This is a genomic window from Xylanibacter ruminicola Ga6B6, from assembly GCF_000687715.1.
GTDB classification, from domain to species: domain Bacteria; phylum Bacteroidota; class Bacteroidia; order Bacteroidales; family Bacteroidaceae; genus Prevotella; species Prevotella ruminicola_B.
Window position 1 is genome coordinate 57,672 of record NZ_JHXD01000006.1, and the last position, 85,928, is coordinate 143,599.

Here is an 85,928-nt window from a genome sequence, read left to right on the forward strand (position 1 = left end):
ATAAGATCAAGAGTACTTATACCCGACTGAACGACGATTACAAGGATTGTAATTTCGAATATGAAGGTTGGATTAAGTAAAACACTCCTATTCTTGTCCATCGTTCTGATGGTTGGCTTCGTTTCTGCATTTGCCCAGCAAAAGCAGCAGCGTCGTCGTCCTGCTGCACGAAAAGCAGCTAAGGCAAAGGATACACGTGTGTATCTGGTGCATGCCGATGTGTTGCATTACGACCAGCTGAAAAATCCTGATGCCACTATTCTGAATGGTAAGGTGCATTTTACGCATCAGGGTGCCCGATTATATTGCGATAGTGCCTATTTCTATGAGGCCAGCAATTCGTTCGAGGCGTTCGGACATGTTAAGATGTATCAGGGCGATACGCTCTCGCTATTGAGTGACTACGCTTATTACGATGGTAACGAGCAGATGGCGCGTGCCCGTTATAATGTAGTGTTGAAGCACAAGAAGACCACCCTTTATACCGATAGTCTTGATTACGATCGTTTGTATGATAACGCCTACTTCTTTGAGGGCGGAAAGATGATCGATGGTAAGACCACACTCACATCCGACTGGGGAGAGTATAATACCAAGAGCAAAATGTCGGTATTCAACTACGATGTGAAGATGAAGAGTCCCAAGTTCTTCCTCACTACCGATACACTTTATTACGATACCCGTTTGTCGATGGCTCATATTGTTGGTCCATCTAATATCACCTCGGGCGAGAGTCATATCTATTCCGAACAAGGCTATTATGATACCAAGAACGACCGTGCCCGTTTGATGAACCGATCGGTGCTCTCTAATCAAGGAAAGATGATGGTGGGCGATAGCGTGTATTACGACAGTAAACAGGGCTTTAGTCAGGCCTTCCGCAATGTGGTGTATGTGGATTCTGTGAATAAGAATAAGCTTACTGGTAACTATGGCGAGTACTACGAGAACACAGGTTTCGCCATGTGTACGGATAGTGCTGTTGCCATCGACTACTCGCAGGGCGACTCGCTGTTTATGCATGCCGATACGTTTAAGGTGGTGACTTATAATATTGAAACCGATTCGGTGTATCGCAAGATTTTTGCTTTCCATCATGTACGTGCATTCCGAAACGATGTGCAAGCCGTTTGTGATTCACTTATCTATAACTCGCTCGATTCGTGTATGACCCTCTATCATGATCCTATCGTGTGGAACAATAACCAGCAACTGGTGGGTGATCGTATCGAGGTGTTTATGAAAGATTCGCTGATTGATCACGCCCATGTTATCGATAACTGTTTCTCGATACAACAGCTACGTAGCGATACGACGCTTTATAATCAGGTGTCGTCGAAAGAGATGTTTGCCTACTTTATTGATGGTGCCATTCACGAAGCTCAAGCCAAAGGTAATGTGCTGATAGGCTATTATTTTGAGGAGGGCGACAGCGTAGCTATTATCTATAACTATCAGGAAACATCCGAACTGCGTATGTTCCTGAAAGACCGTAAACTGCAAAAGGTGTGGACGCCTAAGAGCAGTGGTACGATGTATCCGCTAAATCAGATCCCTATTGAACGTAAGCATCTGCCAGGCTTTGCGTGGTACAACTACGTGCGCCCAATGAATCGCTACGACATTTTCAATTGGCGTGAAAAGAAAAGCGTAGAAAACTAAGACTGAAAAATGGATTTAATACATCTTCTTCCCGATAGTGTTGCTAACCAGATTGCTGCTGGTGAGGTAATACAGCGTCCGGCTTCTGTTATCAAGGAGCTGGTTGAGAATTCTGTTGATGCAGGTGCTAAGACCATCCATGTGATTGTGGTGGATGCTGGTCGTACCTCTATTCAGGTTATCGACGATGGTAAGGGTATGAGCGAGACTGATGCCCGCTTGTCGTTCGAGCGTCATGCAACCTCGAAGATTTCGCAAGCTGATGATCTCTTTGCTCTGCATACCATGGGATTCCGTGGCGAGGCCTTGGCTTCGATTGCTGCTGTGGCACAGGTTGAACTGCAAACACGTCGACAGGAAGATGAGATAGGAACCAAGGTCTCGATTGCTGGGTCGAAGGTCACTCGACAGGAGCCGGTTTCCTGTCCTGTGGGATGTAATTTCAAGGTTGATAACCTGTTCTTCAATGTGCCTGCGCGTCGTAAGTTCCTGAAGACGAATGCTACCGAGCTGAATAATATCCTGACAGCTTTCGAGCGTATCGTACTCGTTTATCCCGATATCCATTTTACCTTGCATAATAATGGGGTAGAGATGCTTAACTTGCGTGCAGGCTCAGTACGCCAACGCATTGCTGATGTGTTTGGAAAGCAGTATAACCAGGATCTGGTACCTGTTGAGGTACATACTGCCATGTGTACGGTTTCTGGTTTTGTAGGTAAACCAGAGGCTGCCCGCAAAAAAACTGGGTGCGACTACTTCTTTGTTAATGGTCGTTTTATGAAGCATCCTTACTTTCACAAGGCTGTGATGAAGGCCTACGACCGTTTGGTGCCCGAAGGCATGGCTATACCTTATTTCTTATATATTGAGGTGGAGCCAGGCGAGATAGATGTGAACATACATCCTACCAAAACCGAGATCAAATTTGAGAATGAACAGGCTATCTGGCAGATTCTGTCGGCAGCTGTTCGTGATGGCATCGGCAAGTACTGCGAGGTGCCTTCGATTGATTTCGATACTCAGGGGCAGCCTGATATTCCTTTGTTTGATAATAACAACAACACTTTCCAGGATAGTTTTGCTGCGCCTAAGGTGAACTATAATCCAGATTACAACCCATTTAAGCAGAGTAGCGGTGGCAGTTCCGGTAATGTGCCCAATCAGTGGGAGAGCTTGTATCAGGGATTAGAACAGGGCTCGTTCCGTGAGGAGCCTGTACAGCAGCCTTCGTTCTTTGACGATGATAACGTTGTGGCACCACAGTCGGCTACCGAGATTCTCTCTGAGAAGTCGCCTGCTCACTACCAGTATAAAGGCAAGTACCTGATGACGGCAGTAAAATCAGGACTGATGATTATCGATCAGCATCGTGCCAGCATCCGTATACTTTACGATCGTTACCTGAGTCAGCATGACGGTCATGTTATCAGTACCCAGAAAATGCTTTTCCCAGAAACTGTGACATTCTCGCCGTCAGAGGGTGTTACCATGCAGCAGCTGTTGCCTGAACTTACTGCTTATGGTTTCGACCTGAGTGATTTAGGTGGTAATACCTATGCCGTGAATGGTATTCCTGCTGGGCTCGAAGGTGTTAATCCCCAGAATCTGCTGCACGATATGTTGTCGTCAACAGGTGCTGCCGATTCGCTAGAGGCCATTCATGCCGCTTTGGCACTGCGCTTAGCTCAGAGTGCGGCCATACCTTACGGTCAAATACTGAGTAATGATGAGATTGAGAGCATCATAAACGATCTTTTCTCGTGCTCGAACGTCAACTATACTCCCGACGGAAAAGCCATACTTTGCATACTTCCACAGGGCGATATTGAGCATTTATTGGGTTAAAACGTGAATGAAAGTTAAATTTTGGTAGTTTTCTTGTAAAATATGCGGTGGTCTCAAAAAATCTTCTTACCTTTGCACCCGCTTACAAGAAATGAGGGCGTTTAGCTCAGCTGGTTTAGAGCATCTGCCTTACAAGCAGAGGGTCGGCGGTTCGAATCCGTCAACGCCCACGAAAACAAGTTAGGATGTGATTTCGGTCACATCCTTTTTTCATTTAACAACAGACATAACTGACACATGAAGAAGGTTAAGAATAGCGAACTACTACTTTCATACATCCGTGAAGGACGTGAGATGAGCCAAAGAGAAAAACTTTGGTTGATAGTTAGTTTGAGTATTCCTTCGATCCTGGCGCAGATATCAGCCACCATTATGTTTTTTATCGATGCCTCGATGGTAGGTCATCTGGGTGCCAAGGCATCGGCTTCAATCGGACTGGTGGAAACTACTGGTTGGTTGCTGGGTGGATTGGCTTCGGCTGCAAATATGGGTTTCTCGGTGCAGGTGGCGCATTTTATTGGTGCTAACGACTTTGAGGCAGCCCGTCGCGTCTTGCGTCAGGCTTTGGTGTGCTGTTTGGTGTGGGCGTTGCTAATCTCCATCACGTCTGTGGCTATCAGTCCGTTCCTGCCTTATTGGATGGGAGGAACGGCCGAGATTGCCCGCGATGCCTCGTTGTATTTCGGTATTTTTGGAGCATGTGGTATCTTTTTCCAGATGGAAGGATTGGCTGGTTCTATGCTCAAATGTTCGGGTAACATGAAGATTCCCTCGATGCTGAATATCGGTATGTGCGTGATGGATGTGGTATTCAATTACCTGTTTATCTATATCCTGGGTTTAGGGGTGATGGGAGCAGCCATCGGTACAGGTATGGCTATGTTGGTTACAGCTAGTCTGATGCTGTATTTCCTGCTGGTGCGTTCAAAGATGCTCTCGTTGGTAGGACGTCCTGGTTCGTTTAAACCAAAGGCTGATACCATTGGAACTGCTTTCCGGATTGGAGCGCCCATGGGCTTGCAGCATCTGCTGATGGGATCAGCTCAGATGGTGAGTACGCTGATTGTGGCACCATTGGGTACGATTGCTATTGCTGCCCACTCGTTGGCTATTACGGTTGAGAGCTTGTGCTATATGCCTGGTTTTGGTATTGCCGAGGCTGCCACTACGCTGGTGGGGCAGGGTATAGGTGCAGGACAGAAACAGCTTACACGCTCGTTTGCCCATATGTCGGTTGGTTTAGGTATTGTGGTAATGACGCTGATGGGCGTGCTGATGTGGACTTTTGCACCACAGCTGATGGCTATCATGTCGCCTGTTGATGAAGTGATAGCTCTGGGTGCCCAGGTTCTGCGCATCGAGGCTTGGGCCGAGCCGATGTTTGCCGCTGCCATTGTAGTCAACGGTATTTTCGTGGGTGCAGGAGATACAATTATTCCTGCCATTATGAGTTTGGGTTCTATGTGGGCTGTTCGTTTGTCGTTGGCTGCTACACTGGCGCCCAAATGGGGCTTGAAGGGTGTATGGACGGCTATGGCCATTGAACTTACCTTCCGTGGTGTTATCTTCCTTGTGCGGTTGTTCAAGGGAAGCTGGGCTGATAAGTTGAAACTTAAGCAAGCTTAATTCTAATAATTGTTTTAGTAGATAGCAAAAAAAAGCCGCTCAAGGGTCATCAACGACTCGAGGGCGGCACCAACAATCTATGAATAACTAAAAACCTTTTTCTGAGAAAAAACGGAGTGTCACCACTGCGTCTTTGTTATCCTTACTAACAAATCTTTTCTAACACCTTAGAAATACCTATCTCCAATTTAACTAATAAACCTAAAACCAAATTCTAACTAACTATTAACTCTAACTAAAACCTAAATCAATCAATCTTTATATACCTTAACTAATACCTCTGTATTGTTTTCTATGCTTCTATTGAAGAACTCTTGTTTTCTTTTGACGTTGCAAAGGTACGACGTTTTTTGCAACCACACAAGAAATATGATGTACTTTCCTCAAAAAAGTGCACTTCTTTTGATATACATCAAGCTATTGTGTGCGAACACAATCGATTTGTGTGCGAAAACGGGTCTTTTTTACACTTGTTTACAGTGCGCTACAATTTTTCACGATTTTAGGAGCTTGATATAGGTTTCGTAGGGTATGAAACGTCCTCCCATGCGCTTGAGGTGGGGTGTTTCAAACTGACAGTCAATCAGTTTACCGCCAAGTTTCTCGAAGGTTCGTGCCAGATGTATCAGGGCTAGCTTTGAGGCGTTGGGTACCAGTGAGAACATACTCTCACCAAAAAAGGCTGTACCCAGGTTAATGCCGTACAGACCTCCCACCAGTGTCTCGCCCTGCCACACCTCAACACTGGCTGCAAATCCCTGTCGGTGCATCTCGGTATAGGCTTCAATCATTTCTGGCCCTAACCAGGCGCCTTCGTCGTTGTCGCGGTTTTGAGCGGTGGCGCAGCCACGTATCACCCCCTCAAAGTCTTGATTGATGGTTATCTGTAGCTCGCCCTTTCTGATAACTTGCTGCATGGAGTGGCTTACGTGTACCTCGTTGGGAAAGATAACGAAGCGTTGAAGTGGACAGAACCATAGTGGCTCTGGTTGATGCCGGTATGCAAACCAAGGGAAGAAGCCATTGCTGTAGGCCAGCAGTAATCTGTCAACAGATAGATCGCCACCCACAGCCACTAATCCGTCCTCTTCGCCAAGGTGTGGATCGGGAAACCACAGATCGTTATCCAATTGATAAACTGCCATCGCGCGTACTTATTATAATATGTCCACCTTGTTTCAGACTGCCAAACAGAATCTCGCGCATGAGTAGCGGTTTCAGTCGCTGGGCTATCACGCGGTCCATTTCGCGGGCGCCGTATTCGTGGGTGTACCCTTCGTCAAGCAGCAGCTTAAAGGCCTCGTCGCTCAGTGTCATCTTTACTAGTTTGGCGTTCAGTTTGTCCTGCAGCTCGCCTAATTTCTTTTTCAGAATGAGTGTAGCCATCTGGTGGTCCATGTCGTTAAACACTACTGTGCCCGACAGACGGTTGATAAATTCGGGCTTGAATGTTTTCTTAACCTGTTTCAGCATTGCCTCGCCACGCGATGTGTTGCCTGTAAAGCCGATGTTGGCTTGTGCGGCATATTGAGCGCCTGCGTTTGAGGTCATAATCAGTATCACGTTGCGGAAGTCGGCCTTGCGCCCCTTGTTGTCGGTCAGACGGGCATAGTCCATCACCTGTAGCAGGATGTTGTAGATGTCCTGATGTGCTTTCTCTATTTCGTCGAGTAGCAACACGCAATTAGGTGTTTTGCGGATGGCATCGGTAAGTAGTCCGCCATCCTCGTAGCCAACGTAACCTGCAGGTGAGCCTATCAGCTTGGCTACGGTGTGCTTCTCGGTATATTCACTCATGTCGAAACGTAGCAATGTTATGCCTAACTCTTTGGCCAGCACGCGTGCCACCTCAGTTTTGCCCACACCAGTGGGACCGACAAACAAAAGCGATGCCAGTGGCTTGTTGTCATCAAGTAGTCCGGCTTTCGACATCTGTACAGCTTCTACGACCTGTCGGATGGCTTCGTCCTGTCCGTATATCTTTTGTAGCAGGCGTGGGGCCAGTGTTTCCAGTTGAGCGTTATTGTCATCGCTGTTCATTGCCATGGCATCTACCTTGCAGGTTTTGGCCAACACCTCGGCAATATCGGCCTTGCTGACATTTGCAGGTTGTGCGGCGTCTTTAATCTCTGCAGCAGCTCCAGCTTCGTCTATCAAGTCAATAGCTTTATCGGGCAGGAAACGATCGTTTACGTATTTGTAGCTGGCATCAACAGCAAAGTCGAGTGCTGCCTCGTCGTATGTAACGTGGTGGAAGCCCTCGTATTGCGAGCGCAATTGGCGCACGATGTGCTTGGTCTCTTCAGGTGTTGGCTCGGGTATGTCGATTTGTTGAAAACGGCGCACCAGACCTTTTGAACGAGCAAAGTGACGGTTGTACTCTTCGTAGGTGGTTGAACCGATGAAGCGGATGCCGCCAGCTTCTAAGTAAGGCTTCAGCATGTTTGATGCATCCATGGCACCCTCACCGGTGGCGCCTGCGCCTACCAGTGTGTGTATCTCATCGATGTAAACGATGTTTTTGTCGCTCTCCTCCTGTATGCCCTCCATGATCTGCTTAATACGGTTCTCAAAGTCGCCGCGATACTGAGTGCCTGCCAGCAGTGTCCCCAGGTCAAGCTGATATATCTTGCTGCCTTTCAGACGTACAGGCAGGTTCTGGTCCTCCTCAATCATACGTGCCAGTCCCCATACTAAGGCTGTTTTGCCTACGCCAGGTTCGCCCACGTGCAACGGGTTGTTTTTGTCGCGTCTACACAATACTTGTATAGTACGCTGCAACTCCTGCTCACGACCAATCAGTGGGTTGTGCTGTTGGTACAGCTTGTTCATGCAGGTAACCAGTCGGCGCCAGGCTTCCTGCCCCTTTTGTTGGTCGCCTGTGCCCAGTTGGTCGGCTAGCTCGTAGGCACTGATCAGGTCGCTCATAAAGTTACTTTCATTGTCTCCTAACGCATCTTTCAGTAGGTAACAAGCCCACGATTCGGGTAGGTTGAGCAGTCCCATCACCAGGTGAGGGACGTCGAGTGCTGTGGCGCTGCTATTGATGATTTGCGCGCAGGCAAATTCTATCAGTTGTCCCATTTGTGTTGATGCTTCGGGTTCGTAATCGATGTCTTCGGGCACGGTTTCTACCTCGTCTAACTTGTCTTCTATCCGCTCCTGAAACAGGTTGGCCGAATAGTAGCTGTCGAGTGTGTTGTAGAACTCATTGTCGTCCATCATGACCAACAGCAGGTGCTCGGGCATGATAAACTCATGTCGGTACTCTTTGCAGCACTTCATCGTGTCGCTGAGCATCCTGGCGGCGCGTTTGGTTTGTTTTATCTCTGCCATAGTTATTCCTCTGGTTCAACAGTTAAACGGAGAGGGAAACCCTCTTCACGGGCCATGTTGGTGGCTTTGCGTACCTTCGATGTGGCAACGTCGTAGCTATAGATACCCACCACAGCTTTGTCGCTATGGTGTACCTGCAGCATAAGTGCCTCGGCCTCTGTCTCACTCTTAAAAAACACTTGTGTTAATATCTTCACCACAAATTCCATCGTGGTAAAATCGTCGTTGTATATTGTTACTTTGTATCGTCGCGGCTCACGCAGGTTGGTGTGCTGCCGCTCTTTTGTTGCCGATTGTTCTTTTGCCATATTTCGATTTTCGTTTTAAAAATCGTGGCAAAGATACATTTTTTAGCTGAATTAAGCAAGAAAAACGTTGCAAAATGCTTATCTTTGCACTTGGTAAAGTTTAGTGATGATGAATAAAGTGCGAATAACAGCCATGCGTCAAACAGTGTACCGTGACCTGATGGCGCAATACGAGAATCCGATACAGCATGCTTGCGATATAATCGTTGGACAGCAGTGGATTTCTATCAATGGTCAGTGCCCAGAAGGACTGTGCCCATCTGCATGGGAGTCGATGCGTGGCTTTGTTGAGAAACTGGCTCGAGGTGAAGGGAACTTTTTTGATGGGTGGATGCAGAATCCTATGAGTGCTATGATTAGCTGTAATGATGGTTTCCGACCCTTTAGTTTTTACATTGAGGTGATAGAATAAAAAAATCGCTAAGTTCAAAACTTAGCGACTTTTTAGTTGGGGTACCCGGACTCGAACCAGGAAAGGCAGGACCAGAATCTGCAGTGTTACCATTACACCATACCCCAAAATGTTTTTGCTTGAGAACTCTCTTGTTCTGTTTTGCGGGTGCAAAGGTACTACTTTTTCTTGAACTACCAAAATTTTTTGGGGAAAAATTATAAAAAACCGCAAATTTTTCACTTTTTCTTTGTTTTTTGGGCAATTTACACTACCTTTGTGCACAAATAATAGCAAATTTTGAATGATACAACTAGTAGAAACAATTAAAGACGCGATTCAGGAGAAGAAGGGCTGCGATATAGTAGTGGCCGACCTGACAAAAATAGAAGGAACCATCTGTCAGTATTTCATTATCTGCACTGGCAATTCGCCCACGCAGGTCGAGGCTATTGCCGAATCCGTGGGTGACATGGTGCGCGAACAGTTGGGCGAGAAACCTGCACATGTGGTAGGACTTGAAAACGCTCAGTGGGTAGCTATGGACTATACCGACGTGCTGGTACATATTTTCTTGCCTGATGTGCGTGAATACTATGATCTGGAGCATCTGTGGGAAGATGCACCGCTGACTCGTATTCCAGATTTAGACTAATATATATATAATAGGTATATGGAGAATAATCAAAAACCCAACAAAAATAACGGCGCCAACGGTCCTAAGATGAATATGCCCAAGTTCAACATGAACTGGATATATTTCATATCCATTCTGGCTTTAGGACTGCTTTACTTTACCAGTGGCGGTGCCGAAAACAGTAGCGTAGCTAAAACCGCATCGTATAGCGAGTTTAAAACTATGGTTGAGCGTGGCTATGCCAAGAAGATTGTTGTAAACAAGGCCCAGAGCATGCTGCGCATGTATGTAAAGCCCGAACATATCCGTGATGTGTTTCATCAGGGTACGCAGCAAACTGGTGTTGAACCCTATCTGGAAGTTGAGTTCGGTAGCGTAGATCAGGTTGAGCAGTTTGTGGCCAAGGCTAAGGATGAGAAGGTGTTTACCGGTGATCTGGCTTTCGACAATAAACGTGATAACGAGTTCTTATCGCTGATTCTTTCTAATCTCATTCCTATTTTATTTATAATAGGATTGTGGATATTCCTAATGCGTCGCATGGGCGGCGGAGGCGGCGGCGTTGGTGGCGGCGTCTTCAACGTAGGCAAGAGCAAAGCTAAGATGTATGAGAAGGGTGGTGAATTAGGCATCACGTTTAAGGATGTCGCCGGACAGGCTGGTGCCAAACAAGAGATACAGGAGATTGTTGACTTCCTGAAAAATCCACAGAAATATACCGACTTGGGTGGTAAGATACCCAAGGGAGCCCTGCTGGTAGGTCCTCCGGGAACAGGTAAAACCCTGTTGGCTAAGGCTGTAGCAGGCGAGGCTGGTGTGCCTTTCTTCTCAATGAGCGGTTCTGACTTTGTTGAGATGTTTGTGGGTGTTGGTGCCAGTCGTGTGCGCGACCTGTTCCAGCAGGCTAAAACCAAGAGTCCATGTATCATCTTCATCGACGAGATTGATGCTGTGGGACGTGCTCGTTCAAAGAATCCTGCCATGGGTGGTAACGATGAGCGCGAGAATACGTTGAATGCCCTTTTGACTGAGATGGACGGATTCGGTACCAATAGCGGTGTCATTATTCTGGCTGCTACCAACCGTGCCGATATGCTCGACTCGGCTCTGTTGCGTGCAGGACGTTTCGATCGTCAGATACACGTTGATCTGCCTGATCTGAACGAGCGTAAGGAGGTATTCAAGGTACACCTGAAGCCTGTGAAGATTGATGAAAGCGTAGATATCGACTTCCTGGCTCGTCAGACACCAGGTTTCTCGGGTGCTGATATCGCCAATGTTTGTAATGAGGCTGCACTGATTGCGGCCCGTCATAATAGTCAGACTGTAACGAAGCAGGACTTCCTGGATGCCGTTGACCGTATTATTGGTGGACTTGAAAAGAAAACCAAGGTGATGACACAGGCCGAGAAACGCTCGATAGCTATTCACGAGGCCGGTCATGCTACCATCTCATGGTTTACCGAGTTTGCCAATCCATTGGTTAAGGTATCTATCGTGCCACGTGGACAGGCCCTGGGTGCAGCCTGGTATTTGCCTGAGGAGCGCGTGCTGCAAACCAAGGAGGCAATGCTGGATGAGATGTGTTCGCTGTTGGGTGGTCGTGCAGCCGAAGAGCTGTTTGTGGGTCATATCTCGACAGGTGCTATGAACGACCTTGAGCGTACCACCAAGCAGGCTTACGGCATGATTGCTTATGCTGGTATGAGCGACAAGCTGCCTAACATATGCTATTATAACAATGCTGAGTATCAGTTCCAGAGACCTTATTCTGAAACTACGGCAAAGATTATGGACGATGAGGTGCTGCGCATGATTAATGAGCAATACGAGCGTGCCAAGCAGATTCTTACCGAGCATAAGGAAGGACATGCGCAGCTGGCTCAGTTGCTGATAGATCGTGAGGTGATTTTTGCCGAGGATGTAGAGAAGATTTTTGGTAAGCGTCCATGGACCAGTCGTGCAGAGGAACTGCTTGAAGCCCAGATGAAGGCCGATGCAGAGCGTATGGCTGAAGAGCGCGCCAAGGAACTTGAAGCTGAAGCAAAGGCTGCTGAGCAGAAGGCATTAGAGAGTAAACCCGAAGAAAAGGAGGATAAGGATGCGTAATTTTATTGTTAGAGCTATTACAGGCGTGCTGTTTGTTGCCGTGCTGGTGTGCAGTTTTTTGCGGCCACAGGCAATGGTGCTACTGTTTGCACTGATTACAGGACTGACCATCTGGGAGTTTACTGGATTGGTAAATGACCGTGTGCAGGTGACGGTTAACCGCATGATATCTACTGTGGCAGGTGTATATCTCTTTTTTGCCATGGCAGGTTTCTGCAGTGAGCTCACCCCATCTGCAGTGTTCATTCCTTACCTTGTATCCATCATCTATCTGATGGTGGCTGAGTTGTACCTGAAGAACGAGGACCCCATACACGATTGGGCTTATACCATGATGGCTCAGTTGTATATCGCCCTGCCGTTCTCTCTGCTTAACACACTGGCATTCCACGCAGCTCCACAGGGCTTTGTGGCTTATGATGCCGTGCTGCCCTTGTCGGTTTTCGTGTTCCTGTGGATGAACGATACGGGTGCCTACCTGTGTGGATCGCTGTTAGGCAAACATAAACTCTTCCCTCGCATTTCGCCAGGAAAGAGTTGGGAAGGTAGCATCGGCGGTGGTATCATCGTGATAGCAGTAGCCGTGCTGGTATGGTATCTTACCGATGAGTATCAGCTTAACCAGTTAGGACTGACCGCTGTTGAGTGGGCTGGATTGGGACTTACCGTAGTCATATTCGGCACCTGGGGCGATCTGGTGGAGAGCTTGTTTAAGCGCACCATCGGCATTAAGGATAGCGGTAACATACTGCCCGGACATGGTGGCATGCTGGATCGTTTCGATTCATCGCTGCTGGCCATCCCCGCTGCAGTAGTTTACCTCTACACCATTATGCTACTTTGATTGATAAAGAACACTTAAAGTTGGCTTATATGTATTTTCGAGGGTAAGGGTGATGAAACCACCTTTATCCTCGAATTTTGCGATACGGTGGTCTTTCCCGTCCTTGAGCATGTTAGGCCAAGCACCCAGTTGCTCCTCGAACGCATCGTGCATCTGCTGCCACATTTTGCGGGTGCTATCGTTGGTAGAGATGGTATAGTTTTCCTGCAGTGCAATCAGCGAATCGTTACGCTGAGCTAGCATCAGACGGTAGTTTAGGTTGGGGTGATACATCGATACGCGGGCAAAATCAGAGTCGGTCTTGGCTGAATCGATAGCAAAACCACGAGCTGCGAGCGAGTCGCAGAAGGTTTTAAAAGGCATACCCATTGAGAGTCCACGATAGTCGAGATATTTCTTCTCGCTGTTTCCACAAGCACAGAGTGCTGCAATAGCCACTACGGCAACAAATAATTTCTTCATAACAAATTATTTTTTTGTAATATTCGGTGGCAAAGATAGATATTTTTTTTGGAGTTTCCAAAAAATCTATTAACTTTGCAACATGTTTCTATCAACATTACTACTTACGGCACTTGTTGCCATGCCTATAACACCCGATACCCTGCGACAGGAACAGCTTGATGAGGTGGTGGTGAAGTCAAACTCGGCTCGCCAGCGTCTACGTCAGATACAGACTGGTGCTGAGCAGGTGCAACTGAAGGACCTTACTAACTCGCCACAACTGTTTGGCGAACATGATATTATGCGCTCTATGCAACTGCTTACAGGTGTAAAGAGCGAGAGTGATGCATCGAGCAGTTTTCAGGTTCGTGGTGGCACATCAGCCCAAAACCAGATACTGGTTGATATTGCTCCTGTATATAATGTGGGTCACCTGGCCGGATTGTTCTCGGCCTTTAATAGCGATGCACTCGTATCAGCTACGCTCTATAAAGGTTTGCTGCCAGCACAATATGGTGGTGCCTCGAGTGCGGTGCTAGACATTATCGGTAAAACAGGTAATAAGAGCGAGTACCACGGCGGTGCCAGTATCGGACTCCTTTCGGCAAAAGGTACTATTGAGGGCCCGATAGTGAAGAACAAGGCTGCTTTTTTAGTCACGGCGCGCCGTTCGTATATGGACATGTTTCTGAAACTGTCGCCCGATTTCAGGGGTAACACCTTGTATTTCTATGATATTAATGCCAAGGCTGACTGGACCATTAACGAGAACAACCAATTGTTTCTGAGTTTCTTTACCGGACACGATCGTACGGCACTTGAGGATATGGTTGACATTCGTTGGAACAATCTCTCAACCAGTTTGAAGTGGTTGCACCATTTTGGTAGTAATGCCTATGCCCAGTCGACGGCTTACTATAGTGGCTATCAGACGGATAATGGTATCGACTTTCTGGGGGTGAATATCTGGTTCTCGGGGCATATCCGCCAGACGGGATTCCGACAGGATTTTCATATTAATCTGGATAAGTACAAGATTGATGCTGGTTTGCAAACGGCATTGCTTAACGTTAAATCAGCCGAGTGGAAGCAGGTAACGTTGCACGAGAAGGAGCAGCGTCGCGCTTGGGACAACGCATTTTGGTTAAACCTGATGGCACCTATAACCGCTAAGTTTGATGTGTCGGCCGGCCTGCGTGTAAGTGCCTTCTCGCCCTTGGGTGGTTCGCTGTATTACGACCTGGAGCCTAATGGTGACATTGCTTGGTACTACAACTATGGCAAGAATCAGGTGGTTAAAACCCACACTGTGCTTGAGCCCCGTCTCTCTGTCAACTATCAATTGTCACCCGTTACCTCGCTTAAGTTCGGCTACACCCGTACTTCACAGAATGTGCATGCCTTGCGCAACCAAAGTACAGCAACTCCCTTTGATCGTTACACTATGAGCAGTAACATTGTCAAGCCTGAGGTAGCCGATCAGGTGAGTGCCGGATTCTTTATGATGACACCTAATCAGGATTACGATTTTGCGGCCGAGGTTTACTATCGTCATATTAATAATGTTTTGGACTATCGCGATGGAAAATCGTTTGCCAGCGAGATTGAAATTGAACGTTTGATGCTGGCTGGTAAGGGAAAGGGCTACGGCATAGAGTTGAGTGCTCGCAAAAACAATGGCAGACTGACAGGTTGGATTGGCTATACGCTGTCGTGGTCGAAAACCAAGATTGATGGCATTAATCAGGGACGCTGGTACGACGCTAATAACGATCGTCGTCATGATATCAACATCGTGGCCATGTACCAGCTGAACAAGCGCTGGAACCTGAGCGCCTCGTGGGTATATAACAGTGGTCAGGCTTTCACTGCCCCTAGTGGAAAGTACATGATTGAGGACAACTGGATTTATTACTACACCGAGCGTAATGGTTATCGTGCACCGGCCTCGCACCATCTGGATGTAAGTGCGGTTTGGAGCAAGAAATACAGAAATCGCACGCATCAGCTGGTGTTCGGTATCTACAATCTGTATAACCGCTACAACCCTTTCCTCATTAACTTCGAGGATGGTGAGTATGGCGCAGGCACTAAAGCCAAGCAGTATTCGTTGTTCGGCATCGTACCGTCAGTATCGTTTAATATTAATTTCTGATAACTATGCGTAGATTACTATATATAATAGGTATATTTGTACTGATATCGTGTACAAAAGAGATTAGCATCGACTATCATGGTCACGATACACGCTATGTGGTTGAAGGCACCATTAACAACGATGGTACGGAGATTCGTGTGAGTACAACTAATGCGATGGAGGATAATGCTACTGGCAGCGATGTGAACAACGCCACCGTTACTATGACGGCCGACGATGGTACTACCGCTACCATTCCCTTTGTGCGAAATGGTTACTACCGTTCAAAATTTGCTGGTACTGCAGGCACTGTATATAAGTTGGATGTTGAGGTAGATGGACAGCATTTTACATCTACTTCTACCATGCAGCGCACACCCAAGATGAACGAGTTTAAACTGGTGTGGAAGAAGATGTTGACGGAGCGTTACTTGTTTGGCGACCTGCGCCTGCAGGATATTCCTAACGAGAGCAACTGGTATTTTATGCATATTTACCGTAATGGTTTAGGTTATCGTTGGGCGGTGATGAAGGATGATAAGAATCCGAACAAGGAACTGCAGCAGCTGTTCTCCTTCTTCCGTGATGGTCAGCACGATAATGATGTTCTGCAGGATGGCGACGAGTTACACATCGTTATCCGTGCCATCGATCAACGTGCTTACGACTATCTGTACTCTATGCAGCAGATGTCGAGCACAGCTACCAATCCAATTGATAACTTTACAGGTGGCTGTCTGGGGTATTTCTCAGCCCACAGCGAGATAGAATACTATCAAGACTTCTATTACCGCGATGTAACCGAGGATGACGAATAACCGTTAGTTAAGTTTGTTAATTTGCGAATAATGAAAGTAACGGTTATGCCTTTTTGTTCGTAGTCGTACCTGATAAGCACAGAATTGTCGGTAAACGAAACCACCTGTGCTAATAGCGAGCGCTTGGCTCCACCATCATCAAGGTATGTAAGTTTTAGATTATTGTTATCGCACTGATAGTCGCCTTCGTAAATCACCATACCTTCTGTGTCGTAGGCGGTAAAAGTTCCTTTACGTACCATGCCATTGTAATTGCCGTCATCACGGAATACAAACTGATCGTACGTAAAGTTGTCGGGCCCCAGATCGGTGTCGCCATCAATCACAACATCGCCTTCGCCCCAACCGCGCTGCCAAGTGCCGACAATCAGTTCGCCCAATCGGCGTCCATCGTCGTCGCCACCACCGCAAGCGGTCAAAAAGATCAGGGCAGCCACCATAGCTGCCCTGTATAATATCTTACTTAACATTTCCAACCTTTACTAAGTACTCTGCAATCTGAACAGCATTCAGGGCAGCACCCTTACGAATCTGGTCGCCACTGAGCCAGAAAGTCAGACCGTTTTCGTCGCTCAGGTCCTTACGTACACGACCTACGTATACATCGTCCTTGCCAGCAGTCTCCAGAGGCATGGGGTAGGTAAGTGTAGCGGGATCGTCCTTCAGTGTACAGCCAGGAGCAGCGGCGATAGCCTTCTGAGCCTCCTCTACGCTGATGGGGCGCTCGGTCTCAATCCAAACACTCTCTGAGTGAGAGCGCAGTGAGCTAACACGTACGCACATGGCCGAGCACTTGGCATCGGTATGCATGATCTTACGTGTCTCGTTAAACATCTTCATCTCCTCCTTAGTGTAGCCATTTGGCTGGAACACGTCAATCTGAGGGATAACGTTATAAGCCAGCTGGTGGGCAAACTTCTTCACAGTCTTAACCTCACCATCCTCTACCATCTCCTTATACTGCTGCTGCAGTTCTGCCATGGCGGCGGCACCGGCACCTGAAGCACTCTGATATGAAGCAACATGGATGCGCTTTATATGAGAGAGCTTTTCCAGAGGCTGGAGAACAACTACCATCATGATAGTAGTGCAGTTAGGGTTGGCGATGATACCACGAGGACGGTTCAGGGCATCCTCGGCGTTGCACTCGGGCACTACCAAGGGGACATCGTCGTCCATACGGAATGCACTCGAGTTATCAATCATTACTGCACCATACTTTGTGATAGTCTCGGCAAACTCCTTCGATGTGCCTGCACCTGCTGAAGTGAAGGCGATGTCGACATCCTTGAAATCGTCGTTGTGCTGAAGCAGTTTGACCTCAATCTCCTTACCTTTAAAATTGTACTTCGTTCCGGCACTGCGCTCTGAGCCAAACAGTACCAGTTCGTCCATTGGGAAATTTCTCTCAGCGAGGATGCGCAGAAACTCTTGTCCTACGGCTCCACTCGCACCTACAATTGCTACTTTCATCTTGATAATCCTTTAAATGGTTACAATTTGGCCGCAAAATTATGTTTTTTTTTTCATTTTACCAAAAAAATGAGTACCTTTGTAGCCAAAATGACATTATTATTATCATATTTGCCGATTACAGACCCAACTTTTATCTTTTTTGTGGTGCTGATGATCATTCTGTTTGCTCCTATCGTGATGAGTAAACTCAGAATTCCGCATATCATCGGCATGGTTCTGGCAGGTATCGCCATCGGTCAATATGGTTTTAATATTCTGGTTCGCGACAACTCGTTTGAGCTCTTCGGTAGGGTAGGTCTTTACTATATTATGTTCCTGGCCGGACTGGAGATGGATATGGAGGGTGTGAAGAAACATTCGCGCCGGTTCCTGCTGTTCGGACTGCTGACCTGTTTTGTACCGCTGATACTTACCTATGTCATGTCGGTAACCATCCTCGACTATTCGTCGTCGGCCTCGTTCCTGTTAGGCTGTATCATGGCGTCGAACACCCTGATAGCTTATCCTATTGTGGGCCGATACGGTTTGCAGAAGCACCAGAGTGTGGCACTTAGCGTAGGCTCGTCGATGATATCACTGTTTATGGCACTGGTGATGCTGGCTGCCATTTCAGGCTCGTTCAGCAAGGATAGTGGCTGGCTGTTCTGGGTGCTGTTTGTGGTTAAATTTGCTGCCTTCTGTGTGGGTAGTGTGGTGCTGATACCAAAACTGACACGCTATTTCCTGCGCCGATACAGTGATGCCGTGATGCAGTACACCTTTGTTATGGCGGTGATGTTCCTTAGTGCGGCACTTTCGTCGCTCATTGGTATCGAGGGCGTGTTTGGTGCATTCTACTCGGGTTTGATATTAAACAGATATATCCCACGTGTGTCGCCGCTGATGAACCGTATTGAGTTTATTGGTAACGCGCTGTTCATCCCCTATTTCCTGATTGGTGTGGGTATGCTCATCAATCTGGGTACGCTGTTCTCCAGCATGCAAATGGTATGTATTGTGCTGCTCATTGTGTTCTTCGGAACATTTGGTAAGGCTGTGGCTGCCTATATCTGCAGTCTGCTGTTCCGCCTGTCAAAGGCCGATGGTCACATGATGTTCGGTCTTACATCGGCCCATGCGGCAGGTGCCATCGCTATGGTGATGGTGGGCATCCGCCTGGAGGTGGCTCCTGGCGAATACCTGGTGAGCGACGACATGCTGAATGGTATCATTATGATGATTCTGTTTACCTGTATCATCAGTACCATGATGACCGAGCATGCTGCCAAGAAGATTATTATTCAGGAGAAGACCCATCTGCAGAGTGATGTGCCTAAGGATGATGATGAGAAGATATTGCTGTGTGTGAAATATCCCGAGATTGCACCACATCTGTTGTACATGTCGATGTTTATGCGTAACCAGCGTCTGAACCGCGACTTGGTGGCGTTGAACGTTGTTTACGACGATGAGCGTAGCAATGCTGCTCGCGAAGAGGGTATCCGATTGTTAGAGCAACTGCAGCAAACGGCCAGTGCCAGTGAGGTAAAAGTGCAGACACAGGTGCGTTTGGCTACCAATATCGCCAATGGTATTAAGCATGCTTTCCGTGAGTTTGGTTGTTCTGAGATTGTGATGGGTATGCACGTGCATACCGATATCAACCCCAGGTTCTGGGGAGAGTTTATCCAGAGTTTGTATAATGGCTTGAATCGTCAGATTCTGCTGGTACGTTTCGTTCAGCCTATGACCACGTTGCGTCGTATTCGTGTGGCAGTGCCTTCACGAGCTGAGTTCGAACCAGGTTTCCATCGTTGGCTCGAAAGGTTAAGTAGGTTGGCTGGTCAGTTGGACTGCCGTATCCAGTTCCATGGTCGCAACGAGAGTCTGATGCTTATCAAGGAGTACATTAACAACCGCCATCCCAATGTGCGTGCCGAGTACACCTACATGGCCCATTGGAACGAGCTGCCTCAGTTGGCTGCGGGTATTGCCGACGACCATCTGTTTGTGGTAGTTACAGCCCGTAAGGGTACCATCTCATACAAAACAGCGTTGGAGCGTCTGCCAGATGAGTTGCAGAAGCACTTCTCGGGCAAGAATCTCATGATTATCTTCCCCGACCAGCATGGTGATACCAAGGACGAGCGCATGAGCTTTACTGAGTCTCAGCACCACGAGGAGAAGAGTATCTATGATACTATTCTGCGTTGGATACATGAGAGAAAGATTAAGAATTAAACATTTAAGATTAAGCATTAGAGATGATTGATATAAAGAATATAACCAAGAGCTTTGGCTCGTTACAGGTGCTGAAGGGCATCGACCTACATATCAACAAGGGCGAGGTGGTAAGCATTGTAGGTCCCAGTGGTGCTGGTAAAACCACGTTGCTGCAGATTATCGGCACACTCGACCGTCCTGATACGGGTAGTGTTGTGGTTGATGGTATCGACACAACCACGCTCTCATCCAAGCATCTTGCCGATTTCCGCAACCGCCATCTGGGATTTGTGTTCCAGTTTCATCAGCTGTTGCCCGAGTTTACTGCTATCGAGAATATCATGATTCCCGCATATATTGCAGGCATGTCGCAGAGCAAGGCCAAGCAGCGTGCCAAAGAACTGCTTGAGTTTATGGGACTGGCCGATCGTGCTACCCACAAACCCAACGAACTCTCGGGTGGTGAGAAACAGCGTGTGGCAGTGGCGCGTGCGCTGGTAAACAATCCTGCAGTGATTCTTGCCGATGAGCCTTCTGGTTCGCTCGACACAAAGAATAAGGAAGAACTGCATCAGCTGTTCTTCGATCTTCGTGATCAGTTCGGACAGACCTTTGTGATTGTTACCCACGATGAGGGGCTTGCTTCGATTACAGATAGAACTATTCATCTTAAGGATGGACTGATATTACCTACGGAAAACATTGAAATAACAGAGGAAATATGATCAAATTAGGAGATTACAATACCTTGAAAATCGTGAAGTCGGTCGACTTCGGACTTTATCTCGACGGTGGCGAGGAAGGTGAAATTCTGCTTCCCCAGCGTTATGTTACTAACGATATGAAGATTGGCAACGAGGTGACAGTGTTTATCTACCTCGACCAGGAGGAGCGTCCTGTGGCCACTACCGAAACACCTTACGCTAAGGTGGGTGAGTTCGTAAGCTTAGAGGTGGCATGGGTTAACCAGTTTGGTGCATTCCTTAACTGGGGCCTGATGAAGGATATCTTCTGCCCCTTCCGCGAGCAGAAAAAACGTATGGAGCAAGGTCAGCGTCATATCGTTTATATTAAGGTAGATGAAGACAGCTATCGTTTGATGGCTACGGCCAAGGTTGAGAAATATCTCACTACACCTATCATTACCGATCTGCCGTCGTTGCAGCATGGTGCCGAGGTGGATATCTTAGTGTGGCAGAAGACTGATCTTGGATTCAAGGTTATTGTGAACAACAAGTTCCAGGGCCTGATTTTCGAGAATCAGATTTTCCAGCCTCTGCATAGTGGTATGAAACTCAAGGCCTATGTAGATCATGTGCGTCAGGATGGCAAGATTGATATCGTACTACAGCAGACTGGCAGACAGCAAACGTTGGACTTTGCTGAGACACTGCTACGCTATCTGTACGAGAACGATGGATTCTGCAATCTGGGAGATAAGTCGCCTGCCGAGTTAATTTACGACCGCTTCCAGGTATCAAAGAAAGCCTACAAGAAAGCTGTTGGCGATCTCTATAAGCGACGCCTCATCACCATCGAACCCGATGGTATCCGCTTAGTAAAATAAAAAGCAATAAAAAACCTCGCCGATTGGCGAGGCTTTTTTTATGTTTAGAACTCTGCTGATTTCGGAGTACGTGGGAATGGGATCACGTCGCGGATGTTCTGCATACCTGTTACGAACAGGATGAGACGCTCGAAACCAAGACCGAAACCGGCGTGTGGGCATGAACCCCACTTGCGGGTGTCGATGTACCACCAGAGGTGGGTCTGGTCCATTTCGCGGCGATTAATCTCGCCCATCAACTTATCGTAGCTCTCCTCACGAACACTACCACCGATAATCTCACCAATCTGTGGGAAGAGTACATCGGTACCCTGCATGGTAGGACCAGGGGCAACAGCGCCCTTGTAACCTACTGAACCGCCATCGGCAGTGTCCTGGTTCTGCTTCATGTAGAACGACTTGAATGCACGTGGGTAGTCGGTCATGATAACTGGCTTCTTGAAGTGCTCCTCAACCAGATAACGCTCGTGCTCGCTGGCCAGGTCGTCGCCCCAGTTGCAGGGGAACTCGAACTTCTTACCGTTCTTGATAGCCTCCTGCAGGATGTTGATACCCTCGGTGTAAGGCAAGCGAACGAAGGTCTCCTTGAGTACACCCTCCAGGCGCTCGATCAGAGTCTTGTCGATCATCTTGTTCAGGAACTCGAGGTCGTCCTTACAGTTGTCGAGAGCCCAACGTACGCAGTACTTGATGAAGTCCTCTTCAAGGTCCATCAGCTCTTCCTGATCCAAGAAAGCAACCTCAGGCTCAACCATCCAGAACTCAGCCAGGTGGCGAGGTGTGTTACTGTTCTCTGCACGGAAAGTAGGACCGAAGGTGTAGATTGAACCCAGTGCGGTAGCACCCAGCTCACCCTCCAGCTGACCAGATACGGTCAGCGAAGTCTGCTCACCGAAGAAATCATCGTCGTAGATAATCTTGCCGTTCTCGTCCTTCTTCAGGTCGTACAGGTTCTTGGTAGTTACCTGGAACATGTTACCTGCACCCTCACAGTCACTGGCAGTAATCAGTGGGGTGTGGAAGTAGAAGAATCCATGCTCGTGGAAGTAGGTGTGGATAGCCATCGCCATGTTGTGGCGGATACGCATCACAGCTCCAAAAGTGTTGGTACGCAGACGCATGTGGGCGTTCTTACGCATTACCTCGAAGCTCTGGCCCTTCTTCTGCATGGGGTAGTCGTTGCCGCACAGACCGTAAACCTCAAGCTTGGTAGCCTGGATTTCGCTGCTCTGACCGGCACCCTGACTCTCAACCAGTGTACCCTCGGCGCTGATGCAGGCACCAGTGGTGATATCCTTCAATACCTGCTCGTCGAACTTAGTAGGATCAACAACAATCTGCACATTCTTGATGGTAGAACCGTCGTTGAGGGCAATGAAGTCTACTGCTTTAGAGCTGCGGTGCGTGCGCACCCAACCCTTTACGCAAACCTCCTTGCCATATTCAGTGCTCTTCAGCACATCAATAATCTTTGTTCTTTTCATCTTTTTGTATTTGCTAGATATTCTAGATTTGCTAGATTTACTAGATATTACTCGTAAGCTCCCATACGCAGGCGGTCAACCTCCTCCTCGGTCAGGTAGCGCCAGTCGCCACGCTTCAGGTTCTTCTTGGTCAGTCCAGCGAACTGTACGCGGTCGAGCTTCTGAACACGGTAGCCCAGGCTCTCGAAGATACGGCGAACGATACGGTTCTTACCTGAGTGAATCTCGATGCCAACCTGCTTCTTGTCGGTAGGATGTGCATACTGAACGTCGTCGGCCTTGATCTCGCCATCCTCAAGCTGGATGCCCTCGGCAATCTGTGCCAGATCGTGAGCGGTAACGTTCTTATCGAGGTATACGTGATAAATCTTCTTCTTCAAGTACTTAGGATGTGTAAGCTTCGAAGCCAGATCGCCATCGTTGGTGAGCAGCAGCACACCGGTAGTGTTGCGGTCGAGACGACCTACGGGGTAGATGCGCTCAGGACAAGCGTTCTTAACGAGGTCCATAACAGTCTTACGCTGCTGAGGATCATCGCTGGTAGTAACGTAGTCCTTTGGCTTGTTGAGCAGTACGTAAACCTTCTTCTCGATGTTTACGGGCTGATCGTGGAACTTAACAACATCAGTACGCAGAATCTTTGTTCCCAGCTCGGTTACAATCTCGCCGTTAACCGATACTACACCTGCCTGGATGAACTCATCGGCCTCGCGACGGCTGCAAACACCAGCATTAGCCAGGAACTTGTTCAAACGCAGTGGCTCGTTTGGATCGTAGTTAATCTCCTTGTACTCGATGCGCTTCTTCATTGAGTACTTTGCATTTGGATCGTAGTCGGCTGTGCGCTGACGTGGACCCTTCTTGTAAGGAGCTGCTCCGTAAGGCTTGCCATAGCCACCCTGCTGAGGACGACCGTAGCCACCCTGCTGAGGACGACCGTAGCCACCCTGCTGAGGACGACCGTAACCACCCTGCTGAGGACGACCGTAGCCACCCTGCTGAGGACGCTGGCCATAACCGCCACCCTGTGGACGCTGACCGTAGCCACCCTGCTGGGGACGACCGTAACCGCCCTGCTGAGGACGACCGTAGCCACCCTGTGGGCGCTGGCCATAACCACCCTGACGCTGCTGACCGTAGCCACCATCGTTATTGTAGTTGTTACGTGGGCGATAGCCTCCCTGAGGACGCTGAGGTGCATTGCTCTGCAAACCTGCGCCGAATCCCTCTGGGCGGAACTCGCCTTCGTCGTTGTTATTGCGATAGCTGGGACGCTCATATACTGGGCGTGCAGCGGTATGAATGCGTGGACGTGGTGAACGACCTGGACGATACTCCTTCTGATATCCGTCCTGTGCAGTCTCTTCCTGTTTTTTCTCGTTGTTTTCGAAATCCATGACTTGTTATTCTTTAAAAATGTTACTAATGTCTATAAAATAAATAATGTGTAATTAAATGCCTGTATAGGTTGATGGGGTGATGGCACGAAGTTCTTCTTTTACATCCTCACTCACCTCGAGTGTTTCAATGAAATTCTTGATCTTTTCGCCAGTCAGCTTCTCGTTGGTACGAGTCAGTGCCTTCAGTGTCTCGTATGGGTTGGGGTAGGCCTCACGACGCAGAATAGTCTGGATAGCCTCGGCTACTACAGCCCATGTGTTGTCGAGATCCTCCTGCAGCTTCTCCTCGTTCAGGATGAGCTTGCGCAAACCCTTCAGTGTGCTCTGGAAAGCAATCACGGCATGACCCATAGGTACACCTACGTTACGCAGAACGGTAGAGTCGGTCAGGTCGCGCTGCAAACGGCTTACGGGCAGCTTGGCTGCCAGGAACTGTAAAATGGCGTTGGCGATACCAAGGTTACCCTCAGAGTTCTCGTAGTCGATGGGGTTCACCTTATGTGGCATAGCACTCGAACCAACCTCGCCTTTCTTGATCTTCTGCTTGAAGTAGTCCATAGAGATGTACATCCAGAAGTCGCGATCCAAGTCGATAACGATGGTGTTGATACGACGCATAGCATCGAAGATAGCACCCAGCCAGTCGTAGTTCGAAATCTGAGTGGTGTACTGCTCGCGCTCCAATCCTAACTTCTCGCTTACGAATGTGTTACCAAACTCACGCCAGTCGTACTGTGGATAAGCCACGTGGTGAGCATTGTAGTTACCGGTAGCACCACCAAACTTAGCGGTGATTGGGGTAGCCTTCAGGCCGCGCAGCTGCTCTTCCAGACGGTACACGTAAACCATCACCTCCTTGCCCAAGCGGGTAGGCGATGCAGGCTGTCCGTGGGTCTTGGCCAGCATAGGGATGTTCTTCCACTGCTCGGCATAATCGTGCAGCTGCTCAATCAGCTCCTCGACCATAGGATAGTAAACCTGCTCCAGAGCCTCCTTGATAGAAAGGGGAACGCTGGTGTTGTTAATGTCCTGCGATGTGAGGCCGAAGTGGATAAACTCCTTGTAGCTCTCGAAACCGCCCATGGCGTCGAGCTGCTCCTTGATAAAGTACTCTACGGCTTTTACGTCGTGGTTAGTAATCGACTCAATGTCTTTCACACGCTGTGCATTAGCGGGTGTGAAATTACGGTAGATGTCACGAAGTTGATCGAATGTTGAGTGGTTGATACCCTGAAGTTGAGGTAATGGCAATTCACACAAGGCAATAAAATACTCAATTTCAACGCGTACCCTGTAACGTATCAAGGCATACTCTGAAAAGTATTCTGCCAATGGCTCGGTCTTACTTCTGTAACGGCCATCAATAGGCGAGATGGCTGTCAATAAACTTAAATCCATGTTTTAAATTAATTCCTGTAATTATCGATAATTTCTAAACGTTCAATATCCTTCTTTAACCCAAAACCGCAACCTCATCGGCTGCGGAAAGCGGATTTTTTGTGTTGTGGGCGTTGACGGATTCGAACCGCCGACCCTCTGCTTGTAAGGCAGATGCTCTAAACCAGCTGAGCTAAACGCCCTTCTTCGACAAGCGAAGCGACCTGAAGTCGTATGTTTCTTGTTTGCGGGTGCAAAGGTACAAAGAAAAATTGAAACTGCAAAATTTTCAGGCGAAAATCTTGCAGTTTCTTGTAAATTTATAGCTGATAGAGGTCGTTTGCGGCCATCAACTCCACTTTTTTGTCTGAAAGAATCTTCTCGCAGGCATCCAAATCGGTGGGGCGGATTACCACTGTGGCCACATCGCCATTAGCAAACGAATACATATACTCGATGAAAACACCGTTCTGTGAGAGGTGCTTCAGTACGATGGCAAGCGAACCGCTGGTGTTGGGGCATACAAATCCGATCACATCAGTAATCTTCACGGCAAAGTGTGCCTCTTTCAGAACCTGATAGGCTTTGTCGGGATCGGAAACGATGCAGCGCAGAATACCAAAGTCGCTGTTATCGGCAATACTCATGGCCGAAAGGTTGATGCCTGCTGCACCAAGCACCTCGGTCACCTCAGTCAGACGGCCTGACTTGTTCTCAAGGAAAATTGATAGTTGCTTAGTCTTCATAATCGATTGTATTTTTTAGATGTTACGTTTGTCAATCACACGCTTGGCTTTACCCTCTGAGCGTTCAATGCCCTTTGGCTCAACCAGCTTAACCTTGAAGCCCAGTCCGATGACGCTACGCAGCTCGCCTTCCAGTTTCTTCTGCAGACCAACCATTGTGGCCATATCGTCGGTAAAGTACTCCTCCTTCACCTCAACCTTCAGTTCTGAGGTGTCGGTATTGTTCACACGGTCGACGGTGAGCAGGAAGTGAGGCTCGTACTCGGGCAACTTCAGGATTACATCCTCAATCTGCGATGGGAATACGTTCACACCACGGATAATCAGCATGTCGTCGCAACGGCCCAGGATGCGATCCATGCGTACCAAGGTACGTCCGCACTTACACTTGTCGTAGTGCAGGGCTGTCAGGTCGTGGGTGCGATAGCGGAGCAGGGGCATACCCTCCTTGGTAAGGTGGGTAAAGGTTAACTCACCGAACTGACCTTCTGGTAGGGGCTCACCAGTCTTTGGGTCCAGAATCTCTGGATAGAACAAGTCTTCGTTCAGGTGGGTGCCGCACTGGTGCTCGCACTCGTAGCCTACGCCAGGACCGGCAATCTCGCTCAGTCCGTAGATATCGTAAGCCTTAATACCCAGACTCTCTTCCAGTTTCTTGCGCATCTTCTCGGTCCAAGGCTCTGCGCCAAACACGCCTACCTTCAACTTGAACTCATCGCGGCTCCAAGGGCACTCTTTCATGGCCTCGCCCAGGAACATGGCGTAGCTGGGGGTACAGCAAAGAATGGTGGTTCCAAAGTCGTGCATCAGGGTCATCTGCTTCTGGGTGTTACCTGAAGAGATGGGAATTACCGATGCGCCGATGTTGGTGGCTCCGTCGTGGGCGCCAAGACCTCCGGTAAACAGGCCGTAGCCGTAAGCCACCTGAAAGATATCGTCCTTACCTGCACCATAGGCTGTAAAGGCGCGACTGATGGCTTCGCTCCACATAGCAAGGTCTTTGCGGGTGTAAAGTACTACAACTGGTTTGCCGGTGGTTCCCGATGAGGCGTGGATTCTGACAATCTGACTCATGGGTACGGCAGCCAGTCCAAAGGGATAGTTGTCGCGGAGGTCGAGCTTATTAGTAAAAGGCAGCTTGGTAATGTCGTCGATACTCTTGATATCGCCCGGTTCCAACCCCATCTCCTGAAACTTCTTACGGTAGAAGGGGGTGTTGTAATATACATACTCTGCCATTTTTACTAGGCGTTGACTCTGGATTTCGCGAAGCTGTTCGCGATCCATGCACTCCATTGTTTCATTCCAAATCATGTCTGTTTCTTGTCGTTGATTATATGTACTTTACGGGCACAAAGTTAAGGTATTTTTTTGAATCAACCAAGAAAGTGCCGTCAAAAGTGTATATTTTATTTATTTGGTTTGGAACTTTCGTATATTTATCGTATTTTTGCGCCAGTTCTATATATATTAATAAGGTATGAAGAAACTAGTTTTATTACTATTGGCCTTTTTAGGTCTCAACACAGCCTGTGGCCAGCCCCCTTACGAGGTAGATGAGTTTACCACCGCGAGTGGCAAAACCGTTAAGTTTCATGCGCTGATGCACTCGTGTATCCGTATCCAGTACGATGGCAAGGAGATTCAGATTGATCCTGTGTCGAAGTTGGGCAATCGTTCTATCAACTATGCAGCCATGCCTAAGGCCGATTACATCTTTGTAACCCACGAGCATGCCGACCATTACGATGCAGCTGCTCTTAAAACACTTTCTGCAGAAAAAACGCAGTTGGTGCTGAATAAGCGCTGTGCCGATATGTTTGGTTCTGGTAAGGTGATGGCAAATGGCGATAAACTGCAGTTAGCCGATATAAGCGTTGAGGCTGTGCCTGCGTATAATTCTACGGCAGGTCGCGAGCAGTTCCATCCCAAGGGGCGCGATAATGGTTATATCCTAACTATCGATGGCTTGCGTATCTATATTGCCGGCGATACCGAGGATATCCCGGAGATGGCGCAGATTAAGGATATCGACATTGCTTTCCTGCCTTGCAACCAGCCTTATACAATGACTCCCGATCAGTTGGTTCGTGCTGCAAAGGTTATCAAGCCCAAGGTGCTGTTCCCGTATCATTACGGACAAACCGACCTGAGTTCGATACCTGCTCAGCTTGAGGGAACAGGTATCGATGTCCGTATTCGTCATTATGAGTAAGGACTACTCGTAATCGTCGATTACTGAGTTCATGAAATCCATCATTGGCTTGGCGGCTTTGAACATACGTTCAATTTCGTCGAGCCATTTTTCGCCTTCATAAAAGTCGTCTGATACCTGATGCCAGCAACAGTAATCCTTCATGCGCAGGTACTCCACGTAGGGCCAGTCTTTGGGGAATCCTACCGGACATTTCTTCAGTTTCTCCAGTCCAAAGCCTTGGGGCTGGTCCCAGCTTGATACATCTGTAGGTGTTGAGAAACTGCTGGCTACAGGACTACCGTAGTATTTCTTGAATTCTTTGTTTTCTACGCATTTCAGCCATTCGGCTGTATTGCCCATCATCTCGTTGCGGCACGATGTGAGTATGTTGGTTGGCAACCAGTAGTTGCCGCATGCCACCATGCAATGTCCCGGTTCCAGATGCAGGTAGTAACCGCCATGCAGCGCCTTCTTGCCATGAGCTGCAATATAGCCGCCAAAGTGGTTCTTATAGGGCGACTTATCAGGCGAAAAGCGTGTGTCGCGATTAAAACGATACGTGCAATCCTTTACTGTAAGATGTGCAATCGAGGGGTCAAAACTTGCAATTCTGTTAATTGCCATTTCAATTCCAGCTTCGAAATCAGCCCTTACAGCATCATACTCCGCCTTATGCTCCCAAAACCAATCGCGGTTGTTATTCGCCATCAACTGCTTCAGATAGCTTAAAATCCGTTTTGTATCCATATTCTATGTTTTTATTTTGTTTTCTGATAAGCCAGGCGTTCGTCGCCCGAAAGTAGGTAGATGATGCCGCAGTAGGTAAAGCCTTGTTTCAGGATGACGTGCTGCATAATCTTGTTATCGCGGTGGGTGTCGATGCGGATATTGTTGTCGTGAGCAAAGCAGAAGTCCATAATGCTCTTGAAGATGCCATGTGCATCTGGATAGCTGGCAATACGATGCACTACGTGATAGGGTAGAGTGTCCTCTATCCAGTTGCCCTCGTAGATTTTGGCGTAAGTTGGCTCGGGACTGGGTAGAAAAGCAAAATAAGCTACGATGGTGCCATCGTCTTCTACCACATGTCCGCCACCCACTTCTATGTCGTGTAGAATCACGTCTGTAGACGGGTAGCTATCTGCCCATTGGTGCATGTTGCCCGATTGGCGCATAATCTGCTTGGCTGCAGCTATAACGTTCATAATGTCATCAACCTGCTGCGGGTTGGCTTTTGTGATGGTTCTATTCATTATCATTATCTTCTATTACCGTCGGCAAAGTTACAAATTTCTGTCCAAACACACATAAGAAAAACGACATAAATGAATGGAAATAGCGTTTTTAAACAAATCAGGGCCCGCTTATAAGCGAGCCCTATGTGTTTTTTCTTGGTATTTTTTCTTGGTATTTGATGTAATTATTTCCACCAGAAATCATCCTGGAATGTACCTTGTACATAGTCGGTGAATCTCATATACGCGTTAGCAATGTTTGTTCTTTCTGGAACAGGTGTGAATGTGTCATCAACCAAAATCTTACAAGCAGCTTCGCCTCTTGTGGCTTTTAGCTCCATCCATGAACCGTTCTTCAGTACCTCAATCTTGATGTTCTTAATCTGTTCAGGCGTCGTGTACTCTCCATCAACTTCGAATGTAACAGGATCTACAGTAGGTCCTGAACCTGTGTTGTACATCTTATAAGTGCCACTTGCGTTAGGAGACGTTTCTCCAAATAGACCGTGTACCTCTATGCCCTTGACTCTCAGCGGGAGGGTACCACCTGCACAGATCAGCTTCAGAGTGGTCTTGCCACCTTCTGCCTTCACTACATCGAATACAACATCGTTGAAGTCGAAGTCGCCAGCCTCTGATGCCGACAGGTCTTCAGCAATCACGCGATAGAGTGGGGTACTGCTACCTACGAAACCTGGGTTACATGGTGTTGCTGTAATGTTGATGTTAGGCTTGCCTGACTGGAAACCTGCAGCATAAATATTGTTATCGATGCTGAAACCGTCTTTCTCATAAATAAACTTATTTCCACTACCATCGTTGCCCTGAGCAAAATGCGTCTCAGCCGAAACATACAGGTTGCCGCCATAGGTTACAGCACCATGACTGTTGATGCTCGCAAGATATGTGTCTCTGACAATATCCTTAGCTTGGAATACAGCATATCCATCTTGTGAGATTCCATAGATGCCATAACCATCATCACCAGTCTTTCCACACTCAAACTGAGCAGTTTTCTCGACTACAAACACTGCATCCGCTCCCATTAGAATCTTAAATGGACCAGAAACGGCACCTGTACTTGAATCTCTACCTCCATAGAAATTCTCTGTCAATACACCACAACCAGCATCAATCTTAAATGATCCTGTAGCTGATGAGATATTCATCTCGAAGTCATGAGTCACCTCAAGCATACAGTTGTTGATCACGTTCTCGCTTCCGCCGATGTAAGCATAATCATAGGTAGTCCAATGTCCGTTGTTTACCCAGCCAGAGTTGTTGCTGTTAACTTTGGTGGTGCCAGTAACAGTACACTCGGCATTGTTCTGTATAGCACCTGCGTTCACAGTAACATTGGTGGCATTGATGGTACCATCGTTTACAATTCTGCTATCATTGCTTTCGGCATTCACACTTCCTGCTTCCAGTGTACCAACATTATAGAGGAAACTTGCCATGTTTACTTCAAAAGTACCAGCTTTGATAGTTCCATGATTATACACCTTTGTGTTGGTGTTAGCCTTGAGGAAACCTGCAGTTTCGAGTGTAGCACCTTCTGCAATATAAATGGCATCAACATTTAAAGTGGTGGCGCTAAGCTCGGCTAACTTTAAGGTTGCTCCAGTGAGCAGATAGATTTCCGATCTATAATCTGGGGCAAATTTAGGTGCTGCAGCATTGGTGTCATCATTGGATAAATCAACAGTACCTGTTATGTAAATCTTGCTAGCGCCAGCCCATGTAGAAACGGATTGGGTTTCTGAATCAATGTAATATGAACCAGCTCCAGCTCCATTTGGAGAAAGTCTGTTAACACCTGCAGGCACATCATCCAAGAAATTGCTGGCATCGCAGTCAGTTGGGAAAGAAATCGTAGGCTGTAAGTTGCCTTTGCAGGTAGCATAAGTGCCCACGGCACGTGTAAGGGCGCGCGATTTGGCATTTTTGCTGCTGAATCCCCAGTCAACATTGGGGCCAACCTTACCAAACGCTCTTTCAAAAGCAACTGCATACGTTTCGTTCAAATTCTGTTCAACTTTCTCCTCACTGTATTGATATTTATCCTTACTACACGAAGAGAGTACCATTGTACCCAATATGGTGGCTACAATCACAATCATTCCATAATAACAGTTCTTTTTCATAATTGTAATAGGTTAAATTAGTAATTGTATTAATCATTGATATATTTGGCGCAAATATACGAAAAATACTAAAATGTTGTATGTCTTGACTAGTTAATAAGAGTTAACTGTTGCGCAAAAAAATATGTGTTCGCAAACAAAAAACATCGTATTGTCGATGGATTACGCGTGATATGTGCCAAAATCTTAGATGCCCTATCGTATATTTTTTCTATAGAATAAGCATTATTATTATTTTAAATTATGTAATTAGCCTACATGCCTACATGTTTTTGCCGTTTACCTACGTACTAACAGATATTGTTTGCCTAGTTAGCAGCTTTTATCCTTAATACTCGTTGCGAAATTCTCTAGAGAATTTTGCCGTTACCTAGGCACTCAGTAGTGTTTAGTAAGGCACTTAGCTGAAAATTCTCTAGAGAATTTCGCAGCATCCTTTAGGAAGAAATATTGCAAGTACATTAATAAGTATGTTTTCGCAAGGCAGAAAGTAGCTTTTCGCATACTGATAAGTAAGCATCGAGAGACCCAAAAGCTACTTTTCGTACCCTAAAAAGCTACTTTTCGGTCGATTTTATGTAGGCTTTATGTAGGCTTTTGTGGTACTTTATGTAGGCTTGAAAACGCCAGAAATCCTTTATGCATGCGGTTTTCGAGCGATTTTATGTAGGCATGTAGGCAATATGCCGAAAAATTTTTTGGGGAAATGGAATCATATGGAATACTGGTTGATTGAGAAATAAAACAAAAGAGGTGCAGACGTTGAATCTGCACCTCTTGGTTATGTTGTAAGTAAATCAATTATTTACTTTACCTCCTCGAAGTCGGCATCCTGGATGTCCTCAGCCTTTGGACCCTCCTGCTGAGCCTGCTGCTGACCGCCCTGGAACTGATCGCCACCAGGCTGACCTGCTGCACCGCTCTGCTGGTACATCTGCTGTGAAGCAGTCTGCCAAGCAGTGTTCAGAGCTGCGATAGCTGTGTCGATAGCAGCTACGTCGCCTGCCTTGTGAGCATCCTTGAGCTGCTGCAGAGCCTGCTCGATAGCTGGCTTGTGCTGTGCAGGGATCTTATCGCCAAGCTCCTTCAGCTGATTCTCGGTCTGGAAAATCATTGAGTCGGCCTGGTTCAGCTTGTCAATACGCTCGCGCTCCTTCTTATCGTTCTCGGCATTCTGCTCAGCCTCGGCCTTCATGCGGTTGATCTCGTCCTGTGACAGACCAGATGAAGCCTCGATGCGGATAGCCTGCTCCTTACCTGTAGCCTTATCCTTGGCAGATACCTTGAGGATACCGTTGGCATCGATATCGAAGGTTACCTCGATCTGAGGAATACCACGACGTGCTGGAGCGATACCTGTAAGGTTGAACTGTCCGATGCTCTTGTTCTGAGCAGCCATTGGGCGCTCACCCTGCAGAACGTGGATAGTTACCTCAGTCTGGTTATCAGCTGCTGTAGAGAATGTCTCGCTCTTCTTGCAAGGGATAGTTGAGTTAGCCTCGATCAGCTTGGTCATTACACCACCCATGGTCTCGATACCCAGTGTAAGAGGAGTAACGTCGAGCAGTACGATGTCGCCTACACCACCTTCCTTGTTCAGGATAGCACCCTGGATTGAAGCACCTACGGCTACAACCTCGTCAGGATTTACACCCTTTGAAGGCTCCTTACCGAAGTAGTTCTTAACCAGAGTCTGAACAGCTGGGATACGGCTTGAACCACCTACCAGGATAACCTCGTCGATATCAGCTGTGTTCAGCTTAGCATCGGCCATAGCCTTCTGACATGGAGCCAGACAAGCCTGGATGAGGTCGTGAGCCAGCTGCTCGAACTTAGCACGGGTAAGAGTCTTAACCAAGTGCTTAGGTACACCGCCTACAGGCATGATGTATGGCAGGTTGATCTCGGTGCTTGTGCTTGAAGACAGCTCGATCTTAGCCTTCTCAGCAGCCTCCTTCAGGCGCTGCATAGCCATTGGGTCGCTCTTCAGGTCGGCACCCTCGTCGTTCTTGAACTCCTGTACCAGCCAGTCGATGATAACCTGGTCGAAGTCGTCACCACCCAGGTGAGTATCACCATTGGTAGAAAGTACCTCGAATACGCCGCCACCGAACTCCAGAATAGAGATATCGAATGTACCACCACCCAGGTCGAATACGGCAATCTTCATATCCTTGTTAGCCTTATCAACACCGTAAGCCAAAGCTGCGGCTGTAGGCTCGTTTACAATACGCTTTACGTCGAGACCAGCAATCTGACCAGCCTCCTTAGTAGCCTGACGCTGAGAATCTGAGAAGTAAGCAGGTACGGTGATAACTGCCTCTGTAACCTCCTGTCCGAGATAATCCTCGGCAGTCTTCTTCATCTTCTGCAGAACCATAGCAGAGATTTCCTGTGGAGTGTACTTACGACCGTTGATGTCAACACGTGGGTAGCCACCCTCGTTAACTACGGTATATGGTACACGACCGATTTCCTTCTCAGTCTGCTGCCAGTTCTCACCCATGAAACGCTTGATAGAGTAAACAGTGTTCTTAGGATTAGTGATGGCCTGACGCTTAGCAGGGTCACCGATCTTACGCTCACCGTTGTCAACAAAACCAACTACAGAAGGTGTTGTACGCTTACCCTCGCTGTTGGCAATTACTACTGGCTCGTTACCCTCGAATACGGCAACACAGCTGTTGGTAGTTCCTAAATCGATTCCAATAATCTTTCCCATAATTCTTATATTTTTTTAATTTATACTCAATTTGACACAATCGGGAGTGCAAAGCATGTGCCAAAATGTCCTTTTATGATAAAAATGTTTTTTATTACGTCATTTTGGCATAAAATATTTGGATATTCATCCGAAAAAGTCTATCTTTGCACACAGAATTCTATAATAAAACAATCGGTCATGATGAAAAAACTGTTTTTTACTGCCTGTATGTCGTTTGCCTTTCTGGCAACCTCGGCTCAGACCAACTCTTATATCGTGAAGACTAAGGGTGCCACTAGGAGTGCTCAGAATCACATGGCAGACGTGATTGCCGAAGTGAAGGAGGAGGATGAGGAGAGCTCGAAGGACTTCATCAGCCAGAACTTCCGCTATCAGAGTTTGTGCGATTGGGAAGAGGGCATGAAGTTTATGGTGATGCCCGAGAAGCTTGATCTGGTGGTGAAAACTTTTACTGATGCTGCCACAGGTAAGAATGTAAGCAACCTGAAGCTGAAGTACAAAATCATGATTTACAAAGGCCATTCAGAGGGTAAGGATGGTAGAGCACAGATTGATTTCTTGTGTCAGGATGATGGCAAAAACTATTATTATGTGATAGATCACCTTACGTTCGACGACTATTGTTTCCAGAGAACGGGCGTGCCCACATTGGCTTATCTGGGCGATGTGGATATTGCTAGGGAGAAGCTGCAGGATAAGGTGCTTTATACCAAGAGTAAACTTTACCGGGTTGACACAGAGTATGATGGCGAAGGCTATCAGGAGGTGATAGTGGATAATGATTTGGTGGTAAAAGTGGTAGCCGTTGGCGTTGGCTCGCGTAACTATCCTGTAAAAATAGTTGTAGAGGATAATAATGGCAACCAGTTCTACCAGAACGTAACGATGTCGAGGACAAACTGTGCCACTCGTGACGATGAGTTTGAGGGCGATGAGGCTCGATTCTTGTTTAATAACTCGTTCGAGTTGCAGGACGACATCATGTCAATCAGCAGTCGTAACTACAAGATTTTTGTGGGCAAAGTTGTTCATACCAAGATACCTGTAAAAATGCTGAACGAGGTTACCAACAAGCAGCAGGCTATCCCACGTTTGGCTGAGTATAGGATTGAGTCGATTACACCTCATAAGGGCGATGATATGGCTACTGTTAAGCTTAAGAATACGACGCTTGGTACCTTCTTCTTTGCAGATTGCTACCTTGATCAGTATAAGAGTGAGGCCCATCCCGAACAGTTCTTTGGATTGATATTTGCCCCTGGAGCCGGCAAGAAGGTGGTTACCAGCGAGGCCAGTCGTGCTATGATTCGTGCCGGACACGTTGGTATTGGTATGAGCGAGGACGAGGTACAGATGGCTGCTGGTGAACCTGATAAGGTTGAGAACGGCCAAGGCGGTCAGTACTTCTGGATATTTAAACGCTCGAACGATAAGCTGTTGTATGTAGAGTTTGATGGTTCGGGTATAGTGAAGAAAACCAGTGTTAAGGATATGGAAGAGCGCACTGGTAAGAAGAAAAAATCTAAGAAGCCTGAACCTGTTAAGGGTTGGATGGGTGGATCAAAAGCCGATCCGTTAGCAGATTAAAATACAAACAGAAATCCCAGCCAAACGGCTGGGATTTCTTGTTTCATGTTATTTCTTATCAGCGATTGCTTCCATAATCTTTGCTTCGAGTTCCTCGCAGAGTTCTGGGTTATCCTTGAGCAGTGCTTTTACTGCATCGCGGCCTTGAGCTAACTTCGAGTCGCCGTAGCTGAACCATGAGCCACTCTTCTTGATAATCTCGTATTCAACACCCAGATCCACAATCTCGCCAATCTTTGAGATTCCCTCGCCAAAGGTAATCTCGAATTCGGCCTTGCGGAATGGGGGAGCCACCTTGTTCTTAATCACCTTTACACGTACTTGGTTACCGATGATGTTGTCGCCATCCTTAATAGCTGTAACTTTGCGGATATCCAGACGTACTGAAGCGTAGAACTTCAGGGCGTTACCACCAGTGGTGGTCTCGGGATTACCGAACATCACACCAATCTTTTCGCGCAACTGGTTGATGAAGATACAGGTAGTATTGGTCTTCGAGATGGTTGAGGTGAGCTTGCGGAGTGCCTGGCTCATCAAGCGGGCCTGCAAACCTACTGCTGAATCACCCATGTCGCCCTCAATTTCCTTCTTTGGTGTCAGAGCTGCTACAGAGTCGATAACGATAATATCGATGGCGCTCGAACGAATCAGCTGATCGGCAATCTCCAATGCCTGCTCACCATTATCGGGCTGTGAGATGTAGAGGTTTTCTACATCAACACCCAGGTGGGCAGCATAGAAACGGTCGAATGCATGCTCGGCATCGATGAAAGCGGCAATACCACCATTCTTCTGGCACTCTGCAATAGCGTGGATGGCCAGTGTGGTTTTACCTGACGACTCAGGACCATAGATCTCGATGATACGACCCTTGGGGTAGCCGCCTACACCCAGTGCTGCATTTAAACCAATCGAACCAGTTGGAATAACTTCTACGTTATCAATCTGTTCGTCTCCCATGCGCATAATCGAGCCTTTACCATAGTCCTTCTCAATCTTAGACATGGCAGCCTGAAGCGCTTTCATTTTCTCTTGCTGAGGCGACAAGGCCTCTTCCTTTTCTTTTGCCATAGTTAGTTTTACTACGTTACGATTAATGATTTATGTTTTATTTAGAGCTCAAGATCTCCGTCGTGAATCTCGTGCCAAGGCAGACCCTGCTTGTTGAGCTGCTCCATGAATGGATCGGGATCGAACTCCTCGACGTTGTGAACGCCTGGGGTGTTCCAAAGTCCCTTGCAGAACATCATGGCACCAATCATTGCAGGTACACCTGTGGTGTAGCTAACACCCTGCATGCCGGTCTCCTCGTAGGCGGCACGGTGGCTGCAGTTGTTATATACATAATAGGTGTGCTCCTTGCCATCGTTGCCAATACCGCGGATGCGACAGCCGATAGAGGTCTGACCCTCGTAGTTCTCGCCCAGATCCTGTGGGTTAGGCAGCACGGCCTTCAGGAACTGCAGAGGTACAATCTTTACCTTGGCAGTACCAGTACCATCGGCCAATGGTGCCTCGTACTCTACCTCGTCGATACGGCTCATGCCGATGTTCTGAATCACTTCGAGGTGTTTCAGATACTGCTGACCAAAGGTCATCCAGAAACGGGCACGCTTGATGGTGGGGTAGTTGATAACCAGACTCTCGATTTCCTCGTGGTGCAGCAGATAGCTGTCGCGAGGACCGATCTCTGGATAGGTAAGATCCTTGTGAATCTCCAGAGGCTCTGTCTCAACCCACTTGCCATCTTCCCAGTACAGTCCCTTCTGGGTAATCTCGCGGATGTTGATCTCTGGGTTGAAGTTGGTGGCGAAAGCCTTGTGGTGGTCGCCAGCGTTACAGTCAACAATATCCAGATACTGAATCTCCTTGAAATGGTGCTTTGCAGCGTAAGCGGTGTAGATAGAGGTTACACCTGGGTCGAAACCGCAACCCAGAATAGCTGTCAGTCCAGCCTTCTCGAAGCGCTCGCGATAAGCCCACTGCCATGAGTACTCAAAGTGAGCCTCGTCCTTTGGCTCGTAGTTGGCGGTGTCGAGATAGTTGCAACCGCAAGCCAGGCAGGCATCCATAATTGTGAGGTCCTGATAGGGCAGGGCCAGGTTGATAACCAGCTCGGGCTTGAAGTCGTTGAACAGCACCTTGAGCTGCTCTACATCATCAGCATCAACCTGAGCGGTCTTAATATCCATTTTATATCCAGCCTTGTGGATATCCTCCACAATCTTATCGCACTTAGCCTTACGGCGACTAGCAATCATAAACTCTGTAAACACGTCAGCGTTCTGAGCAATCTTAAATGCTGCAACGGTAGCCACGCCACCTGCGCCAATCATTAATACTTTTGCCATAGTCTAAAATATTTAATGTTTAATTCTTCAATCCTTTAATTCTTTAATCTTTTATCTCATTGGCCTTGATACCGAGTGCTGCCATCAGCGAGTAGCCTAAGATTTCCTGACGGAAATTGCCGCCAGTTTGTGGTTGCATGCTGAACACGGTGATGCGTTTGTCATCATCGTCGGCATGGCGCAACGTCTCGCGTACCTTATTATATATAGAAGCATCTTCGGCGTTAGGTATCACCATCAGGCGTTTAATGTTCTTCTGGGCACAAACCAGTTCGAGTACCTCGCAAAAGAAATCGCCTGTTTTGGCGAACCCTTCGGCCTGATAGGCATTGATGGTAAACTCGCCCAGATGGTCCTTGAATGCCTTTTCGCTCAAGTCGTTAGCATAGTTGCCTGGTACGAAGTTGTTCATCTGCTGTTGATCCTTCTGGTGAATCAGGATTACCTGTATCTCGTTCTCACCTTCTCTCACGCCGCCATCGAGTGCAACGCAGTCAAGCCACTTGGCGATATCAGCCTGTGGAATACGTCTTCCAATCATGCGCTCGAAGTTCACAATGAGATTAAATGCCACAGTATCAACGTAGTCCGCATCTACCAGTACCACGTTGTCACTCCACTTTACTTCATTATTCAGTTCGTTGTTCATATGGAGTGCAAATATACAAACTTTTTCGCTAAGCAACAAACTTTTCTCGTTTTATTTGGTTTTCTTCTCACTTATTCGTACCTTTGCAGCCAAATTCAAAACAATAATTAAAAAGTATTCTAAACAAAAATGTCAACATTAACAATTTTGATTGTCGTTGTGTTCTGTATAGGCTATCTTTGTATAGCTCTTGAGAGCCTGACAAAAGTAAATAAAGCGGCTATTGCGCTGCTGATGTGTGTGCTGTGCTGGACACTGCTTATGCTCGATCCTACATCGTATTATCCCAGCTTACTGGGCAGTGATGTGATGCACCACATATCCGAGGTTATCGAACATCATTTGGGCGATGCCGCAGGTACCTTGTTCTTCCTGATGGGTGCCATGACCATCGTTGAGATAGTAGACTCAAACGGTGGTTTTAACTTTGTTCGTGACACATTGAAGACACGCTCTAAGCGTAAGCTGATGTGGCGAATGGCCTTTATGACCTTCTTCCTCTCGGCTATTCTGGATAACCTGACAACATCTATCGTGATGATTATGGTGCTGCGTAAGCTGGTTCAGAGTCGTAACGACCGATTGATCTATGCTGCTCTGGTAGTTATCTCGGCTAACTCGGGAGGCGCATTCTCGCCTATTGGCGATGTAACCACCATCATGCTTTGGATCAAGGGCGTTATTACTACTCAGGGTGTGCTGACCGAAATATTTATCCCTTCGCTGATTTCTATGCTGATACCTGCCTTTATCCTGCAGTATCAGTTGGTAGGCAAGTTTGATAAGGAGCAGAATCTGCCAAAGGCCGATGTCAGCACCTTTACTAAGTCGCAGCGCGACATCATCTTCTGGCTGGGTGTTGGCGGTCTGTGCTTCGTACCCATCTTCAAGACGATTACTCATCTGCCTCCATTCATGGGTATCCTGCTTGTTCTGGGTCTGCTTTGGACAGTTACAGAAATCTTCCACTACAGTGCCTCTGATGATGACACCATGGCCAAGCGTGTAAGCGATCTGCTGTCGCGTATCGACCTGTCAACCATTATGTTTTTCCTGGGTATCCTGATGGCAGTATCCGTACTGCAGGAGGTAGGCGTACTCACCATGCTGGGTGGCGTACTTGATACCACTTTCGAGGGTAATCACTTCCTGGTAACAGGTATTATCGGTGTGCTCTCTTCGATTGTTGATAATGTGCCTCTGGTAGCTGGATGTATGGGTATGTATCCTGTTGCTGCTACTGGCGATATGGCTATCGATGGTATCTTCTGGCAGTTGCTGGCCTACTGTGCTGGTGTGGGTGGTTCAATGCTTATCATCGGATCGGCTGCAGGCGTGGTTGTGATGGGTCTTGAGAAGATTACCTTTGGCTGGTATATGAAGAAGATTACCTGGGTAGCTTTTGTAGGCTATCTGGCAGGTATTCTTACTTACTGGGTTGAAAGAGCATTGTTATTCTAAATAATAAGCCCTCGCTCAATGGCGAGGGCTTTATTGTTTTTATTTCCTTGGTATCCACATCCAGAAGGTAGAACCATGACCTTCACCTTCTGAGTCAACACCAATCTTTCCTTCGCATCGTTCGGCGATAGCCTTACAGATACTCAATCCTAAACCTGTACCCTGTACAAAGTCGTTCAGCTTTACAAAACGTTCAAACACGGCAGCCTGCTTATCCTTGGGGATACCAGCACCCGTATCCTCGCAGTAGAAGTAGATGCCACCATCCTGCTCGCGATAGCCCACCTTGATGTGTCCCTCGTGGGTGTACTTGATGGCGTTGGTAGTAAAGTTGGTAAGTACCTGTTGTATGCGACCCTTATCGAGCGTGGCAGGGAAGGTGTCGTATGGATTATCCTTAATGAACTGTACGCCTGCCTCATCTACACGCTGTGCCAATGTCTGACAGATGTCGTCGAATACCTTGGCAAAGTCAACCTGCTCGGGTTGGATGGCCAGTGCCTGACCCACATTCGAGGCTTCGAGGATATCGTTGATGAGTCGCATCAGCATGTCGCAGTTGTTGCGGATAATGCGGATAAACTCCATACGCTCGCTATGTTCCTCAACCACAGGCAACAGATCGCTGAATCCCACAATGGCATTCAGAGGCGTACGTATCTCATGGGTCATATTAGCCAGGAAGGCGGCCTTCATCTTACCTGATTCCTCAGCGCGCAGAGTCTCGTCCTTCAGCTTCTGCTGAGCTTCCATCAGGGTGTCGATGTTACGAGCCACACCAAAATACTGATATACCTTTCCATTCTCATCGAAACTGGGAATACCGCTGATGGCATACCATACAGGATTAGGGTTGATAACGGTGTGCTTGAAGTGGATGGTCTGGTTGTATGGCTTAGCCAGAGCAATGGTTGCCATTGCATCCTTGAGCGCAGTTGCACTAAACTCATCAGTAACGCCACCATAGAATTCATCCAAAGTCTTGGTGTAGTCGGTTTTGCGACCACTATAGCTGAAGTGGATGAGTCCCTCTTTCAAGTCGAATGTCCAAACAAACATCTTACAGGTTTCAAGCAGATAACCCAGTTGGTTCTCGTAGGTCTTGATATCTTCGGTGGCTTTACGAATCTCGGTATCGTGCCTATGCTGTTCCAGATATAGGTGTCGTTCGGCAGTCATATCGCGGGCCGTTACCACGTAGAACTGCATCTCGCCATTCTCATCGAATGTTGGGCGTACCTTAATCTCGATATACTTGTAGATGCCAATCTCGGGATAGAACATGCGCTGACAAACGTGGAAGTTCTCTTTGTCGCCTTTGTGGTACAGACCTTTTACCAGGGGAACTTCGAACAGGTTCATCTGGCGGAAGAACTCCTCGCCATCCTTGTCAAACTCGCAGAGGTCGGCCATACGACGGTTCACGTCAATCAGTTTACCATCCTTGTCATAGAACGACATGGCTATCAAGCCATATTCGAACATGTTCTGGTATTTGCTGGCTATCTCTTCGTTCATGCGCTCCTCTTGTACCTCGTTGGTGTAATCCCTGAACGAGGTAATGATGTAACGTGGCTTGTCTTCGTCGTATTCTACTACGGCATGTCCCTCAATCCAATGCCAGTCGGGCTTTTCTATCGTTCCTCTGTTATAACGACGCTTCAGATAGCCCAGATCCTTATGACCTTGACTCATCAAGCGCATGGCTTCGCTGAATTTACCCTTCTCTTCTTCGGGGAGGCGTTCCATAAACACGGCGTGACTCATACCTTCTTCGGGTAGCATATCGCCATATCTGTTTTTCAACCATTGTGTCTGGATGTCGAACTCTATCACATAGTATTTACCTGAACTCAGTGCTTTCTGCATCATCTCGTTCAGGTCAACCGATTTCTCAACAGCCTTTCGAACGCGGGTACGCATCATCTGACTGAACAGCAGGAAGATGATGGCTGCTGCGATGATGCCAACCAGCAGAATGAGTGCCATGGGCGAGGCATCGTTGTGTACATTCTCGGGATGGAACCACCTGTCGTATATCCTCTCGACATCGCCCGATTGCTCCATACGTGCAAATGTGTCGTCGATAGCATGAATCAGCTCCTTATCGTAGCCGATGATACGCAACTCGCCAGCAGGGATATCGGTCTCGTCAAACTCAATGCCATCAATGTTCAGCTCCTTAACCTTCATCATCAGTGGCTGTTCGCCCCACATGTAGTACTTGTACTTGCCACTTCGGATACCCATCAGGGCCTCGCGGGGTGAATGGTACTCAACCTTAAAGGCCTTGCTTCTCTGTTCATTTATCTTCAAGTCTACATAGTCGTTTTTCTTCACTGTCAGTGTATCGTCCTTAGTAAGCTGACTGATGCGTCGGAGTGGACGGGTACCCTTCAGTCGTACAGCCCTTACATTATAATAGGTAATCATGTTCTGGGTGTACTCGAATGGGGGACGGTCGTATTTAAACTTCAGACAGTGGATAAGGTCGGCCTCGTGCCTGTCGAAAGTCTCTGTACACTGGTACCACTCTTTCATGATGAACTTGTGCGGAATACCCAGTTTGTCTAATATCAAGTTCAATACCTCAACATTGTAGCCATCAGGTTCACCCATGTCGTTTCTGAACTCATAAGGCGGGAACTCCCAGTCGCTCACAATAATCAGCGGTTTTTCGGTGGTGTATTCACGTATATATTTGGCCGCAGCTTGCTGTACGTGGCACAAGGCAAGCAAACTGGTAATAGCAAGTATGAATATCTTTTTTGTCATGATCATCAAGTTTCGGATTTAACAACGTTCCATTTCTATCAGCTTACAAGGTATCGAGAACCATACCATGGTGCCCTTGCCTTCGGTAGATTTAAGCTCTATCTGTCCGCCCATATACTCTACCAACTCATGGCAGATACTGAGACCAAGGCCTGCGCCATTGTTGGCACCAGTTACAAATCGGTCGAAAATGTGTTCGATGTCCTCTTGCTTAATGCCACATCCGGTATCTTCTACCGATACAATCAGTCGGTCGGCAATAAACTCGTAGCGTGCCAATACCGAGCCCGAGGTGGTATGTTGTATGGCGTTGGTAAGTATCTTGTTAAGAATCATCGATACATTGGGTTCGTCAATCTCTACTATTAGACGTTTAAACGGATTCTGTGCCGTATATTCTACGCCGGGCTTCCTGTGGTTGTCCCATACAGATGAACAGCGTCCCTCGAAAATGCTGGCCAGGTCGATGGGCTGGGGCGAGATGGTGATCATGCCGGCATCTAGTCGCGACAGGAACAGAATGTCGTTGATCAGTTTGAGCAGCGAGGCCGAGTTCTCCTTAATCTCATTGATAAATACAGCCTCGTCTTCAGGCGAGTGATCCATCTGAAACAGCTCGGAGAATCCTACAACTGTATTCAATGGCGTACGTATTTCGTGGCTCATGTTGTGCAGGAAGGCGTTCTTTACCGTCTCTACCTCCTGAGCACGAACCGACTCCAATGCCAATTTCTCCTCTACGGCCTTGATGTCGCTGATGTCACGAATCAGTCCGAAGTATTCCACTATCTGTCCATCCTTGTAGGTGGGCACAAAGTTAAACTGCAGGTGCAGAGTAACGTGGTCCTTGCGTCTGATGCAAGTCTTGATTTCTGCTCGCAGACTGCCAGGTTGCTTGTTATCCATCTTGTTCAGTATGCGTAGTGCCTGTTTCTCCGATGATGGAGCGATGAATGCCAATGCTCTGGTTTGGGTTAGCGAGTATTTCTCGTGGTTAATCTCGCTGAACACGGTTAACGTATGCGTGTCGAGGTGATACTTGGCCAGACTGATACCTCCTACTGCCAGCACATAGTCGATGTTACGCACATAGTTGGTAACCTCGTCCTGAATCTCTTGCAGTTCGTTGGTGTTCTCCTGTAGTTGTCGGTACGAGTGGGCTACCTCGGTAACATTACGTCCAGAACCGAAGAAACCGATACGCTTACCATCCTTATCGCGGATAGGCATTACCTGCAACTCGTAGTATAGCTTGTCGCGTTTCAACAGATTGTTCAGTGTACGCCCATCGTCAGGTCCGTAAAATATCTGTGTGGCATAGAAGATTTCTAAGTCGTCGAGATCCAAATCTTCTATACCCAGCACATCGGATAGCGTGATGTGCTGTTTTTTGATTGTTTCTATGTCAACTCCTACTACAGCAAGTGATTTGGAGTTCATATCGGTGATATAACCATCGGCATCATAGTACACCATATCAACCATGGCCGAGTTAAACAGCGACTGATAACGCAGCATCGACTCCTTAATGAGCTGTTGGCGCATGCGCTCCTGGGTGGTATCGGTCTTCGAACAGATAATAACTGATGGCTTCTTGTGTTTGTCGCGTCGCAATACCGACAGGGTAGCCGTGTAGTTGTTGCTATGAATCAGGTCGTTCTCGTATTCCTTGAGCTGCAAGGTAAAGGTAGGAACTTTCTCCTCGATAACCAGGCGCAAGGCTTCGGTAAGTTGCGTAAAGTCGTTAGGGTCGAATCGGTGTGAGAATTCCAGCAGTGAATAGTTGCGCTCGGGGTAGCCGGCCGAATCCATCATCACAAAGAACTGTGAGGCAACATCGTAAGTACAGAACTTTACGTTACTGGTACGCATTACCAACGACAGACGTTCATTTTCCTTCAAGATTTTCTTTGTTATCTGGTGTTCGCGAATCTTGAAGAAGGCGTAGTACATGATAACGGCCAAAGCCAGAATGGCAAAGAACTTGATCCAATCCCAGATCCATGATGGGATACCCGATTCCTGGCGCTCTGGGTAGAACCACTTGTTCTGGATAGCTGTCAACTGGTCGTTGGCGCGCAGTTTCGAGTAAACGCTATCCAGTTGCGCCAGCAGGTGATGGTCGTTGGCAAAGAACTTATACTCGCCATAGGGAAAGTCGAAAGGTGTGAGCTCCAGGTTATCGGTATGGTATTTCATCATCAGCCACTTCAGCGACACAGAGTTCCAAAGTATCACACCTTTATTTTCAGAACTTACTGTCTGTATGGCCTCTTTCATGTCGTCGAATGGGATGATTTCCTTGGCCCATCCGTTATCAATCAGTTTATGGTGACTGAAACTGCCCTCATGCACAATGATAGAGTAGTCGGTAAGGTCTTTTCCTGCCTTGGCATGGATAGCCTGACTTTTAGGAGTTACCAGACTATGGGTGAATATCTGCACAATGGTTTTGCCGTAGGATGAGTTGTTGCGGGCAAAGTCGGCATCCATTCTCAGCATCAGGTCCGACTTATGGTCTTTCAGGTCTTTTTGGGCTTCCAGAGTTGGACGTAGTCTGATAACATATGGAATGTCGAGTTCTTTGAAAATCATCTTCAAAAGGTCGATATTATAGCCGTCAGGTTCGCCGTTCTCGTTCAGGAATACATAGGGCCACAGGTCCCAGGCATCCTCATACACCAACGGTCGCTGATCATTGTAAACAATGATGCTGTCTTTCTGAGCGTATGCGGTGCCAAATGACAGGTGGCAGGCTAAAAGTAGTACAAATATTCTAAATCTATTCATAATCATTCAGTAATTTCTTGTTTACATGGAATCCATACCCAGAAGGTAGAGCCACAATCCTTGCCTTCGGATGTAACGCCAATCTCACCACCGCTGTTGTCGGCAATAAGCTTGCAGATGCTCAGGCCCAGACCTGTGCCCTGTACAAAATCATTCAGCTTTACAAAGCGGTCGAACACTTTTCCCTGGTGCTCCTTGGGTATGCCTGCGCCGGTATCTTCGCAGTAGATGTACAAGCCTTCCTTGTCCTGTCGCTTCTGCTGCTCATAACCAATCTTTATATGTCCCTGTTGGGTATATTTGATGGCGTTGGTAACAAAGTTGGTTACTATCTGTTGGGTACGTCCGCCATCAATGGTTGTGATATAGGTGGGGTAGGGACTCTCTACCAGGAATTCTATCTTGGGGTTCTTGATGCGCTGTGCCAACGAGGTGGCTACGCTGTTAAAGCACTTGGCAAAGTCGGTTCTGGTGGGCTTGACGATGATGTCGCCACTCTCTAACGATGAGAGTGCCAGAATATCGTTTACCAGACGTAACAGCATGTCGCAGTTGTTGGATATTACTTGTATGATACCCTCTCGCTCTTCGGGTGTGCTCATGGTTGCCAATACATCCGAGAAACCTACGATGGCATTCAGTGGGGTGCGTATCTCATGACTCATGCTGGCCAGGAAGGTACTCTTGCGCATTCCCGACTGATTGGCGCGTTCGGTTTCTTCCTTCAACTGCTCCTGCTTGTTAATCAAGGCGGTAACATCTCTTATCACACCATAGGTACCCGTCTGCTTGCCGTTCTCATCATAGTATGGAATGCTATCGATAAAGGTCCACTCCAGTTCATCGCTGTCGTGGAACAACGGATGCATATGGGTCAAGGTCGACTTAGGCTCGTTAAAGAACTCGTAGGGATGGCGTAATCCTTCGGCAAACGGATCGTCGATAAAGTGGGTAATGAGTTCGTCGAAACCCATTTTGCTTTCTATCACGCTCATCTCGCGATATAAGGTTACCTCGCGTTTCTCGAACGAGGTGCGGAAAAAGTGCATGTCAACATTCTCCATCAGGTATTTCAACTCTGTCTCGTACTGCTCGATGGCCTGGTTGGTACGTTGCAGCGATGCTTCGTTCTCCTTGTCCTGTTGGTATAGCTTGCGTTCCTGGGTAACATCTCGCATATACAGTGTGAAGAACTCCAATTGGTGGTCTTCATTGAGAATGGGGTGTATCCTGATTTCTGAATAACAGTTCACGCCACGCTCATACATCACTGTCTTGGTGCAGAAGTAGAGGTCGTCGGTAAGATTCTTCCGTAGGATATAACGGAAGGTTGGCAACTCAAACAAACTGTAGCGATGATAGAATGGGTCGTCTTCCGACTTAAACTTCAGTATCTCGCGCAACTTCTGGTTGGCTGTCAGCAGATGACCATCCTTGTCGTAGAAGGCTTGACCAACGATACTCTGCTCAAACAGTTTGCGGTAGCGGTCGGTTAGTTCGCGCTCTTCTTTCTCGGTCAGTATCTGTTCGGTCTTGTCGTTCAGCGTACAGTAAAAGTTGATGGGCGTTTTCTTGTCAGTCTGGTCGTATTCCACTACACCCACATCGTGTATATAGCGCCAGTCGTTTTCGTGCTTATCCAGACTTCTGTCCCATCTGAAAATACATTCCGACGATTCGGCTCCTTTTACCAGTCGGATCATGAATTCGGCGTAGAGATGGCGGTCGTCGGGATGTATGTATTCCAGACTCTGTTCGTAAGTCATGCCGTTGGCTGGCAGGAAATCGCCATACAGGTTATAGGCCAGGTGGTTTTGCAGATTCAATCGGAGCACGTAGTTGTTATCGTTCAGCGTGCGTTGCATGATGGTAGCCATATCTTTGGCTCTCCAGGTATTCTTTCGAATGCTGTAGAGTGTAATGCGGTTCAATATCACACCAATGATAATCACCACCAGGGTTAATATAACTATCAGTATCTGCATACTATATCACAATTTTTCTTTCAAAGTCAATCATCTCGCAAGGCAGGGCGATAAAGAACGAACTACCCTTGTCGGGTTCCGACAGCACGTCGATGGTGCCGCCCATCTGTTCTATCATCTCTTTCACGATAGGCAGATCCAATCCTGTGCCAATGCGTTTGTTCTTGCCATCGCTCACAAAGCGGTCGAACATCTTGGTGGCATCTTCCAGATCCATACCGCCATCAGTACTGTCAACAATCACAATCAGCTCGTCGTGCAGGTATTCGTATCTTGATTTAATGAGTCCCTCGTTGCTGCTCAAACCTACATAGTTGCACAACTTCTCGATGGCGATGCCCAAGTTGTGCTTATCAATTTTTACACGAAGCGATATATATGAGTTGTTGATAATCTTTCTAGCATCATTGCTTGTCTCGCTCCAACCATGCTGGCACCAACTGTCGAATAATGTGGCAAAATCGTGTACCTCGTAGTTGTATTCTATCATGTGGGCATCCAAGCGTGATATGAATAGGATATCGTTGATCAGGTTCAGCAGCACATCTGTGTTCTTCTTGATTTCGTTGGCAAATATCGGTTCGTCTTCCAAGCTGTGTTCTGTCTTAAATAGGTCGGCAAAACCAATCACTGCGTGTAAGGGCACTCGCAGCTCATAGCTCATGTTCAGCAGGAAGGCGTTCTTCAGCTGCTCCTCTTCCTGGGCTTTGGCTGTTTCTTCCTGCAGTCGCATTTCAGTGTACGACATCTCTGTGTCGTTTCGCAGCAGACCGAAGTAGTGCGTTACTATGCCGTCGTGGTTGGTGATGGGCATCAGGTTGAAGTTCAAGTAGATGTCGCGTCCCTGCTTGTCGGTCAGTTTGGTATGCAGCGTTTCTGATATCGTACCTAAACGCCGTCTGTCCATATGCAGAATCAAGTGCTTGGCTTTGTAACGGTCGTCGCTATGTATCAGCTCCACTGCATGTAGCTGTGCTATACGTTTACCTGTTTCGCTCAAGTCGCTCAGAATTTCCAGCTCATGGGTGTCGGGGTAATAGTTTACCAAACGAGCCTCGCTAATTCTCAGCGAGTAGTTAATGTCTCTGATGTATTGCTGTATCTCTTTGGTACGCTTCTCAATCAGTCTGCTGGCTTCTTTCTGCTTGTGGGTCGATTCTACCATCTCGGTAATGTCTCTACCTGCAGCAATCACACCATAAAGCTGGTTGTCCTCATTGCGGATAGGCCCTAACATCACCTCGTAGTATATCTTGCCTTGGCGTGTTACCTCAGGTACACGCTCGTCAGTAGCCTTTGTCTGACTGATATCTGTAATCGACGATAGTTGGGTGTGTTCAATGGTGCGCACGTCCATCTCTCTGTACGATGGTATATCGGTCATCTTCATCTGGCGGTCCAGTAAGGCTTGTGGGTCTTTCACACCAAATGTCTCGCAGGCTTTATCGTTCATGTCAGCCAGATAGCCATCTGCATTGTAGTAAATCATGTCAACCAACGACGAGTTAAACACCGTGTGGTATCTTAGCATCAGTTTTCGGGTATCCTCAGCCATTTGCTGCTCCAGAGTTACGTCGCGCTGGGTACCTAAAATCTCGCTTGGAATGTCGTGGCGATTCCTGTGCAGTACCGAGAGGGTTATCTCGTAGCATTTCACTAATCCGTCTTTGTTGGGTGCACTTTTCACGGTTAGCGTGTCCGATAGGGTATCTCTGTTCTGTATGCTTGTAATGGCTTTCTGTATCTTTTTAAAGTCATCGCGGTCGTAAAGCTGTGAAAAGTCGAAAGGTGTATAGAGTGTTTCGGTCAGATCCTGTTTCGATATAACCTTAAACATATTCTTCTTGGTATGATAGGTCCAGGCGTCGGTTTTGTTGGCATCCATAATCAGTGTCAGTTGCATATTCAGCCGCTGTACTTTTCTGGTTATTTTGCGTTCGCGGTAGTAGATGAGACGATTGTATACTACCATGCCAATAACGGATATCAAGAAAACCGTTATCAGATAAATATATATATGATTGCTGTATATAAGCATAAATTGTCTGTAAGTATGGTAGTAAACACCCGCAAAGATAGCTGATTTTGCGCAAATAACAAAATTTTTGAACGAAAAAAACGCAATTATTTGGAAGTTTCGCAGAAAAACGTTACTTTTGTCATCAGAAAATGACTAAAAGTACAAAAATATGGTTGACGTAAAAGAAATTTTAAACAAGAGCGAAGAGCGCATGGAAATGGCTGCTATGTACCTCGAAGAGGAGCTGAACCGTATCCGTGCCGGCCGCGCCAACGTGGCTATTCTCGATGCTGTACGTGTTGAAGTGTATGGCAGCAAGGTGCCCCTCAATCAGGTGGCTAACGTGAGTGTGCCCGATCCTCGTACCATTGCTATCAAGCCTTGGGATCGCAAGGAGATCCGTAACATTGAGAAGGCTATTATGGATAGCGACGTAGGTATCACTCCTGAGAATAATGGTGAGATTATCCGATTGAATATTCCACAGCCCACTGAGGAGCGTCGTCGCGATCTTACCAAGCAGTGCAACAAGATTGCCGAGAAGGCTAAGGTTGAGGTACGTAATGTGCGTGGTGATATCAAGGATAAACTGAAGAAAGCAATTAAGGACGGTCTGTCAGAGGACTTGGAGAAGGATGCTGAGGCTGAGCTCCAGAAGTTGCACGATAAGTTTATCAAGAAGATCGACGAGCTGATTACGGCCAAGAATAAGGAAATCATGACCGTATAAATGCGCGGACTTGTTATTAAGAATACAGGCAGCTGGTACACCGTCTTAACCGACGATGGCCAGCTGATTGAGTGTAAGATAAAGGGTAACTTTCGATTGAAAGGTATCCGTAGTACTAACCCTGTAGCCGTGGGCGATAGGGTAGAGATTGTACCTAACAACGAGGGTACGGCTTTTATTACCGAGATCGAGGATCGCCGTAATTACATTATCCGTAAGAGTATCAATCTCTCTAAACAGAGTCATATCCTGGCGGCTAATGTCGATCAGGCCATCTTGGTGGTTACAGTGGTAAACCCACAGACATCCACTACCTTTATTGATCGTTTCCTGGCTTCGGCCGAGGCTTATCGTGTGCCGGTTATCCTGGTGTTTAATAAAACCGACTTGCTCGATGAAGATACACGTCGTTACCAAGAGGCAATGGTACATCTGTATCAAACCATAGGTTATGAGTGCTATCAGATATCAGCCGAAACTGGTGCTGGTGTTGAGGCTTTGCAACCCTTGCTCAAGGATAAGATAACCTTGCTGAGTGGTAATAGTGGCGTAGGTAAGTCAACGCTCATTAATCGCTTGGTGCCTGGTGCCAGTCAGCGTACAGCCGAAATCAGCGATGCCCATAACACTGGTCAGCACACCACCACTTTCAGTGAGATGATACGGTTGGATGAGGGCTGGCTTATCGATACCCCAGGTATTAAGGGCTTTGGTACGTTCGATATGGAGCCAGAGGAGCTTACCAGCTATTTCAAGGAGATATTCCATTTCTCTCAAGATTGCAAATTCTCAAATTGTACCCATACCCACGAACCTGGTTGTGCTGTGCTCAAAGCACTCGAGGACCATTACATTGCCGAAAGCCGCTATCAGTCGTATCTCTCGATGCTCGAGGATAAGGACGAAGGCAAATATAGAGCAGCTTATTAAACAAACATAAATGAAAAGACTTATTACAACACAAATGCTGTTGACCATTGGCATGATGGCCACAGCCCAAGTAAAGACGCCTGTTACCGAATTCAATCTCGCAGGCCCTTATGCAGTTTCTACCCCTTTTGCTGTCGATACAGTTGATGTGCAGGGTAAGAAGTTCGATCCCATCTCACAGTTAGGCTCCATTGCTTTAACCTCTCAGTCTACAGGCAAGTTCTCTGGTCAGGTACTCCCATCGTTGCCCGATAGTAAGAGTGTTGGCTTGCTGAGTTTCTATGTTAATAACTCCAATTTTATCAAGGGTAAGATTGAGGTTAAAGGTCCCAAGCACTCCAAGCTATATATCGATGGTGTTGAGGCTGGCGGTGAGTTGAAACTTGCGCCCGAGCATCACACCTTCACCATCCAGTATCTGGCTGAGCCTAAGGATACCGATTCTATTCAGGTGGTTTTCGATACACCCACAGCCATTACCTATCAGCTGACATCCAATCATCCCTATATGGTGCACGATCTGACTGATGGTAAGCGAGTTCGTGGTATCAATCTTTCGGCCGATGGTCAGTTTGCTTGTGTGTCTTATCAGACAACCGACCGTGGCGGTAACAGCCGTTGGAATTATGAGCTGCGTGATGTGAAGTCCGGTCGACTGATTTCGCAGCCTTCACGCAATCCAAGGTGGTTGCCAAAGAGCATCGCTTGGTTGGAAGAGGAGAAAGAGGGTAGTCATCGCGTATTATATAAGGTTGATCCCAAGACAGGTGTCCGCACGCGTTTTGCTTATGATATTCCCGAAGGAAGCTACTCGGTTGCTCCTACCGAGGATTATCTCATTTTTACACTTGAAGAGGAAGGTCCTAAGGAGGATAAGGAAGTATTCGAGGTTCTTGAGATGGACGATCGCCAGCCAGGTTGGCGCAAACGTAACTATCTGGTCAAGTATGATATTAAAACGGGTGTTACCCAGCGCATGACCTTTGGTAACAAGGGCGAGTATCTGTATGATATCTCACAGGATGGTAGCAAACTGTTGGTAATCAGCAATCGCTCTCGTCTGACTAAGCGTCCTACCACTGTTTCTGATGTGTTTGTGATGGATGCCAAGACGCTGAAGGCTGATACGCTGCTTTCGGGTGCTGAATTCCTGGGCGGAGGCTCTTTCTCGCCTGATGGCTCGCAGATATTGTTTGTGGGTAATCCAGAGGCTTTTAATCGCATCGGTTGTCAGTTACCTGCCGAGGTTACACCTAGTATGACGGAGAATGAACTTTTCCTGTTTGATATCGCATCAAAACAGGTAAAGCCATTAACTAAGGATTTCGATCCTTCAATTAATGATGTCGATTGGTCGTGGGCTGATAGTCAGATTTACTTCTCAGCCGAAGATCGCGATTATGTCAATATGTTTGTGCTGAATCCGAAGACGGGGAATATTGCTAAACTGCCTGCTAAGGGCGATTATGCTTATCGCTTCAATATGGCTGCTCATGCTCCTGTGCTGGCATATCTGTCGTATAAAACGATGGAACCTGCATCGGCCTATGTAGCTACTGTTAAGAATGCAAAGTTCAATGCTCATAGTATAATGTTCAATGGTGCTGAGGCACTTGGCGATGCTGAGATTGGTACCTGTCAGGATTGGAACTTCACCAACAGTAAGGGCGATACCGTATATGGTCGTCTTTATCTGCCCAAGGATTTCGATGCAACCAAGAAGTATCCTATGATTGTTTACTACTATGGTGGCTGCTCGCCTGTGTCGCGTTATTTCGAATCTCCATACGCTCCACAGTATTGGAACTCTCTTGGTTATGTGGCCTATATCCTTGAGCCCAGTGGCGCTACAGGTTTTGGTCAGGAGTGGGCATCGCGCCATGTTAATACCGCTGGCCGTGGTCCTGCCGAGGATATCATCGAGGGCACTAAGAAAATCTGCGAGGCTCATCCATTTATTAATAAGGATAAGATTGGTTGTATGGGTGCTTCGTATGGTGGTTTTATGACTCAGTATCTGCAAACACAGACAGATATCTTTGCTGCCGCTGTTTCGCATGCTGGTATTGCCAACCACACCAGTTATTGGGGTGAAGGCTATTGGGGTTATAACTACAGCGAGGTGTCGATGGCCAACAGCTATCCTTGGAGTCATCGTCAGTTGTATGTCGATCAGAGTCCGCTGTTCAATGCCGATAAGATCCACACCCCTCTGCTGTTACTCCATGGTAATGCCGATACCAACGTGCCACTCATCGAGAGTCTGCAGATGTTCACAGCGCTTAAGTTGCTAGGCCGCGAAGTATCGTTGGTAGAGGTTGAGGGTGAGAATCATCATATTCTCGACTATTCAAAGAAAGAAAAATGGTTAGCCACCCAGATGGCTTGGTTCCAGAAGTGGTTGAAGGATGATTCTACCTGGTGGGACGCTCTCTATCCCAAGAAACATCTTTAATAAACAATAAATCCCTCGCCAGTAAGCGAGGGATTTATTGTTATAGCGTCTTTACCCAACCAACAATATCTGCAAGTACCTCTTCAGCTATGGTCTCTTCAATATTGTAGTATTCATCAGGACGACCTGTGTCGCAGTGCTGAAACAGATGGTTCAGTCCTTCGCACTCTTTGATGACCGTCTTTTTGTTCTTTGGCAGCAGGCGACGTAGTACTGGGATGTTTTGTGCAGCTGGCACCTGACAATCCTTGGTGCCATTGAGCGCCAGTACTGGGCACTTGGTGTTGTTGATATTCTGTGTGGGATCATAATCCATAAACCACTCCAACCACTTGTTGCCCTTCATCATATTGCGCAGATACTCCATGGTGATACCTTTGGCCAGCGGACTGCCACTGTTTCTGGTCTGATACAGCAGGATGCTATCACCCTTGACGGCAGGACCTGCCAGCGACACGATGAAGTCGACCTTCTTCTGTGCCCCCAGCATAAAAGCTATCAGTCCACCCTCGCTATGCCCCAGCAATCCAACCTTTTTGAATCGTTTCTGAGCACGCAACCACTCGATACCTGCTGCGGCATCTTCTGCCAGGTCGGCCGATGTGGCATTCTTCATATCGCCACCTACTGATTGGCCTGTGGCGCGATCGTCATAGCGCAGTGTGGCTATGCCAGCGCGCGCCAGGCGGTCAGCAATCACTGCAAAGGGCTTGTGGGCATAGATTTCTTCATCGCGATTCTCTGGTCCGCTGCCTGTCACCATAATTATTACGCACTTAGCTCTGCCTTTGGGTACGGTTAGTGTGCCTGCCAGTGTGGCGCCAGCCTTGGCGTTGGTAAATGTCACCTCCTCTGTGGTATAGGGGAATGGGCCTTTTGGCGTCTGTGGGCGATTGGGACCATCGGGTGAAATCTCTTTCATGTTGAGCGGTAACTTCATGCCATGCTGGGTGAAAGAGCCCTGCAATTTCCCATCTACAAAGCGAGCTACGTATGTAGCGCCAAGCGATTTGACACTGACCTTTATTGAGTCGTTAGTAAGCAGGTCGACAGTGGCAGGGATGCCTGTTGCACCTTGTGCAGGACTGTCGAGTGTACATTTGTCATCGACAAGATTCAGTACAATGGGCAGTTTCTGCCCCATGGCTTCCAGTTCGCCACTCCAACTCCTGCGTATCTCCTGCGCATTAGCTGAAAGGCCTATGCAGGCTAAGATTAGGGTGATGAATAGTTTTTTCATTTCGCTTTTACTTTAATCTTCTCTGGTTTCATTGTCTTTCTTCTTTTTAGGTAGACGCTTGGCTTTGCGCAGGGCCTCTGTGATGATCCACTGCAGCTGGCCATTGGTGCTGCGGAACTCGTCCGCAGCCCAGGCCTCTATCGCGTCCATCGTGTCGCTATCAACACGCAGGATAAAACTCTTAGTGGATTTCTTTTCAGCCATTAATTATCAATTATTAATGATTTAACGTTCCTGTATTGACTACTGGTTGAGCATTGTCGTCGCCACAGAGCACTACCAGCAGATTGCTAACCATGGCAGCCTTCTTGTCGTCGTCGAGTTCTACTATCTCCTCGTCGGCCAGTTTGTCGAGAGCCATCTTAACCATCGATACAGCGCCTTCTACTATCTTTTCGCGTGCAGTGATGATGGCACTGGCCTGTTGGCGGCGAAGCATTACGGCTGCAATCTCAGGAGCGTAGGCCAGATAGTTGATGCGAGCCTCTACCACCTCGATACCTGCCAGAGCCAGACGCTCATCCAACTTCTGTTCAAGCTGCTCATTTATCTCATCAGCGCTCGAGCGCAGGGTGGGCTCGCCAGTTTTGGTGTCCTCATCGTCGTAGGCATACTGACCGGCCACCTGTCGCAGGGCAGCATCACTCTGTACACGTACAAAGTTCTCCAGAGCGTTCATCAGTCCCTTGGTATCAGCGCCAACGGTGTTGGGGGCAGCAGCCATGGTCTGAGTGTCTACCTCGAACAGAGCTTTGTAGGTGTCCTTCAGTTTCCAAACCAGCACCAGACCAATCATCACTGGATTACCAGTCTTATCGTTCACCTTGATAGGCTCAGCGTCCAGGTTGCGAGCACGCAGACTAACCTTCTTGGTGCCATAGAATGGGTTGATCCAGAAGAAACCAGTCTGTGCGAATGTGCCGCTGTACTTACCAAACCATGTGGTAACGCGGGCCTCGTTGGGTTCCAACTGCATGTGGCCGCACCACATTATTATATTAACGATGATCATCACGCCGCAAAGTCCAAGCAGCCATCCGCCCTGCGAACCACCAGTAGCGTCGAGCATAATGATGCTCTCAACGATACCAACAATCGTCAGAATTAGAACTGCGATATTTACAAACAGCATCAGGAATCCATTCAGTACCGATCCTCTGAACTCAAACTCTTTTGTTTCCATAATCTTAATGTTTAATATTTATAATTCGATTTGATATCATTTTGATATCGCAAAGATATGAAGTGTTTTCGAACTGACAATGGATTTTGAGTAAACATTAACCATATTTAACTATCAACTATCAATTATCAATTGTCAATTATCAATTATTTAGTACCTTTGAGCTTTGCTCGAAGATAGGCTGCATCTCAGAAAAACCCAAATAAATTTGGTTTTTCATTCGATTTGCACTATCTTTGCACCCATGAATATCAAGGAGATAGAGAATAAGCGTATAGCTGTGCTGCTCTCAGGCGGTGTAGACAGCAGTGTGGTGGTGCACGAGTTTGCCCAGCTGGGTCTGCACCCTGACTGCTTCTATATTAAGATAGGTCCTGAGGAGCAGGAGGAGTGGGACTGCTCTAGCGAGGAGGACCTGGAGATGGCTACGGCCGTATCGCACAAGTACGGCTGTAAGCTGGAGGTGATAGACTGCCACAAGGAGTACTGGGATCAGGTTACTAAGTACACCATGGACAAAGTGCGCGCAGGACTGACACCCAACCCTGACGTGATGTGTAACCGTCTGATTAAGTTTGGAGCCTTTGATGAGAAGCGTGGTCACGACTACGACCTGATAGCCACTGGTCACTACGCTATGACAGAGATAGATGCTGAGGGCAACAAGTGGCTCTGTACCAGTCCTGACCCGGTGAAGGATCAGACTGACTTTCTGGCACAGATAGCCGACTGGCAGTTGAAGAAGGCCCTCTTCCCAATAGGGCACTATGTGAAGGACGAGGTGCGTGTAATTGCTGAGCGCGAGCACTTGGTTAACGCCAAGCGTAAGGACTCGCAGGGCATCTGTTTCTTGGGCAAGATTAATTATAACGACTATATCCGCAGATACTTAGGCGAGCAGCCTGGCGATGTGATCGAACTGGAAACTGGCAAGCGTATAGGCGAGCACAAGGGCCTTTGGTTCCATACTATTGGTCAGCGCAAGGGCATGGGTTTTGGCGGTGGTCCTTGGTTTGTGGTTAAGAAAGATGTGGATAATAATATATTATATGTGTCGCATGGCTACGATCCAGAAACTGCTTATAAGGCCGACTTCCCTGTGCACGATTTCCATTTCCTGACCAAGGAGTTGCAATCTACTGAGGTTACCTTTAAGATTCGTCATACCCCAGAATACCATCCGGCTACCTTAGAATGGACAAGTCCAAACACGTGCATGGTTCACTCAAAAGATAAAATTCATGGTGTGGCACCTGGTCAGTTCTGTGTGGTTTACGACAAGGATCATCACCGCTGCTTAGGCTCAGGCGAAATCACCATTTAACAATAAATCCCTCGCCGATAAGCGAGGGATTTATTGTTTTTATTTCTTTGTAAAACTACTGAAGTAATTCATACAAACTCTCTGCCATTCCTTGGCATTTTCAAGTTGGTGCTGTAAGCGGGCATCTACTTCCTGCCAGCGCTGCTCGTCGATGTTGGGCTTGGCTTCGTTCCAGATGCGGATGAAGTCCTCAACCTCTTCTACACCACGTGCGTAGCGGTAGTTCATCTCCTCAAGCACGGTGCGACCACTCTTCAGTCGGTAGCTCCATGGCACACGGTGGAACCACAGCAGGTAGCGCTCAGGGCAGGTGTTGATGTTGTCGTACAGTGTGCAGTAAGGCTCGCGATACTGTGCGGTGGCATTCGAACCTGTATGTGTGCGGTCGAAACCAATGCTGTCGTTGTTGGCCTTGTGGTAGTAAACCGGGCACCACTCCAAGGGTACGTGTGCATTGTAACCGTCAGGCTCGGGACCATAGTGCTCGTCAAAAGCAAAGATGTGATGCAATCCGATAGGCATCATGTAATCTACACAAGCTTCACGACTGCGCAGCATCATCGACTTTAATGCTTCGTTATTCGATGCATCAAAAGTCTGTCCCAGCCACTCCTGGGCGATAGTCTCTGAAGTCAGGGCAGGGTTCCATGCCAGACGGCCAAAGGCATACCAGTTGGCCTGTGAGAAGTGGTGACCGCACCAGTTCTTGTCGAGTCCAATATTGGCTACACCAGCAATACCTACCAGCTTTTTAGGTGCAACAAATCCGAAGAACTCACGCCACATAGGAGCCAAGTAGGTAAGATGGCGCGACTGTCCTAAGTACTCCTGAGTAATCTGCAGTTCAGCCATCTGTTTGGTCTTTTTGATATTGTCGAAGATAGGTGCGTAGGGTTCGCGTGGCTGGAAATCCAACGGACCGTTCTTTGATTGCAGAATCACGTTATCGCGGAACTTGCCGTCTAAGTCCTTAAACTCGCTTACTGCCTGCTTTACACGGTCCTCGCCACTGTGGGCAGCGCCATATACAAAGCTTCGCCACATGATAATACCACCGTATGGTTTCACGGCATCGGCCAGCATGTTGGCACCATCAGCGTGTGTGCGCTTGTAGTCGAATGGCCCAGGCTGTCCCTCTGAGTTAGCCTTTACCAGGAATCCTCCAAAGTCAGGAATCTGTGCGTAAATCTCCTTGGCCTTAGCTTTCCACCAGGCTTTTACCTGGGCATTCAGTGGGTCGGCAGTCTTTACAGGCTTGCCACCGTTGAATCCCTTGGCAGGAATGCTCATGGGTGAGGCGAAGTTTACCGACAGATACACCTTGATGCCGTAAGGGCGCAGAATGTCGGCATACTGTTTTACCTTATTAATATATATAGCCGACAGCATCTTAGGCGATGCATTTACATTATTCAGTACTGTGCCATTGATACCGATTGAAGCGTTGGCACGTGCATATTCTTTTATCAGTTCTGCGTCGATGGGCTGGTCGGGATCCTCAACAAAAATGGTGCGACCATGGAATTTTCTTTCGCCGGCTTTGCCTTTCCAGAAAATGCTTAATCCTGCATAACCACGCTCGATGGTACCATTCAGGTTGTCCCAGTGGTTCAATATGCGCAGTTTGTAGAATGGCTTGCTGCCAGTGGTTTCACCACGCAGCATTGCATAAGCACCATACAAAAGCCCTATTTCATTTTTTGCAGTGATGGTGCTTCCACTGATACGATAAGCATCCTCATCGTAACTTGGATCAATAATAAGGGTGGCTTGGTCACCCTGATAGTACGCTCTCAGTTCCTGGGCTGCTATACACTCAGGTCCTGTAACTTTTGCTTTGTTAATAGGTTGGTACCTCAGCCACAACTGGTGACCGTCTTCTGCCTTTGCCATCCCAGCAAAGACCAATGCCATTAAGAGTAATGTTAGTTTCTTCATATTTATTGATAATTTTGTTGCAAAAATATAAAAAATCTGTGTAATCCGCGTAATCCGTGCCTAAAAATTTGTACCTTTGCACCAAATAACGAAATAAAAGATACAAAATGAAAAAGATCCAACTACTGATTACTGCTTTATTGCTTATTTTTCCGATGCTGGTACATGCCGGTGATTTCACTGTGGGCAACCAGACATTCCTGTTAAATGGTCAGCCTTTTGTGGTTAAGGCGGCCGAAGTTCACTATCCGCGTATCCCCCGTCCTTATTGGGAGCATCGCATCAAAATGTGTAAGGCTTTGGGCATGAACACCCTCTGCATCTATGTGTTCTGGAATATCCATGAGCAGCGCGAGGGACAGTTCGATTTTACTGATAATAACGATGTGGCCGAGTTCTGCCGACTGGCCCAGAAAAATGGTATGTACGTGATTGTACGTCCTGGTCCATATGTATGTGCCGAGTGGGAGATGGGCGGTCTGCCTTGGTGGCTGCTGAAGAAGAAAGATATCCGTCTGCGTGAGCGCGATCCTTATTTCTTGGAGCGTGTAAAAATCTTCGAGCAGAAGGTTGGCGAGCAGTTGGCACCACTCACCATCCAGAATGGTGGCCCTATCATTATGGTACAGGTCGAGAACGAGTATGGCTCGTATGGCGAGGATAAACCCTATATCTCTGAGATTCGCGACTGTCTGCGTGGTATCTACGGCGAAAAACTCACCCTGTTCCAGTGCGACTGGAGTTCAAACTTCGAAAAGAACGGTCTTGATGATTTGGTGTGGACCATGAACTTCGGTACTGGTGCTAATATCGATCACGAGTTCGCACGCCTGAGACAGTTGCGCCCCAATGCACCTCTGATGTGTTCGGAGTTCTGGAGCGGTTGGTTCGATAAGTGGGGCGCTAATCACGAAACACGTCCTGCTAAGGATATGGTAGATGGTATGGACGAGATGCTGTCTAAGAATATCTCGTTTTCACTCTATATGACTCACGGTGGTACCTCGTTTGGTCACTGGGCAGGTGCTAACTCACCTGGTTTCGCACCCGATGTAACCAGTTACGATTACGATGCTCCTATCAACGAGTATGGTGGTACCACCGAGAAATTCTTCCAGCTGCGCAAGATGATGCAGAAGTACAGCAAGTCACCGCTGCCTGCAATCCCTTCGCGTCCTGCTAATATGATTAATATCCCTGCCTTCGAAATGAAGGAGCATGCTGATATCCTGTTGGGTGCCGATAGTCTGGTCATGAACAGTCCGCTGCGCACCATGGAGGAACTCAATCAGGGCTGGGGTTCGATGGTGTATATCACCTCGCTGCCTGATATCGACACACCTAGTGTGCTCACCCTCAACGATGGTCACGACTTTGCACAGGTGTTCATCGATAGTACCTATATCGGTAAGATTGATCGTGTGCGCAACGAAAAGAGTCTCCTGCTGCCTGCAGTTAAGAAAGGTCAGGAGCTTAAGATTCTCATCGAGGCCATGGGCCGTATCAACTTTGGTCGCGCCATCAAGGATTACAAGGGTATCACCGAGAGTGTCACCCTCTCAACCGATAAGGATGGTCACGAGCTTATCTGGAACCTCAAACGCTGGGATATCTTTACCATTCCCGATAGCTATGTAGCTGCCAAGAAGGCACTTGATACCGCAAAGCGCGATTCGCTCACTAAGATGGTGTTCAAGGGTTCTGGCTATTATCGTGGCTATTTCAATCTTAAGAGGGTAGGCGATACCTTCCTGAATATGGAGAACTGGGGCAAGGGTCAGGTATATGTCAATGGTCATGCTATCGGTCGTTTCTGGTCTATTGGTCCTCAGCAAACCCTCTATGTGCCTGGTTGCTGGCTCAAGAAGGGTAAGAACGAAGTGGTTGTGCTCGATGTGGTAGGTCCTTCTGCCAAGGCTTTCTATTTCACCAAGGATCAGAAGCGCCTCTCACCCTGGCTCTTTGCACAGAATAAGCCCGAACTTGATAAACTGAATGTTGAAAAATCTCGTACACATAACAATCCTGCTGATCAGCCTGATCTCAACTCTGCTACCCCTGTGAAGGTTGGTCAGCTGGCAGCCGGTAACGGCTGGCAGATGGTACGTTTTGCTGCCCCAAAGACCGGTCGCTATCTCGCTATTCAGGCTTTGTCTACCCACGAAGGTAAGGATGTGGTGTCTGTTGCTGAGCTCTATGCTATTAATGCTACTGGTGCTCGCCTCAGTCGTGAGTCTTGGACGGTGAAATATGCCGATAGCGAGGAAACAAAACGTGGTAATAATACTGCTGAAAAATCTTTCGATTTGCAGGAGTCAACTTACTGGCGTACCGAGAAGGGCGTGGCTCTGCCACATCTGATGGTGATTGACTTGGGTAGCGAGCAGACGATTACCGGTTTCGACTATCTGCCACGTGCCGAGGAAGGTGCCCCTGGTAGCATCAAGGATTACAAAATCTTTGTCTATTAATATAAATATAGGTAAAAAAGTTGTTTGTTTTAAAAATATTCAGTATCTTTGCAGCCGTTTAAAAATAGCTAGTATTTTTTGAAATGAAGAGATCTCTATTGGTATTATCATTGTTGCTCACCACCCTGTTGGTGCAGGCTCAGATGAGCGACATTCAGGTGATGCAGTATGTCCAGCGCGAGATGAAGAATGGTTCTTCTCAGTCGCAGATTGCTACTAAACTCATGCAGAAAGGCGTTACCATGCAGCAGTTGCAGCGTGTGCGCAGTCAGTACGAAAAGTTGAACGGCACCTCAGCGGTGCGTTCATCAGGTTCAACCACCGATCAGCTTACGGCCGATAGTCGTATGCGAGAGAGCAACGGTGCGGTGCGTGTTGATGCTGAGGGTAACGAACTGTATGTACAGAAGATTGGTAGTAACAATACTGACGAAGATATGCTCGAGAATTCTAACTTGAGCAATCGTCAGCAAGTTTATATCCCTGATTCAGTGAATACCATCAACGGCAAACGTGTGTTCGGCCGTGATATCTTCAATAACAAAGCCCTTTCATTCGAACCCAACATGAATATCGCCACTCCTACCTCGTATATCGTAGGTCCTGGCGATAAGGTGTTCGTTGATGTCTATGGTGGTTCTCAAAAGTCAGAGCAGATGGAGGTAGGACCCGATGGTTCTATCGTGGTTACTGGTTATGGTCCTATCCACATTGCAGGTCTGTCGGTTGCAGCTGCCAATGCCAAGATCAAACAGACTCTTGGCAAGCGCTATAGCAGTTCAAAGATTCGCATGACGTTGGGTCAGACCCGTACCATTATGGTCAATGTGATGGGCGAGGTGATGGCACCTGGTACTTACACCCTTTCGGCCTTCGCCAGTGTGTTCCATGCCTTGTATATGGCTGGTGGTGTAAATAGTTTGGGTACATTGCGTGATATCAAGGTGTTCCGTGGTGGTCGTCAGATTGCTTCGGTCGATATCTACGATTATATCCTCAATGGCAAGCTCTCAGGCAATATCCGTTTGGCCGAGAATGATGTCATCATGGTCGGTCCTTATCAGAACATCGTCGATGTGGCTGGTAATGTCAAGCGCCCCATGGCCTACGAGATGAAGAAGAACGAGAGCATTGCTACCCTGTTCAAGTATGCCGGTGGCTTTACAGGCGATGCTTACAAAAAATCGGTTCGTGTTAATCGTGTGGCAGGCGAGAAATATTCGGTTTACAATATCAACGAGTTCGATATGTCGAGCTTCCGCTTGCAGGATGGCGACTCAGTGACTGTCGGTGGTAACCTTCGTCGTTACGAGAATATGGTCGAGATTGCAGGTGCTGTGTTCCGCCCCGGACAGTATAGCTTGGGTGGCAATATCACCACTGTTAAGAGTTTGATCGAGCAGGCCGACGGCTTGACCGAAGATGCCTTTGCCGGTCGCGGTGTTTTGCATCGTATGAAAGCCGATCGCACCCGTCGTGTCATCTCGCTCGATATCCAGGGTATTCTCAATGGCACTGTCGCCGATGTACCTTTGGAGAACGAAGATGTGCTCACCATCGCTTCTAAACAGGAGAAGACCAACGAGCGCACCGTTACTATTTTCGGCGAGGTGATGTTCCCTGCCACTTACGAGTATGCTGATGACGAGTCAATCGAAGACCTGATTATCCAGGCTGGTGGCCTCACCGATGCTGCTTCTACCGTTAAGGTTGATGTGTCGCGTCGCATGATTGATCCTAAGGCTACCGAGGATTCTCCTGAGGTGGCTCAAACCTTCTCTTTCACTTTGAAAGATGGTTTCGTCGTTGACGGTTCTAAGGACTTCACACTGCAGCCTTACGATGAGGTGTATGTGCGTAAGAGTCCCGGCTATATGCCCCAGCGCAATGTCAGTGTCGAGGGTGAGGTACTCTTCGCAGGTAATTATCCTTTGACACGTAAAAACCAGCGTCTCAGCGAGGTGGTGAAGGCTGCCGGCGGTGTTACCAAGGAGGCTTATATCCGTGGTGCCCGTATCGAGCGCCCCATGAACGACGATGAGAAGTTCCGCCTTAATCGTATTCTCCAGTTGGCCAAGGTGCAGTCTGGTGCCGGTTTCGATGCCAATAAGGTCGATCAGGATAGCGTTTACTATGTAGCCATTGAGCTCGATAAGGCTTTGGCTAATCCTGGATCCGATGACGATGTGGTATTGCGCGAGGGCGACCGTATTATTGTGCCCGAGTTTAGCGGTACGGTTAAGATTGATGGTAACGTGATGTATCCCAATACGGCTAGCTATAGTGCAGGTAAGAGTTATAAGTGGTACGTAAAGAACCAGGCTGGCGGTTTCGGTATGGGCGCTAAAAAATCGCGTGCCTTCATTCTCTATCAGAATGGTGCCGTTAAGAAGGCCAGCGGCGCAAAGATCGAGCCAGGTTGCGAAATCATCGTGCCCAGCAAAACACGCTCTGCCAACGAAAAGATTAGCATGATTGCTAACCTTGGCACCTCTCTCGCCACCATGGTTACCATGCTGGCCACAGTTACAAACCTGATAAAGACATTCTAACGTAATATGGAGCAGAATCAGATACAATCTCAGACTAGAAAATTCCAGCCCATAGATTTTGGGGCTATTTGGCAGGCTCTTAAAAAGAATCGTAAACTCTACTATGTCGTATTGCCTGTCGCTTTTGTTGTGGCTATAGTTATTGCAAAGTCGATACCTACATATTATAAGTGTGAGGTGATATTAGCTCCAGAGGCCGGTGGTGGTAGTGGCAGTATGGGACAGTTGGCTTCTTTGGCCAGTTCCTTCGGTGTCAGTTTAGGTGGTGGTGGCAATGCTGGTGGCGATGCCATTACCCCTACGCTTTATCCAGACCTGATGAAAAGTACTGATTTTAAAACATCCCTGTTCCCCATTAAGTTGCATGGCAAAAAGGATAAAACGTCTATGACGTATTACGATTATCTCAAGAATGAGTGGAAGGAGCCTTGGTGGGAAGATTTCTTTGGTTTGATGGCACCCGAGAAGAAGAAAGATACCCTGGTCAATAACTTCGAACTGACAGGCGAACAGGCTCGTATTTCTGGTATGATAATGAAAAATGTGGTTTGCAAGATTGATAAGAAAACAAACCTTATTTCAATTAATGTTACCACTCAGGATCCTTATATTGCTGCTTTATTGGCAGACTCTGTAAAAACGCGTTTGCAGGATTTCTTAACGGAATATCGTACCCAGAAAGCTAATCACGATCTGGAATATGCCGAGATGTTGCAGGCTCAAGCAAAAAAAGATTATGAGCATGCTCGTCAGAAGTATGTAGAGTTTGTCGATGCGAACCAAGATATTGTTCTCGAAAGTATCCGTCAGAAGCAAACTGATCTGGAGAACGATTTGCAGTTGCAGTATAACAACTATAATACGCTGAGTGCCCAGGTGTTGGCATACAAGGCAAAAGTTCAGGAGGCTACACCTGCTTTTACCACCCTTCAGCGTGCCACAGTGCCATTAGGTCCTGCAGGTCCTAATCGTAATCGTATACTGGTTGTGTGTCTGTTTTTGGCTGCATTGTTCACAACCATTTACGTGTTGTATAAAGAGCATCAGTTAAAGCCGCTGTTAGGCTTATCATAACAATCATAGCCCCTTAAAAAGACGGAACGTGACGTATAATTATTAGATAAATCGTCATTTTCCGTCTTTTTATTTGGTGGTATCATAAAATTCCTTTATCTTTGCATGCGGAAAAGGGAAATCGATTTCATCAAACTCCCCATTACCGTGTAGTTAATAAAAGCAAAATATTTAGTAACGTACTGACCTATAGCACTTTGCATCTGTCAGTCCGGAATATTTTCTTTGTACTTGTGTAAAAAATACACGCTCGTCGGGGCTGTCTGCCCCTTGCCGCGTGGCGCTCCCCGAGTGTTTTAGCATGGTATTAAATATGGCGCTTTTAGCGCATTGACAATATAGATTATGGAAGTTATAACAACATCAATTGACGGTGTGTTCATTATTGAACCCCGCATTTTCGAAGATAGCCGTGGCTATTTCTTCGAATCTTTCTCTCAACGAGAGTTCGAAGAAAAAATTGGTCCCATCAATTTCGTTCAGGACAATGAATCAAAATCAAGCTATGGCGTAATGAGAGGACTCCATTTTCAGCGCCCTCCCTTTACTCAAAGCAAATTGGTGCGTTGTGTTAAAGGTGCTGTGCTCGATGTTGCAGTTGATGTCCGCAAAGGTTCTCCAACCTATGGACAGCACGTAGCTGTTGAACTCACCGAGGATAATCACCGTCAGTTCTTTATCCCTAAGGGCTTTGCTCACGGCTTTGCTGTATTGAGCGAAACCGCCGTTTTCCAATACAAATGCGATGAATTCTATCATCCCGAGGCTGATTGTGGCATCAGTATATTGGATGATTCGTTGGGGATAGATTGGTGTATCCCAACAGATAAGTCGATTCTTTCAGAAAAAGATACAAAGCATCCTTTATTAAAGGATTTTGTTACTCCATTTGAATATTAAAGCACAAGCAATGAATATTGCAATCGTAGGTACAGGCTATGTTGGTTTGGTAAGTGGAACCTGTTTCGCTGAGATGGGCGCACATGTTACATGTGTCGATGTTGATGTCGAGAAAATCAATAAACTTCAGAGCGGCATTATGCCAATTTATGAGCCAGGTCTAGAGGACCAAGAACTTGAGGAATTAGGTCTTATTTTCTCAAGAATTGGGGAGTAGTTTTATTTTTGATTTTATTTATGCTAGATTCCTCAAATAGTAATAAACGTATAGCTAAGAATACATTGTTACTATATGTAAGAATGTTATTCTTAATGCTTGTATCACTATATACCAGTCGTGTGATTCTTAATGCACTTGGTGTTGAAGATTATGGTATTTATAATGTCGTAGGTGGTGTTGTTGCAATGTTTTCAATGATTAGTGCATCGCTGAATTCTGCAATAAGTCGGTTTATTACATATGAGTTAGGTACAGGAAATTTAAATAGGCTAAAGACAGTATTCTCATCCTCCGTTACTATTCAGATAGGGTTGGTCGTTTTATTTTTGCTGATAGCAGAGACGGTTGGAGTATGGTTTGTAAACTATAAAATGATCATTCCTGCAGATAGGTTAGTTGCTGCAAATTGGTGCCTTCAGTTATCTGCCATTACATTTTCTATTAACTTGGTAAGTGTCCCCTACAATGCTGCAATTATTGCGCATGAAAAGATGTCTGCTTTTGCATACATATCATTTATCGAGGCTTTAGGAAAATTGTTAATTGCATGGTTCATTATACTTAGTCCAATTGATAGACTTGTTTTTTATGCAATCATGCTTGCTGTGATGGCAGTTGTAATTCGATATATTTATATATATTATTGTAAGCAACATTTTGAGGAATGTTCTTATTCATTTATTTATGATCATTGCTTGCTTAAACGTATATTTGGATTTGCTGGCTGGAATATGATCGGAACATCTTCTGCAATTTTGAGAAATCAAGGCGTTGATATTTTAATTAATTTATTTTTTGGACCAGCTGTTAATGGCGCAAAGGCAATCGCAAATCAGGTTAACGCTGCAATTGACGGGTTTGTTCAGAATTTTATGATTGCCATGAATCCTCAAATTACTAAGTCATATGCAAATGGCAACCATCATTATATGTTGGATTTAGTCATGAAAGGAGCTAAGTTTTCTTTTTTTATTTTATTATTTCTAGGACTGCCAATACTTCTCAACACTGGTTTTATATTACAATTATGGCTAAAGATGGTTCCTGCTCATACGATACTATTTGTACAATTGATAATTATATTATCAATGTGTGATAGTTTAAGTCATACTTTAGTCGCAGCAATTCTTGCAGAAGGAGAAATAGAGAAATATATGGCTGTTGTTGGTGGGCTACAAATGCTTAATATTCCGATCGCCTATATTGCGCTATGGTTAGGTTGTATTCCAGAAGTTACTGTTGTTATAGCTATAGTAATAAGCCAGGCCTGTTTGTTTACACGTATAATTTTCCTCAAACATAAAGTGAATCTTAGCATACGAGAGTATATATCTAAGGTCTATATTGTTGTTATTTCTGTAGCATTTTTGGCTGCGATCTTGCCAATTTGTCTGCGAATTGTGATGCCTGAAGGATGGGGGGCTTTTGTCTTAGTTACATTTGTTACGCTTGTTTGTACTGTTATTTCTATTTTTTTTGTTGGATTAAGCAAGGGGGAGCGTCAGATGTTATTGATAAAAAGTAGAGAAGTCATTAATAAGATAAGATGATAGAAGTTGATGATAAAAGGAATTGTACTGGCTGTACTGCGTGTAAAAGTATATGTCCTCGTGATGCGATCACCATGTCCAGTGATGATGAGGGGTTCCTGTATCCTCAATTGAATCATGAGTTGTGTATAAATTGTGGCTTATGTGATAGAGTTTGTCCACTTCCCCAACGTGATAAACAAGATAATGCATGTAGTAGCTTGGAATCTTACGTAGCACATTATAATAATAATGATGATATTTGGTATGAATCATCTAGTGGGGGTGTGTTTACTGCTATTACTGATTTTATTCTGGAGAGTGATGGTATTGTTTATGGAGCTGCATACAATAAGGAGTGGGAGGTTGAGCATTGTTCTTCTTCAAACAAAACAGATGCTATTAAGTTTCGTGGCTCAAAATATGTTCAGAGTAAGCTAAACGATACATTTCGAGAAATAAAGAATATTCTTCTCTCAGGACAATTAGTTCTTTTCTCAGGTACTCCATGTCAAGTCGCAGGTTTAAAATCATATTTGAAGAAAGACTATTTGAATTTGATGACAGTAGATTTGTTGTGTCATTGTGTACCTTCTCCACGATTATTTAAGGATTATATAAATTATATACAAAAAAAATATAAAAAGAGAATATCTAAGATTAATATGAAGGATAAAACCTTGGGGTGGAATTCTTTTCAAACTCCGAGGATTTACTTTGAAGATGGAACCTCAATATTCAATGTAGAAGATACAAAACTGTGGGAAACTATCTTTTATTCACATATAGCTGTTAGACCAAGTTGTTATAGTTGTAGATTTTCAAATTTAGATCGTGTAGGTGATATAACCATTGGAGATTATTGGGGGGTAGAAAATTTTCATCCGGATTATTATGTGCCAAATGGGGCTTCAATAGTATTGATTAATAGTAGAAAAGGACAGGAAGCTTTCAAGTGCTTTTCTAAATATTTAAGATATGAAATAACAGATCCAATTAAAGGTTTACCTTCTTCGTTGGTGTATGCAGTATCTCCTCATTTAAAACGATCTCAGTTTTGGTTGGATTATGAAGTAATGAGTTTTACTCAAATATGTAAAAAATATTTTGGGTTAGGCCTTTTGAATGACATTAAGAGAAGATTGCCTGCTTTAAAATCTTTATTGAAAATAATAATTAGGAAATAAAATTTGTATGAAAGTTGCTATATTAACTTATGCACGAACAAATAATTATGGTGCGACATTACAATGCTATGCATTGAATAAATATATTCAATCTTTGGGATACGATACGATTATTTTAAATGTTCCTCTTGATGATGGATCTGTACGAAAGGTCAAACGACCATTATATAGGAAGTTATTATCTTTTGTATGGAATCGTTTTTATTCTATATTTAAGAAGATATTCTTTAAAAATGAACTATATGATTATGAAATAAGGTATTGTCTTAACAAAGAGCAAAGAGAAAAGGAGCAGATGTATTCTAACCGGAATATGTTATTGTTCGATGAGTTTAGATCAAAATATTTACCTAATATTACTGATGAGTATTTCTATGAATCGGATTTTGATTCAAATTATCCGGAAGCTGATGCTTATGTAGTTGGGAGTGATCAAGTGTGGAATGTGGATATCTGTAAGAGGCAATATCCTATATTTTTCTTGTCATTCGTAAAACCTGGTAGAAAAAAAATCTCATATGCGGCCTGTATGGGTGGCAATGATAGAATTATTTTTAAAGGTGAGCAAAAGGAGAGAATTATGCAGTTGTTGTCCGATTTTAATTGCATTTCAGTAAGAAATCAGATGGCTGTAACAATTTGCCAGAATAATTTTCATTTTGCCCCCAAACAAGTGCTCGATCCTACTTTTTTAGTTGATAATTATGATGAATTGTTGGCAGAATCGTCTATAGAAGCAAAAGGATGTATGTATATTGATAAGTTCATTATCAATGATTTATGGGTAAATGCGATTAAAAAGATTTCTAAGAACAAGGGGCTACAGATTAGAATGGATAATTGTTTGATTGAAATTGATGATGTACCTTTTGCTCCACTATGTAGAATACAGGATTGGCTGAAATTAATAAATACATCTGATTTGATATTTACAGACTCTTTCCATTGTTCTGTATTCTGTATTTTATTCCGCAAACAATTTGTTGTTGCACCTTCTTATCAAGGTGGTGAAGGTAGAATGCTTGATTTGTTAGATAAGATGGGAATCGAAGGACGTTTCTACTATACTCCTGATGAATTGATAAATAATATAAATGTATGGTCGAAGCCGATAGACTACGATGCTGTATGGGGCAAAATTGAAGAGCAAAGGGCCGATTCGAAGAATTATCTTATTGAAGCATTGAAAAACTAATTTTCTTGTCATGATGAATGAAATAATTAAGAAAAAACTTAATTCTTTCCCAATACTTTTATTTGGGTTGCGTAAGTTATTTTCTGTTTTTATCGGCTCATTCCAATTCTTTCAGTTATCTATACTGAATATTATAATTCGTCCATTTTTACATCGGCCAAAATATAATAAAAAGTATAAGATTGCGATTTGTGGCATTTTTAAGAACGAATCTCTTTTTTTAAAAGAATGGATTGAATACCACGAGATGATAGGAATTGAGCATTTTTATCTGTACAATAATAACTCAGACGATAATTACAAGGAGATTCTTCAGCCGTATATAGATAGAGGTTTAATAACACTTGAAGAATGGCCATATGAACAAGGGCAGATAAAGGCTTATAATCATTTTTATGACAGTTTTAGAAATGAAACACAATGGGTGTCGTTTTTAGATATTGATGAGTTCTTCTGTCCTCGATATAAAGAAAACTTGTATGACTGGTTAAAATCAAAAGATAAGTATCCTGCATTGTTGGTTTATTGGCGTATGTTCGGTACTTCTGGAAAGTTACATCATGATAAAAAGCGTTTAGTTATTGAACAATATACAGTAAGTTGGGATCATCTGTATCATTGTGGGAAATGTTTGATTAATACTGATTATGAAATTTCTGAGTTTAACGCTATGACTCACCACCTTCCAATTGTGAAATTCCCAATATTATCAAAACTCATGAGAATTAATGTTCCGCCTTTTAATCAATTTGGTTGGCTTGTCAAAGATCCTTTCCACTATAGCCTATTCTATAATGAAGATAAGTATTCAATTCAGATTAATCATTATTGGACAAAAGCCTGGGAAATATATGAAAAGAAGCGCAGAATGACAGATGTCTTTTTTAAAGATAATCCTAAGTTGAATATGTCGTATTTCTATGAGCATGAATTTGAGAATCGAAGCGTTGATTATACGATATTTCGTTTTTTAATGCAGTTGAAATTGAAAAGTGGATTATATATTGAATGAATATGAGAGTAAAAGATTGTACGATTTTGGATCTTCCTAAGATAGCCGATGGACGTGGAAATCTGTCTATTATTGAGCAATTTAAACAGATTCCATTTAAAATAAAACGCTGTTATTGGATTTATGATGTTCCTGGAGGATGTGAACGTGGAGGGCATGCGTATAAGAAGAATACAGAGTTCATTGTAGCTCTTTCTGGAAGTTTTGATGTTGTTATTAACGATGGTACAAATGAGCAGACATATCATCTAAATCGATCGTATATGGGATTATTGGTCCCCAAAGGCTTATGGCGAGTAATGAATAATTTTTCAACGAATTCTTTAGCATTGATACTTTCTGATACTGAGTATGATGCAGATGATTATATAATGGATTATGAAGACTATAAAAAATGGAATAACCAAAGATAAACCCACGGTTTTTGATTGTGGATTATATACTTTGGAGAAGAATCATGAACCAGAGGGTAATCTTACGTTTGTATATAATGATATACATGTTCCCTTTGATGTTAAACGTGTGTTTTATTCGTATGATATACCTGGTGGCGAATCTCGTGGAGCTCATGCACATAAAGAGTGTCATCAGTTTCTTATTGCCGCCAGTGGTAGTTTTGAAGTAGTATTAGATGATGGAGTCAATAAACGTACTGTATTATTGAATCGTCCATTTTATGGGCTACACGTTCCACCTGGTATTTGGGCTGCAGAGCAAGGATTCTCATCAGGATCAATCTGTTTGGTATTAGCTTCCGAAGGATATTCGGAAGATGATTATATTCGCAATTATGATGATTATTTAGTTTTTTTAAAGGCGCAGAAAAATGGTTAAACTTTTGGATTTGAAAGCAATCACCGCAATGCATGGTGAAGAAATTAAGGCAGCTATAGATCGTGTGATTGACTCTGGTTGGTTCCTTCAAGGGAATGAGAATAAACAGTTTGAAGAAGATTATGCCAAATACATAGGTACAGACCATTGCATAGCTGTGGCTAATGGATTGGATGCACTCTATCTATTGATGCGAGGCTACAAAGAAATGGGCTTGATGCAGGATGGAGACGAGATTATTGTGCCAGCTAATACTTATATCGCTACAATTATTGCGATAACACGTAATAATCTTGTACCAGTGTTGGTAGAACCAACATGGGAGCATTTGGAGATTGATATTGATAAGGTAGAGGCAGCAATCACACCAAGAACAAAAGGTGTAATGATAGTGCACCTATATGGTCGTATAGCTTTTAATGATAAGTTAGGTGAGATTTGTAAAAAACATGGTTTGAAGTTGATGGAAGATTGTGCTCAAAGTCATGGCTGTGCCTGGAAAGGTATTAAAACAGGTGCTTTGGGTGATGCTGCAGCTCATAGTTTCTATCCCGGAAAGAATCTTGGTGCTTTAGGCGATGCAGGTGCTGTTACTACCAATGATCCGGATTTGGCAGAAGTAATACGTGCATTGGCAAACTATGGCAGTCAGAAAAAATATGTCTTTAAATATGTTGGTATGAATAGTCGTATGGCTGAAACTGATGCAGCAGCATTGGATGTGAAGTTGAAGTATTTGGATGAGGACAACAGGAAACGCCAGGAGTTGGCGGCTTATTACTATACGCACATCCAAAATCCTCTGATAACACTCCCCAAGCGTATTAATGATGAAAACAATGTATATCATCAATTCCCCATCTTCTGTGAGAAGCGTGATGAGTTGCAGGAATATTTGAAAGATAATGGCATACAGACATTGATTCATTATCCAATACCTCCTCATAAGCAGGAATGCTATAAGGAATGGAATAATCGTAGTTACCCAATCACAGAGAAGATTCATGCACAGGAGTTAAGTATTCCAATGAATCAGGTGGTTTCGATGGATGAGGCTGCAGAAGTCGTAAAGGTTATTAACAGTTATCATGGATAAAGAACCGATATTGTCGCTTTGTATCCCTACGAATGGTGCTGTGGAGTGGGTCCTCCCAGTTATTGAGAGCATATATTCGCAGGGATATGATACTGATAAGTTTGAAGTAGTCATTACCGACAATGGTAAGGATTCGCAGCTGCCAGCATATATCTCGAAAATGAATTACCCAAACCTTTGTTATAAACAGACTTCGGCTGAGGGTTTTCTGAATTTAGTAAGCTGCTTAAAAGAAGGAAAGGGGTTGTTCTGTAAGATGATCAATCATCGTAGCGTGATGTTGCCTGGTAGCATTGCTGATATGGTGTCATTGGTAGAAAAGTATAAGTATACTCAACCTATTGTTTATTGCGCGGATGGTAATGTAAAAAGTGATAGCGAATATATAGAATGCACAAATATAAACGATTTTGTTCGCAATTTGTCATATTGTTGTAGTTGGAGTGCAGGTATAGGCTTCTGGCATAAAGATATTCCTCAAATAACCAATGTAAAGCTTAATAAAATGTTTCCAAATGCTTCATTGCTGTTTGAAATACGCAATGATTCCCATTATGTGATTTGGAATAAGAAATATGAACATATGTGCGACGATTCAGGGAAGGGCGGATATGATTTGTTTAATACATTTGGTGTTGTCCTACTTGATATTCTTAATGATTTGCGTATTAGGACGAGAATTACCTCAGAGACTTTTGTCTCAGTTAAACGGGATTTGTATCGTTTCCTTTGTGAATTATATCTGAATGAGGTGTTGCTGCCTACTAAACATACTTTTGTAATCCATCATGTGGCTCAGAGTTTCGATGTATATTTTGGCCGCTATTATTATTGGAAAATGATTTTGGTTGGACTTTCTAAACTTCCATATATTTATATAAGGAAATGTTATTTTAAAATATTGGGGGGGAGATGAAAAAAGTAGTTAGAGGTGTATTGATGTTAATTATGTGGCTGTTTAATAAAGTGTATTCATATGATTTGAATAGACAGCTACATAGTTATTTTGATACCTTATATACTTTATGGATTAGGAATTCGCTAGGAGACTTAGGAAGGTGCTCATCAATAAGTAAACCCTGTAGTTTGCAAGGAGGGGGCTCAAAGAATATTGTAATCGGTCATCATACGTCGATTCAGAGTCATGTTATCCTTGGCTGTTGGGTTAAATATGGAGAAATACAAACGTTTACTCCTACTTTGAAAATTGGTAATTATTGTAGTATAGGTGAGTATAATCATATTACTGTTTGTAATAAAATCACCATTGGTGATGGGGTACTGACGGGACGTTATGTCTATATAGGCGACAACGCTCATGGTGGATTGTCCTGGGAGGAGGCTACAATCCCGCCTGCAAATCGTATGTTGAGATCCAAAGGAGAAGTGATGATAGGAAATAATGTCTGGATTGGTGATAAAGTGACAATATTAGGAGGTGTTTCTATTGGTGACAATGTGATCGTTGGGGCTAATAGTGTTGTAACGCAGAATGTTCCCTCAAATTGTATTGTTGCCGGAGTGCCTGCTAAGGTCGTGAGATGTTTGAACAAGTGATTTTTAGCGATTATGATTTTTAATTCATTTAATTTTGTAGTTTTCTTTCCTCTTATTTTCCTTTTGTATTATATCATTCCTGTCAGATTTGGTAAGGCAAGGAATGCTTTCTTACTTTTTGTAAGCTACTTACTTTATCTACAGTGGAAACCAATATATGCTTTATTTCTACTGGGGGTGACACTAGTTACTTACTTTTCAGCTTTGTTACTGCCTAAGGTAAGCAAGCCTTATTTATTATTGGTGGCAAGCGTATTGTTGACTATTTTTCCGTTGTTTTTCTTTAAATATTTCAATTTTGTCAATGAGAGTTTATTGGGGGTACTAGAATTGATAGGAATAAGATGGAATATAAATGGCCTTAATTGGGCAATTCCTGTAGGCATTTCTTTTTTTACATTTCAAGCATTAGGATATTTATGGGATGTTTATTACAAAAGGATAGAAGCAGAAAATGACTTTTTATCATATGCCTTGTTTATATCTTTTTTTCCATCGATATTATCAGGTCCAATTAATAAAGCATCATTAGTAATACCCCAAATTAAGAATTTGCGTACTTATTTTGATTATGAAAAAGCTGTTAAGGGGGCAAGATTTCTTCTCTGGGGTATGTTTATGAAAGTGGCAGTTGCTGATAGACTAGCCATTTTCGTTGATACAGTTTATGAGGACTATATGGCGAATACAGGTTTGACCTGTTTTGCAGCAAGTGTGTTTTATAGCCTACAAATTTATGCGGATTTCGCAGGTTATTCTTTAATGGCTATTGGTGTTGGAAAAATATTGGGTTTTGAGTTGACAGAGAATTTTCGTCGTCCTTATTTTGCTGTAAGTGTAACTGAATTTTGGCATCGCTGGCATATATCTTTATCTACCTGGTTAAAAGATTATATTTATATTCCTTTAGGAGGTAGTAGATGTTCAAAAGGCCGTAATTATTGGAATATATTTGTAACTTTTTTTGTTAGTGGAATATGGCATGGCGCCAACTGGACTTTTATTATTTGGGGATGTGTGCATGGAATTTGTCAAATTTTTGAAAAAATACTTGGGCAGCAGAAGAATAATTATGGTTTAATGGGCACGATAATAAAGATTCTATTAACCTTCTTAATCGTTAATTTTGCTTGGATTTTTTTTCGTATGCCAACAATATCTGATGCTTTGGGTATGATAATCCATATCTTCGATATATCACAGCCTATGACGGTAGACATTCCACAAAAATCTCATCTACTAGTTCTATTCATTCTTATAGCAAAAGATTTTTTAGATGAATATTATTCCAAATTAAAAAACTTGTTTGATAAAAGTATATTGATTAGATGGAGCATCTATATAATCGTTTTTGTTATTATTATGTTGCAGGGAGTGTTTGGTGCAGATCAGTTTATTTATGTTGGTTTTTAATTAAAAGAGCAGTATGAAAAAGTTCTTAATAAGAATTTGTGTGTTCTTTATAATTATCTTCCTTATAGATATCTTTATAGGGCGGGTCCTTTCATATATGGTTGCTAATGCAAAAGATGGTGACTTTAAGGCCTGTAATTATATTTGTGACGAATCATTAGATGACATTCTTGTTTTCGGTTCTTCACGTGCTGTTCGTCATTATAATCCTTCTATCATTGGTGATTCGTTAGGAATGGCATGTTTTAATTGTGGACAAGATGGCATGGGGGTTATATTAAATTATGGACGTTATCAATTGCATTGTCAAAATCATAGGCCTAAGCTAATAATTTATGATATATTACCTGCATTTGACTTGTTGAAAAACGACAACCATAAATATCTTAAGTGGTTAATGCCATATTATGATAAAAAAGGAATCCCAGATATTTTTGATTCTGTTGATTTTGCAGAGTTTTTCAAGATGCGGAGTATGATGTATCGATATAATTCTATTTATATCAATGTAATAGCTAATTATGTTCCAACAAATTGTTCTAGAAATATAGGTTATAAACCTATAGACGTATCAGTTGATACAATAATAATCAATGATCATAGAAAAGAGTCTGTTTTGACTTATGATTCTGTAAAGATAGCTTTTCTTAATAAAATGTTAGATTTGTCAAAGGAAACAGTTTTTGTGTTTGTTGTGTCACCGATTTTTTATGAATTTGATACGACTCCCTTAGAATTAGTAAAAAAGATGTGTAAAGAAAAGGGGGCGCATTATATTGACTTCTCAAACCATCCAAAATACAATCATAATGTTAGCTACTTTTCGGATGGCGTACATATGAATAAGAGAGGAGCAGATGAATTTTCTCGAGACTTAGTACGTGAATTGAAACAAAGAAAAATTTTACAAATACATAACTATGACAGAAAGGATTAAAAGAGTACTAAGAAGGATACTTAATTCTTTCTTTAGGGGCAATAACTTGCTATTTGCAATTGCTAAAGCGCAATTGAGGGATAATGCATTGAGTATAGGAAACTCTACAGACTTAAGAAATGTAAAGATCTTAATGAATGGAAAGGGCAATTCTGTCATAATAGGCGAACATTGTTCTTTGTCAGGTTTGATTATATATATGAATGGAGATAATAATCAACTAATAATAGGTGATTGTGTTAAAGTAAACGCTACAGGATTGGCTCCTACTTGTTTTAATGCTTGTGATGGCTGTACTATAAAGATTGATTCCAACTGTCTTTTCTCGAATAGTATTGAAATACATACTACTGATTATCACAAATTATACTCTGATAATGATTGCTATAATATTCCGCAAGATGTACATATCGGTAGTCATACATGGGTTGGACTTCGTACCTTGATTATGAAAGGAGTTAATTTGGCACCTAATACAGTTGTCGGTGCTAATTCTGTAGTTACGAAATCGTATGATGAAAGTAATGTTGTTCTTGCTGGTATTCCTGCAAAGATAGTTAAAAAGAATGTTGAATGGGACTTTTGAATGTTTTAAAATGTTATGCAAATAGATAATAAATTAAATGCGCGTGTAATAGCTTTTTATTTACCTCAATTTCATCCAACCCCAGAAAATGATGAGTGGTGGGGGAAAGGTTTTACAGAGTGGACATGTATTGGAAAAGCAAAACCACTTTATCGTGGTCATTATCAGCCAAGGATTCCTGCTGATTTAGGCTATTATGATTTACGAGTGCCTGAAACAAGAAATGCTCAGGCAGAGATGGCAAAAGAGGCTGGAGTTGAAGGCTTTTGTTATTGGCATTATTGGTTTGGTAATGGTAAACGGCTTTTAGAGCGACCTTTTGATGAGGTCTTAAAGAGCGGTACACCAGACTTCCCATTTATGTTGGGTTGGGCAAATCATTCTTGGTATGCAAAATTGTGGGATAAAGACACTTCAAAAGATAAGTTACTGATAGAACAAACATATCCAGGAATAGAAGATTATAAAGCACATTTCGAATACGTTTTGCAAGCTTTTCGAGATCATAGATACATAAAGGATGGAGAAAAACCCCTATTCCTGATATTTCGTCCTTTCGATTTGCCTGATGGTTTTATAGACTGCTGGCAGCAGTTGGCTAAGGAGGCTGGATTTAAAGATGGTATTTCGTTTATTGGGGTCTGCCGTTTTTTTGAAAACTCTGTTGAATTACTAGATAAAGGATACAATTATGTATGCACAGAGCGACTTGGTATATATTATGAAAGGGATTTTTCAATACCTAAAAAAATCTTCCAACATATAAAGGCAATGTTTACGAGGAAGCCATTGCAGTGCTTTGAGTATCGGGACTTTGTAAAGTCTTTGGTTGTTGAAGATGAAGATAAAAAAGTAGAGTATATACCTTCTGTTGTTCCTAATTGGGATCATTCTCCTCGCAGTGGTAAGAAGAGTCTGATTCTTCATAATTCTACTCCATTTTATTTTAAAGAATATCTGGATAGTATTTTGAACATTATAAAAGTCAAACCTTTAGAGAAACGTTTCTTGTTTATTAAATCTTGGAATGAATGGGGAGAAGGTAATTATTTGGAACCTGACCTAAGATTTGGAAGAGGTTATCTGGATGCTTTAAAAGAGAGTCTGACTCAAGAACTTTGATGTATATGATAAATATATTTTTATATCTCCACAAACTGTTTTATGGAGCAAATGAATTAAATCACTATAAAAGAAGTTGTAAGGTTAAGTGGCTTGTGTGCCTTATTTCTTTTATAACAGTAAAGGTGACCTTCTTCTACTATATGAAACTTCGTGAAAGGTTTGGATTACTTCCTGCTTTACGAGGGCAGAAGAATGATTCTATAATTGTGTCATTAACTTCTTTTCCTGCTCGGGTTAATGATGTATGGATGGTCGTTGATTCGATTTGCCGACAGAAAATGCTGCCTGCATCTATAAATTTGTATCTATGCGAAGAGGAATTCCCTCAGAAAAAAGTACCTTCTAATCTTGAAAGATATGAGAAGCTTGGACTTAAAATTATTTGGGTTGATAAAAATTTGAAACCTCATCTTAAGTATTATTATGCATTGAGGGACAATCCCCAAAAATATGTGATAACAATAGATGATGATATCTATTATAGAGATGATTTAATTTCTAGGCTTTGGGGCATGTCGCAGTTGAATCCTGGCGTAATCTGTGCAACAAGGGCAACAAAGATCCTCAATGATAAGTTAGAATTAGGAATATATAATCAGTGGGGTAGAGGCCAGAGTGAGCCTATAGGAACTTCATTTAATTACCTTGCATTAGGCACTTTCGGTGTTATATATCCACCAGGTGTATTTGAAAATTCTGGCCTGTTTAATGATGAAAGTATTGTGAGAAATTGTTTGAAGGCAGATGACCTATGGCTCAAATGTCATGAAATCCTTTGCGAGATACCTGTTGCAACGGGTAGCTTTTATACCCAGTCTATAGAAATTATGGGCAGCCAGATGGTTTCACTTCGTTCCTCTAATTGTTGTGAAACAGAGAAGGGGGGAAACGACGTGCAATGGGAAAATCTGGATTACGAATATGGGACTAATAAAAAATTGGTTGACTTAGTGAAAAAGGAAATGTAGGCAATTGAGCAGATAATTATATATTAAGAATTGTTATATTGTAAATGAGGATATATTTGCGTTACTTTCCAATTTTGTTTGCAATCTTTGCTGTTGCATCTGTTTCCCCCTTCGTTTTATGCCTTTTTTATTTCTTCTATTTCTACAAGAAATATGAGGTGTCTGAAGAAGGGTTGATAGGTGTTGTCATGCTGTCGGCTGTAGTAATTGGCGCTATTAATGCAGTTAAAGTACCAGATAATGATTTGGAGGAGTATATATATTTGTACCATTTAAGTAAGGATATGTCTTTAGGACAGTATATTTGGGTAGGGTCGACAGCTGGAGGACTTGAAAGTGTAAAAGAGCCTTTCTATCCAGTGATCGTGTGGATTCTTAATAAACTTTGTTGTGATAACGAGGCGCTATTTAAATTCCTGTTTACTGTCATCAACTATTCCTTATTGAATATTTCAGTTGTTATTGTTGGAAAAAAGAATAACATAAATCATTTGTATATTCTATTCGGTTTGTTTTTAATGACATTTATTCCTTACATATTTACGTTGTCTTTACAGATATTGAGGCAGTTTATGGCAGGGGCCATTTTTATGATGATTTTGAGTCTTAGATGCTTTTCGTCGGTTCGTATTTGGAAGTTGGGCATAGTGTCATTTCTTATGATATTAGTGCATTCTTCTAGTTTATTCTTTGTGCCATTTCTGTTTCTTAAAGGTTTTGATAAAAAATGGTCTGATGCAAAGTGGTTATATATTGGAATATTGTTGTTTTTTGTCTTAATCCAAGTGGTTTCTCTGTTTTTGGTAGGGGCATTGGGTGGGTTAGACAATTCTCTTGGTTATGCATTGGAAAGAGCTTCTCAAGATACACAATTTGAAAGTGAGGGATTGGGTATTGTTGCAGTTGCCCTTCTGCTGATTGTTATTTGCTGTTCATATCATATTTCTGTTGTTAGTGAAATAAAGGACAATCCTGGTATTCGGCGATTTTTTAATGTTCCCCTTTTCCTGTGTTTTTTTGTCCTGATAAATCTTCGACAAAAAGAGCTTGCCTTGCGCATGTTGTTCTTTTCATATCCTTTTGTTCCAATTATTGCAATGATTTACTCTAATTTGAAGAGTGTTAGGAGTGGTATTATTATGATGGTTTCAATACCGGTCTTGCTGTTCTTCCTTGTTTATATGGAATTTGGTGTTTGGACATATGAAGTCCCATTTTCAGTTTTCTTTACTCCACTTTTTTGTTATTTTATATAGTTTACTATGCAATACGCTCCAATTGTAATATTTGCTTTTAATCGACTGAATTCATTGAAAGCATGTGTAGCAGCTTTACAAACAAATATTGAAGCTTTGGACAGTGACCTCATTGTTTGGGTTGATGGCCCTCGTCGTGACAAAAATGGCGAGAAGGAAAAAGTAGAATTGGTAAGGAATTATGTTAAAACAATATCTGGATTTAGGTCTGTGACATACCATTTCTCGGAAGAAAACAAGAAGTTAGGTCCTTCGATTATAGATGGTGTTACTCAAATCGTTAATCAGTATGGAAAGGTTATTGTTGTTGAAGATGACCTTATAGCCAGTAGAAATTTTTTGGCATATATGAATTTCGGTCTTAATCGATATGAACAGAATCAAGAAGTCTGGTCAATATGCGGATTTAGTTGTAAGATGAAAGTTCCGAAAGGATATCAGGCTGACGCATATTTCTGTCCGCGTAGTTCTTCGTGGGGATGGGCAACGTGGAAAAATCGTTGGCTGTCTTGTGATTGGGAATTAAAAGATTGGGATGAAGTTGTCAAAAATGGTAAAGCATTTAATCGTTGGGGAGGAAGTGATTGTTTTGGAATGCTAAAAGGTTGGCACGAAGGCCGTAACCAATCGTGGGCTATACGTTTTTGTTATAACCAGTTTGTGAACAATGCATTATCGCTATTTCCTGTTGTAAGCAAGATTGATAATGAGGGCTTTGACGGAAGTGGTACCAATTGTAAGCAATATAGTCGCTATAAATTTGATTTTGATACAACAGACAATAAGGATTTCCTGTTGCCTGATAGTATGGATGTTAATAAGACGTTGTTAAGGCAGTTCTTATGGTATTACTCCATACCTCTTCGAGTTTATAGTAAACTGAGGTATATTATTGATGATCTCAGAATGCTATTGTAAATGTTTTTTTGATGAGTGATTGTTATGATGTATTTCTGCACTCTATACGATTCTAACTATATTAGTAAGGGGCTAGCTCTATATCTTTCAATAGCCAAATGCTCTAGTGATTTCACGATGTATGTAATGGCTATGGATCGGAAATGTCAAGAGATGTTGAATGCTCTAGCATTTGACGGTATGGTTGTAGAATGTATAGAAGAAATCAATGATCCTAAACTGGATGAAGCAAAGGGTAATCGTTCACGTGCAGAATTTTGCTGGACATGTGGTTCATATGTAACCCATTATTTCCTTGATAAATATGCATTACCGGATATTGCTTATTTAGATTCTGATCTTATGTTCTTTAATTCACCACAGGTAATTTTTGATGAGTTAAAAAGGAAAAAGGCATCAGTTGGTATTTCACCTCATTTTACAAAACATCCTTTGTTCGGAAAATATTGTGTACAATACGTATACTTCAAGAATGATAAAGATGGAAGAGCCTGTTTGCAATGGTGGAAAGATGAATGTCTGAAGTGGTGCTATTCACGTGTCGAAAATGGAAAGTATGGCGATCAGAAATATTTGGATGATTTTGCTAATCATTTTAGTCATGTTTGCGAAATAGAGAATCGAGGAACTGGTGTTGCTTATTGGAACATGTATGATTATTTGTTTGAAGGTGGTAATACATATTATAAAGATGTTAAGTGGCCTACAGTATTCTTCCATTATAGTGGAATAAAGGTTCAAGTAAAAGATGGCATATTATCGTTTTATCATACAATGTATCTTACAAGAGACATTAGAAAAACGTTTATTGAACCTTATGCAGAATTGATGAAGAATACTTTTGCTAATTATTTAAACACCCCAATAAAAGAGGTGGTTATAACACCGCTTGATAAATGGAACTATGTATTAAAGACTGTAGCTTACTGCCTAAACAAGTTTCTCCCTGTTGACTGGGCAATAGCGCAAGTTATGAAGATAAAGTATAAAGAAAGTCATAAACCATATAGTGAGAAGTGATTTGGCGGTGATAGATTTTGTATGAATACATATTTTAATATAAATTACGAGTTTGATAAGGCTGAGGTACATAGCCAAATAGAGAAAGTACAGAAAGGCTATATCTGTGTTGCAGATGGTGTGGTGCTAAATACTGCTAATAGGAATAAGGAGTATCTTGATGTTGTGAATGGTGGTATGTTTGCCATTTGTGATAGTAGTTGGGTGCCTTTGTATTTGAAATCCATTTATGGTGTGAAGTATGAGCAGTATTGCGGTTCAGAGATCTTTAAAGATATAGTATCTTCACGTAAGTATCGTATGATATTTATGGGAACACAGCAGGCAACGCTTGATGCACTTCAGAAAGAGCTGATAGTGATGAATCCTGATGTGGCAAACATGAAGTTTGTTGAATTACCGTTCAGAGATGTCGATGGTTTTGATTATCAGGAGATAGCCCAGATGATAAAGGAAGATGGTGCCAAGATTATATGGGTGGCATTAGGTGCGCCTAAACAAGAGCGTTTCATGAATAAGTTATTGCCCTATCTTGAAAGTGGTGTTATGCTTGGAGTGGGAGCTGTATTTAAATTCTATAGTGGTACAGACGAATCTCGTTGCCCCAAATGGATTCAAAAGAATCACCTTGAGTTCGTATATAGAATTATCCAGGATCCAAAGAAGCAATTAAAACGTTGCTTCTGGATAGTGGCCACACTTCCTAAGCTTTATTTAGAAGAAGTGAAAAGAAAACGTTCTCTCAAAAGTTGATTATAACTTCTCTATTTTGGAAGAGTGAATTTTCTGCTGTTTGTCGTAGTTAATGCCGACAAGCAGCAGATTTTTGTATAATTTAATTAAAGATCCAAACAAATTGTATTATAAATCTCTTCTGCTATAGCTTTCATGCCTGCATCGTTTGGATGAGATGCTACGCCGTCATGCTCAATGTAGTGAATACTTCCGTCATTTCCATAAACTGAATTACCTATCGCTTGAATGTTTTCTGGAGAGTAAAACTTATCAATGTTGATATAAGGTATATTTTCCGATTTAGCTATCTTCTTTATTATTTCTTCTTTAAAGTATGTAGGCCAAAATACTCCTGTAATGAATAATTTGGCAGAAGGATTTACAGACTTTATCCCTTCTATCAACTCTGTAAAAGCTTTCTCACATACTTCGGGCTCAATACCGTTTTTAATATTCTCCCCTAATCTGATAACAATTATTTTGAAATCTTTTGCATCTATTTTCTGAGAAAAACCAAAACCCACATAATTCAAGGAATTTAAATCTAAAACATTTAAATTAAGCTCAGTTTCCCAATTTGCAATATTTATACCATAGCAAATGTAATTTCTATCACGTTTTTTTAGCTTGCTTTCAAGTTGGTGAACAAAGTCATTATCTCGCTTGCTTGCAGCCATTCCCCATGTCCCCCACCAATAATCGCAAGTACCATGAATAGTGATACTATTACCAAAAATAAGACATTTGATAGGTTCGTTAGTGTCTTTACTTACTGGTAAATCTTGATTTCCACATGCTGTAAAAAGCAGTAATGATAAAATAAAGTAGCAAATTTGTTTCATAATCTTATAGTTTAGATAAAACGGATTATATCCGTTTGCAAAAGTAATTAGATAAAACGGAGCATGTTCCCCCACTAAAAACGGTCAAATCCGTTCAGTTCTGGAGCTGAAAAAGGCCTAAAACGGGCCTAAAAAACGGAGCATATCCGTTCAATTTGGCAATAATCGACAGAAAAACGGAGTAAATCCGTTCACCTGTAAAGCCAATTAGGCGAAAGCAAGCGGGAGCGACCTGAAAACGGAGCATGTCCGTTCACTTCCCAAAATACAAAAGCCTGATATTCAGCTCCAAGCGACTTAAAAACGGAGCAAATCCGTTCACATTTGTCACCTGCGACAAAAACGGACCATATCCGTTCACTTGTCT

Annotated in this window: 69 protein-coding genes, 3 tRNA genes and 1 pseudogene (1 of these 73 only partly in view); 44 read left to right on the forward strand and 29 right to left on the reverse strand. The window is 44.6% G+C overall.

Going from position 1 to position 85,928, the window contains the following annotated elements:
* From T500_RS0105555 to T500_RS0105575, 5 genes are all read left to right on the forward strand, one after another.
* Positions 1-80, forward strand: partial view of a peptidylprolyl isomerase gene (locus T500_RS0105555; RefSeq protein ID WP_028907294.1) — the final stretch only. It extends 1,300 nt beyond the left edge of the window; 80 of the gene's 1,380 nt are visible here — the last part of the coding sequence; its start codon lies off the left edge, out of view; its stop codon occupies positions 78-80.
* Positions 61-1,662 carry an OstA-like protein gene (locus tag T500_RS15250; RefSeq protein WP_230580859.1) on the forward strand — a complete coding sequence of 534 codons (1,602 nt, stop codon included), beginning with the start codon at positions 61-63 and terminating at the stop codon, positions 1,660-1,662. The genes T500_RS0105555 and T500_RS15250 overlap by 20 nt, the downstream gene beginning before the upstream one ends.
* 9 nt (positions 1,663-1,671) lie before the next feature.
* Positions 1,672-3,510, forward strand: a complete 1,839-nt coding sequence (gene mutL / locus T500_RS0105565) for a DNA mismatch repair endonuclease MutL (protein ID WP_028907295.1) — start codon at positions 1,672-1,674, stop codon at positions 3,508-3,510.
* A gap of 95 nt (positions 3,511-3,605) precedes the next feature.
* Positions 3,606-3,680: transfer RNA gene (locus T500_RS0105570), tRNA-Val, on the forward strand.
* A 67-nt stretch (positions 3,681-3,747) separates the two neighbouring features.
* Positions 3,748-5,136 carry an MATE family efflux transporter gene (locus tag T500_RS0105575; RefSeq protein ID WP_028907296.1) on the forward strand — a complete coding sequence of 463 codons (1,389 nt, stop codon included), beginning with the start codon at positions 3,748-3,750 and terminating at the stop codon, positions 5,134-5,136.
* A gap of 494 nt (positions 5,137-5,630) precedes the next feature.
* Here the strand turns inward: T500_RS0105575 and aat are convergent, their stop codons facing one another.
* Genes aat through T500_RS0105590 form a run of 3 tightly spaced genes read right to left on the reverse strand, consistent with a single transcriptional unit; the run spans position 5,631 to position 8,780 of the window.
* Entirely contained in the window at positions 5,631-6,281 is a 651-nt protein-coding gene (gene aat, locus T500_RS0105580) for a leucyl/phenylalanyl-tRNA--protein transferase (RefSeq protein WP_028907297.1), read from the reverse strand.
* Positions 6,259-8,472, reverse strand: coding sequence for an ATP-dependent Clp protease ATP-binding subunit ClpA (gene clpA, locus T500_RS0105585; protein WP_080694805.1), 2,214 nt, complete (start codon positions 8,470-8,472; stop codon positions 6,259-6,261). Before clpA ends, aat begins: the two co-directional genes overlap by 23 nt.
* A gap of 2 nt (positions 8,473-8,474) precedes the next feature.
* A complete protein-coding gene (locus tag T500_RS0105590) occupies positions 8,475-8,780 on the reverse strand; it encodes an ATP-dependent Clp protease adaptor ClpS (protein ID WP_013063523.1) in 306 nt (101 codons plus the stop codon).
* Positions 8,781-8,889: 109 nt separating this feature from the next.
* Here T500_RS0105590 and T500_RS0105595 point away from each other — a divergent pair, with 109 nt between their 5' ends.
* Complete coding sequence (locus T500_RS0105595; RefSeq protein WP_028907299.1) at positions 8,890-9,192, forward strand: TIGR04076 family protein; 303 nt, start codon at positions 8,890-8,892, stop codon at positions 9,190-9,192.
* A 36-nt stretch (positions 9,193-9,228) separates the two neighbouring features.
* Here T500_RS0105595 and T500_RS0105600 read toward each other — a convergent pair.
* A tRNA-Gln gene (locus T500_RS0105600) sits at positions 9,229-9,299 on the reverse strand.
* 176 nt (positions 9,300-9,475) lie between these two features.
* Between T500_RS0105600 and rsfS the strand changes: the two genes are divergently transcribed.
* Genes rsfS through T500_RS0105615 form a run of 3 tightly spaced genes read left to right on the forward strand, consistent with a single transcriptional unit; the run spans position 9,476 to position 12,761 of the window.
* A complete protein-coding gene (gene rsfS / locus T500_RS0105605; protein ID WP_028907300.1) occupies positions 9,476-9,826 on the forward strand; it encodes a ribosome silencing factor in 351 nt (116 codons plus the stop codon).
* A gap of 18 nt (positions 9,827-9,844) precedes the next feature.
* On the forward strand, positions 9,845-11,917 hold the full coding sequence (gene ftsH, locus T500_RS15255; RefSeq protein WP_036908586.1) for an ATP-dependent zinc metalloprotease FtsH: 2,073 nt from the start codon (positions 9,845-9,847) through the stop codon (positions 11,915-11,917).
* On the forward strand, positions 11,910-12,761 hold the full coding sequence (locus T500_RS0105615) for a phosphatidate cytidylyltransferase (protein ID WP_028907301.1): 852 nt from the start codon (positions 11,910-11,912) through the stop codon (positions 12,759-12,761). The genes ftsH and T500_RS0105615 overlap by 8 nt, the downstream gene beginning before the upstream one ends.
* Here the strand turns inward: T500_RS0105615 and T500_RS0105620 are convergent.
* Positions 12,753-13,223: a hypothetical protein gene (locus tag T500_RS0105620; protein ID WP_028907302.1), complete on the reverse strand. Its 471-nt coding sequence runs from the start codon at positions 13,221-13,223 to the stop codon at positions 12,753-12,755. The genes T500_RS0105615 and T500_RS0105620 overlap by 9 nt on opposite strands.
* Positions 13,224-13,305: 82 nt before the next feature.
* Here T500_RS0105620 and T500_RS0105625 point away from each other — a divergent pair, with 82 nt between their 5' ends.
* Both T500_RS0105625 and T500_RS0105630 read left to right on the forward strand, forming a co-directional pair.
* Positions 13,306-15,360 carry a TonB-dependent receptor plug domain-containing protein gene (locus tag T500_RS0105625; RefSeq protein ID WP_028907303.1) on the forward strand — a complete coding sequence of 685 codons (2,055 nt, stop codon included), beginning with the start codon at positions 13,306-13,308 and terminating at the stop codon, positions 15,358-15,360.
* 5 nt (positions 15,361-15,365) lie between these two features.
* Entirely contained in the window at positions 15,366-16,160 is a 795-nt protein-coding gene (locus T500_RS0105630) for a DUF4249 family protein (RefSeq protein WP_028907304.1), read from the forward strand.
* On the opposite strand, the gene T500_RS0105635 is transcribed toward T500_RS0105630, so the two are convergent.
* Entirely contained in the window at positions 16,130-16,630 is a 501-nt protein-coding gene (locus T500_RS0105635) for a lipocalin family protein (RefSeq protein ID WP_155267449.1), read from the reverse strand. The two genes, T500_RS0105630 and T500_RS0105635, sit on opposite strands and share 31 nt — an antisense overlap.
* Positions 16,620-17,633, reverse strand: a complete 1,014-nt coding sequence (locus T500_RS0105640) for an aspartate-semialdehyde dehydrogenase (protein WP_013065686.1) — start codon at positions 17,631-17,633, stop codon at positions 16,620-16,622. Before T500_RS0105640 ends, T500_RS0105635 begins: the two co-directional genes overlap by 11 nt.
* A gap of 90 nt (positions 17,634-17,723) precedes the next feature.
* On the opposite strand from T500_RS0105640, the gene T500_RS0105645 reads away from it, so the two are divergent.
* The 3 genes from T500_RS0105645 to T500_RS0105655 are packed head-to-tail and all read left to right on the forward strand — an operon-like array spanning position 17,724 to position 21,405.
* Positions 17,724-19,856: a cation:proton antiporter gene (locus tag T500_RS0105645; protein WP_028907306.1), complete on the forward strand. Its 2,133-nt coding sequence runs from the start codon at positions 17,724-17,726 to the stop codon at positions 19,854-19,856.
* Positions 19,857-19,879: 23 nt separating this feature from the next.
* Positions 19,880-20,563 (forward strand): ABC transporter ATP-binding protein, encoded by a 684-nt coding sequence (locus T500_RS0105650; protein WP_028907307.1) that lies wholly within the window; start codon positions 19,880-19,882, stop codon positions 20,561-20,563.
* Positions 20,560-21,405 (forward strand): S1 RNA-binding domain-containing protein, encoded by an 846-nt coding sequence (locus tag T500_RS0105655; RefSeq protein WP_013063099.1) that lies wholly within the window; start codon positions 20,560-20,562, stop codon positions 21,403-21,405. The genes T500_RS0105650 and T500_RS0105655 overlap by 4 nt, the downstream gene beginning before the upstream one ends.
* A 44-nt stretch (positions 21,406-21,449) precedes the next feature.
* On the opposite strand, the gene asnS is transcribed toward T500_RS0105655, so the two are convergent.
* From asnS to T500_RS0105685, 6 genes are all read right to left on the reverse strand, one after another.
* Positions 21,450-22,889, reverse strand: a complete 1,440-nt coding sequence (asnS, locus tag T500_RS0105660; protein WP_013064884.1) for an asparagine--tRNA ligase — start codon at positions 22,887-22,889, stop codon at positions 21,450-21,452.
* A 47-nt stretch (positions 22,890-22,936) separates the two neighbouring features.
* Positions 22,937-24,286 carry a pseudouridine synthase gene (locus T500_RS0105665; protein WP_013064086.1) on the reverse strand — a complete coding sequence of 450 codons (1,350 nt, stop codon included), beginning with the start codon at positions 24,284-24,286 and terminating at the stop codon, positions 22,937-22,939.
* Positions 24,287-24,340: 54 nt separating this feature from the next.
* Positions 24,341-25,687 carry an adenylosuccinate lyase gene (gene purB / locus T500_RS0105670; protein WP_013063464.1) on the reverse strand — a complete coding sequence of 449 codons (1,347 nt, stop codon included), beginning with the start codon at positions 25,685-25,687 and terminating at the stop codon, positions 24,341-24,343.
* 107 nt (positions 25,688-25,794) lie between these two features.
* Positions 25,795-25,869: transfer RNA gene (locus tag T500_RS0105675), tRNA-Val, on the reverse strand.
* A 117-nt stretch (positions 25,870-25,986) separates the two neighbouring features.
* Positions 25,987-26,412 (reverse strand): ACT domain-containing protein, encoded by a 426-nt coding sequence (locus T500_RS0105680; protein WP_013065228.1) that lies wholly within the window; start codon positions 26,410-26,412, stop codon positions 25,987-25,989.
* Between the two features lie 15 nt (positions 26,413-26,427).
* Complete coding sequence (locus tag T500_RS0105685; RefSeq protein ID WP_013064721.1) at positions 26,428-27,726, reverse strand: phenylacetate--CoA ligase family protein; 1,299 nt, start codon at positions 27,724-27,726, stop codon at positions 26,428-26,430.
* Between the two features lie 166 nt (positions 27,727-27,892).
* Here T500_RS0105685 and T500_RS0105690 point away from each other — a divergent pair, with 166 nt between their 5' ends.
* Positions 27,893-28,627, forward strand: a complete 735-nt coding sequence (locus tag T500_RS0105690; RefSeq protein WP_028907308.1) for an MBL fold metallo-hydrolase — start codon at positions 27,893-27,895, stop codon at positions 28,625-28,627.
* Positions 28,628-28,630: 3 nt separating this feature from the next.
* On the opposite strand, the gene T500_RS0105695 is transcribed toward T500_RS0105690, so the two are convergent.
* From T500_RS0105695 to dnaK, 4 genes are all read right to left on the reverse strand, one after another.
* Complete coding sequence (locus tag T500_RS0105695; RefSeq protein ID WP_028907309.1) at positions 28,631-29,356, reverse strand: DUF2461 domain-containing protein; 726 nt, start codon at positions 29,354-29,356, stop codon at positions 28,631-28,633.
* Positions 29,357-29,367: 11 nt separating this feature from the next.
* Positions 29,368-29,868: a GNAT family acetyltransferase gene (locus T500_RS0105700; protein ID WP_028907310.1), complete on the reverse strand. Its 501-nt coding sequence runs from the start codon at positions 29,866-29,868 to the stop codon at positions 29,368-29,370.
* Positions 29,869-30,029: 161 nt separating this feature from the next.
* Complete coding sequence (locus tag T500_RS16325; protein WP_028907311.1) at positions 30,030-31,991, reverse strand: hypothetical protein; 1,962 nt, start codon at positions 31,989-31,991, stop codon at positions 30,030-30,032.
* An 805-nt stretch (positions 31,992-32,796) separates the two neighbouring features.
* Entirely contained in the window at positions 32,797-34,713 is a 1,917-nt protein-coding gene (gene dnaK / locus T500_RS0105710) for a molecular chaperone DnaK (protein WP_028907312.1), read from the reverse strand.
* Positions 34,714-34,896: 183 nt separating this feature from the next.
* Between dnaK and T500_RS0105715 the strand changes: the two genes are divergently transcribed.
* A complete protein-coding gene (locus tag T500_RS0105715; RefSeq protein WP_155267450.1) occupies positions 34,897-36,303 on the forward strand; it encodes a hypothetical protein in 1,407 nt (468 codons plus the stop codon).
* A 48-nt stretch (positions 36,304-36,351) separates the two neighbouring features.
* On the opposite strand, the gene recA is transcribed toward T500_RS0105715, so the two are convergent.
* Genes recA through T500_RS0105730 form a run of 3 tightly spaced genes read right to left on the reverse strand, consistent with a single transcriptional unit; the run spans position 36,352 to position 39,303 of the window.
* Positions 36,352-37,374: a recombinase RecA gene (recA, locus tag T500_RS0105720; protein ID WP_028907314.1), complete on the reverse strand. Its 1,023-nt coding sequence runs from the start codon at positions 37,372-37,374 to the stop codon at positions 36,352-36,354.
* A 41-nt stretch (positions 37,375-37,415) separates the two neighbouring features.
* Complete coding sequence (locus T500_RS0105725; protein WP_013065478.1) at positions 37,416-38,654, reverse strand: saccharopine dehydrogenase family protein; 1,239 nt, start codon at positions 38,652-38,654, stop codon at positions 37,416-37,418.
* 43 nt (positions 38,655-38,697) lie between these two features.
* The gene (locus T500_RS0105730) at positions 38,698-39,303 is read right to left on the reverse strand and encodes a DUF6621 family protein (protein ID WP_028907315.1); all 606 of its coding nucleotides are present in this window, start codon (positions 39,301-39,303) and stop codon (positions 38,698-38,700) included.
* 129 nt (positions 39,304-39,432) lie between these two features.
* Here T500_RS0105730 and nhaD point away from each other — a divergent pair, with 129 nt between their 5' ends.
* Positions 39,433-40,764 (forward strand): sodium:proton antiporter NhaD, encoded by a 1,332-nt coding sequence (gene nhaD / locus T500_RS0105735; RefSeq protein ID WP_028907316.1) that lies wholly within the window; start codon positions 39,433-39,435, stop codon positions 40,762-40,764.
* Positions 40,765-40,803: 39 nt separating this feature from the next.
* Here nhaD and T500_RS16330 read toward each other — a convergent pair whose 3' ends face one another.
* From T500_RS16330 to T500_RS0105755, 4 genes are read right to left on the reverse strand one after another with little or no spacing between them, the layout of a single operon-like run.
* The gene (locus T500_RS16330) at positions 40,804-43,539 is read right to left on the reverse strand and encodes an ATP-binding protein (RefSeq protein WP_196243475.1); all 2,736 of its coding nucleotides are present in this window, start codon (positions 43,537-43,539) and stop codon (positions 40,804-40,806) included.
* Positions 43,540-43,557: 18 nt separating this feature from the next.
* The gene (locus T500_RS0105745; RefSeq protein ID WP_196243476.1) at positions 43,558-46,329 is read right to left on the reverse strand and encodes an ATP-binding protein; all 2,772 of its coding nucleotides are present in this window, start codon (positions 46,327-46,329) and stop codon (positions 43,558-43,560) included.
* 2 nt (positions 46,330-46,331) lie between these two features.
* Complete coding sequence (locus T500_RS16335) at positions 46,332-48,314, reverse strand: PAS domain-containing sensor histidine kinase (protein WP_051611899.1); 1,983 nt, start codon at positions 48,312-48,314, stop codon at positions 46,332-46,334.
* Between the two features lies 1 nt (position 48,315).
* Positions 48,316-50,286, reverse strand: coding sequence for a PAS domain-containing sensor histidine kinase (locus T500_RS0105755; protein ID WP_196243477.1), 1,971 nt, complete (start codon positions 50,284-50,286; stop codon positions 48,316-48,318).
* 217 nt (positions 50,287-50,503) lie between these two features.
* On the opposite strand from T500_RS0105755, the gene frr reads away from it, so the two are divergent.
* From frr to T500_RS0105770, 3 genes are read left to right on the forward strand one after another with little or no spacing between them, the layout of a single operon-like run.
* Positions 50,504-51,064, forward strand: coding sequence for a ribosome recycling factor (gene frr / locus T500_RS0105760; RefSeq protein WP_013064196.1), 561 nt, complete (start codon positions 50,504-50,506; stop codon positions 51,062-51,064).
* Entirely contained in the window at positions 51,065-51,994 is a 930-nt protein-coding gene (gene rsgA / locus T500_RS0105765; protein WP_028907320.1) for a ribosome small subunit-dependent GTPase A, read from the forward strand.
* 10 nt (positions 51,995-52,004) lie between these two features.
* The gene (locus tag T500_RS0105770) at positions 52,005-54,449 is read left to right on the forward strand and encodes an alpha/beta hydrolase family protein (protein ID WP_028907321.1); all 2,445 of its coding nucleotides are present in this window, start codon (positions 52,005-52,007) and stop codon (positions 54,447-54,449) included.
* Between the two features lie 40 nt (positions 54,450-54,489).
* On the opposite strand, the gene T500_RS0105775 is transcribed toward T500_RS0105770, so the two are convergent.
* The 3 genes from T500_RS0105775 to T500_RS0105785 are packed head-to-tail and all read right to left on the reverse strand — an operon-like array spanning position 54,490 to position 56,872.
* Positions 54,490-55,689 (reverse strand): alpha/beta hydrolase, encoded by a 1,200-nt coding sequence (locus T500_RS0105775; RefSeq protein ID WP_028907322.1) that lies wholly within the window; start codon positions 55,687-55,689, stop codon positions 54,490-54,492.
* Between the two features lie 12 nt (positions 55,690-55,701).
* The gene (locus T500_RS0105780) at positions 55,702-55,893 is read right to left on the reverse strand and encodes a hypothetical protein (protein ID WP_028907323.1); all 192 of its coding nucleotides are present in this window, start codon (positions 55,891-55,893) and stop codon (positions 55,702-55,704) included.
* A 13-nt stretch (positions 55,894-55,906) separates the two neighbouring features.
* A complete protein-coding gene (locus T500_RS0105785; RefSeq protein ID WP_028907324.1) occupies positions 55,907-56,872 on the reverse strand; it encodes an SPFH domain-containing protein in 966 nt (321 codons plus the stop codon).
* A gap of 244 nt (positions 56,873-57,116) precedes the next feature.
* On the opposite strand from T500_RS0105785, the gene mnmA reads away from it, so the two are divergent.
* Positions 57,117-58,196, forward strand: coding sequence for a tRNA 2-thiouridine(34) synthase MnmA (mnmA, locus tag T500_RS0105790; RefSeq protein ID WP_028907325.1), 1,080 nt, complete (start codon positions 57,117-57,119; stop codon positions 58,194-58,196).
* 39 nt (positions 58,197-58,235) lie between these two features.
* Here the strand turns inward: mnmA and T500_RS0105795 are convergent, their stop codons facing one another.
* Positions 58,236-60,134, reverse strand: coding sequence for an alpha-glucuronidase (locus tag T500_RS0105795; protein WP_028907326.1), 1,899 nt, complete (start codon positions 60,132-60,134; stop codon positions 58,236-58,238).
* Between the two features lie 107 nt (positions 60,135-60,241).
* Between T500_RS0105795 and T500_RS0105800 the strand changes: the two genes are divergently transcribed.
* From T500_RS0105800 to T500_RS0105910, 23 genes and pseudogenes are all read left to right on the forward strand, one after another.
* A complete protein-coding gene (locus T500_RS0105800; protein WP_028907327.1) occupies positions 60,242-62,605 on the forward strand; it encodes a beta-galactosidase in 2,364 nt (787 codons plus the stop codon).
* A gap of 83 nt (positions 62,606-62,688) precedes the next feature.
* Entirely contained in the window at positions 62,689-65,157 is a 2,469-nt protein-coding gene (locus T500_RS0105805) for an SLBB domain-containing protein (protein ID WP_028907328.1), read from the forward strand.
* Between the two features lie 129 nt (positions 65,158-65,286).
* On the forward strand, positions 65,287-66,231 hold the full coding sequence (locus T500_RS0105810; protein WP_316930774.1) for a chain-length determining protein: 945 nt from the start codon (positions 65,287-65,289) through the stop codon (positions 66,229-66,231).
* Positions 66,232-66,576: 345 nt separating this feature from the next.
* Positions 66,577-67,131 carry a dTDP-4-dehydrorhamnose 3,5-epimerase gene (gene rfbC, locus T500_RS0105815; protein WP_028907330.1) on the forward strand — a complete coding sequence of 185 codons (555 nt, stop codon included), beginning with the start codon at positions 66,577-66,579 and terminating at the stop codon, positions 67,129-67,131.
* Between the two features lie 10 nt (positions 67,132-67,141).
* A pseudogene (locus T500_RS0105820) lies at positions 67,142-67,309 on the forward strand (NAD-binding protein); the annotation flags it as partial.
* Between the two features lie 59 nt (positions 67,310-67,368).
* Positions 67,369-68,901 carry an oligosaccharide flippase family protein gene (locus tag T500_RS0105825; RefSeq protein WP_028907332.1) on the forward strand — a complete coding sequence of 511 codons (1,533 nt, stop codon included), beginning with the start codon at positions 67,369-67,371 and terminating at the stop codon, positions 68,899-68,901.
* Complete coding sequence (locus T500_RS15275) at positions 68,898-70,067, forward strand: Coenzyme F420 hydrogenase/dehydrogenase, beta subunit C-terminal domain (protein ID WP_051611901.1); 1,170 nt, start codon at positions 68,898-68,900, stop codon at positions 70,065-70,067. Before T500_RS0105825 ends, T500_RS15275 begins: the two co-directional genes overlap by 4 nt.
* Positions 70,068-70,074: 7 nt before the next feature.
* Positions 70,075-71,262 carry a polysaccharide pyruvyl transferase family protein gene (locus T500_RS0105835; protein WP_028907333.1) on the forward strand — a complete coding sequence of 396 codons (1,188 nt, stop codon included), beginning with the start codon at positions 70,075-70,077 and terminating at the stop codon, positions 71,260-71,262.
* 10 nt (positions 71,263-71,272) lie between these two features.
* Positions 71,273-72,274 carry a glycosyltransferase family 92 protein gene (locus T500_RS15280; RefSeq protein WP_051611902.1) on the forward strand — a complete coding sequence of 334 codons (1,002 nt, stop codon included), beginning with the start codon at positions 71,273-71,275 and terminating at the stop codon, positions 72,272-72,274.
* A 2-nt stretch (positions 72,275-72,276) separates the two neighbouring features.
* Positions 72,277-72,687: a sugar 3,4-ketoisomerase gene (locus T500_RS0105845; RefSeq protein ID WP_028907334.1), complete on the forward strand. Its 411-nt coding sequence runs from the start codon at positions 72,277-72,279 to the stop codon at positions 72,685-72,687.
* Positions 72,653-73,108: a sugar 3,4-ketoisomerase gene (locus tag T500_RS0105850; protein ID WP_036908596.1), complete on the forward strand. Its 456-nt coding sequence runs from the start codon at positions 72,653-72,655 to the stop codon at positions 73,106-73,108. The genes T500_RS0105845 and T500_RS0105850 overlap by 35 nt, the downstream gene beginning before the upstream one ends.
* Positions 73,101-74,204 (forward strand): DegT/DnrJ/EryC1/StrS family aminotransferase, encoded by a 1,104-nt coding sequence (locus tag T500_RS0105855; RefSeq protein WP_028907336.1) that lies wholly within the window; start codon positions 73,101-73,103, stop codon positions 74,202-74,204. Before T500_RS0105850 ends, T500_RS0105855 begins: the two co-directional genes overlap by 8 nt.
* Positions 74,197-75,120 carry a hypothetical protein gene (locus T500_RS0105860; RefSeq protein ID WP_036908597.1) on the forward strand — a complete coding sequence of 308 codons (924 nt, stop codon included), beginning with the start codon at positions 74,197-74,199 and terminating at the stop codon, positions 75,118-75,120. The genes T500_RS0105855 and T500_RS0105860 overlap by 8 nt, the downstream gene beginning before the upstream one ends.
* Complete coding sequence (locus T500_RS0105865; protein ID WP_230580860.1) at positions 75,117-75,761, forward strand: acyltransferase; 645 nt, start codon at positions 75,117-75,119, stop codon at positions 75,759-75,761. Before T500_RS0105860 ends, T500_RS0105865 begins: the two co-directional genes overlap by 4 nt.
* 12 nt (positions 75,762-75,773) lie before the next feature.
* Positions 75,774-77,174 carry an MBOAT family O-acyltransferase gene (locus T500_RS0105870; protein WP_028907339.1) on the forward strand — a complete coding sequence of 467 codons (1,401 nt, stop codon included), beginning with the start codon at positions 75,774-75,776 and terminating at the stop codon, positions 77,172-77,174.
* A gap of 13 nt (positions 77,175-77,187) precedes the next feature.
* A complete protein-coding gene (locus T500_RS0105875) occupies positions 77,188-78,111 on the forward strand; it encodes a hypothetical protein (RefSeq protein WP_028907340.1) in 924 nt (307 codons plus the stop codon).
* Complete coding sequence (locus T500_RS0105880; RefSeq protein WP_028907341.1) at positions 78,095-78,697, forward strand: acyltransferase; 603 nt, start codon at positions 78,095-78,097, stop codon at positions 78,695-78,697. Before T500_RS0105875 ends, T500_RS0105880 begins: the two co-directional genes overlap by 17 nt.
* Before the next feature lie 15 nt (positions 78,698-78,712).
* On the forward strand, positions 78,713-79,819 hold the full coding sequence (locus T500_RS0105885; protein ID WP_028907342.1) for a glycoside hydrolase family 99-like domain-containing protein: 1,107 nt from the start codon (positions 78,713-78,715) through the stop codon (positions 79,817-79,819).
* 5 nt (positions 79,820-79,824) lie between these two features.
* Positions 79,825-80,790, forward strand: coding sequence for a hypothetical protein (locus tag T500_RS0105890; protein ID WP_028907343.1), 966 nt, complete (start codon positions 79,825-79,827; stop codon positions 80,788-80,790).
* A gap of 158 nt (positions 80,791-80,948) precedes the next feature.
* On the forward strand, positions 80,949-82,046 hold the full coding sequence (locus T500_RS0105895) for an EpsG family protein (protein WP_196243478.1): 1,098 nt from the start codon (positions 80,949-80,951) through the stop codon (positions 82,044-82,046).
* A 6-nt stretch (positions 82,047-82,052) separates the two neighbouring features.
* Entirely contained in the window at positions 82,053-82,964 is a 912-nt protein-coding gene (locus T500_RS0105900; RefSeq protein WP_028907345.1) for a glycosyltransferase family A protein, read from the forward strand.
* A gap of 132 nt (positions 82,965-83,096) precedes the next feature.
* On the forward strand, positions 83,097-83,984 hold the full coding sequence (locus T500_RS15285; protein WP_155267451.1) for a hypothetical protein: 888 nt from the start codon (positions 83,097-83,099) through the stop codon (positions 83,982-83,984).
* Positions 83,985-84,005: 21 nt separating this feature from the next.
* A complete protein-coding gene (locus tag T500_RS0105910) occupies positions 84,006-84,737 on the forward strand; it encodes a WecB/TagA/CpsF family glycosyltransferase (RefSeq protein ID WP_028907346.1) in 732 nt (243 codons plus the stop codon).
* A gap of 86 nt (positions 84,738-84,823) precedes the next feature.
* Here the strand turns inward: T500_RS0105910 and T500_RS0105915 are convergent, their stop codons facing one another.
* Positions 84,824-85,561 carry an SGNH/GDSL hydrolase family protein gene (locus tag T500_RS0105915; protein ID WP_155267452.1) on the reverse strand — a complete coding sequence of 246 codons (738 nt, stop codon included), beginning with the start codon at positions 85,559-85,561 and terminating at the stop codon, positions 84,824-84,826.
* Between the last annotated feature and the right edge of the window lie 367 nt (positions 85,562-85,928).

Bases quoted from the DNA above. Each gene is read 5' to 3' on its own strand.
- T500_RS0105885 (WP_028907342.1), top strand. From the start codon at position 78,713: ATGCAAATAGATAATAAATTAAATGCGCGTGTAATAGCTTTTTATTTA.
- T500_RS15280 (WP_051611902.1), top strand. From the start codon at position 71,273: ATGATGAATGAAATAATTAAGAAAAAACTTAATTCTTTCCCAATACTT.
- T500_RS0105615 (WP_028907301.1), top strand. From the start codon at position 11,910: ATGCGTAATTTTATTGTTAGAGCTATTACAGGCGTGCTGTTTGTTGCC.
- T500_RS16330 (WP_196243475.1), bottom strand. From the start codon at position 43,539: ATGACAAAAAAGATATTCATACTTGCTATTACCAGTTTGCTTGCCTTG.
- T500_RS0105850 (WP_036908596.1), top strand. From the start codon at position 72,653: ATGAAGACTATAAAAAATGGAATAACCAAAGATAAACCCACGGTTTTT.
- T500_RS0105640 (WP_013065686.1), bottom strand. From the start codon at position 17,633: ATGAAAGTAGCAATTGTAGGTGCGAGTGGAGCCGTAGGACAAGAGTTT.
- T500_RS0105800 (WP_028907327.1), top strand. From the start codon at position 60,242: ATGAAAAAGATCCAACTACTGATTACTGCTTTATTGCTTATTTTTCCG.
- T500_RS16335 (WP_051611899.1), bottom strand. From the start codon at position 48,314: ATGCAGATACTGATAGTTATATTAACCCTGGTGGTGATTATCATTGGT.
- T500_RS0105650 (WP_028907307.1), top strand. From the start codon at position 19,880: ATGATTGATATAAAGAATATAACCAAGAGCTTTGGCTCGTTACAGGTG.
- T500_RS0105680 (WP_013065228.1), bottom strand. From the start codon at position 26,412: ATGAAGACTAAGCAACTATCAATTTTCCTTGAGAACAAGTCAGGCCGT.
- dnaK (WP_028907312.1), bottom strand. From the start codon at position 34,713: ATGGGAAAGATTATTGGAATCGATTTAGGAACTACCAACAGCTGTGTT.
- recA (WP_028907314.1), bottom strand. From the start codon at position 37,374: ATGGCAAAAGAAAAGGAAGAGGCCTTGTCGCCTCAGCAAGAGAAAATG.
- T500_RS0105645 (WP_028907306.1), top strand. From the start codon at position 17,724: ATGACATTATTATTATCATATTTGCCGATTACAGACCCAACTTTTATC.
- T500_RS0105575 (WP_028907296.1), top strand. From the start codon at position 3,748: ATGAAGAAGGTTAAGAATAGCGAACTACTACTTTCATACATCCGTGAA.
- T500_RS0105860 (WP_036908597.1), top strand. From the start codon at position 74,197: ATGGATAAAGAACCGATATTGTCGCTTTGTATCCCTACGAATGGTGCT.
- T500_RS0105620 (WP_028907302.1), bottom strand. From the start codon at position 13,223: ATGAAGAAATTATTTGTTGCCGTAGTGGCTATTGCAGCACTCTGTGCT.
- T500_RS0105625 (WP_028907303.1), top strand. From the start codon at position 13,306: ATGTTTCTATCAACATTACTACTTACGGCACTTGTTGCCATGCCTATA.
- T500_RS0105900 (WP_028907345.1), top strand. From the start codon at position 82,053: ATGCAATACGCTCCAATTGTAATATTTGCTTTTAATCGACTGAATTCA.
- T500_RS0105845 (WP_028907334.1), top strand. From the start codon at position 72,277: ATGAGAGTAAAAGATTGTACGATTTTGGATCTTCCTAAGATAGCCGAT.
- purB (WP_013063464.1), bottom strand. From the start codon at position 25,687: ATGGATTTAAGTTTATTGACAGCCATCTCGCCTATTGATGGCCGTTAC.
- T500_RS0105775 (WP_028907322.1), bottom strand. From the start codon at position 55,689: ATGAAAAAACTATTCATCACCCTAATCTTAGCCTGCATAGGCCTTTCA.
- T500_RS0105865 (WP_230580860.1), top strand. From the start codon at position 75,117: ATGAAAAAAGTAGTTAGAGGTGTATTGATGTTAATTATGTGGCTGTTT.
- T500_RS0105630 (WP_028907304.1), top strand. From the start codon at position 15,366: ATGCGTAGATTACTATATATAATAGGTATATTTGTACTGATATCGTGT.
- T500_RS0105915 (WP_155267452.1), bottom strand. From the start codon at position 85,561: ATGAAACAAATTTGCTACTTTATTTTATCATTACTGCTTTTTACAGCA.
- T500_RS0105825 (WP_028907332.1), top strand. From the start codon at position 67,369: ATGCTAGATTCCTCAAATAGTAATAAACGTATAGCTAAGAATACATTG.
- T500_RS0105880 (WP_028907341.1), top strand. From the start codon at position 78,095: ATGACAGAAAGGATTAAAAGAGTACTAAGAAGGATACTTAATTCTTTC.
- T500_RS0105665 (WP_013064086.1), bottom strand. From the start codon at position 24,286: ATGGATTTCGAAAACAACGAGAAAAAACAGGAAGAGACTGCACAGGAC.
- T500_RS0105730 (WP_028907315.1), bottom strand. From the start codon at position 39,303: ATGAACAACGAACTGAATAATGAAGTAAAGTGGAGTGACAACGTGGTA.
- ftsH (WP_036908586.1), top strand. From the start codon at position 9,845: ATGGAGAATAATCAAAAACCCAACAAAAATAACGGCGCCAACGGTCCT.
- T500_RS0105875 (WP_028907340.1), top strand. From the start codon at position 77,188: ATGAAAAAGTTCTTAATAAGAATTTGTGTGTTCTTTATAATTATCTTC.
- T500_RS0105910 (WP_028907346.1), top strand. From the start codon at position 84,006: ATGAATACATATTTTAATATAAATTACGAGTTTGATAAGGCTGAGGTA.
- rfbC (WP_028907330.1), top strand. From the start codon at position 66,577: ATGGAAGTTATAACAACATCAATTGACGGTGTGTTCATTATTGAACCC.
- T500_RS0105890 (WP_028907343.1), top strand. From the start codon at position 79,825: ATGATAAATATATTTTTATATCTCCACAAACTGTTTTATGGAGCAAAT.
- T500_RS0105635 (WP_155267449.1), bottom strand. From the start codon at position 16,630: ATGTTAAGTAAGATATTATACAGGGCAGCTATGGTGGCTGCCCTGATC.
- T500_RS16325 (WP_028907311.1), bottom strand. From the start codon at position 31,991: ATGAAAAAGAACTGTTATTATGGAATGATTGTGATTGTAGCCACCATA.
- asnS (WP_013064884.1), bottom strand. From the start codon at position 22,889: ATGAAAAGAACAAAGATTATTGATGTGCTGAAGAGCACTGAATATGGC.
- T500_RS0105745 (WP_196243476.1), bottom strand. From the start codon at position 46,329: ATGAATAGATTTAGAATATTTGTACTACTTTTAGCCTGCCACCTGTCA.
- nhaD (WP_028907316.1), top strand. From the start codon at position 39,433: ATGTCAACATTAACAATTTTGATTGTCGTTGTGTTCTGTATAGGCTAT.
- T500_RS0105835 (WP_028907333.1), top strand. From the start codon at position 70,075: ATGAAAGTTGCTATATTAACTTATGCACGAACAAATAATTATGGTGCG.
- T500_RS0105700 (WP_028907310.1), bottom strand. From the start codon at position 29,868: ATGATAATGAATAGAACCATCACAAAAGCCAACCCGCAGCAGGTTGAT.
- T500_RS0105590 (WP_013063523.1), bottom strand. From the start codon at position 8,780: ATGGCAAAAGAACAATCGGCAACAAAAGAGCGGCAGCACACCAACCTG.
- T500_RS15285 (WP_155267451.1), top strand. From the start codon at position 83,097: ATGGATCGGAAATGTCAAGAGATGTTGAATGCTCTAGCATTTGACGGT.
- mnmA (WP_028907325.1), top strand. From the start codon at position 57,117: ATGAATATCAAGGAGATAGAGAATAAGCGTATAGCTGTGCTGCTCTCA.
- T500_RS0105855 (WP_028907336.1), top strand. From the start codon at position 73,101: ATGGTTAAACTTTTGGATTTGAAAGCAATCACCGCAATGCATGGTGAA.
- T500_RS15250 (WP_230580859.1), top strand. From the start codon at position 61: ATGAAGGTTGGATTAAGTAAAACACTCCTATTCTTGTCCATCGTTCTG.
- T500_RS0105785 (WP_028907324.1), bottom strand. From the start codon at position 56,872: ATGGAAACAAAAGAGTTTGAGTTCAGAGGATCGGTACTGAATGGATTC.
- mutL (WP_028907295.1), top strand. From the start codon at position 1,672: ATGGATTTAATACATCTTCTTCCCGATAGTGTTGCTAACCAGATTGCT.
- T500_RS0105770 (WP_028907321.1), top strand. From the start codon at position 52,005: ATGAAAAGACTTATTACAACACAAATGCTGTTGACCATTGGCATGATG.
- frr (WP_013064196.1), top strand. From the start codon at position 50,504: ATGGTTGACGTAAAAGAAATTTTAAACAAGAGCGAAGAGCGCATGGAA.
- clpA (WP_080694805.1), bottom strand. From the start codon at position 8,472: ATGGCAGAGATAAAACAAACCAAACGCGCCGCCAGGATGCTCAGCGAC.
- T500_RS0105695 (WP_028907309.1), bottom strand. From the start codon at position 29,356: ATGGATACAAAACGGATTTTAAGCTATCTGAAGCAGTTGATGGCGAAT.
- T500_RS15275 (WP_051611901.1), top strand. From the start codon at position 68,898: ATGATAGAAGTTGATGATAAAAGGAATTGTACTGGCTGTACTGCGTGT.
- T500_RS0105725 (WP_013065478.1), bottom strand. From the start codon at position 38,654: ATGGCAAAAGTATTAATGATTGGCGCAGGTGGCGTGGCTACCGTTGCA.
- T500_RS0105780 (WP_028907323.1), bottom strand. From the start codon at position 55,893: ATGGCTGAAAAGAAATCCACTAAGAGTTTTATCCTGCGTGTTGATAGC.
- T500_RS0105715 (WP_155267450.1), top strand. From the start codon at position 34,897: ATGAAAAAACTGTTTTTTACTGCCTGTATGTCGTTTGCCTTTCTGGCA.
- T500_RS0105870 (WP_028907339.1), top strand. From the start codon at position 75,774: ATGATTTTTAATTCATTTAATTTTGTAGTTTTCTTTCCTCTTATTTTC.
- T500_RS0105690 (WP_028907308.1), top strand. From the start codon at position 27,893: ATGAAGAAACTAGTTTTATTACTATTGGCCTTTTTAGGTCTCAACACA.
- T500_RS0105595 (WP_028907299.1), top strand. From the start codon at position 8,890: ATGAATAAAGTGCGAATAACAGCCATGCGTCAAACAGTGTACCGTGAC.
- T500_RS0105655 (WP_013063099.1), top strand. From the start codon at position 20,560: ATGATCAAATTAGGAGATTACAATACCTTGAAAATCGTGAAGTCGGTC.
- T500_RS0105795 (WP_028907326.1), bottom strand. From the start codon at position 60,134: ATGAAGAAACTAACATTACTCTTAATGGCATTGGTCTTTGCTGGGATG.
- rsfS (WP_028907300.1), top strand. From the start codon at position 9,476: ATGATACAACTAGTAGAAACAATTAAAGACGCGATTCAGGAGAAGAAG.
- T500_RS0105755 (WP_196243477.1), bottom strand. From the start codon at position 50,286: ATGGTAGTATACAATCGTCTCATCTACTACCGCGAACGCAAAATAACC.
- T500_RS0105805 (WP_028907328.1), top strand. From the start codon at position 62,689: ATGAAGAGATCTCTATTGGTATTATCATTGTTGCTCACCACCCTGTTG.
- T500_RS0105685 (WP_013064721.1), bottom strand. From the start codon at position 27,726: ATGATTTGGAATGAAACAATGGAGTGCATGGATCGCGAACAGCTTCGC.
- rsgA (WP_028907320.1), top strand. From the start codon at position 51,065: ATGCGCGGACTTGTTATTAAGAATACAGGCAGCTGGTACACCGTCTTA.
- aat (WP_028907297.1), bottom strand. From the start codon at position 6,281: ATGGCAGTTTATCAATTGGATAACGATCTGTGGTTTCCCGATCCACAC.